Source organism: Flavobacterium sp. MMS24-S5, assembly GCF_050320125.1.
Classification (GTDB): Bacteria; Bacteroidota; Bacteroidia; order Flavobacteriales; family Flavobacteriaceae; genus Flavobacterium; species Flavobacterium tyrosinilyticum.
Genome location: NZ_CP190016.1, coordinates 403,700 through 519,042, shown reverse-complemented (window position 1 = coordinate 519,042; position 115,343 = coordinate 403,700). Strand labels below are relative to the sequence as shown.

Here is a 115,343-nt window from a genome sequence, read left to right as displayed (position 1 = left end):
AAAGCTATGAAATTACATTTTCATCTAAAAATAAAGAGTTGCTTCCAATAAAAGGGCTTCCAAAATGTGGGCAGAACTATCTTTTTGCTGGAGCTGTTCAATATCCAAACCTTCAAAAGGACATTTTAGAATATATTAACCTGGCTAAAAAAGAATACGAATGGTACAACAATCTTGAAGACGAGAATTGTGCAATGCCGTCGACTTTTGCTGTTTTTGCTTTAGGATTACAAGACGAAAAATATTTTGATACGCTAATTGAGTATTATAAAACAGTTGATGGCGAACATCAGTCTGTTCATGCCAAATTTACGCCTGTATTTTTGGAGAAATTCGGCATAACCGAAAAATCTATAAAAGTCTTTATCAATGCTGTTTTATCCATGCAGGAACATCTGCATAATAAGGCTTTCATTTCTTATTTTACAAATGAAAATAGCTTGAAATTATTGTTGAATAGCAAGGAGAATTTTATTTCGTATTATTTTACTAAAGAGGATTTAAAAGAATATTCAAAAAGTGGAGATAATCCTCAGGAAATGGCAGATTATTGTTGGGAAAGCATTATGTATACGATTTTTGGGCAAAGTAAAGATTTTGCTAAAATTGCCAGACAATTATCAGACGAAGAGAAAATACTATTTGAAAAGTTGTTCTAAATAATTTCAGTAGTTTATAACCTGAGATCAAACGAAAAAGTAGTTAGAAATATTTGCAGTATAGATATAATGCCCAAAAAAGGAAATAAGATTTAATATGAAAATGTACATTTTAGTAAAACAGGGCGTTCCAGACAAATTGGTTCCGGTAATAACTGCCCACGCATCTTTGGCCTGTTTTAGAAAATTTGAGCAAAACGAAAATATGCAGAAATGGGTAAACGGAATATTTAAAAAAGTGGTCTGCGTGGTTTCTGAAGCAGAATTTATAAATGCAGGAAAAGAACCGAACCATATTATTTTAACCGAGTCAGCACTAGATAACCGAGAAGTTTGTATGGCATTTGTACCCCGGGAAGAATACTCTAAAATGTTTAAATTTTTTAGAATGTGGACACCTCAAGATAATTTGTAATTATGAATGCAATAATACAAATTGAAGAACTCAGCCATAATACCTTTTTCTGGAAATATTATTTCTGCTGGTCAAGAGGTTTTGATGAGAGAGAAGAAATAAATATTGATGAAGCTCTAGAAGTTGTAGAAATTAATGAAACAGAAGCTTATGAATGGGAAAGGATATTTTTTAATTATGATGATATAGAAGAAAATCCAAGATATGTTGCAGGCAGAATAAATGATAATTTAAATTTTGCAGTTGAGTTTACCGAATATGAAATCAATTTTTTTCTGAATGATATTTACATAGGAAATTTAGGAGGACATTTTGAAGCTTGGTTTTTTACTTTGGATGAATTATTGTCTTTTGAAAAATATCCTAATATGTTTCTTCTTTTTCTACCCATGACTGGAATTTCTGAAGATCAAAAAGCAATTTTAAAACCCATTATTGTAAAGCATTTGAACACAATTCCGAAGTTTGAGGCACATTCCAATTATATTGCAGATTGCCTCTTAAACGGATTAATTATGCAATCTTCATTTGGAAAAATAAAAGGAATTGGTTTGGCAAATAATGAAAATCATAGCGTGAGGAATTTGACAACATACCCGCGTTATCAGGAAGATGTAATAGAACTGAACAAAATTCTAAAACAATACCTTTAAACTTAGCGCCTTAGTATCTCAGCATCTTAGTGTCTTAAAAAGTACATTAAATTTTCATTAACAAAATCTAATTAAGCATTAGTTTATATTTGTAAGAAACAAATTAACTTTAAGATCAAAAGGTCTATGAAAAATAAACTTTTAAAAATTTCTTTTCTTCTGTTTCTACTTTTTTCCATAAAAGGATACAATCAGAACGTAAAGCTTTTAAATATAAATCAGCTCAACGAAAGAATTAAAAACGGAAAAGACAGCACTTATGTAGTCAATTTTTGGGCAACTTGGTGCGCGCCATGTATAAAAGAATTGCCACATTTTGAGAAATTGGGAGCAGAGCATAAATCAGAGAAAGTAGCTGTTTTATTAGTAAGTTTAGATTTTAAATCCAAATTGCAATCGAATGTAATTCCGTTTGTGAAAAGGAAAAATTTAAAGAATGAAGTCTTTCTTTTAAACGAAAGTAATCCACAAGAATTTATTGATCGAATTGACCCAAGCTGGTCAGGAAGTATTCCGGCAACGCTTTTTATTAAAAATGATAAACGAAAATTTGTTGAAAGCGAATTTACCTACGAACAATTATTAACTGAATATAAAAAACTGTAAACCATTATGAAGAAAATAATCTTATTACTAGCATTAGCATTTTCTGCTTTTCTATCTCACGCACAAAATGCTGTAACACTTAAAGCGGGCGATGCAGCTCCAGATTTCAAACTAAAAAATGTTGATAACAAAGACGTTTCTTTTGGAACTTTTAAAGATGCAAAAGGATATATTGTTGTTTTTACCTGTAACACTTGTCCCTATGCAATTGGATACGAGCAGAGAATTATCGATTTGGATAAAAAATTCAAATCTCAAGGATATCCTGTAATTGCAATCAATCCAAATGATCCTGAGGCTTCTAATGCAGATACTTTTGCAAAAATGCAGGATTTGGCAAAAGAGAAAAAATACTCGTTCCCATATTTATTTGATCCAGGACAAAAAATCACGGATGAATATGGTGCAAAACGCACGCCTCACATCTTTATCGTTTCTAAAACTTCAAAAGGTAATGTAGTAGAATATGTGGGAGCAATCGACAATGATCCAGAAGGCAATAATCCGCAGAAAATAAAATATGCAGAAGATGTAATTGCATCACTTAAAAGCGGTCAAAAACCAGCAATTACACAAACTAAAGAAATTGGATGTACAGTAAAAAGAAAAGCGAAAGATTAATTTTTGTTTCAAGTTTTATTCCGTTGCGTTTAACCTGAAACTTGAAACCTGAAACAAAAAAAACATAAATAAAAACGCCCCATATTTGGGGCGTTTTTGGCATGTATGGTGAACAAGTTTACTTTCTATTTTTTATCAATTTTGTAAAGTCTTCCTTGATCGGTAACGGCGTATAATGCTTCATCTTTTCCTTGCGTAATATCTCTAAATCTTTGACCTTGTCCTGCTAATATTCTTTCTTCACCGGCTACTTTATTGTCTTTAAAAGCTAAACGTATAATGTGCATGCCGCTCAATGAGCCAATAAAAAGGTTATTTTGCCATTCTGGAATACGGTTTCCAGCGTAGAAAGTCATACCACTTGGTGACACTACAGGATCCCAATAATAGACTGGTTGCTCCATTCCAGTTTGCTGTGTAATACCTTCTCCAATTTTCGTACCACTATATTCGATTCCATAAGTAATTGTTGGCCAGCCGTAATTTGCTCCAGCTGTAATTCGGTTGATTTCATCACCACCTCTTGGGCCGTGCTCACTTTGCCATAAGTCACCCGTTGTTGGATGAACAGCCAAGCCTTGCGGATTTCGATGTCCAATAGTATAAAGTTCTGGCAAAGCCCCTGTTTGTGTAAAAGAGGGATTTCCTGGTGCTGCTTGACCGCTTGTTGTAATGCGTACAATTTTACCCAAACTGCTCGTTACAGCTTGCGCCAACGGACGAGTTTGTAAAACAGATCTTTCTCCAATACTTACAAATAAATTTCCAGTTTTGTCAAATACAATGCGGCTTCCGTAATGTAGCGTGCTTGCGTTTGGCGTATTCGAACGATAAATAACTGTTACGTTTTCAATTGAAGTTTCATTATCAGATATTCTTCCTTTCGCGACAGCGGTAATATTTCCCCCAGCAACAACTTCAGAAAAAGCCCAATAAATCATTCGGTTAGTGGCATATGCTGGATCTAGGCAAATACCTAATAATCCGCCTTGATCTGCAGGATTTACAGCAGGAACACCTGTTAATGCCTCACCAATAACTCCTGCTTGGGTTACAATTTTAATTTTTCCTGCTTTTTCAGTTATTAAAAGACGTCCGTCAGGAAGATACGCAACTCCCCAAGGAGCGCTTAAACCGCTGGTGATTATTTTAGTTTCATATTCTGTGGTAGTTTGAATACTTCCTGCTCGTGTTTGTCCAGAAAATGCGGGCTGATAAGTGGTGTTGGCTGTACCAGTTTCTACTGGTGGGCCAGTTGATCCTGGATTGCTGCCTGGATCAGTATTGTCATTATTCGAACAGCTGCCCAAAACAAGAATGGTGGCAAGAAGAAAAATACTTTTATGAATGATCATAATGCTTTCATTTTAATGGTTAAAAAATAATTTTTGCATTATCGAACATTTCGAAAGTGAAGATTATAAGTAGAGATTCAATAAAGTTGAAATGGTTAGTTTCAAATGAATGCTCTGTTTTTTCAATTAAGAATGCCTAAATGCTTATGCCATTTTGTATGAAGCAGAAGAATTTCAAAACAGAAATTAAACTTCTTTTGGAAAAAGCATTTAGTGGGACATGCCTAATTGGAACGGAAAATTGTGACAAAATATTGCCAGTAAGAATTGTATTGTTTTTTTCTTAGCAGAAATTTAACATTCAAAAATTTAGTAAAAACAGGGCTGAAGTCTTATTTTTAAAGAGAATTTTAAAGACTTTTTAATTTTTTCATGAAGACCGGAAAAACTTCATTTAATTCTTCAAAAAGAGGATTTTTGCGGTTTTTTAATTTGATTTCGCTAAATAATTTTAACCCTAAAGCAAATTGAACTGCTTCAGATTCGTTTGCGAAAATGTTCTTAGATTTTATTCTTTCAATAATTCCGAAGATTTCATCGTGATTATCAAATTCGATTCCCAGTTCTTTTGCTGGTTCGGTTTCACCATTTGAATATTCCTTAAGACTTAAAGTAAGATAATATTTGTTTGATCTTTTTTCCATGATTTTTGTAATTCTAATTTTATTTCAGCCATTTTTCGACCAATGTTTTAAAAGCTTCTTTATATTGTTCGCCGACTGTGATTTCTATTTTATCTATAAAAATGGAGTTTTTGCTAATAGCACTTATTTTATCAAGTGAAACAATAAACGAACGATGAACGCGCATAAATTTTGACGAAGGCAGTTTTTCTTCTAATGCTTTAAGCGAAATAAGAGACATTAACGCTTTTTGAGAATCTTCAAGATGTACTTTTACATAATCTTTTAAACTTTCGATATAAGTGATGTCTTTTAGAGAAATTCTAACCCATTGGTATTCTACTTTCAGAAAGATAAATTCGTCATCTGCAGCAATTGTGGTAAAGGTATTATTGGCTTCTTCGGTTAATTGCAAAACTTTGCTTGAAGCACGCAGAAATTCTTCGTAACTGAAAGGTTTTAAAAGGTAATCGACAGCGTTTACACGATAACCTTCAATTGCATAATGATTGTAAGCTGTTGTAAAAACGATTTTAGGCAGTGGTCCAGCTTGATCTTGAAGAAGTCTTGCCAATTCCATTCCAGTTAAATTAGGCATATTAATGTCTAAGAAAACCAAATCGGGCTTTGTTTCTCTAATGATGCCCATTGCGTCTACAGCATTATCGCAAGTTGTTATTAATTCTAAAAAAGGAGTCTGCTGTATAAACGTTTCTACCAGTTTTAAAGCCAATGGTTCATCATCTACTGCTATACATTTTAATACGGTCATTGCTCTAAAGTTATTTTGAGTTTAATGTTATATGTTCCATGATCGGTAACTCCAAAAGATATGTAATGCTGATTTGGATAAATCAATTGCAATCTGCGTTTGGTGTTGGTTAAACCAATTCCGCCTTCATCTGAAACCGATGTTTTTTCGAAAAAAGTATTTTCTACTTCAAATTCTAGATGTGTATTGTTTTGCGAAAGTTTAATGTGTATTTCACTTTTATCGGTCGCATGAACACCGTGTTTAAACGCATTTTCTACTAAAGGTAGTAATAACATCGGAACAATTGGATAATCGTGCAGTTTTTCGGGGATTTCTGTGATAATAGTCAATTTACTATTGGCACGAAGTTTCATCAATGCGATAAAATCTTTTAAGAATTCTACCTCTTTAAGTAATGTCGTTCGTTCGCCTTCTGTGCTGTAAAGCAAGTAACGCATCATTCGGCTTAAAGTGTGCAACGCATTTCTAGAATCTTCAATATCTGTATAAGTCAAAGAATAAATGCTATTCAAAGAATTAAAGAAAAAATGCGGATTAATTTGCGCTTTCAGCATGGCCAATTCTGCCATTGTTTTGTCTTGTTCCAGTTTCTGTTTATGTTGCGCCGCTTTTTGCCAATGCGTTAACATTGCCCAACTGGTGCTTATTCCTAAAACCAATAATGTCAAAGTAAATACGTAATTATCAAAATACGGATTTTTATATTTTTTAAAGCCAATAGCCTTGCTGATTTGAGTATGAAGATCGGTTTGTGAGGTATAAAAATAAGCGATTAATTGCATGGCAATAATTGCTGCAAATGCCCAAATTAAAAATGCCGAAGTATTGTCTTTAATGATGGTTTTTGGAACTATTTTTTTTGCCGTAGAATAAAAAAGAATCATTAATAAAAACAATATAATACTCTGCCAAAGCCAGAATGCTTGCGGAAGCACAACATTCCAAGTCAGCGGAATATAAAACAGGATAAGATACCCTAATAGCGACCAACCAAGAATGTGTAGTCCAGTAAATAAATAAGGTCTAAAAAAGTTCGGTGCCATTATAATTTGTGATTTTAAGGCAATATTACATTTTATTTGAATATGAAAATTAGGCAATCGCTAAACCTCGATTTAGAGTCTCTAAAAAGCATTTTAGAGCCGACGGGATAAAAATTAAACACTTGTTTAATTTTAAAAAAAAATCCATCGGTTGTCATCTTACCTTTATCGATTATATCGGGCTCTTCGTCTATTTGAAAATTTTTGCATGTTATATTTTAGTTCTTTTGTTGTCATATAATAGATAAATTACACATTTTTCAAGATGAATAAGCAATCATTTTTAAGCATTCTTGCAGCATCCCTTATTATCGCTTCTTGCGGTAAAAATGATAAATCGGCACAGGCCGGAGGAGCTCCGCAGATTAAAGAATATAAGACTGTTACATTACAGCCAGAATCAGCTACGTTAAACAGTGATTTTCCGGCTAGTATTCAAGGACAGCAAAATATAGAAATCCGCCCAAGAGTTGAAGGATATATCGATAAGATTTATGTTGATGAAGGAGCAGTGGTAAAAGCTGGCCAGCCATTGTTTAAAATCAGCGCTCCAGAATATGAGCAGCAAGTTCGTACTGCAACGGCAAGTATTAAAAGTGCTCAAGCAGAGGTAAGTTCAGCAAAATTGGCTGTGAATAAAGTAAAACCATTGGTTGAAAAAGGAATTATCAGCAAATACGATTTAGAATCGGCTCAATATACTTACGAGTCTGCTATGGCATCTTTAGCACAGGCAAATGCGGCTTTAGTAAATGCTAAAGTTAACCTAGGATATACTACAGTTACAAGTCCAGTAAATGGAGTAGTAGGTTCAATTCCTTTCCGTTTAGGAAGTTTGGTTAGTTCTAATACTACAGAACCTTTAACGACAGTTTCAAGTATTGGTAACGTGTACGCTTATTTTGCAATGAATGAAAAAGCACTGCTAAATTTTACTAAAGATGGAGGAGGTTCATTAAATCAAAAAATCAAAAGTATGCCAGCAGTTTCTTTATTGCTTTCGGATGGTTCGTTATACGATCAAAAAGGAAATATCGAAACGGTAAACGGATTAATCAATACCGAAACTGGTACGGTAAACGTTAGAGCACGTTTCGCAAATCCAAAAGGAATTATTAGAAGCGGAAGCAGTACAACAGTTCGTATTCCGACGGATGTAAAAGAAGCTTTGATTATTCCTCAAAGTGCCACTTTTGAACTACAAGATAAAATGTTTGCAGTAGTTGTAGGTAAAGACAAGAAAACAAGAAATGCAAATATCACAGTATTGGACAATTCAGCAGGTAATTATTATGTAGTTTCAAGCGGATTAAATCCTGGAGATGAAATTGTATTAGAAGGAGTAGCTTCATTGAAAGAAGGAACTGAAATTAAACCTAATAATCAAAGCCAAGAAGCAGTTTACGCCGATTTAAAATAAAAAAAATGTTTAAAAAATTTATACAAAGACCCGTACTCTCGACGGTAATATCTGTTATTATCGTCATCTTAGGTGTTTTAGGCCTAATTGAGTTACCGATATCGCAATATCCAGATATTGCGCCTCCAACCGTAAACGTTGCAGCTAGCTATACAGGAGCCAATGCAGATGTGGTACTGAAAAGTATCGTTATTCCGTTGGAAGAACAAATTAATGGTGTAGAAAACATGACTTACATGACTTCTACAGCAACCAATGATGGTAATGCTTCTATCAAAGTTTTCTTTAAAGTAGGTACCAATCCAGACTTAGCAGCGGTAAACGTTCAGAACAGGGTTTCTAGAGCAACAAGTTTGTTGCCAGTAGAGGTAACTCAGGCTGGGGTTACAGTAACCAAAAGTCAGAGTAGTAACTTGTTGATTTTCTCTTTATACAGTGATGATAAAGCTTACGATCAGACGTTTCTTCAAAACTATGCAAAGATTAACCTTGTACCGCAAATTCAGCGTGTTGTTGGGGTAGGAGATGTAACCGTTTTTGGTGCAAAAGATTACTCGATGAGAATCTGGCTGAAACCAGATGTAATGCAACAATATAAACTGATTCCAAGTGATATTTCGGCAGCTTTAGCCGAGCAAAATATCGAAGCGGCACCAGGTAAATTTGGTGAAAACGGAAATCAGGCATTTCAATATGTAATTAAATATAAAGGACGTCTAACAAGTGCTGAGGAATTTGGAGACATTGTTATAAAATCTGTTGGAAATGGACAGATGCTAAGACTTAAAGATGTGGCTAAAGTAGAATTAGGATCTTTAAGTTATTCGTCAACCATTAAAACAAACGGTGTAGAATCGGCTGCGATGGCAATTAGCCAGACGCCTGGATCTAATGCTCGTGATGTAATTATCAATTCTAAAAAATTGATTGAAGAAGCGGCAAAAAGTTTTCCAAAAGGAATGAAGTACACTATTATGGTGGACGTTAACGAAAACTTAGATGCTTCTATCGAAAAAGTAATTCATACTTTGGTGGAAGCCTTTATATTGGTTTTCATCGTGGTGTTTATTTTCCTTCAAGATTTTAGATCTACATTAATTCCAGCAATTGCAGTTCCGGTTGCGATTGTAGGAACATTTTTCTTCCTGAATTTATTCGGATTTACGATTAATTTATTGACGCTTTTTGCGATGGTTCTTGCCATTGGTATTGTGGTCGATGATGCGATTGTCGTCGTCGAGGCCGTTCACGCCAAACTCGATCACGGATATAAATCGGCTAAAAAAGCTACAATTCATGCGATGGACGAAATCTCCGGAGCAATTATTTCGATTACCTTGGTAATGGCCGCGGTATTTATTCCGGTAACTTTTATTGGAGGATCTACAGGAGTTTTCTACAAACAGTTTGGTATTACACTGGCTGTTGCGATTATTCTTTCGGCAGTAAATGCCTTGACTTTGAGTCCGGCTTTATGTGCGCTTTTATTGAAACCGCATGCTGACGATCATAAACATAAAAGCTATTTACAGCGTTTCTATACTTCATTTAACGTTGCGTTTGATAACGTTACCGCTAGATACAAACGTTCAGTAAGTTTCCTTTCTGTAAAAAAATGGATTGCATTAGCTTCAATTATAATTGCTGGTGTGGCATTAGTTTATATGATGAAAACTACGCCTTCAGCTTTCGTTCCTTCAGAGGATCAGGGAACTGTTTTTGCTAATATTAGTTTACCACCATCAGCTTCGATGGAACGTTCTGATATTATCGCAAAAAGAGTAGATAGTATTGCAAAGACAATTCCAGGCGTTAAAAATACACTTCGTATTGTGGGGCAGAACTTTACCGCTGGAGCTGGTAGTGCTTACAGTATGGTTATTGTAAAATTATATCCTTGGGATCAGCGTGATCTTAGCGTTGATGATGTAATCGGACAGCTTTTTGCTAAAACAAGCGGTATTCGTGAAGCAAGTATATTCTTTATTTCGCCTCCAACCATTCAAGGTTTTGGACAAAGTGGTGGATTCGAATTCCAATTGCAGGATAAAGGCGGACACACGACTTCTGAGTTCTATAAAGTGAATAATGAGTTCTTAGCAAAATTATCTGAGCGTCCTGAAATACAATATGCTACAACGCCATTTAACCCTGGTTTCCCTCAGTTTATGATGGATATTAATTTAGCGAAAGCGAAAGACGCAGGAGTTTCTGTAAATACGATTCTGTCAACCATGCAAGGTTATTATGGTGGATTGTACGCTTCGAATTTCAACAAATTCGGAAAACAATATCGTGTAATGGTTCAGGCAGCGCCAGAATTTAGAGCGAATACAGAAGGATTGAACAAGATATTCGTTCGTAATAGCGCAGGAAATATGGCACCAATTACCGAGTTTGTAAAAATGACGAGAGTTTTTGGACCAGAATCTATTTCGAGATTTAACTTATTTACGTCAATCTCGATTACAGGAGCGCCAAAACCAGGTTACAGTTCTGGAGATGCAATTAAAGCAATTCAGGAAGTAGCTGCAGAGAATCTTCCTGCAGGTTATGGTTATGAATTCTCAGGTTTAACGCGTGAGGAATTAGCATCAGGAAGTGAGACGATTTTCATCTTTATTTTATGTTTGGTTTTCGTTTATTTCTTGTTGAGTGCACAGTACGAAAGTTACATTCTGCCATTTGCCGTATTATTATCAATTCCGTTTGGACTGGCAGGAGCCTATTTGTTTTCGATTATTTTCAAATTGAATAGTAATATTTACCTGCAGATTTCCTTAATCATGCTTATCGGACTTCTGGCGAAAAATGGTATTTTGATTGTCGAATTTGCTTTGGACAGAAGACGTAAAGGATTGCCAGTTGTACAATCTGCAATTGAAGGAGCTGTAGCGCGTTTACGTCCAATTTTGATGACATCATTTGCCTTTATTTTAGGATTGGTTCCCTTAATGTTTGCTTCTGGAGCTGGAGCTGTTGGTAATAAATCGATTGGTACTGGAGCCGTTGGAGGTATGTTAATTGGAACTATTTTGGGAGTATTTGTTATTCCGGTTCTGTTTATCATCTTCCAAAACTTGCAAGAAAAAATAAGCGGTCCAGCTAAAGATGGTTATGATGATGAAGACGACGATGAAGACGAAATTCATTTAATAGAAGCTCACAAAGAGTAAAATTTAATTACAAGAAAAATGACGAATAGTTCAAATAAATATATTCTACTGGTAATAACAGCCGCACTGATTAGTGCGTGCTCTGTTACCAAGAAATACGAACGTCCCACTACTTTAAAAACAGATCAATTGTACCGTGATCAGTCTACAACCGATTCGACTACAATTGCAGACATGCCTTGGAATACCGTTTTTAAAGATGAAAAGTTAAACGCATTAATTCAAAAAGGTTTAGAGCAGAACCTAAATCTGAAAAATGCAATTGAGAATATTGTTCAGGCAAGAGCTTCTTTACGCCAGAGTAAATTGGCTTATTACCCATCATTGCAATTGGATGCCAATGTCACGCACAACAAGCAATCTCAGGCAGGATTAAACTTTCCAGCCGGAATCAATATTAATACCTTAACTACAACTTACAAATTAGGTGTTAGCAGTTCATGGGAAATTGATGTCTGGGGAAAATTAAGCAGTTCTAAAAGAGCCGCTTTGGCAACCTATTTAGCTTCCGATGCTGCAAAACAAGCCGTTCAAACGCAGTTGATTGCCGATATTGCCAATAATTACTTCTTGTTATTATCGTATGATGAATCGCTAAGAATTACGGAAGAAACTTTAAAAACTCGTATCGAAAACGTTGAAACGATTAAAGCTTTAAAAGAAGGAGCAATTGTTACAGGTGCAGCGGTTGTTCAGAGTGAAGCCAATCAGCACGCGGCCGAAGTTTTAATTCCAGATTTGAAACAAAGCATTCGTGAAACCGAAAACGCTTTAAATATTTTACTTGGACAAGGTGGGCAAATTGATAGAGGCGTTTTAGGAACACAGATTATTCCTGAAAAAATCGCAATCGGAATGCCTGCTCAGTTATTAAATAATCGTCCAGATGTCCGTCAAGCGGAATTTAATTTCAGAATTGCTTTTGAGTCGACTAATTTGGCTAAAACGTATTTTTATCCAAGTCTGACGCTTACAGCAAGCACAGGATTTTCAAATTTAGAATTGAATGATTTCTTCAGCCATTCTATTTTTTATTCGATTATTGGAGGATTAACACAGCCTTTATTCAATAATGGCTTAAATAAAATGAGATTGACTACGGCGCAGTCACAACAATTACAAGCATACAATAATTTCCAGCAAAGCCTTTTAGTAGCAGGTCAGGAAGTTTCAAATGCTTTGTATGCGTACCAAATGGCTGTTGAAAAAGAAGATTCTAGAGCTAAACAAATTGCAGCTTTAGAGAAAGCAGTAGACTTTACGCAAGAACTTTTAGAATACAGTTCGGCAACTAACTATACAGATGTATTAACATCACAGCAAAATCTTTTAGCAGCGCAATTAAGCGGAGTTAATGATAATCTTCAAAAATTGCAAGCTGTTATTAATTTGTACAGAGCGTTGGGTGGTGGTTGGAAATAATTGTTTATAATGATAAAAAACCGTCTCAAAATCTGAGACGGTTTTTTTTTTGAAAAGTATATCGTTTAAAAAGCACTCTTCGTCGATTAGTTTAGTAATTTTATATAATTAATGCTTAACAAGCAATTTTTTGGCATTACTTTCGATTATTATCTATTAAGATTAACATTTAAATTCTAAAGACATGAAAAAGTTAGTATTCGCCTCAATGCTTTTTATGAGTGCATTTTTTGCTCAAGCTCAGGTATCTGTAAATGTAAACATCGGAACACCGCCTAATTGGGGACCACAAGGTTATGACGATAGCAGGTATTATTACCTACCAGACATTGATGTATATTATGATGTAAATCAGAGCGTATTTATTTACGATAATGGCGGAAAATGGATGCGCGAAAAAAGACTTCCGTCAAGATATAGAAGTTATGATTTATATTCAGGCTATAAAGTAGTTTTGACCGATTATAGAGGAGATGCACCCTATTATTATCATACTAAACATATGAAAGAGTATCCAAAAGGTTACGTTGGAAAGCCTCAAAAAAACAGAGGTGAAAAACCGAAAGGCAACAACGGAAATCATTACGGAAATGATAAAGATAATAAAGGAAAAAACAAAGGAAATAAGTCAGACAAGAACCACGATCACGGTAATGGCAAAAACCATTAATAAACATGACTAAAAGAAAACGCCTCCAATTGGAGGCGTTTTTGATTTTATGTCATTGATGAAATTATATTATCCACGGAAAATATATATTGATTATATATTTCAAACATAGCCCGTGGTTTCAACCACGGGAAACGTATTGTGATGATATTATGTCGCTCCTCAGGTGCTATAAATATGTCGCTCCTCTGGAGCTTTTTTTCTTGCGCTGGGAATTTTTGCTATAAATATTTCGCTCCTCTGGAGCTTTTGTATTTTATTTGCTAATTCATGGCTAAAATGAATTGCCTCCAGCTTTAGCTGGAGGTTACTAGATTCTATATTTATTGGCTTTAGCCAAACTAAGCGCAAAAGTTTGGCTAAAGCCTTTTTATTTGCAATAAACAAAAAACCTCCAGCTAAAGCTGGAGGCAATTGACATTTAAATATTTAAAAGAATAAATTTGTGATAATTCGTCTAATTGGTGTTAAAAAAAATCCTTTTTAATCCCAATAATCTGTGGCTAAAAAACTATTCAGAAACAGCTTTTACTTTATGTCCAAAAGCTCCAAAAGAAAGAATAATCAAGAAACAAACTAACGGAATAATATATCCCGACTGAATATCATCATGATTCATATCGATTAAAGTTCCCATTCCGTACGGAATAATGGCACCTCCAACGATCGACATTACCAACCAAGAAGAACCCGTTTCTGTATTCGATTTTAAACCTTTAATTCCTAAAGAGAAAATCGTTGGAAACATAATTGACATAAAGAACCCAATTCCTCCAAGAGCGTAGATAACCACAATTCCAGAACCGTAAATAGCTACTAAACAAAGTAAAACACTCATGACGCAGTAGATTGACAATAAAACATAATCTTTTACAAAACGTAAAAAGAATGTTCCAATAAAACGTCCTGCCATAAAAAGGAAACCATAGATTCCTAAGTAATATCCAGCTGTTTTTTCGTCTAATCCAGCTCCTTGCTGTGCAATTCTGATAAAGAAACTTGTAATACAAACTTGAGCTCCAACATAGAAAAACTGAGCTACAACGCCCCAGCTTAAGTGTCTGAACTTTAAAACAGAGAAAAATCCAGGTTTTATTTCAGCCTCTGAATGAGTTGCTTTCATTGAAGGCAGTTGTACAAAGTAAAATATAATAGCAACCAAAACCAAAATGCTTCCCAAAACGATATAAGGCATTTTTACAGAAGCTGCTTCGCCTAATAAATAGGCTGCTTTTTCTGCTTCAGGCATTGCTGCCATTTGCTCTGGTGTATGATTGGTTCCCGAAAGAATGAATAAGGAACCTACAATTGGAGCAACCATTGCAGCTAATCCGTTGAAAGAAGCAGCTAAATTCAATCTTTTAGAAGAAGATTCAGCAGGCTGTAATATTGCTGCGTAAGGATTTGCGCTAGTTTCTAAAATGGTTAATCCGCATCCAATTACGAATAGAGCGAATAAAAATAATTCGTAAGTTCTGGTATTAGCGGCAGGAACAAATAAAAATGCTCCAACAGCAAAAACTAACAATCCTGTGATAATACTGTTTTTATAACCAAATCTTTTAATCAGCATTCCCGCTGGAATTGCCATAATAAAATAAGCAAAGAATACAGAAGTATCAATTAGAGTAGATTGACGATTGTTTAATTCGCACGCTTTCTTTAGGTGCGGAATCAAAACAGAATCTAAATTGTGGGCCATTCCCCAAAGAAAAAATAGGCATGTAACTAGAATAAAAGGCAAAAGATACTGATTTCCTTTTCCGCCTTCTGTCGGCACTTCGTGTTGATCGCCGGCTTGGTTTGTAATTTGCATTTAGATAGTTTTTTAGTTTATTTTTATATAGCTTCTAAGGTTCTGAGGTGCTGAGATTCTAAGTTTTTTTCTTTTGCTACAAAGACGCAAAGTCGCAAAGTTTTTAAAACCTTAGAATCTTAGCATCTTAGAGACTTTTCTTCACAAGCAATAGATGATCACATACCAAAACGACTTCACCGCGTTGATTAATGATTTTTACATGTTCGGTTACGGTTCCCATTTCTGGATTTTTGGCTTCTCCTTTTTCAGAAATAGTAATTTCAGAGTGAATAGTGTCGCCAATATGAACTGGTTTTACAAAACGCATTTTGTCGTAACCTCTAGAAAAAGCTTCTGGATTTATTTCCGAAGCGGTTAATCCAATTCCGATGGCAAACACCATGGTTCCGTGCGCAATTCTTTGTCCGAATGGCTGAGTTTTGCACCATTCTTCGTCCATGTGATGAGGGAAGAAATCTCCTGTGTGTCCGGCATGAACCACAAAATCGGTTTCTGTAATGGTTCTGCCTAAAGTTATTCGTTTATCGTCGATTTGATAATCTTCGAAAAAAGTCGATTTAAAATACATATTATAGATATTTTTTGTCGGCCTTACTTAAAAAATACGTTTGTTTTGAAGAAGGCTTAAATTTGTTTTTTTTGGTTTTGAAATATAGTGTTTTAATTACACTTCATCAAAAGAAATTCCGCCGTTTTTGTTACTTTCATAACAAGCTTCTACAACTTTCATTGTTCCTAAAACATCCTGAACGCTGGCAGATAAAACTGAGTCAGAACCCTCTTTGTAACGCATCAAATTAGACATTGCACCAATAAAAGCTTCTGGAAACCAAGAACCTTCCAGTTTCACTTCTGTCCATTCGTATTCCTTTTCATTATCTTTTTTTGGCAGAGCGTATTCAAAAACATCTGGTAAACCGTCAGGATAATTCATTAACAAGCCCATTTTTGCTTTAACAGCGCCCTTTGTTCCTTCCCATTTGATGTAGCTTTCCTCATGTTTTGGACCAAAATGATGATCGTGATTCGTATTGATGACAACATGTTTATCTTCGCCATAATCTAAAATAATAGTAGATCGGCTTGATGATAATTTTTTAAGCGGATGTTTAGCCGTTTTTGCCAATACACTTTTCGGATTTCCCAGAAAAGATCGAATACAGTCAATATAATGAACACTATGGAAAAGAATCTCCAATCTTGGATGTTCTTTTATTAAAGGGAATAATTCCCAAGGCGTATTTACGGTAACTTTAAATTCTAAATCGTATAATTCGCCGATAATTCCCTGATCGATTAAATATCTCGCTGCGCTTACAAAAGAGGCAAAACGCAATTGGAAGTTGATTGCAGCAACGAGATTCTTTCTTTCGCAAACTGCTACAATTTCGCGTGCCTGAGCCAAATCATTTCCCATCGGCTTCTGAATCAAAACCGCAGCGCCGTCTGGCAATTGTTCTAAGATTTCGATGTATTGATCTGGTAAAACGGTAATATCGTAAACAGCGTTTGATGGCGCATTTTTTACTGCATCGGCAACACTTTCAAAAACATGATCGATTTTGAATTGTTTCTGTAAATCGTACGCTTTTGAGATGGTTCTGTTGGTAATACCAAAAACTTTAAAACCAGCCATTTCGTAAGCAGGAAGATGGGCATCTTTTACAATACCGCTCGCTCCAATAATTACGATGGGCTGTTCTGTTTGGGGAAGTAAAGGTTTATAGGGAATATTCATTTGTTCTATATTTTGAAATTAAGCCTGCCAAGTTTAATTTTTGACAGAGCTGTGTAATGTTGTTCCTTGACTTAATTCTCTAATTTTTTTCTGAGTTTCTTCTAAAAGTATTGCCGATGAAATATCGGTTTCAATAGCTTTTAAAACTGTGCCATCAATCAGTTCGGCTACTTTTGGCCAGATTGGCGTTTGAGGCAATGTTAATGCATTTTCATGAAGCATTTCCAGTTTATGATAAAACGGAATTAAAGTATTGATTTCTGCGTCTTTCCAAGTCGATTTTCTGCATCCGATTCCGCCTTCTGTGGTCAATAATTTGTCACTTTCGGGTGTAGTGGCAAAACGTAAAAAATCGTAAGCCAGTTTTTTGTGTTTGCTTCCAGAACCAATGGTATACAACCAATATACATTCAAAGAAGCTGTTTTATGCCCAGGATCGGATGGAAGGGAAGTGATGTCGATTTTTCCTTTCACTTTTGATTCTTCAATTACTTCTGCCATAGAAGCAAATCCGAACCAGTTGATTGCCATTGCCGCTTGCCCTTCGGCGAAAGCCAAACCCGCTTCAACCGAACCAAATTCTCTCGAATTTGGGTGAACGGCATTTTTGTTATTGACCATTTTTCGATAAAAATCTAATGCTTTTATCGCGGCTTCGTTATGAATGTCAATCTGATTTTTTTTGTTTAATAAAGAACCGCCGCGTGTCCATAATTGCAGACAAAAGTCAAAAACCATATTATGTCCGTCTGGGTAATTGGCAAAAACAGCACCGTATAAATTTTGTTCGGGACGATTAAAAAATGTGGCAATTTCTGAAAATTCCTGCCACGTTTTAGGTGTAGCAAGTTCGTAACCAAACTGCTTTTGAAAATTCTCTTTTTCTGTTTCGTTTTCGAATAAATCTTTTCGGTAAATCAGACATTCTGGACCATCATGAAACGGAAGTCCGAAAATGCCGTTACTCAATTTTTGTAAATGCAACAGCGATTTATGCCATCCGAAAGGATAATTTTCTGGTGGATTTTCTCCAATTAATGAAAATAAATTAAGAACCGCATTTTCGTTTGCAGCATCAAAAATCCAATCGGTATTGATATGGGCAATATCCCATTTTCCTTCTTTTAAACCTTTATGTGAAATGGTGGTTTCATATAAATCATGAAGTTCCAATGCAACCATTTCAGCTTCAATTTGTATATTGTTTTGAATTGAAAATGCATCCCACAACTTTTGAAGTGTACTTTCGAACGGATTGAATTTTCGAACGGCGATTCTAATTTTTTCCATCAGCAGTCAATAAATTCTTTAATAATTTTCTCGTTGTCCTGACCTAGTTTCGGCGAACCTTTTCCTGAAGTCAGATATTCACCGTCAATTTTTATCGGACAGCGTGTTGTTTTATAATTATAGCCGTCAAGCATTTCGACTTGCTGAGTGAAATTCAAAACCTTAAATCCATCTTCAGCAAATAGCTGCTGATAGTTTAAAACTCCTGCACACCAAATGTCGGCTGGTTCTAAAATATCAAGCCAAGACTGTGTTTCCTGCGTTTGCAAATGATCGGCAAGAATATTTTTGATTTCGTCTCTAAGCGTAAATTTATTTTCAGGAAAAGCCAATAAAGCATCACATTGCAGCAAAGAAGCCAAAACAGGAATCGAACCCATTGCAAGTGCCAAATAACCGTTTTTGGTTTTGTAAATTCCGTATGGCGCGCCCAAATAAGCGTGTGCGTTATTGGTTTTGGTTCGAACTGGCAATTCTCCTCCATCATTAAAATAAGTCGTAATAGTTTCAAACTGAAAATCAAATGCCGATTCAAGCATACTGACTTGAACTTGCGCGCCAATATTATGAGTTGCTTTTCTATATAAAGCGGCCAAAATTCCTTGTGCCAAATGCGCTCCGGCAAGCATGTCAACAATTGATAATCCCATTGGAACTGGACCATCTTCCTGATTGCCGCTAAGCCAAGTTAGAGCAGTTAATGATTGTAAAAGCAGATCCTGACCTGGTAAATCTTTCAAATCTGGATGTTCTCCAAAACCCGAAATTGATCCGTAAATCACATTTGGATTAATGTTTTTTACGTCAACATAACTTAAACCAATGCGTTCCATAACTCCAGGTCTGAAATTATGCATCACAACATCAGCCTTGGCTAATAATTTTTTTAGTTTTTGAAGTTCCTCTGGCTGTTTAAAATCAATCGCAAAAGATTCTTTGTTTCTGTTGATAGTATGAAAAACAGACGATTCGCCATTCATAATCAAATCAGAAGTATATAAAGTACGGCAGATATCTCCCGTTCCCGGTTTTTCAATTTTTATCACGCGAGCACCCAAATCTGCCAGACGTAAACTCGCCGACGAACCTGAAAGAAACTGACTGAAATCTACAATTAAATAATCTTCTAATGGTTTCATTTTTTTTATGTTTAACCGTTTAATCGGTTATGTGTTTAATCGTTTTTATTCAACAATTAAAAATCTAATTTGATCTGCTAAAATCTGTGTAAATCTGCGTGAAATACTTTTAGCGCATAGATTTTTTCACGCAGATTTGTGCAGATTAAAGCAGATTTGCACAGATTTTAATTTAAGCTGTTGCGTATCATTTAACTTGAATAAACTCTTTGTGTATGCTTAAATTATCTTGTCCTACTTTTGGTGCTGCTTTTTCGCTTAACAGAATTTCTCCATCCAATTGTATTGGACTTCTGGTGGTTACCAAAGTTTCGCCGTCAGTATTTTTTACGGTTTGTTTCAGCTGTAATTCAGTTACAAAAGATTGACTATCTAATTCTTCGTAATTGAACACTTTACCGCACCAAATACCTTCTTTCTGTAAGATTTCAATCCAATAATCAGAAGTTTGAGTTTGAATTCTTTCACTCAAAATTGTTCTGATTTCGTCGCGTTTTTCAAACCAAAGATGTTTATCAGCGAAAGCGTTTAAATCTAATCCTAATGTTTTTCCAATAAAAAGTAAATCGCCCATAGCAAGAGACAAAAAGCCGTCTTGCGTTTGATAAACTCCATAAGGAGCACTCAGAAAAGCATGTGCACTTCCTTTAATATCGCCGCGTTCAGGCAATTGACCGCCATCATTTAAGAAAGAAGTAATAGCTTCAAATTGTACATCTAGTATAGATTCTAACAAACTAACTTCAACTAAAACGCCTTTTTTAGTTTTAGCTCTTTTTAAAAGCGCTGCCAAAATTCCTTGTACAAAATGATTTCCGCACATTAAATCGGCTACAGCCAAACCAAAAGGAACTGGCCCTTGACTTTTGCGTCCACTTAGCCAGCTTAAGCCAGAAAGCGATTGCAATAATAAATCTTGTCCCGGTTTTTTTGCCCACGGGCATTCATTTCCATAACCTGTAATAGTTCCGTAAATAATCTGCGGATTAATAGAAAGCGTATTTTCAAAATCTAAACCGATTTTTTCCATCACTCCAGGTCTGAAATTATGCGTCATAATATCCGCATTTTCGATTAGTTTTTTGATTAAACCTAAATCGTCAGGATTTTTTAAATCGGCTGCAAAAGATTCTTTATTTCGGTTTATGGTATGAAAAAGCAAACTGCTATCGTCTACAAATAAATCTTTGATGCTCAATTGTCTGCAAGCTTCCCCTTTTACAGGACGCTCAATTTTAATTACGCGTGCGCCCAAATCGGCCAGTTTTAAACCAGCTGAAGGTGCCTGCTAGAAACTGGCAGAATTCCAGAACAATTAATCCTTCTAGAGGTCTCATACGGTCTGGATTTTTAGAGATTCCGCGTAAAGCGAATTCATTTCTTCCAATACTTTTAATTCGTCTCCGCCATTCATCAAATAATTGCGAACGACATCTCCAGCATGATCTTGGAAATACATGTGACCATAATATCTCGGACGAAGAAAAGCGCGCTCTAAAGCAGGTAAAGTATTTTTGAAATAATCGTGTGTCACTCCATTAATTCTTTCGCTTTTCCAAGCTTGCAAATGTCCTGGCTGACCACCATTATCGGTATAAATATTCTGCTGAACCTGTGATGAACACGTAAATTCAGCGTATTTTATGGCTGTATCAATATGTTCGCTGAATGAAGAAACCGCTAATCCAGTTCCACCCAAAGAAGAAATCATCGGATTCTCATTCAGTTTTACTAAATCATAAAATTGTAAAAGGTTTTGGCAGTAGCCAATGCGAGAATAATTAGAATAACCGTAAGCAAAAGGGCAATACGCGATTTCGTCTGAATTGACCATTGCTTCGTAAACTTGAATTGGATTACGGTTAAAGTTAGCTGGATCAATCAACTGCGCCAGTTCTCTAAACATTTGAAGCGCTTTGATTCCTGTAGTTTCAGAAATCACTTTTTCTTCCGAAAGAAAAGGAGCTTCGCCTAAACTGCAGCAAAACATATAAAAACTCATTAAAACATCTACCGGAATTCCAGCAAAAGCGACTAAACCTTTTTTCGCTAAAGCCAATAAATCCTCGTAGGTTTTGGGAACTTCTAAATTATTTTTTTCTAAAATATCCAAGCGGGCAGAAGCAACCGGAGTTGCAGCATCGATAGGAAGAGCCCATAATTTGTCGTGAAAAACATAACTTCCGTACGATTTGCCAACCGTATTAATTTCTTGATCTTTAATATATTCGTTTGATAAATAATCAGATAACGGAAGAATCGCCTTGGTTTGAGCTCCAAAACCTGTCCAAGGATGATCGATTACCAATAAATCAAATCTTTTGGCTAGGTCTTCAATAGAAGCATCGGCAAATTCTTGTAAACTTCTCTTTTCCCAAGAAATTTCAACATCAGGATGTAGTTCAGTAAAACGCTGCGATGTAGCAACCATTGGAAGTAAACCTCTTGTATGATTCCAAGTTATGCCTTTTAATTTTATCATTTTTGTATAGGAATTTTTGAGTAGTGAAATCGTTTGAAATAATAAATGTAAAAAATACAATTACAAAAGTAGAAATAAGATTTAAATGAACAAGAAATCCTTTATTTATTAAAGAATCTTTTTTGCATAAAAGGATAATTAGTGATATAATTTTTACAAACCGTCTAAAAAATGTTATAAAAATTTAAAGTTTAGTCATTTTCATTAATGGAAAATAAAATATATCTCGGTTATTAATTTTTAAAAAGTATTTTTGTAATTGTATTTTTTACATTTATTAATTTTATTTTGTTCTTTTGAAGAATTTTTAATTTATAAATGAAGAATTACCATAAAATATAAACTAACAATTAAAAATATACGATTATGAAATTAATACGTTTTGGAGAAATCGGAAAAGAGAAACCTGGAGTTTTGATTGGAGAAAAGAGATATGATGTTTCTTCGATTGTAACCGATTTTAACGAAAGTTTCTTTGAAGAAAACGGATTAGAGAAATTACAAAAAGCATTAGAAAGCAATCCAACTTTACCAGAAGTAGATGCTTCAGTACGTTTGGGTTCGCCTGTTGCAAGACCTTCAAAAATTATCTGTATTGGATTGAATTATATTGATCACTGTAAAGAAACAAACGCTCCGATTCCGACAGAACCGATTATTTTTTTTAAATCAACAACTTCTTTGTGCGGTCCAGACGATGATTTGATTATTCCAAAGAATAGTGAAAAAACAGATTGGGAAGTAGAATTGGCTTTTGTCGTTGGTAAAAAAGCAAGTTATGTTGAAGAAGCAGAGGCTTTAGATTATGTTGCTGGTTATGCTTTATTAAACGATTATAGCGAAAGAGCTTTTCAGCTGGAGCGCGGCGGACAATGGGCAAAAGGAAAAGGAAGTGACACTTTTGCGCCTCTTGGACCATTTTTGGCTACAAAAGATGAGATCGCAGATGTAGACAATTTAAAGATGTGGCTAACGGTAAACGGTAAAAAATACCAAGACAGCAATACCTTAAATTTAGTTTTCAAAATTCCTTATTTGGTACATTATTTAAGTCAGTTTATGACTTTGCTTCCGGGTGATATTATCAGTACTGGAACGCCTCCAGGTGTTGGTTTAGGAATAAAACCAGATCCAATTTACATTAAAGCGGGCGATGTTGTTGAATTGGGAATTGAAGGTTTAGGAACGAGTAAACAAAAGGCTGTAGCTTATAAAAAGTAATATAACAATTTGTTATTGTACTAATGAATAGTGACACGGATAAAACGGATTTACTTCGTAAAAACGCGGATTAAACAGATTTTAAATTTAAAAAAAATTAATGAAAAACCCGTTTAATCCGCGTCTTCGCGGTAGCGAATCTGTATCATCCGCGTCTAATTACAAATTTAAACGAAACAAAAAATGAAATATATTGTTTGCGAAAAACCGCAGGAATTTCTACTAAAAGAAACCAGTATTCCAGAACCAAAAGAGGGGGAAGTTTTATTGAAAATCAAAAGAATCGGAATCTGCGGAACTGATATTCACGCTTTTGGGGGAACTCAGCCTTATTTTGAATATCCAAGAATTTTAGGTCACGAATTGGCTGCAGAATATGTAAAAGGAAATGCAGCAGGTTTTAAACCGGGAGATAAAGTGACTTTTATTCCGTATTTCAACTGCGGAAAATGTGTTGCGTGCCGAAACGGATTGACAAACTGCTGTGTAAATATCAAAGTTTTCGGGGTTCATATTGATGGCGGAATGGCTGAATATGTGTCGATTCCAGAACAATATTTATTACACGGTCAAGGTTTAGATTATGATGAATTGGCTTTGGTTGAACCATTAGCAATTGCAGCGCACGGAGTTAGAAGGGCAGCTGTAAAACCAACGGATACCGTTTTGGTAATGGGAGCAGTGACCAATTGGAATTGGTTTGATTCAGTTTGCTAAAATCGCTGGAGCCAAAGTAATTGTAATGGATATCAACGATTACAGATTAAATTTCTGTAAAACAGAACTAAATGCTGATGAAACGATTAATCCGTTGAACGATGATGTTGCTCAAAAATTAGCTGAATTAACAAATGGCGACATGGCAAACGTAGTTATTGATGCAACTGGAAATCAGAAAGTGATGAACAGCGCTTTCAATTATATTTCGCATGGCGGAAGATTTGTTTTGGTCGGACTTCAAAAAGGCGAATTAAGTTTTAGTCATCCCGATTTCCACAAAAGAGAATCAACTTTAATGAGCAGCCGAAATGCTACTATTGAAGATTTTGAATATGTAATGAAATGTTTGAAAGAAGGAAAAATCGATCCGAAGAAATATATCACGCACAGAACCAGTTTTTCTGAAATGATTACTGATTTTGGAAACCTGATTGATCCGAAGAATAATGTGATTAAGGCGTTAATTGAAATAGATTAGGAATTATAGTCAATCTTTTAACGTACAGTTTGACATCCTGACGAAGGAAGGATCTCCGCAAGAAACTCTACAAAGATTGACGATTTAGATTGTGGAGCAACTTGCGGAGATTCCTCGTTCCTCGGAATGACAAGACTGAGAGAAAAAATAAACACATAGAAACATAGATTTTTATTGTGTATAAAAGAGAATAAAAAAGAAACTAGTTTCTTAACACATAGCTATGTGTTTTAATGCAAGTGAAACACCTTTGAGCAGTTTTAAAAACTATGTTTCTATGTGTTTAAAATAAATTTTAATACCCATAAAAAATGGATTTAAACTTAAAAAATAAAATAGTTGTCGTTTCTGGTTCGGCTGGAAAAGAAGGCAGTATTGGAGAAACAATCGTAAATAGATTAGCTGATGAAGGAGCCATTCCAGTTTTAGTTGACAGAAACGCAAGAGGTTTCGAATACGTGGAAAGACTTCAAAAAAGAGGCGTTAATTCTTTATTTGTACAGACTGATGTAACTGATCCTGTTGCAATAGAAAACGCTGTAAAAGTAATTGGAGCTAAATATGGAAGGATTGATGCTATTATCAATAACGTTGGTGTTAATGACGGTGCTGGATTAGACGCTTCTTACGACGAATTTATGGATTCTTTAAAATTGAATGTGGTAAGTTATTTTCTTTTAGCTAAATATTCACTTCCATATTTAAAAGAATCTAAAGGAAATATTTTGAATATCGGTTCAAAAGTTGCCTTAACTGGACAAGGCGGAACTTCAGGTTACGCCGCTGCGAAAGGAGGAGTTTTAGGCTTAACAAGAGAATGGGCGGTAGATTTGATTCAGTACGGAATTCGTTCTAATGCGATTATTATTGCTGAAAGTTACACGCCTGCTTACGAAGATTGGATCAAAACATTGCCAGATGGCGAAACTGTTTTGAATAAAATCAATAAAAGTATTCCGTTAGAAAGTCGTATGACTAAAACAGAAGAAATTGCAGATACAGCACTTTTCGTCATTTCAGAAAAATCATCGCATACTACGGGACAATTTGTTTTTGTGGATGGAGGTTACGTACATTTAGACCGCGCTTTAATCAGCGATGTTAATTAAAAAGTTATGAGTAAAAGAATAGATTCCCATCAGCATTTTTGGGTGTTTGATCCTGTTCGAGACAGCTGGATCGACGAAACCATGCAGAATATCCAAAGAGATTTTCTTCCTGGAGATTTAGAACCTTTATTAAAAGAAAACCAGTTTGAAGGTTGTGTTGCTGTTCAAGCAAGCCAATCGGAAGAAGAAACTCATTTTTTATTGGATTTGGCTTCTAAAAATGATTTTATAAAAGGTGTTGTCGGCTGGATCGATTTGCGAAATGAAAACATTGAAGAACGTTTGCAATTTTTTTCAGATCAAAAAAAGCTGAAAGGTTTTAGACATGTTGTGCAAGGCGAAGCAGATGATTTTATGTATGGAACAGAATTCAGAAATGGAATTCAAGCTTTAAAGCCATTTAATTATACTTATGATATTCTGATTTTCGAACGTCAATTACCAGCAGCAATAAGTTTAGTAAAAGATTTTCCAAATCAAAAGTTTGTAATCGATCATATTGCCAAACCAGATATTAAATCAGAAACTATTTATACTTGGAAAAGTGGCATTGAAGAAATTGCAAAACATGATAATGTTTGGTGTAAAATCTCGGGAATGGTCACAGAAGCCGATTGGAAAAATTGGAAGCCAGAAGATTTAAAACCATATTTAGATGTAATTTTTGAAAACTTTTCAGTTGATAAATTAATGTACGGCTCAGACTGGCCAGTTCTTAATGTGGCTTCTGATTATTATGAAGTCGTAAAAACTTTAGAAGATTATATTTCGAAGTATTCTGTTGAAGATCAGAATAAGATTTGGTTTGAGAATGCGAATGAGTTTTATAAGTTATGAGTTATGAGTTATGAGTTGGTTGTAAGTTATGATTTATAGATTATGAGTTAGCTCGTAAAGTTAAAGAGCCTGAAAGGCTCCTATCATGAACACAGGGCAGCGCCCAGTGATAAAGAAGAAGGCGGCACATAATAAAGCCCTGAAAGGGCGTAAGCATTAATTATCACGTAGTTGCTTACGCCCTTTCAGGGCTTTATTGTGCTTGTCTATGAAAATCATAGAGCGTTGCTCTATGTTTGTGCTTTGAGGCCTTTGGCCTATTTTAATAAGGCTCGAAATATAGCCCGTGGTTTCAACCACTAGAATTCAATATTGTCACGTCTCTCTTTGCGTACCCGTGGTTGAAACTACGGACTATGTTGAAATTGATTCTTAAAATTTGACCGCTTTTTTAGGAACGTTTTTATCAATAGTAGTCGTCTTAGAAAAATTAGCTGAAGAACCACTTAAATCAATATTCTTACTCGCTTCACCATTAATCGTAATCGCGTTTGAAGAAGAAGGATTAAACTCGATATTTTTCAGCGAAAGGTTTTTAGTATTATAAATTTCGAAGGCATTTTTAGCTTCAATATCTAATTGAGCGTTGCTGATTTTAATTCTGTTAGCATCAATTATAGAAAATCCTTTTTGCGCTTTTGCAATTAAGTTTGTGATTTCAATATTCTCTAAATTCATTTCAGGAAGTCCTTGTAAAAATACCGCTTGCTGAGCGCCTTTGATTGTAATATTTTTGATTACGATATTTTTAAACTGAGGCGTTTCTTCGTTTATTGGAATTGCTTTTGTGCTTACTGTATTTCCGCCTTCAGCTAAAGTTTCAGCGATCGATTTTCCTCCGTAATACAAATCAAAAGAAATTGCCTGAGAAGGAATATCAGTCATAAAAACGTCTGAGATATAAATATTTTCTACAACACCGCCACGCCCGCGAGTACTTTTGAAACGAAGTCCAACATCAGTCCCCATAAAAGTGCAGTTAGAAACGTGCAGGTTTTTTACTCCTCCAGACATTTCACTTCCAACCGTAACACCGCCGTGTCCATGATATACGATATTATTTTTTACAATAATATTTTCGCAAGGAACACCTCTGTCACGTCCGTCCTTATCTTTTCCAGATTTGATACAGATGGCATCATCTCCCACATCAAAACTTGAATTTTCGATTACTACATTTTTACAAGATTCAACGTCAAGTCCGTCACCATTTTGAGAAAACCACGGATTGCGAACGGTAATATTTCGAACAATTAAATCTTCAATTAATAGCGGGTGAATATTCCACGCAGGAGAATTTTGGAAAACTGGTCCGTCAAACATTACTCTTTTACTATTTTGAATGCTGACCAAAACTGGACGAAGGAAATCATGAATGGCTTCAAAATCTTCTTTTGTTTTCAAATCTAGACGAATGTTCTGATCAGCACCTTTCGCACCTTTTAAATATTGTTCAGAAGGATACCAACTGTCTTTCTTTTCGTTTAAAACGCCACCAGAAGCTACAAATTTCTTCCATTGTTCGTCTGTTAATTTACTCTTTTTAACTTGTCTCCAAGCTTCACCAGAACCATCCCAAACACCATTTCCAGTAAATGCGATATTCTCTAAGTTTTTTCCATAAATAGGAGAAATACAACGCCAAGTATTTAAACCTTCAAAACTGGTTTCTATAATTGGATATAAAGTTTTGTCTGTAGAGAATTTAATTAAAGCGCCAGTTTGAGCGTGAAGTTCAATATTGCTTTTCAGAATGATAGGCCAGGTCAGCCAGATTCCAGGCGGAATAATTAATTTTCCACCGCCTTTTTTAGAAAGCGCATCAATAGCATCAGCAAAAGCTTTTGTATTTAAAACATAACCGCCATTTACTGCTCCAAAGTCTTTTAAATTTACACTGTAATTCGGAATTACAGGTTCTTGGACTTCAGCCATTTTAAACTCAATATTTTTATAAGTATCAGCAGATTTTTGTGCAGAAACTGTATTGAAACTCAAAGCAAAAGAGGTGAGAGCTACACATAAAAGGGTTTTTCGGTTAGTTTTCATTCGTATTGTATTATAGTTAAAAGTTTTTTTCGGGAAACCAATCCATTATCAAATCAATTTTTTACTCGTTGAATTATTATTCAATAAATAAAATTTTGCATTTTTAATTTGAAATATTTAATGTAATCGATTACACAAATCTATTAAAAAAATAATACGAAATGACAGTTTTATAGACTTTATCACAGATTTTTTGTGAATTTAACTTTTTTTGTTTGCTAAATCAGAAAATAACAGAAAGCCAATTTTTGAAGCATTCGGTCTTAAAGGCAATATTGCAGGAGGGTACAGGATACATGTAATTTTATATTCTTCTAAATTGTCCCTGTTATTTGGTAAAAGTGTTAAAAATACAATTATTTGTAAAAATTATAGCGCTTTAAATAAATGCCTCGTAATTTTAGCTTAAGAAAAAAATCAATACTATAAATAATGCGTTTAATTACTTTCAACAAATTACTAGTCGTTTTTTTGATGATATTCTCGCTTTCGGCAAGTGGAGCTGAAATCTGGGTTTCACCATCGGGAAAAGATTCGAACCTCGGAACAAAATCAAATCCGCTGGCAACGGTTCATATGGCAATACGAAAAGCCAGAGAACTTCGTCGTTTAAAAGATCCATCGATAAAAGACGGAATCCGAATCGTAGTAATGAATGGAACGTATTATTTAAACGAACCATTATTTGTAAGGCCTGAAGATTCTGGAACTGCAGAAAGTCCGACAACAATTGAAGCCGATGTAAATGCAAGACCCATTATAAGCGGTGGAATCGAAATTAAAAACTGGACAAAATCGACAACGGTTATCAACGGACTGAAAAAAGGTGCGGTTTGGGTGGCCGATGCTCCTAAAAAAGCAGGAAGTCTGATTGATTACAGGCAATTATGGGTAAATGGCAAAAAAGCCGTAAGAGCCAAAAATACTGCCGGAACTACAATGGAACGTATTTTATCTTGGAATCACGAAGAACAAACTTGTTGGATTCCGTTTAAAGATAAATCAGTGAAGTACGAACCAGGAATGGAAATGTTTATTGTACAATGGTGGTCAAACGCTAATCTCCGAATCAAAAATATCGAAGTTCAAAAAGACAGTGCCAAACTTTCGTTTGAAGAACCAGAAAGCCGTATTCAAAGCGAGCATCCGTGGCCTGCACCGTGGATTTCTAAAAACAATGGGAATTCAGCTTATTTCTTAAACAATGCTTTTTCGCTTTTAAACGAGCCTGGAGAATGGTATTTGGACAAGAAAAATGCTAAAATCTATTATATTCCGCGAGCTGGAGAAGAAATTAATTCGGCAATTGTAACTGCGCCTGTTTTAGAAAATCTAGTTGAAGTAAAAGGAACAATTGACTCTCCTGTAAGTCATTTTAGATTTAAAGGAATTTCGTTTCAGTATAGCAATTGGCTTCGTCCTTCACAGCAAGGTCATGTGCCGTTGCAGTCAGGTATGTATTTATTGGATGCTTATAAATTGAAACAGCCGGGAACGCCAAATCAGGCAAGTTTAGAAAATCAAGCTTGGGTGGGAAGACCTCGTGCAGCAGTTGAAGTAAATTATGCTAATAATATTCAGTTTGAATCGTGCCGTTTTGAGCATTTGTCTTCGACTGGTTTAGATTTAAATAAAGGAACAAATCACAATACTGTAAAAGGAAATTTATTTAAAGATATTGGCGGAAGTGCCATCAATGTTGGAGTTTTCTCCGAAGAAGCTTTTGAAGCACATTTGCCTTTAATCATAAAAGATGAAAGAGAAATGTGTTCGGATGAAGTGATTTCTGACAATTTAATCACCAACGTAACCAATGAAGATTGGGGAACTCTGGGAATCAGCGCAGGTTTTGTTCGAAATATTACCATTGAACATAACGAAATTTCAGATGTATCCTACTCTGGAATGGCAATGGGCTGGGGTTGGACGCACACGCCTAATGTGATGCAAAACAATAAAATTCTAGGAAATAAAATTCATCATTATGCGAAACATTTGCATGATGTAGCAGGAATTTACACGCTTTCGGCTCAGCCAGGAAGCCGAATCGAAGAAAATTATATTGATAAGGTTTATAACAGTCCGTATGCGCATGATCCGTTTTTATGGTTGTATTTGTATACAGATGAAGGAAGTGAAGGTTTTACAATTAAAAACAACTGGATTGCTGAAAAGAAAATCCTTAAAAATCATAACGGTTCAAAAAGGAAATATTTGGGAGCATAACGATCCGTATGTAAGCACTAAAATAAAAGATGCTGCGGGAATCAGAGCACCTTATAAAGATTTAGAAAAAGAAGTCGTAATCGATGAAAAATGGGGACTGCAGGAAATGCCAAAACCGTATGCGATTGAATTGATAGGTTCTGATTTTGATATAGAAAAAATCAAATCGACTTTGGTTGGTTTTAGAATTGTGGGTCAGGAATTGTACCAATGGAAAAATCATTTGGTGATTTACGGAAAAATGAATCAGCCAGAAAGAACGAAACGAAAACTGGCGGGTGCTTTTCCTTCTTTAGAAATTAAAATCTATGAAGATTTAGTTTACGATTTTCAAAATTTCGAAAGATGTAAAGACTCCAAACCAGCATCAGATTGGGAAAATATTGTTTTAACAGCAAATCTTTCTGCTGATGAAAAGTTGCAAAAAGAATATGTAGAGTATCATAAAACGCAATTCGAAAAATGGCCAGAAGTTGCCAGAGGTTTCTGTAATGCCGATTTTCAGCAATTGCAGGTTTTCAAAAAAGACAGACAATTAATTTTAGTAATCAGTATTCCGAAAGGAGAAAATCTGGATAAACTAAATCCCAAGACAACACAAAATAATCCTCGTGTAGACGAATGGAACGCCTTAATGAAAAAATACCAATCGGGAATTGAAGGCACAAAACCAGATGAAACCTGGATTTTCTTAAACAAAGTAGAAACTAAATAAAAAGAGATAGCCACGAATTCACGAATTATTTTTTTGAAAATCTTTGCGATTATTTTTTCGAATAATTCGAATCAATATTACATCCAGATTGTAAAAAAATAATTCGTGAATTCGTGGCTAAAAAAAAACTAATAATCTAAACTGACCACCAATGTTAAAAATAGCCATTCTAGGACTTGGAGAAGGACGAAGCACAATGTCGGCTGCTATAGAAAGTTCAAAACTAGAACTCGTTAAAATATGCGACCGAAACGAAGAATTGTGTAAACAGCGAGCAAAAGAATTCGATTTTCATTCGTACACAACTAATTACGACGATTTGTTGAATGATGCATCAATTGATATCATTGCGATTTATACGCCAGATCATTTGCACGCACAACATGTGAAACAAGCTTTATTAAGTGGAAAACATGTCGTTTGCACCAAACCGTTTATCGATGATCTTTCGGATGCAAAAGAATTGCTAGAATTAAGCAAATCAACTGGCAAGAAAGTTTTCATTGGGCAAAGCTCTCGTTTCTTCGAACCAGCCAAAAGACAAAGAGCCGATTATGAAGCAGGTTTAATTGGAGATTTAATTACAATTGAAGCCCAATATCACGCCGATCACAGATGGTTTTTAAAGAAAGAATGGTCGCTTTTGCAATCGTTTAAATGGCTGTATGGAGGTTTGAGTCATCCTGTAGATTTCATTAGATGGTATTTGCCGAATATTCAGGAAGTAATGGGCTACGGGATGATTAGCAGTAACGGACAAAATGCAGGATTGAAGAATGAAGATACGATGCATTTTATCTTTAAAGCAACTGATGGTAGAATTGCCCGTGTAAGCGGTGTTTATACTTCGCCGACTCAGCCTGCACAACGCGACAGCGGAATGAGTACAATTCTGCGTGCTACAGAAGGAGCAAGCCAAGCCGATTATCATGAATTGCGTTATGCCGTTACAGACAAAACTGGCGAAGAAAAAGTGATTACTTGGGGCGACAGCACGATAAAATATTATTTCCGTTTTGAAGGACAAAGTCATCACGGCGGAGAATATCAGAATTACTTAGAATATTTTGTAGACAGCATCGAGCAAGGTTTTGAGGCTTATCCAAACATGGAAGAAGGAATTGGAACAGTGGCTTTGTTACAAGCAATGGATAAATCTTTGCAAACTGGAATGCCGGTTAAAATTGCCGATATTCTTAACGAATACGGACTATGAACAGTATCTACGATAAATTAACCACGCTCGATTTTGTAATTGTTGCGGGTTATTTAGTGGCTTTATTAGTCATTGGGTATGTGGTAAGTATGAAACAAAGAAAGAAAAATGAAACGCTTTTTCTGGCAGGAAACTCCTTAAACTGGTACAGCATCGGGTTTAATATGTGGGGAACTAACGTCTGAACCTTCGTCATTACTGGCTTTTGCGAGTATTGGTTACGCTACGGGAATTGTAGCGGGAAATTTCGAATGGTACGCTTTTGTGTTTTTACTGCTTTTGGCAATGGTTTTTGCACCAAGATATATTGCGAGTAAAGTAAGCACTATGCCCGAATATATGGGAAAACGCTATGGCGACAGTACGCAGAATATTTTGGCTTGGTACGCTTTAGTAAAAATATTAGTAAGCTGGCTTTCTTTGGGATTATTCAGCGGAGGCGTTTTAGTGCGTCAGATTTTGGGAATTCCAATGTGGCAGAGTGTTACGGTTCTAGTGATTTTCTCTGGAATATTTACGTTTGCCGGAGGATTAAAAGCAATTGCAAAAGTGAATGTTTTTCAGATGATTCTGCTGATTGTAGTTTCATTGACTTTGTCTTATTTAGGTTTACAAAAACTAGGAGGAATCGATGTTTTAATTGCCAAAACACCTTCAAACTTCTGGAACTTAGTTCGCCCTTCAGATGATGCGCATTATCCGTGGCCTGCTATTTTGTTAGGATATCCTGTAGCAGCTGTTGCTTTTTTCTGTACTGATCAATCGATGGTTCAGAGTGTCTTAGGAGCGAAAAATCTGGAGCAAGGACAATTAGGAGTTAACTTTATTGGATGGCTAAAAGTAATGGCGTTGCCGCTGTTTATTCTTCCCGGAATTTTGTGTTATGCGTTATATCCAGAATTAGGAAGCAATTCTGATTTGGCTTATATGACAATGGTTACGAATCTTTTCCCAAGCGGAATGAACGGTTTGGTAATCTGCGTGATGATTGCAGTTTTGGTGGGAACAATTGGTTCTTCGCTAAATGCTTTAAGCACCGTTTTTACGAATGATATTTATGTAAAGAAAATTAACCCAACAGCGACGATTCAAGATCAAATTAAAATTGGCCGTTTAACAATTGCTGCCGGATGTGTTTTTGCGATTCTGATTGCCGTTGCAATTGATAATATCAAAGGACAGAATTTATTCAACATTTTTCAGGCCGTTTTAGGTTTCTTGGCGCCTCCGTTATCAGTTGTTTTCCTTTTGAGTGTTTTCTGGAAACGAACAACCAAAAAAGCTGTAAATGCAACACTTTCTTGGGGTTCTGCTTTTAGTTTGTTTGTTGGGGTTTTATATTTATGGATTTTCCCGGCTGATAAATATCAAGCCTGGCCTCACTTTTTATTGATTTCGTTTTACATTTTTGCGGTACTTTTAATTACAGCTGTTATTATTTCGTTGACCGATAAAAATCCTGAAGTGAATGTTTCAGATGAAACGGATATTCCTAAAACTAGTAAAAAGGTAAAGCTTTTATTTGGTTTGTTGGGATTGACGATTTTGGCTTTGTATTTGTTTTTTAATGGGAATTGATAAATTCAAAGAATTAAAAATAAATAGTAAAAAGATTACTTTAATTAAAATATTTTGTAGTTTTTGTATTACATTTGTATCGCTTTTTAAACAATGTTTAATGATAAAAATGTAATTATGTCAAAGAGTATAGTAGCGGTTTTAATTTTATCTCTTATTTCTATTCATAAAATTTCTTCACAGAATCAGAAGATTTTTATTACTAGTGTAAAAAAAGGAGACAATAGTGTAGAGTACAATTATACTAAATCAGTATTAGGAAATTATTTTGTAGAGTTTGATTTAGAAAGTGCTACAAATGTTCAAGATCTTTCTGCGTTTAGAAAAACTTACAATTTAAATTTAACGCAAGATTCGGGAACGCTTTTTAAATTAGATCCTATTGATAAAGAAAAACCAATCTATTGTTCCTATACATATAGTTATAAAAAAGGTTCTATAAATCCGCAATTAGATAATTCTATTGTGTACTTTCTTCCATTTAAAGAGAATAAAGTAGTAGCAATATATGAGTCTTTTAGGTTTAATGTAAAACCTGAAATGTGGAAGAACTATGCCGTATATTCTAAAACGAAAGATACTATATGTGCGATGAGAAAAGGTGTAGTAACCGAGATAAGAAAATTTTCAGTTGCAGATAAAGGAAATACCATCTTTAGAACAGAAATTATAGTAGACCATGCAGACGGTTCAAATGCATCTTATATTGGTGTTGATGAAAAATCACTTTCTGTAAAACTTAACGATCAAATCTACCCAGGTTCTGTACTTGGTGTAATGGATAATGTGGTTGATAATGATAACAATCATATTTTTAAATTCAACGTCTATTATTTCTCTGATGAAGAAGTAGAAGGAATAGATGGCAAAAAGGTTAAAATACTTGAAAGATCTGTGATGCCAGTTTTTTATACTGCAGAAGGATATCAAAATTTACGTAGCGATAAGAAGTATACTGTAAAATATAATGATGAAGTTTTTTCTAGAGAAATGACTTCTCAAGAAAAAGAAAAGTACAGTTCAAATAAGAAGTTATTGTAAAACAAAAAAAGCTCTAAAATATTTTAGAGCTTTTTTGTTTTAATATGTAAAATATTTTAGTTTTTAATTTTCTTCTCCAAATTAGGCAAGAACCCAGTAATAACTCCAATCAAAGGCAGAAACGCACAAATCTTAAAGACATATTCAATACTAGTAGCATCGGCAATTTTTCCTAGAATGGCAGAGCCTAAACCTCCCATTCCGAAAGCAAATCCGAAGAAAAGACCCGCTACAAGTCCAACTTTCCCAGGCAATAATTCAGTTGCATAAACTAGAATCGCAGAAAATGCAGAAGAAAGAATTAATCCGATGATTACAGATAAGGTTCCAACCCAGAATAAAGAAACGTAAGGTAACATCAAAGTAAACGGAGCAACACCTAAAATAGAAACCCAGATTACATATTTTCTTCCGTATCGATCTCCAATTGGCCCACCAATTAAGGTTCCTGCAGCAACAGCACCCGAGAACAAGAATAAATACACTTGTGACTGCTGAATCGTAATGTGGAATTTATCTATAAGGAAGAACGTATAATAACTTGTAATACTGCTCATATAGAAATACTTAGAGAAAATCAAAACCAATAAGATAATCAACGAAGCAATTACTCTGTTTTTAGACAAATGATGCGTTTCGATTTGATGAGAAGCTTTATTTGCATTTCTTTCAGATAAATGTGCTGTATACCAAATTGCAATTTTATACAAAGCAAAAACACCAACTAAAGCAATAATACAAAACCAAGCGATATAAGATTGTCCGTGTGGAATAACAATAAAAGCGGCTAATAAAGGTCCGATTGCACTTCCTGCATTTCCTCCTAATTGAAAAATAGACTGCGCCAAACCTCTTTTTCCGCCCGAAGCCAAGTGCGCCACACGTGAAGATTCAGGATGAAAAATCGAAGATCCAATTCCGATTAAACTTACTGATAATAGTAAGTTGACAAAACTCGAAGCGATAGAAACAAAGAAAAGTCCAATCATTGTGAAACACATTCCCACAATCAGTGAATATGGTTTTGAGTTTTTATCGGTATACATTCCCACAAACGGCTGTAAAATAGAGGCAACCATTTGGTACGTCAAAGTAATAATACCAATTTGAGTAAAACTTAAACTGAAATTTTCTTTTAAAAGCGGATAAATTGACGGTACAACAGCCTGTAAAAGATCATTAATTAAATGAGAAAAACTAATGATAAATAAGATCGAATAAGTGGTTTTTTTAACTATGTCAGGATTTGCTTTAATAGTGTCCATGAGATATTTTTTGATTTTTAAATTAGGTTCAAAAACAACAGCTGTATTATTTTTTGCAAAGATTAAAAGAATACTAATGTCAGAATTGCTATATTTGGACAATGAATAACCAGATTCGGACATATCGAATGGCGCAGGAACATGGATACAGACTTGATCCATCGATTCCTGTTATTGGTTATACCGAAATGGTAACCAACGAAATGTGTATTTCCCATTCACATCCAAGAGGTCAGTTGATTTATGCAACTCGTGGCGTGATGAACGTTGTAGTGGGCAATCATATTTGGGTTGTGAATCCGTTGCAGGGCTTGTGGCTTCCAGGCGGAGTAGAACATCAGGTTACTTTTCAGAAAGACGTGAATTACTACAGCGTTTTTATTGATCCGTCTGCAATGGAGGGATTGCCAACAAATAGTTTTTCGTTTGATATTCCGATGTTTTTAAAGCAGTTGGTTTTTAAAATCATTTCTTTTGGAATCGAAGGAAATTTGACTCCACCACAAAAAAGAATCATTGCTGTTTTCTTGGATGAATTGGCTTTAATTGAGCCAAGCGCTACTTTCCTGCCAACAACCAATCACGAAAGACTTCAAAAAGTGGTTGAGATTTTAATGGAAGATATTGCCAGCAAAAACACGATAGAATACTACGCCGAGATTTCTTTTATGAGCACTAGAACGTTATCTCGTTTATTTATTAAAGAATTGGGAATGAATTTCAGCGATTGGCGTACACGTTTAAAATTATTAGAAGCCATAAAGCGTTTGGGCGAAAAGCAATCCATCAAAGAAATAGCCTTCAATTTAGGTTATGAAACTACAAGTGCTTTTATTTATATGTTTAAGAAGCATTTGGGCAAAACGCCTTCTAATTATATTTTAGAAGAGGAAAATGAATCTGATAGAATGATTGCTTAGATTGTTAGACTAAATAAGAACGCGGATAAAACGGATTTACTTCGTAAAGACACGGATTTACACTGATTTTAATTATATCAACGCAACAAGCTTTGTCAAAGTTTAAAACTTTGACAAAGCTATTGAAGATTAGCAAAAGAAAAAATCCGCCTTAATCCGCGTCTTCGCGATAGCGAATCCGTCTCATCATCGTCCCATAAAATTGTAACATCATTTTTTTTAGTACTAAAAAAGTGATAAGCCATAATTTTTCCCTTAAAAAATTATCAAAAAGTAGTGTTTTTTATGAAATAGCAGGATAGTGCAGGTTGTGAAATGTAAAGATAACACTTATCTTTAGTCCCAAAATACACTAACTATGCTAAACCGCTTTTTTATTTTTAAGACTTTACTTCTTTTTGTTGCCCTTTTTTCGTGTTCGTTATCATTTGCCCAGGAAAAGCCAAAAGAAGCGACATGGATCTGGTATCCAGGAGATTTTGAAGTTTGGTTAAGCAATAAAATGCAGGTAAGACGTACAGAACGCGAAGCTGTGTTTCCTCCACTTTGGCAATATTATAGTCCTTATGCTTTGGTCACTTTTCAAACTGAAGTAGATATTCCAAAACCTGACGATGTAAAAATCTTCTCAGAAGTGACCTTTTCAATTACTATTAGATGGCGTTCAAATTTACGGACAGCCAAAATCAATTATAGTTCCTGCCGGAAAACACAAAATTTCTTTTAAAGTGTACAATCAGGAAGTATTGCCTGCTATTTATATTTCTGGTAATTATGTTAAATCTGATGCTTCATGGAAAGTAACCAACGAAGATAAACTTTGGATTGATGAAACTGGAAAAGCGCAGCAATCTGGTACGCCGTGGGTTCCTGTTGGTTCTTGGAATTTTAATTCGCCAGAAAATAAACCTTCTGAGTTTAAACTAACAACGAAACCTTTAAGCGCTAAAAAAACAGAAAAAATAGGATCTGGTCAATTAGTAGATTTTGGCAAAGAAACGTTTGGTTACATTAAAATTCACGGTTTAAAAGGAAAAGGCAAACTAGCATTGTATTATGGCGAATCTCGTGAAGAAGCGCTAGATTCTGCTAAATGCGAAACCTTAGATCATTTATCTTTTGATGGAAAACAGTTTGAAACTTATACACATGATGGCTCGAAAGCATTCCGTTATGTTCAGGTGCAAGCTGATGCAGGAGTAAAATACGATTCTATTTCGATGCTTTATGAATATTTGCCATTAGATTATCGTGGCGCATTCAAATCTTCGGATGAACAATTGAATAAAATTTGGGATGTCTCAGCTTACACGATGCATTTAACTTCTCGTGAGTTTTTTATAGACGGAATTAAACGTGACCGCTGGGTTTGGTCTGGAGACGCTTATCAAAGTTATTTAATGAATTATTATTTGTTCTTTGATTCGGCTTCGGTAGAACGAACGCTTTTAGCCCTTCGCGGAAAAGATCCTGTAACGGCTCACGTAAATATTATAATGGATTATTCGCTATATTGGTTTGTAGGTGTTTACGATTACTACTTACATACTGGTGACACGAAATTCATCAAGACTTTTTATCCAAGAATGAAATCGCTAATGGATTTCTGTTTAGAAAGAAGAAACAAAAACGGATTCCTTGAACCATTAGAAGGCGATTGGGTTTTTATTGACTGGGCAGATGGACTTCCAAAAACAGGAGAAGTTAGTTTTGAACAAATGCTTTTAGCCAGAAGTCTTGAAGCAATGGCCGTTAGTGCAGAAATTGCTGGTAAAACTGAAGATCAAAAACAATATCAAAAATTAGGGAATGATTTAAAAACAAAGCTATTTGATGTGTTTTGGGATAAAAAAGAAAACGTTATGAAACACCAGCGCATCGACGGTAAAATGCAAAATATTGTAACGAGATACGCTAATATGTTTGGTATTTTCTTTAATTATTTTAATGAAGAACAAAAACAAAGTGTAAAAAATAAGGTATTACTAAATAAAGAGGTACTTCAAATCACAACTCCATATATGCGTTTTTATGAATTGGAAGCGTTGTGCGCAATGGGCGAACAAGATTATGTTTTAAAAGAAATGAAGGACTATTGGGGAGGAATGCTAAATGAAGGCGCAACCTCTTTTTGGGAAGAATACAATCCGAACAAAAAGGGAACGGAACATTTAACAATGTACGGTCGTCCTTATGGAAAAAGCCTTTGCCACGCTTGGGGAGCAAGTCCGATTTACTTATTAGGAAAATATTATTTGGGTGTAAAACCAACCGCGCCGGGTTATTCCCAATATGAAATCAAACCAAATTTAGGCGGTTTAAAATGGATGGAAGGAAAAGTGCCAACACCAAACGGAGAAGTTGCGGTATATTGTAATACCAAAGAAATCAAAGTAAAAGCAGGCGAAGGTGAAGGAAAATTGATTTTTGAAAGTTCATCAAAGCCAAAAACAAATTCAGGGACAATTACAGAATTAGCAAAAAATAAATATCAGTTGATTGTAAAACCGAATGTGGAGTATAAAGTGAGTTATAAGGCTTTGTGAGTTATAAGTTATGAGTTATGAGTTATGAGTTATGAGTTATGAGTTATGAGTTATGAGTTATGAGTTATGAGTTATGAGTTATGAGTTATGAGTTATGAGTTATGAGTTATGAGTTATGAGTTATGAGTGATTAGCCGATAGTTTATAACGTTCAGTTTGTCATTCCGAGGAACGAGGAATCACACTCGTAACCACAAAGATTATCACGTCAGTTTTGTCATTTCGACGAAGGAGAAATCTCCACAAGTAGCTCCACACAGAATGTCGCCAATCTTTGTAGAGTTTCTCGCGAAGATTTCTCGTTCCTCGAAATGACAAGATTGAAGAAATTCAGAAGTCAATAAAAAAATAAAACCAATGTTTTCAAAAAATAAAAAATACAATTTTAAATTAAAAGCCATTTTCCTAATGCTGTTAACCGTTTGCATCCAAGCCACAGCACAAACCACCGCATGGAAGCCAGCCTCATTTGAAATTGTAAAATCCAATTACAAAACTTTCAAAACCACTCAATATGCTCATGTATTTTCAGGAAGCAAACACAATATCGTTCGTTTAGCTCCAGAATTGCAAGGATTGACAGGAATTGAACTCCCTTTAGATAAATATAAAAACGGAACTAATGCTCCTTTGCAGTTAAAGTTTAAAGAACAAGTTCAGGTTTTAATTGGAGTTTTTCAGGAAAAGAATGCTGAATATCTTCAAGCTGATAAACTTCAAAATGCCAAATTAATTTTAGAAAACGGAGCTACAATTACAGGTTTACCTCCTGTAAATGTTTATGTGATTTCATTTTCAAAAGGAACTCAAACATTAAATTTTGGAAAAGGATTATTTGCTGTTTTAGGAGTTGTAAAAGCCTCAGAAAAACTTGAACCAAGAAATGCCAATTTTCCGGACGGAAAACTTTGGAACCCAACTTTTATCGTTGAAGGATTTTCAGATGAAAAACCGCTTTTCGAAGTTATCGGCGGAGAAAGTAAACCTGTTATCGATGAAGGAATGTATGGAACAGAAGGTATTCAGGGAGGTTTTGAAGGCGGACGTGTGGTTAAAGTCGGCGATACGTATCATATGTTTCCAACTGAAAGAGCTGGAGAAAAAGGTGTTGATTACTATTATGATCGTGTAAAAACCAAAATAGGACATTGGACAAGTAAAGATGCAATCCATTGGAAAAGACAATCTACCATCTATCAAGCAAGCGGAACTTACGCCGTTACAGAAGATGATAATCCTATGAATGATCGTCGTGCTGCCATTTGGTCTTACATGCCGGTTTTCAATGAAAAAGCAAACAAATGGTACGGTTATTATTTGGCGTATACGGTTAGTAAAGAGATAGAGCCAAATCATTCATTCGGAAGAATTTGGCGTTGTGAATCGACAGTTGAAGGAATCAATGGAATTGGCGAACCGTATAAAGATATGGGAATCATTATGGAACCTGGATTGGATTCTCAGCCTTGGGAAGGACGTCAGGGTGTTGCGTCATTTTTTCCGTATCAAGTAGGCGATAAATACTTCGGATTTTACAGCGGTGCTTACCCGTTTAATTCTTGGGCAGATTATCCGAAGAAATCAGGAAAAGGCTGGTTTGTGGCTTTAGCCGAATCCAAAAGTTTAGAAGGTGCCTTGGTTAAGAATAAACAAAGGTCTGGAACCCATTAAAACCATGCATCCGTTATTCGTAGAAAATCCAATTGTAAGTCAATTACCAAACGGTCTGTACATTGCTATTTTTGACGGAGGTCCAGACGGTTGGGGGCATCATTTACCAAATATGATTGCGTATTCGTTATCAGCTGACGGAATTAATTGGGCAGAAGCGCATTATCTTCCAATAGAAACCAAAGTTGATAAATGGTGGGATATTATGAGAACGCCTTTGTGTTTAATCCCAGAAGGAAATGACGTTTACACAATAGTGTATAATGCAATCGATTTGAAAAGAAGATTTCATCCAACAGGAATGGTAAAAGTAAAACTGAACAAAGATGTGATGGATTCTAAATTAAAAGAGTTGAAGAAATAGAAGAGAGTGGGAAGAAGAAAGATGCAAGAAGCAAGATTTTAGAAAATAGAAAATAGAGTATAGAAAATAGAACTTTGCGACTCTGCGACTTTGCGAGATTAAATCTTTCGAAAACAAAAAAAAACTTAGAGCCTTAGCGCCTTAGTGGCAAAAAAAACATAAAAATGAAAATTAAATATCTAATCCTAACCATTTCAGCACTTGCCCTAACCAGCTGTGCAACTAAATACAAGAAAAGAGAAATTACAGACAGCGTAATGCAGGAGATTTACGAAGAAATCAAAACGCCTTATAAATACGGTTTGGTAATGGTTCCTACCGACAACTCATACAAAATGGATTGTCCGAGTGTATTTAGAAAAGACGGAAAATGGTACATGACGTATTTAATTTATGATGGAAGAGGTTACGAAACTTGGTTGGCAGAAAGCGACAATCTATTAGACTGGAAACATCTAGGAAAGGTAATGTCTTTTTCAGAAAACGAAAAACATTGGGACGTGAACCAAAAAGCAGGATATATTTCGCTGCAAGATCCAACTTGGGGCGGAAGTTACAAATGGGAGAAATACGATGACAAATACTGGATGAGTTATTTTGGCGGAGACAGTAAAGGTTATGAAGCAGGCGTTTTATCAATCGGAATGGCGTATACCAAAGAAGCGCCGACAAAACCGCATGAATTTCAAAGATTAGAAAATCCTGTTTTAACTCCAAAAGACAAAGACGCCAGATGGTGGGACAATAGTACGATGTACAAAAACAGTGTGATTCGTGATAAGGATAAATTGACAGGACATAATTTCATCATGTATTATAACGCCCGTGGCGATAGTATAAATCCGGCTAAAGGTGCAGAACGCATTGCGATGGCGGTTTCAAATGATATGAAAACATGGAAGCGTTATGGCGACAAACCTTTAGTCAATCATCATAAAGGAATCTCAGGAGATGCATATATTCAGCGTATAAACGATACTTGGGTGATGTTCTATTTCGGAGCTTTTTGGACAGGTTGGAATCAAGGCGCTTTTAATCGTTTTGCCGTTTCGAATGATTTAGTAAACTGGACGGACTGGAAAGGCGACGATTTAGTTAAATCTTCTGAACCTTACGATGATATGTTTGCGCATAAATCATTTGTTGTAAAACATAATGGAGTAGTCTATCACTTTTATTGTGCTGTAAATAAAGCAGAACAAAGAGGAATTGCAATTGCAACGTCTAAAGATTTAGGAAAAAGCAAATTGAATTTTGTGGCACCGCCGGAGAAAAAGGTAAAGAAGAATTAAGTATAGAGAATTAAGTATTAAGATTAAATTGTAAGTTTTGAAATTAAGTAAAAAAAATATAATCCATTTTGTTGAACGTTTTTTTAATGAAGGGTTTTTGAAACCATTTTTAAATTCAGATTGTCTGCGTACATCTGTCTTAATACTTAATACTTTTGTCTTAATACTTCCCGTTTTAGGGAATGCCCAATCCGTAACTGGAGAACCAGCGGGAATTCCAGAATTACATAAAAAATATCAGTTTGCACCGTGGGAAGATCCAACAATTACAAGCATCAACAGACAGCCATCGAGAGCGACTGCTTATTCATACGCAAGTGTTGAAGACGCTTTAAAAGGCGACAGAACCAAAAGTAGAATCCAAATGTTAAATGGCGATTGGGATTTTAAATATGCTGTAAATTTAAAAGAAGCTTCAAAAGATTTCTATAAAAATACCGTTTCAGGCTGGGATAAAATCGAAGTCCCTTCAAATTGGGAAATGAAAGGATACGATAATCCGATTTACAAAAGTGCGGTTTATCCTTTTAGACCCATAAATCCACCTTATATTCCTAAAGATTATAATGGAGTTGGTTCTTATCAACGCAGTTTTACTGTTCCTGAAAACTGGAAAGATATGACCGTGACTTTACATTTTGGAGCTGTAAGTTCAGGTTTTGAGGTTTGGCTAAACGGAGAATTTTTAGGCTACGGAGAAGATAGTTTTTTACCATCAGAATTTGATATTACACCTTATTTAAAAGCGGGAGAAAATGTAGTTTCTGTTCGTGTAATTCGTTGGACAGATGGTTCTTATTTAGAAGATCAGGATCACTGGCGTATGAGCGGCATCCAGCGTGAAGTTTTCATTATGGCGGAACCAAAACTGCGCATTCAGGATTTCTTTGTTCAAACCAAATTAGACAAACAATATACAGATGCTATTTTTAAACTGCGACCGAAAGTAGAGAATTTGACAGGAGAAAAAATCAAAGATTATACGATGAATGTTCAATTGTACGATGCCAACAATTCGGCAATGTTCAAAGAACCGCTTCAAAGACCTGTAATTGATTTAATTAACGAAAGTTATCCACGATTGGATAATGTTCGTTTTGGATTCTTCCAAGAAACCATTAAAAATCCAAAAAAATGGAGTTCAGAGGAGCCCAATTTATACACAATGGTCATTTCCATAAAAGATAAAAACGGCAATGTTACCGAAGCCAAAAGCTGTAAAGTTGGTTTCCGTTCAATTGAATTCTCCAAGGAGAACGGAAAAATGCTCATTAACGGAAAAGAAACTTACGTGTATGGCGTAAATCGTCACGATCATCATCCAACAAGAGGAAAAGCGGTTACGAGAGAAGATATCAAACAAGATATTACCACGATTAAAAAGTTCAATTTCAACTTTATACGTACAAGCCATTATCCAAACGATCCTTATTTCTACGAATTATGTGATCAATACGGAATCATGGTTATGGACGAAGCAAATCAGGAAACACACGGAATTGGAGGTAAATTAAGCAACGATCCACTTTGGACAAATGCTTATATGGAACGTATGATCAGAATGGTTGAAAGAGATAAAAACCATCCATCGGTTGTAATGTGGAGTTTGGGTAATGAAGGTGGAAAAGGACCAAATCATTCGGCAATGTCGGGCTGGGTTCACGATTTCGATATTACACGTCCCGTGCATTATGAACCAGCGCAGGGAAATGCCAAATTAGACGGATACATAGATCCGCTTGATCCGGGATACCCAAAAACAATCGATCACGCTTATCGATTCGAAAATCCGCAAGATGATTCGTATGTTGATATGGTCAGTCGTTTTTATCCGGGCGTTTTCACACCGAAATTTTTAGTCGATCAAAAGAAAGACACCAGACCAATTATTTTCGTTGAATATTCTCATGCGATGGGAAATTCAGTTGGAAATTTAAAAGAATTGTGGGATGAATTCCGTTCGCTTCCTAGAGTTATCGGAGGCTGTATTTGGGAATTTAAAGATCAGGGAATCGTAAAATTTGATTCAAGATCTGGTCAGAATTATTTTGCGCACGGAGGAGATTTTGGCGAAAAATACCATGATGGAAACTTCAATACCAAAGGAATTGTAGATTCTAACGGAAAACCAAAAGGTTCGATTTTTGAAAACAAATGGGTATATCAGCCAGCGATTTCGACTTTAAACGGAAGTCAATTAGAAATTAAAAATCGTCAGTCGGTTAAATCATTAGAAGGTTATATTCCGGTTTTAAAAGTGTTGGAAAACGGAAACGTAATCAAAACTCAGATTTTAAAACCATTAAAAGTAGAAGCAGGACAATCAACAACCTTAGATATCAGTTTTTATCTTCCAAAAATGAAAGCTGAAGCCGAATATATTTTAAATATAGAATTCCAGCTTTCGAAAGATGAATTGTGGGCTTCAAAAGGTTACGCTGTCGCGGAAGATCAATTCATATTGAAAAAGAAAGAAGCTGTTTCTCCAGAATCTAAAAAAGAAACACTGAACGTTTCTGAATCAGATTCAGATTTCAAAATCAAAGGAAAAACTTTTGATATTGCGATTGGAAAAGCAAACGGAGCTTTGAGTTCGTATATTTTTAATGGTGAAGAACAAGTTTTTGCACCGTTGCTTCCTAATTTCGTGAGACCATTGACAGACAATGATAAACGCGGATGGAAATCGCAAAAGTTGTTGAAACAATGGTATAAAGCAAAACCAAGATTGGTTAACATTTCAATTGATAAATCGGCTTCTGAAATCAAAATAACAAGCGATTATGAAGTTATAAAAGATAGTGCGAGCGTAAAAGTGGTCTATAATATTTTACCAAACGGATTAATAAAAGTAGATTACAGTTTAAAAGCATCAAATAAATTACCGAACATTCCAAAAATCGGAATGCAGATGGGTGTTCAAAGAAAATTCGACCAGATTTCATGGTATGGAAAAGGAGAGTTAGAAAATTACAGCGACAGAAGTTTTGGTTCGTTTGTTGGGAAATATTCACTTCCAATTAATGATTTTATCGAACATTATCCAAAACCACAAGAAAACGGAAACAGATGCGATGTAAGATGGATGGCATTAAGCACTCCGCAGAAAAACAACGGATTTTTAGTAGTAAACGATACCAAAGTTTTAAGTATGAGCGCATGGCCGTACACACAGGAAAACTTAAGTTCAGCAGGTCACACATACGATTTGAAAGATCCAGGATTTTTAACTGTAAATATTGATTTAATCCAAATGGGAGTAGGAGGAAATGATAGTTGGACGATTGTTGCACAGCCTTTAGAACAATATCAGATTAAATCTGGAAATTACGAGTATAGTTTTTATTTGACGCCTTTCAGCGGTTCAAAAAATCAATTGGAAAATAGTTTGAAGAAATTTAAATATTAGATTTTAAAAATTAACCATATAAGTGATATAAGATAATTCAAGTGTTAGCTTCAATATGAATTCGTATGTTTTATTTTAAAAAATAGTACATATAAGAATAACAAAACAAAAGCTATTTAAGCAAACTTAAATTATCTTATATCACTTATATGGTAAAAAAAATAATAATAATGTTTCAAAAAAAACACCTCTTTTTTATCCTTCTTTTGGCGAGTTTCGTCTCTGCGCAGGAAATCCATAAAAAAGAATCTTTTCAGCCAACATTAGAATCCTCAAGACCTTGGGTGTATTGGTATTGGATGAAATCGGCGTATTCTAAACCCGGAATTACAGCCGATTTAGAAGCTATGAAACAAGCCGGAATTGCAGGAGCTTATTTAATGACTATTAAAGGGCCAGCAAATCCACCATTAATAGATTCGCCAGTTTTACAGTTGACGCCTGAATTTTGGGATATGATTCATTGGGCATTCAAAGAGGCAGATCGTTTAGGGTTAAAACTAGCTTTCCACGGAGCTGACGGATTTGCCGTTGCAGGCGGGCCGTGGATTACACCAGAAATGTCTATGCAGAAAGTAGTCTGGTCAACGACTGAAATTTCAGGTGGAAAAAAAGTGGCACTGAAACTGCCAGTTCCAGAACATTACAAAGACTATTATAAAAACATTGCCACTTTTGCTATTCCAATTAAAGAATACGAAATCACTTCGCAGATGCAACTGCCAAAAGTAACCACATCAAACAATACTGACGCATCGTTTTTGGCTGATCCTAAAAAAGACGAAAACTTCAAGTTTGCCGATGCAGGATGGATTCAGTATGAATTTGCACAGCCTTTTACTTGCAAATCAATTGTAATTGAAACTAAAGGAAGAGATTTTCAGGCGCAACGTCTTATTGTAGAAGTGAGCGATGATGGAGTCAATTTTAGATTCCACGAAAGAATGATCGCACCGCGCCACGGCTGGCAGGATATGGATTTCCCGAATACTCATACGATTACACCAGTAACAGCAAAATATTTTCGATTTGTGTATGATCCAAAAGGAACAGAACCTGGAGCTGAAGATTTGGATTTTGCGAAATGGAAACAGAATCTGAAAGTGAGTAAAATTACACTTTCGAACCAATCAGTGATTAATAATTACGAAGGAAAATCAGGCGCAATTTGGCGTTTGACTCCGCAGACTACCGACAAAGAAATTCCAAACTCTGATACATTCAAAAAATCCGAAATTATCAATATCTCTAATTTTGTTGATGCCGATGGAAACTTAAAGTGGAAAGCGCCAAAAGGGAAATGGAAAATTATCCGAATGGGGCACACTTCTACAGGACATGAAAATGCAACAGGCGGAGCAGGAAAAGGACTGGAAGTAGACAAATTTAATCCAGAATTAATTCGTTTTCAGTTGGATCATTGGTTTGGAGAAGCTGTTCGTTCGGCTGGGCCAGAATTGGCTTCAAAAGTTCTGGAGATTCTTCATTTTGACAGCTGGGAATGTGGAAGCCAAAACTGGTCTTCGGTTTTTCAGGCTGAGTTTAAAAAGAGACGTGGTTATGATATTGTAGAATATCTGCCTGTAATGGCTGGAATTCCGATAGAAAATGCCGATTTTTCAGAGAAAGTTTTATACGATGTTCGAAAAACAATTGCTGATTTAGTAGCTGATAATTTCTACGGAACTGTCGCTCAAATTGCAAAAGAATATAACGTTAAGTTAAGTTCAGAAAACGTTGCGCCAACCATGATGAGTGATGCTTTGCTGCATTATAAATATGTGGATTATCCGGGTGGTGAATTTTGGCTGAAAAGCCCCACACACGACAAACCTTTTGATATGGTCGATGCCATTTCGGGCGGACATATTTACGGAAAAGATATTATTCAGGCTGAGTCTTTTACGGCTTTGCGAATGGATTGGGACGAACACCCAGGAAATTTAAAAACAACAGCAGACCGAAATTACGCTTTAGGAATCAACCGATTATTTTATCACGTTTTTGTGCATAACCCGTGGACGGACAGAAAACCGGGAATGACTTTAGACGATATTGGAACTTTTTTCCAAAGAGACCAAACGTGGTGGAAACCCGGAAAAGCGTGGTTTGATTATTGTCAAAGAGTACAGTTTCAGTTGCAAAAAGGAAAACCTGTAATTGATTTGGCGGTTTTTATTGGCGAAGATTTTCCTTCCCGTTCTTTTGTGCCGGATCGTTTGGTGCCTTTTATTCCGAATGTTTTCGGAAAAGAAAGATTGGAAAGCGAAAAAATCCGTTTAGAAAATGAAGGTCAGCCAACGGCTAAAATGCCAAAAGAAGTGACTTATTCTAAAAATATCACCGATTTATCACAGTGGATTAATCCGTTAAATGGTTATCAATATGATTCTTTCAATGCTGATGTTTTAATCAACAGAGCGAAAGTGGTAAATGGAAAAATTTCGTTTGATGGCGGAATTGAATACGGTGCTTTTTTCTTCCCGGGAAGTCACAAAATGGCACCGAATAAGATTTTATCTTTGGCTTCCGCCGAAAAAATATTGCAATTACTAAACGACGGCGCAACGATTTTTGTGGATGAAAAACCGAACCTTCAGCCAGGAATTAATTCAGAAGTAGATCAAAAGAAATGGCAGAATATAATTGATGAAATTTGGAATAACGCCAATTTATCAACATGGAAAATCGGAAAAGGAACGGTTGTTAAATTGCCTTATTTAGGAAATGATTTTGCTTCCATCGGAATTTCTCAAGATGTTTATTTTCCAAATTTAAACCGAGCTGATTCACAAACATTGGCTTGGACACATCGTAAATCAAAAAGTGAAGATTTATATTTCCTTTCGAATCAAAAGAATGAAAAAAGAGTATTTGATGCTTCTTTTAGAATAGCTGGGAAAGTTCCACAATGGTATAATCCTGTGACAGATCAAACTTCGACTGTAGCCAATTGGAAAATAGAAAACGGAAGAACAATTGTTTCGATAACTTTAGAGGCCAACGAATCTGGTTTTGTGATTTTTAAAGGAGAAACAAAAGAGATTTTGGCTCAAGGAAAATCTTCTGAATTTGAAAAAGTTCAGACTTTAGATGAAAACTGGGAATTACAATTTGATCCAGAATTTAAAGCTCCGAAAGAAGTGGTGAAAACTAACAAACTTTTTGATTGGAGCACTTCAGATAATGATCAGATTAAGTATTATTCAGGAACAGTAGTTTACAAAAAAGAGTTTATTTGGAAAGGAAAAGATACCAATAAAACTTGTTTGGATTTAGGTGAAATTGCAAATATCGCTGAAATCAAAATCAACGGAAAAGATTGTGGAACGCTTTGGACTTTCCCTTTTAAAACTGATATTTCAAAAGCTTTGCAAAAAGGAAAAAATTCAATAGAAATTAGAGTGACAAATACTTGGGCTAATAGACTAATTGGTGATCAAAAATTGCCAAAAGAAGAAAGATTAACTTGGACAACAGCGCCGTTTCGTTTAGAAGGAGAACCTTTGTTGAAAGCGGGATTGTTAGGGCAGGTAATTATTGTAAAAGAAAAATAAAAGTTAGCCACAGATTAAAAGGATTACAAGAATTTTTTTTGACAGAGAAATTATACAATTGTCTCTAGCTAAAGTTTGATCTAATTGAAAAAATATATCGCTCCGCAGGAGCTATTGTATATTGTTATTGTTTTTCTATAAATATTTCGTCCCTCCGGGACTTGCATAAAAGCTCTGGAAGAGCGAAATATTTATAGAAAAGAATGTCTAGAGATTATTTTAGCTCCAGAGGAGCGACATATCTTTAAAGAATAGAAAAAGCATATTAAAGTTCTAAACCAAAGATTAATAATCTAAATAATCCTTTAATCTGTGGCAGAAAAAAAATAAAAAAATGAAAAAATCAATTATTGCATTATTAACGATTTTAGCGAGTCTTCAAATCAATGGCAAAATTAAACTTCCGGCATTGTTTACAGATAATATGATGTTACAGCAAAAATCAAATGCACCCATTTGGGGCTGGGCAGAAAAGAACGCCAACATTGTAATCAAAACTTCTTGGGATTCTAAAACCTACAAGGTAAAAGCAGATGCTTCAGGTAAATGGAAAACAGAATTAAAAACGGTTTCATTTGGTGGCCCATACACAATTGAAGTTTCAGAAGGAAACGAAAAAGTAACTATCAAAAATGTCTTGTTGGGCGAAGTTTGGCTTTGTTCTGGTCAATCTAATATGGAAATGCCGTTGAAAGGATTCCAAGGTCAGCCTGTTAAAAACGGAAACGAAATCATCGTAAGATCAACTAATAAAAACATTCGATTAATCACCATTCCGCGTGCTACGGTTTTAGAACCTTTGCAGGATTTTGAAGGAAAATGGGAAGAAGCTTCTCCAAAATCGACATCCAATTTTAGTGCAACGGCTTGGTATTTTGGTTCGCTTTTGCAGGAAGTTTTAAATGTTCCTGTGGGATTAATTCATGTATCGTATGGAGGTTCAAGTATGGAAGCTTGGATGAATCAGGAAATGCTGAAAGATTTTGCAAGTGCTAAAATTCCGACCACGAAAGAAGAATTGGCAAAAGATCCTAATCGTGTGCCAACGACTTTATTTAACGGAATGCTTTCGCCTGTAATTGGTTACGGAATTAAAGGCTGTATTTGGTATCAGGGCGAATCGAATTACGAAAGAGCAAATGAATACACGGATTTGATGAAGAAAATGGTCAGCAGTTGGAGAACGTTGTGGAATCAGGGAGAATTCCCATTTTATTTTGCTCAGATCGCACCGTTTAATTATGCTTCATTTCATCCAAAAGATTATCAGGAAAAATACAATTCAGCTTATTTGAGAGAGGCACAGTTTAAGGCTTCAAAAGAAATTCCGAATTCAGCAATGGCCGTTTTAATGGACGTTGGAGAAGAAAATAATATTCATCCAATGGATAAAGAAAAAGGCGGAAACCGATTGGCTTTTCAAGCTTTGGCAAGAACGTACGGAATTGAAGGCTTCGAATTCGAAAGTCCGAAATACAAATCAATGGAAATAAAAGACGGTTCGGTTACGGTTTCTTTTGATGATGTTAATAACGGAATTACGTCTTATGATAAAGAAGTTTTAGGTTTTGAAATTGCAGGAGCAGACAAAGTTTTTTATCCGGCTAAAACTGTGGTAAGAAGAAAATCAGTAGTTCTGACTTCGGATAAAGTAAAAAATCCAGTTGCAGTTCGTTATTTATGGAAAGATTTCGCAAAAGCGGAATTGTTTAGTGCAGGAGGATTGCCGGTTTCTTCGTTTAGGACAGACGAATGGTAATTATGAGTTATGAGTTATGAGTTATGAGTTATGAGTTATGAGTTATGAGTTATGAGTTATGAGTTATGAGTTATGAGTTTGACGTCTAGTTTGTCATCCCGAGAGACGAGGGATCACACGCGTAAATCGACAAAGATTGAAGACATTCTGTGCGGAGTTTCTCGTGTGATTTCTCCTTTCAGTCGAAATGACAAAAAATGAGAATAAATCTGCTTAATCAGCTAAATCTGCGAGAGAAAATTAAAAAACAAATACCTACAAGGTTTTGTCCCGAAGCTTCGGGATTGCAGGAAAACGTAAAAATGAAAAATAATATACTATTACTACTTCTCTTCACCACGCTTTGCATCAAAGCGCAAATCCCTACGCTCGATAATTACAGTCAAATTTGGACAACGCAAAGCAACAATTCATCAGAATCTATGCCTTTAGGTGGTGGTGATATTGGTATGAATGTTTGGGTAGAGAAAGGTGATTTGTATTTTTATTTTTCACGAAGCGGAACTTTCGACGAACATAATACTTTATTGAAATTAGGTCGGGTAAAAGTGACTTTAACACCAAATCCGTTTGAAGGTACAGCGGGTTTTCGTCAGGAGCTAAAACTGAAAGACGGATATGTTTTAGTTGGCCAAAATGATACTAAGATTAAACTTTGGGTGGATGTTTTTAAACCGATTATTCATATTGATTTAGAAAGTAAAAATCCGTTGAAAATGACGGCTTCTTATGAAAGTTGGCGTTATCAAAACCGTTATCCAAAAGGAAAAGAAAACAACGCTAATTCTTATAAATGGGCGCCTCAGGGAGAACTTATTACCTATAAAGATTCTATTTCGTTTGAAAATAACGGAGTTAAATTCTATCATAGAAACAGAGAAAATACGGTTTTTGATGTAGCGGTTAAACAGCAGAAAATGGAATCGGTTAAAGCCCAAATGCTGAACCCGATTGCGAATCTGACTTTCGGCGGATTTATGAAAGGTGATAATTTAAAACCTGATGGAACATATTTAGGGAAATACCAGTCGACAGATTTTAAAGGTTTTAATTTAACTAGCATAAAACCATCCAAAAAGCATTCGTTAGAAATTTATTTAAACACCAACCAATCTGATTTGTCTATTTGGAATAATGAACTAAAAAGTCTGATTTCTGCAAACAAAAACACAGCGAAACAATCTGAAAAAAACACTCAAAAATGGTGGAATAATTTCTGGAACCGCAGTTTTATTTTTACACAAAAAAATCAATCGATTGAGAAAGATTCAGTGTATCAAATCGGACAGAATTATCAATTGTTTCGATATATGCTCGGATGCAATGCGTATGGAAAATATCCAACCAAATTCAACGGCGGACTTTTTACGGTTGATCCCGTTTACACGAATAAGGATTTAGATTTTACACCAGATTTCAGAAATTGGGGAGGAGGAACAATGACGGCTCAAAATCAGCGATTGGTTTATTTTCCGATGGTAAAAAGCGGTGATTTTGATATGATGAAATCGCAGTTGGATTATTATTTGAATCTTCAAAAAAATGCTGAATTGCGTAGTAAAGTCTATTGGAAACATAACGGTGCATCATTCACCGAACAATTAGAAAATTTCGGCTTGCCAAATCCAGCAGAATACGAGTGGAAACGTCCCGCAGATTACGATCCGGGAATGGAATACAATGCGTGGCTGGAATACGAATGGGATACCGTTTTGGAATTCTGTCAAATGATGTTGCAGCAGAAAGAATATGCTGGAGAAGACATTCAAAAATACAATCAATTTATTATAAGCTGTCTTCGTTTTTTCGATGAACATTATCAATACTTAGCAAAACAGCGAGGAAGAAAAGCTTTAGATGGAAACGGAAAATTAATTCTTTTTCCAGGTTCGGGAGCGGAAACTTATAAAATGGCAAATAATGCCAACAGTACAATTTCGGCTTTGCAAGTTATTACAGAAAACCTTTTAAACTTTTCAGGAAATCAGTTGTCAAAAGAAGACGTTGAATATTTAAAAGCATTTCAAACGAGAATTCCGCCTTTAAACTTTGGGCAGATTGAAAATCATAAAGTTTTGCTTCCTGCCAAAACATGGGAAAGAATTAATAATTCTGAAGTTCCGCAATTGTATCCCGTTTATCCGTGGGGAATTTACGGCGTTGGAAAACCGGATTTAGAGTCGGCTTTAAATACGTGGAAATACGATCCTGATGCTTTAAAATTTAGAAGTTATATTGGATGGAAACAGGATAATATTTTCTCTGCTCGTTTGGGCTTAACCGAAGAAGCAGCAAAATATAATACACTAAAAATGGCGAATTCAGAAAGACGTTTTCCAGCTTTTTGGGTCTGGGATTTGACTGGGTTCCAGATCATAATTGGGGCGGATCGGGAATGATTGGGATGCAGGAAATGCTTTTGCAGGAAGCAGACGGGAAGATTTACCTTTTTCCAGCTTGGCCAAAAGAATGGAACGTTTATTTTAAATTACATGCCAAACAAAATACTACAATTGAAGCCGAACTCATGAATGGAGAATTGAAGGTTTTAAAAGTAATTCCAGAAGAAAGAAAAAAAGACATTATAAATCTGTTAGGAAAATCTGAAGCAGAGAAAACGAAATTAAACTAACTATTGCCAACTATAATGATAAAGAAATTAATAAGTGCTGCGGTTTTGTCCATGCTTTTGACCACAAATGGACAAGCACAATCAGTTGCAAATACTGATAAACAAGTTGTAAAAGTGGACTTTGACTTTTTTCAAAGAAGACTAGAAGAAGTTCATGACCCAAGTTATGATTCGTGGGTAATTAATGAAGGAAAAGAAGCCGAAAAATCATTTAATAATGTATCATTTAAGTTAAAAGGAAACTTTACTTCAAAATGGTACAAAGTCGGAATGAGTGCTCCACATTACAATAGATTAGGAAGTGATGGATTGGTTACGGCTGAAAATTTAGAATTGAAAATCAGCGGATTGAAAGCTGGCAAACATACACTTTTGACTTTTCATAATGCTTTTGATGTGATTACAGGGAAAACTTTTTCTCCGATCAAAATCTATGTTAACGGAAAACTTCAGGAAACGGTAAATGCGAGTCAGAGAGCCAATGCTAAAATTGATGCTTCAATGGCGTATATTACTTTTAATGCTGAGAAAGGCAAGGATGTAGTTGTTCGTTTTGAAATTGATCCGACTTCTAATCCAGATGTTGTTAAGCAAATTGTGATTAATGGTTTCGAAATTGATACGCCAAACTTGATGAATCAGGCGCGTACTCCTGAACCAAAAAATAGGGACGAACATGTGGAAGTAACTAAAAATGTGATTTTGAAATGGGACGCTCCAAAAAGTGTTGTATCTCATAAGTTGTTTTTTGGTGAAGATAAAAATGCCGTAGAAAACGCAACCGAATCTTCAAAAGAATTTAAAGGAAAACTAACTGAGAAATCGTATTCAGTTTCTGATTTATATTCGGGAACAACGTATTACTGGAGAGTAGATGAAGTGGATAATAAGGGTGAAGTTACATTGGGAAATGTATGGTCGTTTAAACCTGCTCAATTGGCGTTTCCAGGTGCAGAAGGTTACGGACGTTACGCAGTTGGAGGTCGTGGCGGTAAAGTAATTGAAGTAACGAACTTAAATGACGACGGAACCGGGAAGTTTACGTGATGCCATCAATCAGGAAATTGGACCAAGAACGATTGTTTTTACTATTTCAGGAAATATAAAACTGGAATCTAGATTAGTGGCAAATCAGCCGTATATCACTATTGCGGGACAAACTGCTCCGGGTGAAGGAATTACCATTAGCAGAGCTCCAATAGGCTTGACTGGAAATGATGGTGTCATGAGATTTCTAAAAGTTCGAATTGGAGGCGGTAGAACGTTTGACGGAATGGGATTAACGGGTGCAGATTATAGTATTATCGATCACTGCTCTATAAGCTGGACAATTGATGAATCGTTTAGTTCACGAGGAGCGCATCACATTACATTACAGCGAACTTTAATTTCGGAAGCGTTAAATGTTGCGGGACATGGTAAATACGAAGCTGGAAAAATGCATGGCTATGCAGCGACAATTGGAGGTGATATCGGAAGTTTTCATCATAACTTATTGGCACATAATTACGGACGTAACTGGAGTATTGGCGGTGGTTTAAGCGGTGACGGATTCTACACTGGAAGATTGGATATTACAAATAATGTGGTGTACAATTGGGGGAAAAGAGCAACAGACGGCGGTGCAAACGAAGTGAATTTTGTAAATAATTACTATAAACCAGGAGCTTCAACAGCAATTTTTGTGGCGCTGAATGCACAGCATGAAGGCGTTGGAAAAGGTATGCAGCGTTATTATTTTGACGGAAATGTTATGCCTGGTTATTTTGATGAAAAATCTCAGGATAAAGGAAGAAAATTTACTACCACAAATAAAGAGAAAGTGGAGTATGAAACTTTTGTTGACAAACCATTTTTTCCTTCTTACGTAGAAACGCAATCAGCGAAAGCGGCTTATAAAAATGTGCTTTCTGATGTTGGAGCCAATCAGCCATTTTTTGACAAACACGATAATAGAATTATTGATGAAACTTTAAAAGGAACTTTCACCTACAAAGGCAGTAAAAGCGGTTTAGGCGGAATGATTGATAACGAACGAGATGCAGGTGGATGGCCAAACTTTGTATCAGAAACTCGTCCAGCAGACTGGGATACAGATCATGACGGTTTGCCAAACTGGTGGGAAAAAGCTTTTGGGTTAAACGAAAATTCACCAGCTGGAGATTTCTCAGATGCAAATCAAGATACTGATAAAGATGGATTTACACAGTTGGATAATTATTTAGACTGGTTGGCTCAGCCTCATTATTTTGTAAATTCTGGGGAGAAAAAGACTTTAAGTGCTGTAGATTATTTCAAAGGTTATGAAAAGAAACCAGTGTATACTTTCTCAGAGCTTAAAAATGGAAAAGTAGTTTTAAAAGGAAAAGAAATTCAGTTTACAACTGTTGAAAAAGGATTTGCTTCTTTCGTCCTAACCGTAAAAGATGCAGACGGAGATTCAATGAGTAGAACTATTAATTTCTTTGTTAGGTAAAAAGATTTCACGCAGATTCAGCTGATTTAGGCAAATCTGTGCAGATTTTAATTTTAAAGAATAGAAATCAATAAATATCTGCTAAAATCTGCAAGATCTGCGTGAAAAAAAACTCAGAAGAGGAAGATTATAATAGATAAAGAAAAAAAATAAATCAGCGCAATCTGCTAAATCTGCGTGAAAAATTAAGCTCTCGCAGATTTAGCAGATCGGGCAGATAAAATTAATGTCAAAATGAAAAAGAACATCATCATATCATCTTTATTTCTTTCAACCGTAATCTTTGCGCAGAACAAAGGTTTGGTTGCAAATTCAGAAAGTCCTTATTCTAAACTGCAAAGCGTAGGTTTGCAAGATGTAAAATGGACAAACGGTTTCTGGAAAGAACAATTTGATGTAGAAACCAAAAACACATTGCCTTATATGTGGGATTTGTATCATAACGATGAAGTTTCGCATGCTTATAAAAACTTCGAAATCGCAGCAGGTTTAAGCAAAGGAACTTTCAAAGCGACCTTCGTTTCATGATGGCGATTTCTACAAGATTTTTGAAGGAATGGCTGCGACTTATGCCGTAACAAAAGATAAAAAACTAGATGCAGAAATGGATAAAGCCATTGTGCTTTTCGCGAAAGTACAGCGCAAAGACGGTTATATCCATACACCCGTTTTAATCGACGAACGCTGGGGAACTTTAGGCCCAGAAGAAGTAAAAAAACAATTGGGTTTTGAGAAATACAATATGGGACATTTAATGACTGCAGCTTGCATACATTATCGTGCCACAGGAAAAACAAACTTCCTGAATATTGCAAAAGGTGTTGCCGATTTCTTATATGATTTCTACAAAAAAGCTTCACCAGAATTGGCTCGAAATGCCATTTGTCCTTCTCATTATATGGGAATTGTCGAAATGTACAGAACGACTAAAAATCCGAAATATCTGGAACTTGCCAATAATTTAATTGACATTAGAGGAACTACAAATGACGGAACCGATGACAATCAGGACAGAGTTCCGTTTAGACAACAGACAACTGCAATGGGGCACGCTGTAAGAGCCAATTACCTTTACGCTGGAGTTGCCGATTTGTATGCAGAAACAGGAGAAAAGAAATTATTGGATAATTTAGAATCAATTTGGGATGACGTGACGTATCGCAAAATGTACATTACTGGGGGTTGCGGGTCTTTATATGACGGTGTTTCGCCAGACGGAACTTCTTATGATCCAACTGTAGTGCAGAAAATCCATCAGGCTTACGGAAGACCTTTTCAATTGCCAAATGCAACGGCTCATACCGAAACCTGCGCTAATATTGGAAATGTTTTATGGAATTGGAGAATGCTTCAAATTACTGGAGATGCCAAATATGCTGATATTGTAGAATTGGCATTGTATAATAGTGTGCTTTCGGGAATGGATTTAGAAGGAGAAAAATTCCTGTATAATAATCCGCTGAATGTTTCTAATGATTTACCATTTCATCAGCGTTGGGGAAATGAACGCGAAGGTTATATTGCTTTATCTAACTGTTGCGCACCAAACGTAACGAGAACAATTGCTGAAGTTGGAAATTATGCGTACAATATTTCTAAAGAAGGTTTGTATGTAAATTTATACGGAAGTAATCAATTGAAAACAAAATCTTTAAATGGAGAAGAAATCGAAATCGAACAGCAAACCAATTATCCGTGGGACGGAAAAATAACGTTGAAAATTATAAAAGCTCCAAAAGATTTACAGACTTTATTTTTAAGAATTCCAGGTTGGAGTCAGAATGCGGAAGTTTCGGTAAATAATGCAAAGATTACTGATAAAATCGTTTCTGGAACTTATCTGAAATTAAACCAAAAATGGAAAAAAGGAGATGTAATTGAATTGAATCTCCCGATGCCAGTTGAATTAATGGAAGCTAATCCGTTGGTGGAAGAAGTTAAAAATCAGGTTGCTGTGAAAAGACGAACCTTTGGTGTATTGTTTAGAATCTGATCAGCTTCCTGCTAAAATTAGTGTAAATGATGTGGCTTTGAATTTGAAATCAAATTTTGCGACCAACAATTTTACATTGAATAATAGAAATTTAGTAAGCATTGATGCCGAAGCTGTTATAAATTCGAATAATTCTTGGAATAAAACGTTGTACAAACCGCTTTCTTCTAAAGATGCAACAGTAGTTCCAGTAAAATTAATTCCTTATTTTGCATGGGGAAATAAAGGAAAAGGGGAAATGACGGTTTGGATGTCGCATTAATTTTTGGACGCGGATGATACAGATTGCCCTTGGTAAAACGCGGATTTAAACGGATTTCTAATTTTATTGAAATACAATCATCTTTGTCAAAGTTCAAAACTTTGACAAAGATTTTTTGCAGTAACCATAAAGTTTGTCATTTCGACGAAGGAGAAATCTTCGCGAGAAGCTCGACAAAGATTGGTGATTCACTTTGCGGAGTTACTTGCGAAGATTTCTCCTTCGTCGAAATGACAAAAAGTCTCTAACCAAAATATAATAAAATAAAAATATGAAATACATTCTAGCCTTATTTTTAATAGCAACCCTTTCAATATCAGCCCAAACGCTCGATAATAAATTAGCATTAACCGTTGCACAAGATGGTTCTGGAGATTTTAAAACTATTCAAGAAGCGGTGAATAATGTAAAAGATAATTCGGAGAAACGTGTTGTAATTACTATAAAGCCAGGAAAGTATGTTGAGAAATTGGAAATTCCTGTTTCTAAAACGTTCATCACTTTAAAGGGGACGGATAGAAATAAGACGATTATTTCGTTTGATGATTATTCTGGGAAACCGCTTCGGGAACTAAATCCATCAGGTAAAAAAGAATTCGGAACAGGAACTTCGTATTCTTTCATGATCAAAGGAAATGATTGTACGCTTGAAAATCTAACTGTCGAAAATACGGCAGGAAGAGTAGGACAGGCGGTGGCGCTTCACATTAAAGGGGATAGAATTATTGTAAGGAATTGTAATCTTTTAGCCAATCAGGATACGCTTTATTTGTCGGAAGGAAACACTCGAACTTATTTTGAAAACTGTTTTATCAATGGTACAACCGATTTTATTTTCGGCGCTGCCACGGCTTATTTTTATAAATGTACGATTGAAAGTTTAGTCAATTCCTATATTACAGCGGCTTCAACTCCGCAGGGACAAGCCTATGGTTTTGTTTTTGTTGATTGTAAGCTTACCGCAAAAGACAAATCGGTAGATAAAGTATTTCTGGGAAGACCTTGGAGACCTTATGCCCAAACCGTTTTCATTAATACAGATTTAGGTTCGCACATTATTCCAGAAGGTTGGAATGCTTGGATTGATACTCGTTTTCCAGATAAAGATAAAACTGCTTATTATGCAGAATTTGGAAGTAAAGGTTCGAGTGCCAAAGAGTTGTCTCAACGTGTTTCTTGGTCGCATCAGTTAAAAAAAGAGGATGTACAGAAATATAATCTAAATCTAGTTTTTAACGGATGGAATCCAAAAAAATAAACTCATGAAGAAATTTAGATTTTTTACAATAACATTATGTTCAGTTTTGATACTGAGCGCTTTTAGTTTTAAGTCGAAGGTAACAACCATTTATTTAATTGGAGATTCTACCGTTGCCGATTATTCGTTAGAAGAAAATTATCAAACTAAAAAGTTTCCGCAGGTTGGTTGGGGACAGGTTTTTCAGCCTTTTTTTCAAAAAGACAGTTTAAAATTGGTTTCTAATGTTTTAGGCTCTGCCAAAGAAGTAAAAGTAGATGACCGTGCAAAAGGGGGTAGAAGCACGAGGACTTTTTTTCAGGAAGGGCGCTGGGCTTCGGTTTACCAATCACTTCAAAAAGGAGATGTTGTCATGATGCAGTTTGGTCATAATGATGCTTCTGTAGAGAAAACAGAACGTTATGTAAATATTGAAGGTTACAAAGAGTTTCTCCGACTTTTTATTAATCAGACCAAAGAAAAAGGTGCAACACCCATTGTGCTTACTCCAGTTGCTAGAAATTACCCTTGGAAAGATGGAAAACTTTCAAATGTTCATGGGGACTATCCGCAAGCGGCTATTGAGGTTGCAAAGGAATTGAAGGTGAAATATATTGATCTGAATGAACTTTCGATGAATTTCTTCTCTTCAAAAGGCCAAGAATATGTTACTACGAATTACTTTATGAATTTTGAAGCGGGTAAGTTTCCTGCTTTTCCAGATGGACAAAAAGACAATACACATTTTCAAACACAGGGCGGAATTGAAGTTGCCCGATTGGTTTTTAATGCAATGAAGAAATTATAAGTTTATAAAAATAAGGTAAGCCCGCTAATGATAGGATTTAGCGGGCTTTTTTTGCTTTCCATTCATCACAAAAATCAAAAAAAAAAGCTATTTGCAATTTGTTGGTCAGAATTTACGTTTAAAAATATTTTTTTTTAGTAAAAAAATTAAGGATTTTTTTTGAGTACCCTGTATCTATCCTGTATTTGTTTTTGTAAGCTTTTTAATCTAAAAAAAATATACTTATAGTATTTATCTCTATCGTTTTCGTAAAAATTAGTATTTTCTAAGCTATTATCTATCAGCAGTGATAGTAATTAGTTTTGCAGAATATATACTATATGTTTATTTTTGATAACAATCTTATTGTTTTTTAGTCAAAATGAGTTTTTAAATTTTGTTATAAGCAAATATTTGTCTTAAATATTTGGGTTCGTCTATTTTTTCCATTCGTTTTTTATTAATATTGTTTTTTTTGAGTGTTTTTTTTTGAAATAACATGATTAAAACAGGATAGAGCAGGACGGTTCTAATGTGTCATCGTCATATTTTTGGAATATTAAAATAAATGTGTTTTAAACATTTAATAAAATTAATTTAATATCCCATTAAGAAAATTTTGTTAATAGAAGAGGCGCATTAAACATGACTAACTAACAATTAATAACCTAACCAAAAAAAACATTTATGAAACAAGCACTTATAAAAAGATGTAGTTTTCTTTTGTTTGCACTGATGAGTGTATTGAGTTATGCTCAAAATCAAGTTACAGTAACGGGAACCGTTACAGACAATTTAGGTGGACTATTACCTGGAGTTAACGTAACTGAAAAATCTACCAAAAATTCAGTGACAACAGATTACAATGGAAAGTATCAAATTAAAGTTAAAAGCGGAGGGACATTAGTATTTTCTTTCATCGGAATGAAGAAAATAGAAATTCCTCTTAATAATCGTTCTATTGTTAATGCAAAAATGGAAGACGATTTTAATCAATTAGAAAATATTGTTGTAGTTGGTTACGGTAGTCAGAAGAAAAAAGAACTTACGGGAGCGATTGCTACTATTAAGGCAGATGACTTAATGGATTTACCTGTAACCAATTTATCTGATGCATTAAAAGGATTAGTTCCTGGTGTTACTGTTACTAGTGGTACTGGTCGTCCTGGGGATGCAGGATCTGTTCAAATCCGTCAAACTTTTAGTTTATCTAAAGATGGAGGTTTTAGTACACCTTTAATCATCATTGATGATATGATTCAGGTTGATCCAAGTAATGGTAAGCCTACATTGGAGCAATTCAATAGATTAGATCCTTCTGAGATTGAAAGTATTACGGTATTAAAAGATGGTTCTGCTGCAATTTACGGTTCGCGTGCTTCACAAGGAGCAATTGTTGTAAAAACAAAACGTGGTAAAGCTGGTAAAGCAAAGTTTTCATACAATAGTCAATTTGCAATAAATGATGCAGTGAGCCACAGTAAAGTATTGGATGCTTACGAATTTGGAGTTTTTAGCAACAGATTTTTTAAATCTAGAGTAGCTGCACCGGCTGTTATTGATCCGGCTACTATATATTCGGATGCAGAATTGGAGCAAATGAAAGGTTTAAATTATAACTGGTTAAAAGAAGCTTGGAAACCAGCTATTCAGCAAAAACACTCTTTTAATGTGAGTGGAGGTACTGAAGATATTACCTATTTTGCAGGTGCAACTTATTTGACACAAGATGCAAACTTAGGAAATCAAAAATATGATAAATGGAACTTCCGTACAGGTATTAATGCGAAAATTGCTAAGAATTTAGATTTTTCTGCTTCTGTTTCTGGAAACGTTGGAACAGTTGATAAATCATTCACTAAAGCATCATCAAATATTAGTGATGGTAGTTATGCCTCTGCTGCTGGTGGAGAACAGGCAGATTACGGATTCTTGTTACACATGCCACAACACGTGCCTTGGGAAACAAATGTAGATGGTAAAAATTATTATGTTTCTCCATTTCCAAATTCAAACAAAAACTTCGGAAGCGCAAATGCAAACAATAATATTGCAGGATGGAACTATTTTGCCAATTTAAATAATGGTTCACATCAAGTTACAGATGATAATACATTCAATGTAAATGCTTCCTTAAACTATAAATTGGCTGCAGTTAAAGGATTATCTTTCAAAGTTACGTATTCAAGAAATCAAAGTTCAGCTTACACAGAGCAAATTCAATTGCCTTATGATTTAGTTAGAATTAGAGATTATCAACTTCAAGACAAACACTTAGCAAGTGCTGCTAATCCTAGTTTTTATAATGCAACAACAAATCCAACAGGTAGTTATATTTTAGAGACGAATGTAAGAAACTCGAGAGTGTATTATAACAATACAGACGGTAAAAGTACTCAAGGAGATTTCATGATCAACTATGACAGAACTTTTGGAGATCATCAAATTGGAGCCATGGTAGGGGGTGAAGCTTCTGAAGTATACAATACATTTACACGTTTGGCTTATGAGCAAACAGGTAAAGATTATTTAGGAGATTATCGTACAGCTGGTACATTAAGCCTTTCTAATAGCCAGGCTACAAAAGTTGAAGGAGGAACATTGTCTTATTTTGGACGTTTAAATTATAGCTTTAAACAAAAATATTTATTCCAGTTTATTTTACGTAGTGATGCTTCGACAAAATTTGCACCAGAGAATTATTGGGGAACTTTCCCATCTGTTCAAGTGGGTTGGGTAATGTCTAAAGAAAATTGGTTTGAAAAAGGATTGCCTTGGGTAGACTTCTTTAAAATTCGTTACTCTATTGGTAAAACAGGAAAAGATAATATTCAGCCTTGGAGATGGGAGCAATATTATGATCTTATCGTAGACAAAGGTTTTCAGTTTGGAACCTGGTACAGCAACGAGCGGTGGTGGATTTAATGGAAATGGTTTGACTCCTAGAGTAAATCCAAATAGAAATGTAACATGGGACACTACTATAAAAAACAACGTTGGAGTTGATATTAATTTGTTGAAAAACAGATTAAACTTTACTTATGATTTTTATTACGATAAAAATACAGATATGTTAACAGATATGAGCAGTGCTGTAGGTGTGCCAATTTCTGTAGGAGGAGCTTATGCTGAACAAAACTATGGTCAAATTGACGCATGGGGACATGAATTTTCTATTAACTGGAGTGATAAGATAAAAAGTAACATGAGTTACAATATTGGAATCAACTTTAGCTACAATAATAATGAAATCAAAAAATATCCAGATCAAGGAAATCTTGTTCCGTCAAGTAATACGACACGTGTAGGATATTCATCATTTAATCCAGTATGGGGATTTGCAGTTTGGAAAGGAACTTCAACAGGAGATGGTATTTTACGTACAGATGAAGATATTGCAAATTACTGGGCTTATTTAACAGAACGTGCTACAGCAGTTGGAGGAGTGCCAAGATATTTTGATATCAACTCTGTTTCTGGAATGAGAAAAGGATCTTTAGCTTATCAAGATGTTGCTGGACAACTTAATCCAGATGGAACATTAGCACCAGCAGACGGACAAATCATGAAAGAGAATGATTATGTGAAATTGGCCAATAGCAGTAGAACTTACGGTTTTACAACCAATTTAGGTTTTAAATATGAAGGATTCTCTTTGAGAACTCAAATCGCAACTTCTTGGGGAGGAGCTAATTTTGTAGACTTAGTAAATCAAGGTACATCATCTGCAAACAATATGTGGTCTCGTGAAAGTTTCTGGAGAGATATGTATGATGCTGAGGATAATCCAAATGGTAAATATCCAAACGTAGCACAATGGACCTATATGTCTAGCCCATCAGATTTCTGGCAGTTAAACACTTTCCGTTGTTTTGTTAGAAACTTAAGTCTTAACTATGACATCCCTAAGAAAGTTTTTGCAGATACAAAAATTGCTGCTATAACGCTGGGAGTAACAGGTAATAATCTTTGGGATTTATACAATCCTTATCCAGATCATTATAGAAATATGTATGATAATTCTTCTGTAAATTATCCTACACTTAGAACTTGGTCGCTTAATTTTAACGTATCATTCTAATCAAAATTAAAAGAAACTATGAAAACACCATTTAAATATATAACACTATCACTATTGCTTGCTGTAGGTGCTGCTTCTTGTAGTGATGATTTTCTAAAGGATAAGAAAGGTTATGGCTTTTACGATGATACATTCTACCAAACCCAAGAACGTGCACAAGCCTATGTAGACAATCAATATTATGATTTTTATAATGCTTATAAGTCGCCAACTGCTACAATTATTGGTTCTTATACAGATGCAAATTCAAGATTAACAGAAGAGTTAGGTGGAACACAAGATTTTATCAATCCGAACAAAACACTTATAAACTCAGCTGATGCAAGTGGTTATTATGGAGCTAAATTGGCAACTAGTATCAATAACCATCCATACAACAGAATTAGAGAGTGTAATGCCTTTTTAGAAGACATTGATGTAAAAGGTTCTAATTTGGATAAAACATTCCGTGACCAAGCAAAAGGACAGATGTATTACATGCGCGCTATGCAGTACTTTGATCTAATGCGTGTTTATGGAGGAGTTCCTATTGTAACAACTGTTCAAGATGCATCGGCTACTGATGCTTCAATTCAGTTGCCTAGAGCAAAAGTTTCTGAGGTTGTGGCACAAATCGTTAGCGATTTAGATATGGCCGCAAGTTTATTACCTAGTAACTGGGGCGCTGCAGCTTACGGACGTTTTACTAAAGGAGCTGCGATGGCTCAGAAATCTAGAGTACTTTTAACATTTGCAAGCCCTTTATTTAATAAAAATTGGGACGGTTCAAACGAACGTTGGGAAGCGGCTTTGAAAGCAGGATTGGAAGCAGAAGCTCAATTGACTGCTGACGGTTATGGATTATATGGAAGCACTGCAAAACAATGGGAACAAATGTTCTTGATTGATAACGCTTTCTGTTCAGAAGCAATCACAGTACAACTTTGCGGATTTGGTGTTACTTCTCAAGCAATTAATAACTCTTGGGAAAAAGGAATCCGTTTATTGAGTTTAGGTGGAACAGGTGGAGGAGTTGCTGCTCCAAAAGAAATGATTGATTTATTCCCGATGGCAAACGGCAGTAGACCAACTGCTGCAAACGGTTACAATGATTTTACTTTCTTCGTGAATAGAGATCCTAGATTTTACAGAACTTTTGCCTTCTCTGGTTCTAAATGGGGAAGCAAAGAAACTCCAAATAGTGTTCTTTGGGCTTACCGCTGGTTAGATGGTTCAAATAAAGCAGGGTTTTCAGATGGGAATACTGCAATATCAAGTCCAGCATTCGTAAGAAAAATGACGAATACTGCGGCTAGTAAAGAAACAAACTTCCAGTATTCTGGTACAGATATTTTTGAATACCGTTATGCTGAATTATTATTAAACATTGCAGAATGTTATGCTGCTTTAGGTCAAACTAGTAACACTATAGCTTATTTAGGAAGAATTAGAAATCGTGTTGGTATTCCTTCAGCAAACAATTACGGAATTGGAACCCTTTCTGATAAGTATCAAGCAATTGAAGCAGTTTTATATGAGCGTAGAGTAGAGTTGGCTTACGAAGGAAAACGTTTTTGGGATGTTCAAAGATGGATGTTATATGATAACGAAGTATTGCCTGGAGTTACAGGAGGTACTGTAAGTAAATTAGGTTTAACACCAATTAACGGAACAAAACGTACTGGTAACTTTTTACAATATAGAGTTTCAACATCTTCAGCAACTACAGATCCTTTGGCTAGTGCTCGTGCAAATGTAGTAGCAGATCCAGATGCGGCAAATTTCCAAGCTCAATTAGCAACATTGGCAACATTTTATAATACAAACTTTATCCGTACAGCATTAGTTACGCCTATGGATAACTTTAATGGAGCGCCGGTTAATATCAAATTCAATCCTAACTATTATATTAATGGTTTAAATACAACGGCTTTAACTGCAAATCCGTGGCTATTACAAACCATTGGTTGGAATGATAACTTTGGTGGACTAGGCACTTTCAATTATCAAGAATAGATTTTTATTAAAAAACAGAAATATTACAAAGCTTTTCACCTGTATTCGTCAAAAGATACAGGTGATTTGTTTAAAAAGAATTACCACAACTACAAATTAACATGAAAAATTCCGCATTATTTATCGCATCATCTCTGCTTTTTTTAGGAAGTGCAAAATGTTTTGCACAATATCCGAAGATAAGTCCAGAAGTTCAGGCTCAAGAAAAAGCAATTAAAGAAGAAGCTCAAAGACTTTCTGATGAAGCTTGGACAAAAGCTTTAGTTGTTATTGAAGAAGAAGCAAAACAAGGAAAACCATATATTCCGTGGGCAGCAAGACCAACCGATTTACCTCAGGCAGAAATTCCTGCTTTTCCAGGTGCTGAAGGTGGCGGAATGTACACATTTGGAGGACGTGGCGGAAAAGTGTATACGGTAACAAGTCTTGAAGACCGCGAGCCAGGAACTTTACGTGAAGCTTGTGAACAAGGAGGAGCGAGAATAGTGGTATTTAACGTTGCTGGAATTATCAGATTAAAAAGTCCGTTGATTATTCGTGCACCTTACATTACAATTGCGGGACAAACAGCTCCTGGCGATGGTGTTTGTATTGCTGGAGAATCAACTTGGATTGATACGCATGATGTAATTATCAGACACGTACGTTTCCGTCGTGGAGAAACTTTTGTAGGCCGTCGTGATGATGCAATCGGAGGAAATCCTGTTGGAAACATCATGATCGATCACGTTTCTGCAACTTGGGGATTAGACGAAAATATGTCAATCTACAGACATATGTACAATCCAGGGCCAGGTTACCCAGACATTAAAGTGGGAACTGTAAATATTACCATCCAAAACAGTTTATTCGGAGAAGCTCTTGATACTTACAATCACGCTTTCGGAAGTACTTTAGGTGGAGAAAACTGTTCTTTCATGAGAAATATGTGGGCTAATAATGCAGGAAGAAATCCTTCTATTGGTTGGAACGGAATTTTCAATTTTGTAAATAACGTAGTTTTCAACTGGTACAACAGATCTACAGATGGAGGCGATTATACTGCTAATTACAACATCATCAACAACTTCTACAAACCAGGACCAGTTACCGATTTGACACAGCCAATCAGCTATAGAATTTTAAAACCAGAATCTGGAAGAAGTAAATTGCCTTATGTGGTTTTCGGAAGAGCTTACGTAAACGGAAATATTATTGACGGAAACGAAAAAGTGACTAAAGACAACTGGGATGGAGGTATTCAGCTAGAGAATAAAAAAGGAGAATTAATGACTTACGATGAAGCAAAAGAATACTTTGCTAAAATGAAAGCAGCTAAACCTTTTCCAATGCCATGGTTCCGTCCATTCATGAAAGCAGACGAAGCATACGAATTTGTTCTTAAAAATGTTGGAGCAACGCTGCCAATTAGAGATAAAGTAGACGAAAGAATCGTAAGAACTGTAAAAACTGGAGTTCCAGAATATGCAAAAGGACTAGAGAAAAAGACTTTCTACCAATTCGAACACAGACGTTTACCGATGGATTCGTATAAAAAAGGCATTATCACTGATATTTCTCAAGTTGGAGGATATCCAGAATACAAAGGAAAACCTTATGTAGACACTGACAAAGACGGAATTCCAGATGCATGGGAGAAAAAATACGGTTTAAATCCGAACGATCCATCTGATGCGCAAGGAGACTTAAATGGAGATGGATATACCAATATCGAAGATTACATCAACGGTGTAAATCCTGCGATAAAAGTAGACTGGAAAGATTTGGCTAATAATAAAGAAACATTAGTTAGACCTTTATTAGATTTAAAATAGGAACAATTTTTGAAAACATTCCTGTTTTTAAAAAGCAGGAATGTTTTTAAAAAAGAGCCTGAAAGGCTCAAAGCACTAAAATAGGACAACGTCCTATGTATAGAATAATGAAAGAAAAAAGCCCTGAAAGGGCGAAAGCAATTAATTAAATATAGACAAAGGCTTGCGCCCTTTCAGGGCTCTGTCTACATGATTTGTGAGTCATAGGATTTTATCCTATGGTGTTGCTTAAAGGCCGTTGGCCTTATGATTGAGTTAAAAAAAATAACTAAAAAAAGAAAGACAATGGCACTAAATAGAATAAATGCTGGTTTATTATCGTTGGTTTTTGCATTTTCAAGTTTAAATGCACAACAGCATTTAGATCCTGAATATGTAAAGGTTACCAATGAAAGAGCGGCAAAAATCGTTACCAAATTAGATTTGAAAAACGAAGCAAAAGAGAAAGCAGTTTCAAATATTATCGCACAGCAATTCAGAGATTTGACTGAAATTCAGGATGGAAGAGATGCTGAAATCAAAAAAGTAAAGGAAGATACTTCTTTAGCAAAAGAAAAGCAAAACGAGAAAATTGATAAACTGAAAGCAAAAGCTGACGAATCAATTGCAAAACTGCATAAATCTTACATCAAAAAATTAAGTAAAGAATTATCGGAAGATAAAATCACTGAAGTAAAAGACGGAATGACTTATGGCGTGCTTCCTATCACAGTTGCAGGTTACAATGATATGCTTCCAAATTTAACAGCAGAACAAAAAGACTACATCTACAAAGCTTTAGTTGAAGCTAGAGAACATGCAATGGATGCCGGTTCATCTAAAGAAAAACACGGCTGGTTTGGTAAATACAAAGGAAGAATTAACAACTATTTATCAAAACAAGGTTATGATTTAAACAAAGAAAGTGCCGACTGGCATAAGCGTATAGAAGAAAGAGAGAAGAGTAAAACAAAAGATTCTACTGCAAAAGAATAATCTCTTAAAAACTAACTACTATTAACTACACCACAGAATTCAATGCAAAATATTTTTCCCAACCATACTTTAAAGAGAACATTTATGGCGTTGTCATTTTGTTCTCTTGTATCATCGGCATATGCGCAATATCCTGTAATTCCAAAACCTGTTCAAGAAAAAGCAGATGCTATTTTAGCTGACGAAGAAAAAAGACTGAGCGAAATTTGGAATGCTAATCTTCACATCATCAAAGAAGAGGCAAAACAAGGAAAACCGTATTTGCCTTGGGCATCTTATCCAAAAGATTTTGTTTTGGCAGATATTCCTGCTTTTCCAGGTGCTGAAGGCGGTGGCGCATATACACAAGGAGGTCGTGGCGGAAAAATATTTGTAGTTACGAGTTTAGAAGATAGCGGAAAAGGAACTTTCCGTGAAGCTTGCGAAGCAGTTGGGGCGAGAACAATAGTTTTCAACGTTTCCGGAATTATTCAATTGAAAAAAAGAATCAGCATGCGTGCGCCTTACGTGACCATTGCTGGGCAAACAGCTCCAGGTGACGGAATTTGCATTGCTGGAGAAACTTTAGAAATTGATACTCATGACGTTATTATTCGTCATATGCGTTTTAGACGTGGTGCAACTGAGGTAACAAGAAGAGATGACGCTTTGGGTGGAAATCCAATGGGAAATATTATTGTAGATCACTGTTCGGTAAGCTGGGGATTAGACGAAAATATTTCTTTATACAGACATCAATTTGCAGCTAATGCAAAATCAAAACTGGAAAAATTACCAGCTTGTAATATCACGATTCAAAACACTATTTCATCAGAAGGTTTGGATACTTATAATCATGCTTTCGGAAGTACAATTGGCGGATTAAATAGTACTTTTATGCGCAATTTATGGGCTGACAACATTTCTAGAAATGCTTCTATCGGAATGTATGGCGACTTTAATTTTGTGAATAACGTAGTATTCAATTGGTGGAATCGTACGTTGGACGGCGGTGATTATCGTTCGATGTTAAACATCATCAACAACTATTTCAAACCTGGTCCGAATAACGCCACAAAACGAACCTATTTCGCATAGAATTGTGAAACCGGAATCAGGTTATATTGAACCAAAACAATACGGAAGAGCTTATGTTTCAGGAAACTTTATTGTTGGTTCTCCTGAAGTTACAGCTGATAACTGGAATGGCGGAGTACAATTAGAAAACCTTCCAGAAGCAGAAACAAAAGAATTTTTAGCAGCTATCAAACAGCCAAAACCTTTCTCGATGCCAAAATTCAATATCATGTCGGCAGAAGAAGCTTATGATTTTGTTTTAACGAATGTTGGAGCTACAATTCCGAAAAGAGATGCTGTTGACGAAAGAATTATCAAGCAGGTTAAAACTGGAAAAATCGAAGTTAAAGATGGTTTAGAAAATTCAATTGGAAAAGAATATATCAAAAGAAGATTACCTGCAGACTCTTATAAAAAAGGAATTATAACACATCCTGACCAAGTTGGCGGATATCCGACTTACAAAGGAAAAGCCTATAAAGATTCTGATAATGACGGAATTCCAGATGCTTGGGAGAAGAAATTTGGTTTAAATCCAAATGATGCTTCAGACGCTAATAAAGACTCAAACGGAGACGGATATACGAACATCGAAAAATATTTTAACGGAATCGATCCAAAGGGCAAAACAGATTGGACCAAAATCGAAAATAATACGGATACTTTGGCGAAGCTGAAATCATTATTACAATAGTTAAGTATTCTCAACGCAAACCTGACAGGTTTTTAAAACCTGTCAGGTTTAATAACACAAAGAATATCCATCTAGTTTGTCATTTCGACGAAGGAGACCCGAGCGATAGCGAATAGGCGAAGCAAATCTCCACAAGAAACTCCGTAAAGTATATCAATCTTTGTCGATTTAGCAACGAAGATTTCTCCTTCGTCGAAATGACAAGATTGTGGAAATTTAAAATATAAAGACAAACCTAAAAATTATATGAGCATATATTACTCATATGGTTTAATTTTAAAGTCTAAAAAAATAATAAGGTGAATTTTATCCATTTAAAAAATACAATCTCCCTTCAAAAAGATAAAATAGTTTTGTCTGGTTTGGCGATGCTTTTCAGTATAAACATCACAGCCCAAAACAATTTCCCAGATATCATCAAAACCAAAGAAGGAAAACTTTCTTTTACAGCAGATAATCAAGGAAATCAAATCCCTGATTTTTCTTTTGCAGGATACAGAAACTCAGAAGTTGCCATTCCGAATCTAGACAACAAAATTTTTGTTTCTATACAAGATGAAGATGCAACGCAGAAAATCCAAAACGCAATTGATTATGTCAGTGCATTAAAACCTGACAAATCAGGATTTCGTGGAGCAGTTTTGTTAGACAAAGGAATTTTCAAAATCAGCGGAACTTTATACATTAGAAAATCAGGAGTAGTTTTAAGAGGAAGCGGAAATTCCGAAAACGGAACCGTACTTTTAGGAACAGGTTTAGAAAGAGAAGCTTTAATTAGAATTTTAGGTGTAAATGATAAAGTGTATAAAGATTCATTTGAATTCGCTAACGCATACACACCACTTGGAACTCAGAAAATCCAATTAAAAAATACTTCAAAATTAAAGGTTGGAGACGAAATTGAAATCAGCAAACCTTTAACGGATAATTTCATTAAAGAAGTAAACATGCAGGATTTCGGTGGAGAAACTTCATGGATTGGCTGGAAAAAAGGAGACTGGATTACCACTTGGAATCGTGTCGTTACCAAAATTAACGGAAACGAAGTAACTGTAAATGCTCCAATCACAATGTCTTTGGATGATGTTTTCGGAACTTCAAAATTAACCGTTTATTCATGGCAAGGAAGAACTGAAAATAACGGAATTGAAAATATCTTAATAAAATCAACCTACAATCCTTCAAATTTAAAAGACGAAGAACATAGATGGCAGGGAATAAGCATTGAAAACACTAGAAATGCTTGGGTAAAACAAGTGAATTTCAAACATTTTGCAGGTGGAGCCGTTACTGTTTTAAAAACAAGTCAGCAAATTACGGTTGAAGATTGTATCGCTACAGAACCAATTTCAGAAATCGCTTCATTCAGAAGACATACGTTTTATACCGAAGGTCAGCAGACTTTGTTCCAACGTTGTTATTCAGAATTTGGATATCATGATTTCGCTGTAGGCGGATTCGGAACAACTGGTCCAAATGCGTTTGTTCAGTGCGAATCACATTTACCATTCGAAAACAGCGGTGCAATCGGAAGCTGGGCAACAGGAGTTTTATTTGACATTGCCAATATCGACGGAAAAGCACTAAGTTATAATAACAGAGAACAAGGCGGAAGAGGAGCAGGATGGACAGCTGCGAATTCTGTAATCTGGGAATCATCGGCATCAAAAGTAGAATGTTATAGTCCGCCAACAGCACAAAACTGGGCTTTTGGAGTTTGGGGACAATTTGGAGGAAACGGACATTGGAAAAACGTAAATGAACATATCAGTCCAAGAAGTTTATTCTACACACAACTTGAAGCCAGATTAGGAAAACTTCCAATTCAGCCTTTTATCTATGATTTAGGTTCAGAAGCTTCTTCAAGTCCAAGTATCGAAGTCGCTGCAGAACTGACTAAAAACGCTGCTACAACGGCAAAAAGTTTACAAGAATTGATTGCAGAAGCTTCAAAAGCAAATCCGATTAATACAGATAGTAAAGGTTTAAAAAATGCAAACGATTTAAAAGTTGCTTCAAATAAAACAGAAAAATCAGATTCAAAAGTAACAACTCAAAATGGCTGGTTAACTTTTGAAGGAAAAGTAATTGCCGGAAAACAAACCAATGTCGCATGGTGGAGAGGCGATTTAACCGATGATTTCGTAAACAAATCAACACCACACATTACTCGTTTTGTACCTGGAAGAACTGGAAACGGATTGACCGATAAAGTACAGGAAACAGTAGATTATTTAACTAAAAACAATATCGTTGCTTTAGAACACAATTATGGTTTGTGGTATGACAGAAGAATGGACGATCACGAACGTGTTCGCCGAATCGACGCTGATGTATGGCCACCATTTTACGAACAGCCTTTTGCCAGAAGCGGACAAGATCTAGCTTGGGATCATTTGAGTAAATACGATTTAACAAAATTCAACGATTGGTATTGGAGCCGTTTAGCGCAGTTTGCAACGCTGGCAGAACCAAACGGACAATTGTTAATCAATCAGCAATATTTTCAGCATAATATTTTAGAAGCCGGAGCGCATTGGGCAAGTTCACCTTGGCGTTCAGCAAATAATATCAACAGTACAGGATTTCCTGAGCCACCGCCTTACGCAGGAGACAAACGTATTTTTATGGCAGAGCAGTTTTATGATATTACGAATGCTCAAAGAAGAAAATTACACGAAGGTTTCATCAGAAAATCATTTGAAAACTTTCAAGAAAACAGCAACGTAATTCAGTTAACAAGCGCCGAATATACAGGTCCGCTTCATTTTATGGAATTCTGGCTAGACCAAGCCCAAAAGTGGAAAGACGAAACACGCAAAAAAGGTTTAGTTGGTTTAAGCGCCACAAAAGACGTTCAGGATGCTATTTTAAATGATACTAAAAGAAATAAAACCGTTGATGTAATCGACATTCGTTATTGGTATTACAAAGAAGATGGTTCGGCTTATGCTCCACAAGGAGGCGTAAATTTAGCGCCAAGACAACACGCCAGAAAACTAAAAACTGGAAAAGAAACCGACAATCAAGTTTATCGCGCCGTTCGTGAATACAGAGAAAAATATCCGGATAAAGTCGTTTTATATTCAACAGATGGTTCGTCAAGATTTGGATGGCCAGCTTTAATGGCGGGAGCTTCCTTGCCAAACATTCCAAAAATCGAATTATCACAGTTTTATGCCGCTTTAAGCGAAATGAAATTAGTTGACGGAAATACGTTTTCAGACAATTTTTGGAAGTTAGAAAACAAAGGAAAAAGCTATCTTTTTTACTTGAAAAACGACCAAGATATCACAATCGATTTAGCAAACGAAAAAGGAACATTTGAAGTATTTGCAATCAACGCAACAACAGGAAATATAACGAAAAAAGCCAACATCAGCGGAGGAAAACAAGTGACAATTCCACAAGTTGAAATAAAAGAAAAAGTGCTTTTTATAGTGAAAAAATAAAAGTTTAATAGCCACGAATTCACGAATTAATTTTGAGAAGAATTAATCTGATTAATTACCCAAATCTGCAAGAGAAAAATTTCACGCAGATTTTAAAAAGATTTAAGCAGATTCAGCAGATTTTTTAAAATTCTGATCTGCGCAAATCAGCTAAAATCAGCAAAATCTGCGTGAAATAAAACATAAAGATTATAAAAAGAATAATTCGTGAATTCGTGGCAAACAAACCTAAAAAACATAAATTCAAAAACAAACCAAAATGAATCTGAAAATTAAATCTTTATACGCTCTTTGTATAAGCTTTATGTTTACAGCACAAAGCGGATTTTCGCAATCTGCCAAAACAAAAGCATCTCTGCCTCAAATCAAAGTATCTAAAAATCAGCATTATTTTGTTACCGAAAACGAAAAACCATTTTTCTGGTTGGGCGACACAGGCTGGCTGGCATTCGGGAAACTAGACAGAGCAGGAGTAGAGAAATATTTCAAAGACAGAAAAGACAAAGGATTTAATGTCGTTCAGGTAATGGTTTTGCACAACATCAATGCCGTTAACGTGTATGGTGATACCGCTTTAATTAACGAAGACGTTTCAAAACCTTTGCTTACAGCGGGAAATGATTTCAAAGATGCAAAGCAATACGATTACTGGGATCATGTAGATTACACTTTAGACGTGGCTCAGAAAAATGGAATTTATTTAGCCATGGTTCCAGTTTGGGGAACCAACGTTTCAAAAGGAAATAAAGTAAGCAAAGAACAGGCAATTGAATATGCCCAGTTCTTAGCTAACCGATATAAAAACAGAACCAACGTAATTTGGTTAAACGGAGGAGATACTCACGGGAACGAATTTCAGGACATCTGGAATGCTATCGGAAACACTTTAAAAACAAATAATCCAAATCAGTTAGTGACTTTCCACCCGTTTGGAAGAACCGATTCTTCAGAGAATTTCCACAACGAAAAATGGCTGGATTTCAATATGTTCCAGTCCGGACACAGAAGATACGATCAGGATTCATCAAAAACGAATTTCAAAGAAGACAATTACAAATTCGTTCTAAGAGATTTCGAATTAAAACCAACAAAACCAGCACTTGACGGAGAACCATCTTATGAAGGAATTCCACATGGTTTACACGATACTCTACAGCCAAAATGGACAGCAAGCGATGTTCGCCGTTACGGATATTGGTCGGTTTTATCAGGTGGTGCAGGTTATACGTACGGACACAACGCTGTAATGCAGATGTTCAGAAAAGGCGACAAACCAGCTTACGGAAACAAAGAATTATGGACATCGGCCATCAATGCACCTGGAGCAAAACAAATGGTTTATATTAAGAAATTAATGGAAGAATTACCATTTTTAGAAGGAACTCCAGATGTTTCTTTAGTGGTGAATCAAGGTGAGAAATACGATTATATTCCAGCGATAAGAGGCGAAAAATACGCTTTATTATACACTTACAATGGAAGAATAATAGAAGTAAAACTAGGAAAAATTTCAGGAGATAAATTCGAAGCAACTTGGTACAATCCAAGAAATGGAAAGAAAACTAAAATCGGAACATTTGATAATAAAGGAACTCAAAACTTTCAACCAGAAGGTAAAAGAGAAGATGGCAATGATTGGATTTTGATTTTGAGATCGAAATAAGAATAGTCTAGAATTGTCTTCCTGAGCGAAGTCGAAGGAACGCAACGATTGAACATATTATTTGATATTGCATGCGTCCTTCGACTTCGCTTAGGGTGACAAAAATGAGAATAAAATATTTCACGCAGATTTAAAATGATTTAAGCAGATTCTGCAGATATTTTAAAATATAAATCTGCGTTGATCTGCCATCCCGATAGCTATCGGGAGCGTGAAACCAAAAACACAACTATGAAAAATATACTAATAACACTCTGCTTCATTCTCGGATTAAACACCACTTTCGCAAACGACGGCTGGTTGAATATCTTAAAAGAAGGCGGAAACAACAAAGGAATAAAATGTACTCAAGCCATTCAAAATGCCATTGAAAAAGCATCTAAAAACGGCGGAGGAACGATCTTTTTTCCTGCTGGAGAATATTTAACAGGAGCTCTTACATTAAGAAGCAATATCACGATTCATCTAGATTCAGGAGCGCTTTTGAAATTTTCAGAAAATTTTGATGATTTTCTGCCATACGTGGAAATGCGTTACGAAGGAATTGTAATGAAGAGTTTCCAACCTTTATTTTATGCAAAAGACGTTGAAAATATTACCATAACAGGAAGAGGCATAATAGACGGACAAGGAAAAGCGTGGTGGAATGAAGTATACCGAATTGAAACTGCAAAAGAGCCTTTGCCACCAACAAAATACCAAACCATGTGGGAAGAGCAAAATAAAGGCCTTTACACAGAACCCTATTACAAAAGAACGGTTGACAAGAAATTCTTCAGACCTTCTTTCTTTCAGGCTTACAACTGCAAAAATATTTTAATCGAAGGTGTTACCTTTCAAAATTCACCTTTCTGGACAATTAACCCAGAATTCTGTGATAATGTAACCGTAACTGGAATTTCGATTTTTAATCCACATTCGCCAAATACAGATGGGATTAATCCTTCTTCGTGTACCAATGTACATATTTCAAACTGCCATATCAGCGTTGGAGACGATTGTATTACCATCAAATCAGGAAGAGACGGCGACGGACGTAAATACGGAAAAGCAACAGAAAACGTAACCATTACAAACTGTACAATGCTTAGCGGTCACGGTGGAGTGGTTATTGGTAGCGAAATGTCGGGTGGAATCAAAAAAATCACAATATCCAACTGTGTTTTTGACGGAACAGATCGCGGAATCCGTATCAAGTCAGCTCGCGGAAGAGGCGGAGTTGTAGAAGATATTCGCGTCGATAATATCGTCATGAAAAATATCAAAGAAGAAGCTATCGTTTTGAGTCTTTTCTACGATAAAGGAACTCAGGTTGAACCTGTAACCGAAAAAACGCCAATTTTCAGGAACATCCACATGAGCAATATTACGGCTTCAAACGTAAACAAAGCTGGACAGATTCTGGGAATTACCGAAATGCCAATTCAAAACATCACTTTCTCAAACATCAATATGGACGGAAAAGAAGGTTTTACAGTAAGTACGGCCACAGATCTAGAATTTCATGATGTAAAAGTAAATTCAACCGTTGGTTCTTCTTTCAAAATTTCCGATTCAAAAAATATCATTTTAGATAATGTTGGATCTTCAACAGCTATAAAAGGAGTTCCGGTTATTAAATTAGATAATGTTTCGAATGCGTTAATCAACAATAATTTTCCATTCAACCCAACCGATATTTTTATTGAAGCCGATGGAAAAGACACTAAAAATATTTTCCTGAAAAATAATGTTTTAAACAACGTTACAACGAAAATCAAAAAAGGCGCTTCTTTAGATAAAAAAGCAATTACAGAATAAAAATCGGTGAGCCCACTTTGTCAAAGTTTCAAACTTTAACAAAGTTTAAACGGAACATAACATGAAAAAAATATTCATCATAGTAATCCTTTCACTTTTTGCCATAACTTATGGACAGAAAAAGAAAGATTTATATCTTTTTACGTCGTTTAGAGAGCCTGCAACTGAAGGTCTATATTTGGCGTACAGCGAAGACGGTTATAACTGGAAAGGATTAGAAGGATCGTTTTTAAAACCCGAAATCGGAGCCAGCAAAATCATGCGTGATCCGTCCATCACAAAAGGTGCAGACGGAACCTATCACATGGTTTGGACAACGGATTGGAAAGGTGGAAATGGTTTTGGTTACGCAAGTTCAAAAGACTTAATTCATTGGTCAGAACAACAATATATTCCAGTCATGAAGAACGAACCAGAAGTTGTAAATGTTTGGGCACCGGAAATTTTTTATGATGATGTCAAAAAAGAATACATTATTATCTGGGCATCTACAATTCCGTTTAGATATTCAAAAGGAGTGGAAGAAGAGAAAAACAACCACAGAATGTATTATGTAACGACAAAAGATTTCAAAACTTTTTCGGATACAAAATTATATTACGATCCAGGTTTCAGCGTAATTGACTGTGTGATTGTCAAAAAAGGAAAGAAAGATTATGTTTTGGTTTTGAAAGACAACACAAGACCCATGCGAAACATAAAAGTAGCCTTCGGAAAATCGCCTTTAGGTTCCGTTCAATAAAAGTTCTGAGCCTTTAACCGAATATTTATCAGAAGGTCCAGACGGTAGTGAAAGTCAGTAAAAATTGGCTTTTGTATTATGACAATTATGGTTCAAAAAATTATAAAGCATTAAGTACAACAGATTTTGTTCATTTTGAAGATGTATCATCCAAAATAAGCCTTCCAGAAGGACACAAACACGGAACGATAACAACAATCTCTGCGGACGTTTTAAAGGGATTAATTGAAAAGAAATAGATAGAAAAATTTCACGCAGATTTAAAATGATTAAAGCAGATGAGGCAGATTTTATTTTAATCAAAAGCAGATCAAAAAATCTGCTTACATCAGCTAAAATCTGCTAAATCTGCGTGAAACAAAAAAATATAAAATGATTACTTTCCAAAAAATAAAAACCAACATCATAACCACAGCCACAATCGTATTGGCTTGCACGGCTGTAAATGCACAAAACGACACTGTGCGTTATGTTGGCAAAACACTTTCAAACATCGATTACCATCACGGACAGTTGAGTCCAGCAGTTGGAGTCCACGCTACGCAAATCATGCGTGCCAGCCGTGAACATCCTGAAAAAGCGGATGGTTTTGGATGGACGTACAACCATCAGCCGATGATGGCGTATTGGAATAATACTTTTTATCTGCATTATTTAAGTGATCCATCAGGCGAACATATTCCGCCGAGTCAGACTTTATTAATGACTTCAAAAGATGGCGTAATGTGGACAAAACCAGAAGTAATTTTTCCAATCTATAGAATTCCTGACGGATGGAAAAAAGAAGGCGTTGAAGGCGTTGCCAAAAATCTGGATGCGATTATGCACCAGAGAATGGGCTTTTATACATCAAAAGACAACCGACTTTTTGCTTTAGCGTATTACGGAATCGCAATGGATGAAAAGGACGATCCAAACGACGGAAAAGGAATTGGACGCGTAATCCGTGAAATCAAGAAAGACGGAAGTTTTGGCGAAATTTATTTCATTAGATACAATAAAACTTGGGACAAATCGAAATCAAAATTCCCATTTTATACCACATCAAAAGACAAAGGTTTGAAAAAAGCCTGCGAAGAAATTTTATCAGAACCATTGGTTTTACAGCAATGGGTTGAAGAAGCCGATCGTGACGATGAATTGATTCCGTTACAGAAACCGTACAAAGCCTTTAGTTATTACCATTTACCAAACGGAAATGTAGTAGGTTTATGGAAACACGCTTTAACTTCGATCAGTAGAGACGGCGGAAAATCTTGGGATTATATGCCATTACGTGCGCCAGGATTTGTAAACAGCAATGCTAAAATCTGGGGACAAAAAACATCAGACAATCGTTATGCGACGCTTTATAATCCGTCAGAATATCGCTGGCCTTTGGCAATTTCAACAAGCGATGATGGACTGAATTATAAAGATTTATTATTGGTTCACGGAGAAGTAAGTCCGATGCGTTATGGCGGAAATTACAAATCGGCAGGTCCGCAATACGTTCGTGGAATCACAGAAAAGAATGGAACTCCGCCAGACGGAAAAATTTGGGTTGGTTATAGTGTAAATAAAGAGGATATTTGGGTGGCATCTATTCCTGTTCCTGTAACTTCAGAGGTTAAAGAACAAGCAAATGATGTATTCAATGCACTTCCAGATGGAGAAGAATTGAAATTATGGAATACGTACGATCTTTCGTGGGCATCAACAAAAATTGAAAAGAAAGCTGATGGTAAAAAATGGCTGACGTTAAGAGATCAGGATTATTTTGATTATTCACGTGCCGAAAGAGTAATACCATTTACAGCAAAATTGGAAGCCGTTTTCACCGTAAAACCAGAACAAAACAATCATGGTTTATTGCAGGTCGAGTTCCAAAATAAACAAGGTTTGCCATCGGTAAGATTGATTTTTGATTCGGATGGAGAATTAAAGGTAAAAAATGGTGCGCGTTTGAGTTCGGTTACAAAATACGAAGCAAACAAAGCGTATACAATCACAGTTAAATTAGATGCTAAAAACCGTCAGTACACTATAAAAGTAAACGATGGAAAAGAATCAACGAAGATATTTTATGCGCCAACAGACGGTTTCGAGCGAATTATGTTTCGTACAGGAGAACAGAGACATTCGCCAAATCCAGACACAGCGCCAGACACAGACGATTACGACGATCTGCCTCAAACCGGAAAATTAATCCCAGAAGCAGTATTCAATATCGAGTCATTGATAACTAAAAAGTTGTAAAAAGTTGAAATAGCCACGAATTCACGAATTATTTTTATAATCAATTACGTAGTTTTTGTGATAAATTAATCGAATTAAACTTTCGGTAAAAATTAGAGAAATAAAACGCAAAGAATAATTAGAGAAAATTCGTGAATTCGTGGCGAAAAAAAAGTATAAAAGTGAAGTTTTTTAAAAGCATATTATTAGCCGTTTGTCTTCTAGTAACTGTAGTTTCTAAAGGACAAATTTTACCTGTACGTTTAACAACAGAAATGGCTGAAAACCCATTAGCAGTTGTGGAGAATCAGCCCAAATTAAGTTGGCAATTAGTTTCAAAAGAATCTGATGCGTCACAAGTCGCTTATTTAATTTTAGTAGCTTCCTCCGAAGAAAAACTAAATAATGATGATGGAGATATTTGGAATACGGGAAGAGTTAATACCGACAAAAACCTGCATATTGTTTATAATGGAAAACCATTAAAAAGCGAAAACAAATATTTCTGGAAAGTGAAAGTTTGGAATCAGTCAGGGAAAGTTTCAAAATGGAGCAAAACAGCTTCGTTCAGAACTGCTCCATTAGAATCAGATTTAAATCCGACTTGGATTGGTGCTATTACCAAAGCCGACAGCCATTTGCCAGAAGGAAGAAATTATCACACAGCCACTTTCAATAGAGAAAAAAAGAACTCGTTTATCAACGCTTCCGATTCCTTGGCACGAAGAAGTGTAATGTTGCGTAAACCTTTCGAAGTTGAAAAAGCAGTCAAAGAAGCTGTCGTTTATATTTCAGGTTTAGGACATTATGAATTGACTATCAACGGAAAAAAAGTGGGTAACAGCCAGTTTGCACCTCTGTGGACAGATTATGATAAAACGGTTAATTATAATGTTTACGAGTTAAGCGCAAAAGAATTTCAAAAAGGCGATAACGTAATTGGTGTTTTGTTAGGAAACGGAATGTATAATACTTTGGCCGAACGATATACTAAATTCTTCGTGAGTTTTGGTTCACCGACTTTATTCTTCAAAATGAAAATTAAGTATAATGATGGTTCAGAAGAAATTATAAAATCAGATAGAACTTGGAAATACAGCAAAAGTCCTATTACCTATAACAGCATTTTTGGAGGAGAAGATTACAATGCCAATCTAGAACAAAAAGGTTGGAACAGAAAAGGTTTCAAAGATAGAGATTGGAAAAAAGTGATCATTCAGGAAGCGCCAAAAGGAATTTTGAGACCGCAGACCGCACCTCCAGTTACGATTCAGAAACAATACGAAGTTAAAACCGTAAAAGAGCTGAAACCAAATTTCTATGTTTTTGATATGGGACAGAATCTTTCAGGATTTCCAACGATCAAAGTAAAAGGAAAAAGAGGACAAACGATTCGTGTTTGGGTTGCTGAAGGTTTAAATGAAGAAGGCACAATTGCTCAGGGAAGATCAGGAAAACCATACTATTACGATTATACTTTAAAAGGAGATGGAGTTGAAGAATGGACGCCAAAATTCAGTTTCTACGGTTATCAATATGTTCAAATTGAAAACATCAATTATAAAGAAGCTAAAAACAAAGAGCTTCCAACTTTAGTTGATTTAAAATCGAATTTCATTTACAATTCGGCGGGAGAAGCGGGAAGTTTCGCTTGTTCGAATGAGATTTTTAATAAAACGCACGAGCTGATAAGCAATTCAATCAAAAGTAATTTCCAAAGTGTTTTTACCGATTGCCCGCAACGTGAAAAGTTAGGCTGGCTGGAAGAAATTCAGTTGAATGGTCCGGGTTTAATGTTCAATTATAACTTACAGACTTTCCTTCCTGCAACCATGCAGAATATTTCTGATTCCCAAAGAGAAAATGGTTTAATTCCGACAATTGTTCCTGAATATGTCATTTTTGGAGGTGATTTTACCGATTCTCCAGAATGGGGAGTCACAGGTGTAATTCTGCCTTGGATGTATTATGAATATTACGGAGATGCTTCATTATTAGAGAAATATTTTCCTGTAATGAAGAATTATGTAGATTATTTAGGAACGAAAGCGACAAACCATATTGTTTCGCACGGATTAGGCGATTGGTACGATTACGGAACGCATCCGGCAGGATATTCTAAAAATAGTCCGATTGCGCTTTCTGCGACTTCGCACTATTATTACGGAGCTTATTTAGTGGCAAAAGCATCAAAATTATTGGGTAAAACGGAAGATTTTGAAAAATACAATGTATTGGCTTCAGAGATTAAGACCGCTTTCAACAAGGAATTTTTCAACGAAGAAACCAAACAGTACGGAACAAGTAGTCAGTTTAGCAATGCCGTTCCTATATTTATGGATATCGTAGAACCACAGTATAAAGAGGCAGTAATGCAGAATTTATTAGCCGATATCAAAGAAAAAGGAGATCGTTTAACAACGGGAGATGTCGGAAATCGTTACTTATTCCAGACTTTGGCAAGAAATGGCGAAAACGAAACGATGTACAGAATGCACAATCATTACGATGCTCCGGGTTATGGTTTTCAGATTAAATTTGGCTTGACGACTTTAACGGAGCAATGGGATCCGACAAAAGGAAATTCTTGGAATCACTTTATGTTAGGTCAGATTGAGGAATGGTTTTACCAAAGTTTAGGTGGAATTATGTCTGATCCTGAAAAACCGGGTTTCAAACATTTTTTTATTCAGCCAGAAGTAGTTGGCGATATGACTTTCGCAAAAGCGGATTATCAATCGGTTTACGGAAAAATTGCTTCTTCTTGGGAAAAGAAAGATGGCAAATTTATTTTGACGGTTCAAATTCCGGTGAATACAACAGGGACAGTAAAATTGCCAGTTGCTAAAAAATCAGAAATAAAAATTGATAATAAAAAAGTTAGAGCAGGTTATAACGAAAAAGATAAGAAACCGATGTTAGAACTTGGTTCAGGAATTTATACAATCGAATGCCAATTGTAGTTATGAGTTATGAGTTATGAGTTATGAGTTATGAGTTATGAGTTATGAATTGTAATTAAACTCGAAAAAAAACAGAAAAAATTAATTGCCTCCTGCTTTAGCTGGAGGTTCAAAATAATACAAGTCACAGGGCTTTAGCCAAATAACTAAGTTCGGCTAAAGCCAATTTTAGAAATCAATTTGTTTTCCTCCAGCTAAAGCAGGAGGCAAATCAAAAAAATGTAATAATGAAAAAAATAAAATACATATTCTTAGTTTCCATTTTTGCTTTGACATTTGCCAATGCGCAAAGCACTTCTGATACTAATTTTAGAAAACCAGTGTCAGAGACTTTAAAGAAAATAGAGACTCTTTTTAATGTCACAATCAACGATGATAGAGGTTTATTAAAAGGAAAAGAACTGGATTATGCCGACTGGAGAATTGAACCTGGAAATCTGCCACTTTCGCTGACTAATATTCTAGCGCCGTTTGAATTGATGTATTTCAAACAACCCGATGGAACCTACATCATACGCAAGTATGAAAACCATAAAGTTTCGGTAGATAAAGGAAAAGAACGTTTGTTCTATTTAGAAAGCCTTTATTCGACTAAAGAAGAATGGGAAAAACGTAAAACGGAGTTAAAAGCTTGTATGATTGAATCATTTGGATTAGAAAAGGCGCCCCCAACACCAAAATCTAAACCACTTTTAACTCCAAAAAGAATTTACAAAGATTATAGTGTCGAAAATATTGCATTGGAAATTCTGCCAGGCGTTTATGCAACTGGTTCGATTTACAAACCGTATCCGTTTAATAAAAAGGTAGCTGTAATTATTACTCCTGACGGACATTTCGGAGATGGAAGATATAGAAAAGACGAGCAGTACCGTTGTGCAATGATGGCTAAAATGGGCGCAATTGTTGTAGGCTATGATTTATTTGCTTGGGGGGAATCATTATTGCAATTTCCTGAAGAAACGCATAGAAATAGTATTGCATCGACAGTTCAATTGCTTACAGGAATTCGTTTATTAGACTATTTAGCAACGGTAAAGAATGCTGATATGTCGAGAGTTGGTGTTACAGGTGGTTCTGGCGGTGGTTCGCATACCATGTTTTTAGCAGCAATTGATGACAGAGTGAAAGTTTCAGCACCAGTTGTAATGGTTTCTTCTCACTTTTCAGGCGGTTGTCCATGCGAAAGCGGTCGTGGCATTCACTTATGCGGAAACGGAACAAACAATGCCGAAATCTCAGCAATGATGGCTCCAAAGCCACAACTAATTGTTTCTGATGGAAAAGACTGGACATTAGCAGTTCCGGAATTGGAATTTCCTTTTATCCAAAGAACCTATGAATTATATGGAAAGAAAGATTTAGTCGAAAATGCTCATTTTGCAAAAGAAGGACATGATTTCGGAATCTCGAAACGTATGGCGTTGTATCCGTTTATGGCAAAATATTTAAATCTTGATTTGAATAAAGTAAAGAACGAAAAGGGCGAAATCGACGAATCGAGTTGTGTAATTGAATCTTATGACAAATTATATGTTTTTGGAAACAAAGCTGAAAATCTGCCAAAAAACGCACTGAAAGACATTAACAAATTATATGAAATGTTCGGAGAAAAAAATCTGAAAGTTTACGAAGTTAAAAAGTGATAGCCACGAATTCACGAATTTATTTTTTATAAACGATACGCAATTTTTACTTTGAAAATTAATCGGATTAACTTTTTCGATAAAATTAGAGAAATAAAGCGCAAAGAATAGTTAGAGTAAATTCGTGAATTCGTGGCTGAAAAAAATATATACTATGAAGTTAAAAATTAAAATAACGGCAATCTGTTTTGGAATTTTTTCCTTTACAACAACAGCTCAAAGTGACCTAAAATTATGGTACGACAAACCAGCTGCAATCTGGAACGAAGCTTTGCCATTAGGTAACGGACGTTTGGGTGCCATGGTTTTTGGCGATCCAGCTGTAGAACGTTTACAATTGAACGAAGAAACCATCTGGGCAGGCTCTCCAAACAGCAATGCGCATAATAAATCAATTAAAGCACTTCCAATTGTTCGTCAGTTAATTTTTGACGGAAAATTTGATGAAGCGCAGGATTTGGCTACGCAGGATATTATGTCGCAAACCAATGACGGAATGCCGTATCAGACTTTCGGAAGCGTCTATATTTCATTCGCAGGACATCAAAAATATACGGATTATTATCGTGATTTAGACATCAGCAATGCTACGGCAAAAGTAAAATACAAAGTAAATGGCGTTGAATTTACTAGAGAAATTTTAACCGCATTTTCAGATCAGGTTATTGTGGTGAAACTTTCTGCAAGTCAGCCCGGACAGATTACGTGTAACGTTTTCATGAACAGTCCGATTGATAAAACCGTCGCTTCGACAGAAGGAAACCAGATTATACTTTCGGGAGTTGGAACTAACTTTGAAGGGGTAAAAGGAAAAGTAAAATTTCAGGGAAGACTAACTGCTAAAAATAAAGGCGGAGAAATCGATGCCAGCAACGGGGTTTTAAGCATCAACAAAGCCGATGAAGTGACTTTGTATATTTCGATTGCAACGAACTTCAAAAACTATCAAGATATTTCAGGAGATGAAATAGCAAAAAGCAAAGATTATTTAGCGAAAGCAGAAACAAAAGATTTTGAAACGATAAAGAAAGCGCATGTTGATTATTACCAAAAATTCTTCAACAGAGTTGCTTTAGATCTAGGTTCGAATGATTTGGTGAAGAAACCAACAAACGAACGAATTCGAGATTTTTCGAAACAATTTGATCCGCAATTGGCTTCGTTGTATTTCCAATTCGGGCGTTATCTTTTAATTTCAAGTTCACAGCCAGGAGGACAGCCAGCCAATTTACAAGGAATTTGGAACGATATGGTCACTCCGCCTTGGGATAGTAAATACACGACCAACATCAATGCCGAAATGAATTATTGGCCGGCACAAGTAACTAACTTGCAAGAGATGCACGAACCTTTTGTACAGATGGCAAAAGAGTTAGCGGTAACGGGTGCTGAAACAGCTAAAACTATGTACAATGCAAATGGCTGGGTTTTACACCACAATACTGATATCTGGCGTGTAACCGCTCCGGTAGATTCAGCAGCTTCGGGAATGTGGCCAACTGGTGGTGCTTGGGTTTGTCAGGATTTATGGGAAAGATATTTATATACGGGAGATAAAAAGTATTTGGCAGAAATTTATCCTATCATGAAAGGTGCGGCTGATTTCTTTTTGGATTTTATGGTGGTAGATCCAAACACAAAATATTTAGTGGTTGTTCCGTCAAGTTCTCCCGAAAACACACACGCAGGCGGAACAGGGAAAGCAACAATTGCATCAGGAACAACAATGGACAATCAATTGGTTTTTGATTTGTTTACACATGTCATCGAAGCTTCGGCATTGGTTTCGCCAGATGCAGCTTATGCCAAAAAAGTGAGCGATGCTTTAGCTAAAATGCCACCAATGAAAGTCGGAAAACACAATCAGTTGCAGGAATGGCAGGACGATTGGGATAACCCGAAAGACAATCACAGACACGTTTCACATTTGTACGGATTGTATCCGAGTAATCAGATCTCGGCAATTAAAACGCCTGAATTATTTGAAGCGGCTAAACAATCGCTGATTTACAGAACTGACGAATCAACAGGCTGGTCAATGGGTTGGAAAGTGAATTTATGGGCAAGATTGTTAGACGGAAATCATGCTTATAAATTGATTCAGGATCAATTGCATTTGGTGACAGCAGACCAAAGAAAAGGTGGTGGAACGTATCCGAATATGTTAGATGCGCATCAGCCGTTTCAAATTGATGGTAACTTTGGATGCACAGCTGGTTTTGCCGAAATGCTGATGCAGAGTCAGGAAGATGCGATTCAGTTATTGCCTGCTTTACCAACGGTTTGGAAAGATGGAAGTATAAAAGGTTTGGTTGCCAGAGGCGGATTTGTAATCGATATGACATGGAAAAATAACAAAGTTTCGGAGCTGAAAATCTACTCAAAAATAGGAGGAAACTGTAGATTGAAAGTTGAAAATACGTTAAAAGGTTCTTCGCTTAAAAAAGCAAAAGGAAAAAACTCAAATGCTTTGTTTTATGATGTGGAAGTAAAGAAACCGATTATTTCTAATGAAGCAAAATTGCCTAAAGTACAATTGCCAAATTATAATATTTATGATGTAAATATGAAAGCGGGGCAGACGTATACTTTTACTGGAAATTAAAAATATTTTAAAACCATATAAGTAATATAAGAAAATATAAAGTAAAGCTTAATTGAACTTATATTACTTATATGGTTTAACTTTAAAAAGATTGAATTTTAAATGTTGACAAATTTCAAACATAAAATAATAACACTTTCAATTGTAATCGCTTGTATAAACAGCGGTTGTAAATCTGGTGCAGTAGAATCCCAAAAAGGAAAATCGTTTATTTTAAAAGAAAAGAACTTCAAACATTATGTGGATTATTTCAACACGATGGAAGATGAAAACTTGAAGTTTGCGATTCCGAATGATAGTGCTTGGGCTTGGATGGAAAAGAATATTCCGTTGTTCGAATGTCCGCAGCAAAATTTTGAGGAAATCTATTATTTCCGTTGGTGGAGCGTTCGTAAACATATCAAAAATACACCACAAGGATTTGCAATTACAGAGTTTTTGGTAGATCGTTCGTATGCTGATAAATACAATATGATCAGTTGTGCTTTGGGGCATCATATCAACGAATTTAGATGGGTTCATGATCCGAAATATATTGAGCAGGATGTGAAACTTTGGTATCGAGGAAATGATGGAAAACCGATGAACAAATTGTATAAATTTAGCAGTTGGACAGCCGATGCTTTATACAATCGTTACTTGGTGAATAAAGATGAAAAATTCTTATTGGATTTGTACCCAGATATGGTTACCGATTATGCCGTTTGGGAAAAAGATCGCCAACGCAAAGATGGTTTGTTCTGGCAGCATGATGTGAAAGATGGAATGGAAGAATCTTTAAGCGGAGGAAGAAAAGTGCAAAATGCGAGACCAACGATAAACAGTTATATGTACGGGAATGCTGTAGCGATTTCTAAAATGGCTGAATTGAAAGGCGATAAAGATGTTGAAGCAAAATTCAAAGCTAAAGCTGATGTTTTACAGCAATTAGTAGAAACGAAGTTGTGGAATAAGAAAAGTGAGTTCTTTGAAACTTTCACAGAAAAAGATACATTAGCACAAGTTAGAGAAGCGATTGGATTTATTCCGTGGTATTTTAATCTTCCTGAAAAAGGAAAAGGGTTTGAAAAGGCTTGGGAACAGATTAAGGATGAAAAAGGATTTTCGGCTCCGTTTGGTTTAACAACGGCGGAAAGAAGAAGTCCAAGATTTAGAACACACGGAACAGGAACCTGCGAATGGGACGGGGCGATTTGGCCATTTGCAAGTTCGCAGACGTTAACCGCTTTGGCGAATGTTTTGAATAATTACAATCAGAATTTTGTAGCCAAACCCGATTATTTCAAACAAATGGAATTGTATGTGCAATCGCAATATTACAGAGGGAAACCTTATCTTGGCGAATATTTGGACGAAACAACGGGGTATTGGTTAATGGGCGACAGAGAAAGAAGCCGTTATTACAATCATTCGACTTTCAACGATTTAGTGATTACAGGTTTGGTTGGTTTACGTCCGAGAGCTGATGAAAAGATTGAAGTAAATCCGTTGATTCCACAAGAGAAATGGGATTGGTTTTGTTTGGATAATGTTTTATATCACGGCAATATTATTACCATTCTTTGGGATAAAACAGGAGAAAAATATAAAAAAGGAAAAGGTTTTAGAATCTTTAAAAATGGGAAAGAAATTGCGGTTTCTGATAAATTGGAGAAATTAGTTTCTGAATAATTTTAAACCCAACAGCAAAATATACACCCAAACGATAAAAAGCTCCAGCGGAGCGATACCTATAGAAATTATGTCGCCCCGCTGGGGCTTTTGAACTAACTATTATATAATCTATAAATATATCGTCCCTCTGGGACTTTACATTGATTCAAATAACATCATGAAAAAGTTTTTTTTACATCTTACCTTAATCATTTCACTTTTCACAATTTCGGCGAAAGCCCAAACCAAAATTATTGTGAGCGATTTAAAATGCGAAATGCTCACCAATCCGGAAGGAATCGATGTTTTACAGCCTAGATTGAGCTGGAAAATAAAAGCAGATGTAAACGATGTAAAACAAACTCATTATCAAATTTTAGCTTCTTCATCTTTAGATAAACTAAATGCTGGAAACGGAGATTTATGGGACAGCGGAAAAGTAACAAGCGATGAATCTGTTAATATAATTTATAACGGAAAAAAGTTAAAAGACCGACAAGACGTTTATTGGAAAGTAACGGTTTTTACAAATAAAGGCGAAGTTCAATCAAAAGAGGCAGCACATTTCAGCATTGGAATTTTGACTTATGCAGACTGGAAATCAACTCGCTGGATTGGATATGAAAAAACGTCTCCAGGAGATAGTATTTCGCAGTATTCAAGATTATCGGCAAGATATTTAAGAAAAGAAATCGACTTGAAAAAGAAAGTCAAAAGTGCCAAGGTTTATATCATGGGAATGGGCTTGTACGAGCTATACATTAACGGAAATAAAATTGGAGATCAGGTTTTAGCACCAGTTCCTACGGATTATACGAAGAATGTAAAATACAATGTTTTTGATGTGACTTTGCAATTGAAAGAAGGAAAAAATGCATTGGGAACGATTTTAGGAAACGGACGTTTTTTTACCATGCGTCAGGATTATAAACCTTATAAAATTAAAACTTTTGGTTATCCTAAAATGGCTTTGCAGTTGTTTGTAGAATATACAGATGGGAGTAAAGACGTAATCAGAACCGATGATACTTGGAAAATCACAACTGACGGACCGATTTTATCGAATAACGAATATGACGGTGAAGAATACGATGCACGTAAAGAAATGAAAGGCTGGAATACCATTAATTTTAATGATAAAAAATGGCTTTCGGCAGAATATGTGCAGGAACCGGGCGGATTCTATGAAGGACAGATGTCGGCGAATATGAAGGTTAAGCGCGAAGTAAAGCCAATTTCAATCAAACAGACACCCAAAGGAACTTATATCTTAGATATGGGGCAAAATATGGTGGGCTGGTTGCAATTGAAAGTAAAAGGAAATTCGGGCGATAAAATAACCATGAAGTTTGCTGAATCACTTCAGCCAGATGGCTCATTATACATTGCCAATCTACGTGATGCAAAAACTACAGATATTTATACTTTAAAAGGTGAAGGCGAAGAAGTTTGGGAACCTCGTTTTATTTTTCACGGATTTAGATTTGTAGAAATTTCAGGTTTCAAAACCAAAGCGACTTTAGAAAATTTCGTCGGAAAAGTCGTTTACGATGATATTGCGACAACGGGAACTTTTGATTCTTCTAACCCAATAATGAATCAGATTTTTAAAAATGCGTGGTGGGGAATCAGCGGGAATTATAAAGGAATGCCAATTGATTGTCCACAGAGGAATGAGCGTCAGCCTTGGTTGGGAGACAGAACAACAGGAGCTTACGGCGAAAGTTTCTTATTCGATAATCAGACTTTGTATGCAAAATGGTTAGATGATATTAAAAATGCTCAAACTATTGATGGCGGAATTCCAGATGTGGCACCTGCTTTCTGGCGTTATTATGGCGATAACGTAACTTGGCCAGGAACATATATTACAGTTGCAGATATGTTGTATCAACAGTTTGGAGATAAAAAAGTAGTAGAAAAACAATATCCGTCGATGAAAAAATGGATGGATTATATGGAAGAAAACTATCTGGTTGATGATATCATGACCAAAGATAAATACGGCGACTGGTGTGTTCCGCCAGAATCGTTAGAGTTAATTCGTTCGAAAGATCCTTCTCGATTAACTGATGGTGAATTGATTTCGAGTGCGTTTTATTATCAGCTTTTAAATATCATGAAGAAATTTGCTGTAATCGCCAATGCTCAAAATGATATTAAACATTATGATGAATTGGCTTTGCGAATCAAAAAAGCATTCAATGCCAAATATTTTAATGCATCAAAAAACAATTACGCCAATAATACCGTAACAGCCAATTTACTGCCATTAACTTTCGGAATGGTTCCAGAAGAATTGCAACAAAAAGTTTTTGAAAACTTAGTGCATGAAGTAGAAGTGACTAAAAATGGTCATGTAAGTACAGGTGTAATTGGAACCCAGTTTTTAATGCGAACATTAACCAATTTTGGACGTGGCGATTTGGCTTTCAAATTGGCTTCAAATAAAACGTATCCAAGCTGGGGGTATATGGTAGAAAACGGTGCCACAACCATTTGGGAATTATGGAACGGAAACACTGCCGATCCCGCAATGAATTCGCAAAATCATGTAATGCTTTTAGGCGATTTATTGATTTGGTATTACGAAAATATGGCAGGAATCAAAAGTAATCCTGAAACTCCAGGCTTCAAACAAATTATCATGAAACCAGATTTCAACGCCGGATTAACTTATGTAAACGCTTCATACGAATCCATTTACGGGACAATTAAAAGTGATTGGAAAAAAGATAAAAAGGCTTTGGTTTGGAATATTACTGTTCCAGCAAATACTTCTGCAATTGTGTATCTTCCTGCAAGCGATATTGCAGCTGTTTCAATCAATAAACAGAAGCTGGATAAGACTTCTTACGCTTATTCTGTAGAAAAAAATCAAATAATTGTCACACTTTCGTCAGGAAATTTTGCGATAAACGTTAAATAATCTGCATTTTTAATAATTCGGGACAGTACAGGATACATTGTTAATTTTTTGGTGTTATTTTTACACTTATTAAATATTTTTACCTAAAAAAATGTTAGGTATGTATTTAAAGTCAAAAAAAATAATTCATAATTTAATTAATAATGAAGATAACAAAATTAGCATTTGTCTTGTTTGGACTTTTCCTTTTAGGAAGTTGTAAATCGGCTTTAGAGAAAAAGACTTGGAAAGAAGGAATTTTAGTAGATCAATTTGTTTACGATAAAGCGCCTTATCCGTCTTGCCATGCGATTACAATCGTCGAAGCTACAAATGGTGATTTAGTGGCCTCATGGTTTGGAGGAACTCACGAAAGAAATCCTGATGTTTGTATTTACGTTGCGATTAAACCAAAAGGAAGCGATACTTGGAATGAAGGCGTAAAAGTAGCTGATGGTGTAATGAAAGAAGGACCGAGATTACCAACTTGGAATCCGGTTTTATATCAAATTCCAGGTGGAGATTTAATGTTATTTTACAAAATCGGACCAAAACCATCTGAATGGTGGGGTGTAATCAGAACTTCATCTGATGGCGGAAAAACATGGTCTGAAGCGCAAAAAATGCCAGACGGTTTCTTACTGACCAATCAAAAACAAACCAGTTTTATTAAGCAACGGAACTTTATTATGTCCGTCAAGTATAGAAGGCGACGGATGGAGACTTCGTATGGAATCTACTCCAGATTTCGGGAAAACTTGGGTAATGGGCGATACGCTTCCAAGAGGAAAACAAAAAATTAATGCGATTCAGCCAAGTATTTTATTTCATAAAGACGGAAGTATTCAAGCTATTGGAAGAACTAGAAACAGAGCTATTTTCAGCACATTCTCAAAAGATAACGGAAAAACGTGGTCGGATGTAGAGTTAATCGGACTTCCAAATAACAACTCAGGAACCGATGCTGTAACTTTAAAAGATGGAAGACATTTGTTAGTTTACAATCACGTTCTTCCTCCAGGAAAAGAAGCAAAAGGGCCAAGAACGCCTTTGAACGTTTCGGTTTCTAAAGACGGAATTCACTGGAACGCTGCTTTGGTTTTAGAAGATTCAAAAATCAGCCAATATTCTTATCCTTCGATGATTCAAGGTTCAGACGGAATGGTTCATATTGTGTATACTTGGAGAAGAGAAAAACTGAAATATGTAAAAGTTGATCCAAGTAAATTGGTTGCACTCCCAATCAAAAACGGAATCTGGCCAGGCGAAGAAGGAAAAGTCGTTACAGCGGTAAAAGCTGAAGAAGAGTAAAATTAATTGAACCATTAAGAGATTAAGAAAGTTAAGTTGCTGTGCTTAATTTATGCTTTTAAAAAGAGAATTAAGCTTAATTTTCTTCATCTTCTAATGATAATAATATAAAGTAGTGAAGCTTAATTTACTTAATACCTTAATGGTAAAAACAATTAACATGAAGCTAAATAAAAATTTAATTATTGCAATGCTTGTTGTTCTATCGGCAACATTCAACAGTTGTGCAACGGCTCAGTCTTCCAAAAAGCAAAAATACAAAGTGGCAGTTTGCGACTGGATGATTTTAAAAAGACAAAAATTAGGCGCTTTTGGTTTGGCTTCTGAAATAAAAGCAGACGGAATCGAACTGGATATGGGAGGTTTAGGAAACCGACCAACTTTTGACAGCAAATTGGGCGACCCAGTCGAAAGACAAAAATTCTTAGATAAATCGAAAGAAACTGGCGTTGGAATCAGCTCGATTGCGATGTCGGGTTTTTACGCGCAGTCTTTTGCCACAAGAGAAATCACACCAATGATTACGGATTGTGTTCAGGCTATGAAAGATATGAAAGTAAAAGTGACTTATCTTCCGTTAGGAACGCAGACCGATTTAGTTAAAAATCCGGAATTACGTCCAGAAGTGATTAAAAGACTGCAATGGGCAGGAAAAGAAGTAGGGAAGATTGGTGGCGTTATTGCAATTGAAACTTCTTTGAGTGCTACAGAAGAGAAAAAGCTTTTAGAAGAAGTGGATTCAAAATACATTAAAAGCTCTTTCAATTTTGCGAATGCGGTAGATAATGGCAGAGATATTTCATCAGAATTAAAAATCTTAGGCAAGAAATATGTAGCACAAATTCACGCTTCCAACACCGATCAGTTTTGGTTAGAAAATGACAAAGCGATTGACATGCCAAAAATCAAACAAACTTTGGATGAAATGAAATGGAGCGGATGGCTAATTGTAGAGCGTTCTCGTGACGTAACGCAAGTGCATAATGTAAAAGCCAATTACGGCGCAAACGTGGCTTATTTAAAACGAATTTTCCAGAATTAATTTATAGCCACAGATTAAAAGGATTAAAATGATTTTTTTTAATCTGTGAAAATCTTTTAATCTGTGGCAAAAGAATCAAAATGAAATCTGCTTAAATCTGCCTAATCTGCGTGAAATTTTTTGCACGCAGATTTATATAGATAAAAGCAGATTAATTTTAAAATAGAATACCCAAAAACAGCATACTATGAAATATTTACAATTACTTTTTTTATGTCTTTACGTCTCTTTCGCGACAGCTCAGAACATCAATGTTGTGAGTGATCCGAGTTCGCCGAGAGCAAAGTTTGGAGCAGAGAAATTATCTGAAACACTTTCAGCGAAAGGGTTCAGTGTAACTTCTTCTGATAAATTCAAAAAATCAAAAGATAAAATAATTGTAATTGGAGAAAAAGGAACCGATTTCTGGAAGAAAAATGCTAAAAGCGCTAAAATCGATGACAGCAAATTAACCAAGAAAGAAGGCTTCCAGATTCTTACTCAAAATAATGTAATTTATATTGAAGGAACAGATGCTTCTGGTACTTTATACGGAGCTTTAGAATTAACAGATAAAATTAAAGCTTCAGGAAAACTTCCTTCAGATTTGAATATTGAAGATAGTCCAGAAATGGTTTTGAGAGGCGCTTGTATCGGAATGCAGAAACCAGTTTATCTTCCGGGTCGTGACGTTTACGAATATCCGTATACGCCAGAAACTTTTCCTTGGTTTTATGATAAAGCACTTTGGATTAAATATTTAGATATGCTGGTAGAAAACCGCATGAACTCGTTGTATTTATGGAACGGACATCCGTTTGCTTCTTTGGTGAAATTGAAAGAATATCCGTTTGCGGTTGAAGTCAGTGACGAAGATTTCAAAAAGAACGAAGAAATCTATAAATTCTTAACGGTCGAAGCGAACAAAAGAGGAATCTGGGTCATTCAGATGTTTTACAATATTATTGTTTCTAAGCCTTTTGCAGAGCATTACAACATTAAAACGCAGGATCGTTCAAGACCAATTACGCCTTTGTTATCAGATTATACGAGAAAATCTATTGCCGCTTTTATCGAAAAATATCCTAACGTTGGATTAATGGTTTGTTTGGGAGAAGCCATTAATACTGTTGATGATGATGTAGAATGGTTTACCAAAACGATTATTCCGGGTGTTCGCGATGGTTTGCAAGCATTAGGAAAAACAGAAGAACCGCCAATTATTTTACGATCTCATGATACAGACGGGCAGCTTTGGTAATGGAAAAATCGCTTCCGTTATATAAAAACCTCTATACAGAAAGTAAATACACAGGAGAATCTTTAACAACTTATACGCCAGGTGAACCTTGGGGAGAAACGCACAAGCAGTTGAGCGCTTTAAAATCAATTCATATTGAGAATGTTCACATTTTGGCCAATTTAGAACCTTTTAGATACGGTTCACCAGATTTTATTCAGAAAACGGTAAAAGCGATGCACAGCGTTCACGGAGCAAATGCATTACACCTATACCCGCAGGCTTCGTATTGGGATTGGCCGTATTCAGCAGATAAAACCAAAACAGGTGAACGTTTATTAGAAATGGATCGCGACTGGATTTGGTACAAAGCTTGGGCAAGATATGCTTGGGACAGTAAAAGAGATCGTAACGAAGAAGTTAAATTCTGGGATAATGATTTAGCTGCGAAATTCGGAACGACTCAAGAAGCCGCAAATAACATCCAAAAAGCATACGATGAAACAGGAGAAATAGCTCCAAAAACATTAAGACGTTTCGGAATCACAGAAGGAAACCGCCAAACTTTATTGTTAGGAATGTTCGAAAGTCAGTTGGTTAATCCGTCAAAATGGAGAGTGTATCCAGGATTCCATGAATCTTGCGAGCCTCCGGGAGAATTGCTTTTAGAATATGCTAAAAAAGAATGGAATAAAGAACCACATTCTGGCGAGCTTCCAACTCAGATTATTGCCGAAATTACCGAACACGGAAGATTGGCTGTTGAAGCAATCGACAAAGCTGAAGCGAGTGTAACCAAAGACAAAGAAGAATTTGCGCGTCTTAAAAATGATATGCATGCGTATAAGGCTTTCGCCGATTTCTTCTCAGAAAAAGTAAAAGCTGCTCTATTGGTTTTAAGATACAGTTATTCAAACGATATTGCCGATTTAGACAAAGCAATGCCTCATTTAGAAAAAAGCATTGAGCATTATGAATTATTGGTAAAACTGACAAAAGATACCTACTACTACGCTAACAGTATGCAGACGGCTCAGCGTAGAATTCCAATTGGAGGAGACGACGGAAACAATAAAACTTGGGCTGAATTATTGCCACATTACGAACGTGAATTGGCTAATTTTAAAAGAAATTTAGAGAAGCTAAAAGCATCAAAAGATGGTAAAATTGAAACCAAAGAAGGAAAACCTTGGAAACCAGCTGAAGTAACTTTCATCGACGAAAAACCGGGAACTTATTTAGTTAAAAAAGGGACAAAAGTCTACGGAACAGATATTTCTGAGTTAACTAAAATTGCTCTTGAACTTCAAAACTTAAAAGGTTTTACTTTCGTAGAAAACGATCAAAATGAAAAAGGAACACATTTGAAGTTTAGAAATACAAAAGCAGTTAAATTAGTGGTTGGTTATTTCAATTCAGATCAAAAGAGATTTTTATTGCCGCCAAGTTTAGAGACAGATGCTGCAGGAAATGCGCACGGTCAAGCCGAAGTGATTCTAGCAAGCGCGATAAATTTGAAAGATTTGCCACGTGTAAACATTCATACCTATACTTTTCAGCCAGGAGAGAATAAATTAGATTTAGGAAAAGGAAAAGTATTGATTTTAGGTTTCATCGACGCAGATCAAACGATAACGCCACGTGATGTTGGATATATTGATGCAGGAGAAAAAGCAGCTGTTGATTGGTTGTTTTATTAAAATATAGAAAGTGTTAAACCTGACGGGTTTTAAAAACCCGTCAGGTTTGCTCGCAAAGTATAAACACAATCTTGTCATCCCGAGGAACGAGGGATCTCCGCAAGAAACTCTACATAGTTTGTCATTTCGACCGAAGGGAGAAATCACACAAGAATTTCCGTCCAGAAATTTGCCAATCTTTGTAGAGTTCCGTGTGTGATTTCTCCTTACGTCGAAATGACAAAAAGGAGTAAAATAAAAACTTAAACAACCTTATAATCACTTATATGGTTTTAAAAATATGAATAGAATAGTTTTTTTTATTTTTTGTTTTTTCTCAAGCTTTTGCTCTGTTTGGAGTCAGAGCAAAGATTCAGGGAAGTTTCGTAAAGAAATTTCACTGAATTCGTCTTGGGAAACCGTAATACTGGATAATCTTCCGCTGAAAGAGGAAGATTTTGTAGAAAATCCAAAAACTGATTCCAATTGGCAAAAGGTTAGTGTGCCTCACAATTGGGATCAGTATTATGGTTTCAGAAGAACAAAACATGGAAATTTACATGGTACTGCATGGTACAAAAAAACGCTAAAACTTGATAAAAAAGAGAGTTCAAAGCAATATTTTCTCTATTTTGAAGGTGTAAGTTCTTATGCCACAGTTTGGGTAAACGGTAAAAAAGTGGGCGAACACAAAGGCGGAAGAACTACTTTCACCTTAGATATTACAAAATCGGTTTCTTTCGATAAAGAAAATATCATTTTAGTTAAAGCTTCACATCCATCTTTTATTGCCGATTTACCTTGGGTTTGCGGTGGATGTTCGGGAGAATGGGGGTTTTCAGAAGGTTCGCAGCCAATGGGGATTTTCAGACCAGTTTCTTTGGTTATTACAAATGATGTGAGAATTCAGCCTTTCGGTGTTCATATCTGGAATGATAAATCGGTTTCCAAACAAAAAGCGATTCTTCAGACTACTACAGAAATCAAGAATTACGGTACTTCACAACGAAATTTGACTATCGAAAATATCCTTCTGGATGCTTCAGGAAAGAAAGTTGTCATTACAAAAAGCGACAACAAAATCAATTCGGGAGAAACAAAAGAAATAGCACAGACACTTCCTGAGATTCAGAATCCGAAATTATGGTCGCCATCGAATCCGTATTTGTATAAATTGGTGACTTCAGTTTACGAAAACGGAAAAATAATCGATCAGTTAATAACACCTTACGGAATCCGTTGGGTAAGCTGGCCTGTTAGCCGTGACGGAAAAGACAATCGTTTTTTCATTAATGACGAACCTGTTTTTATAAATGGCGTCTGCGAATACGAACACTTAATTGGAAAAAGCCATTCGTTTTCAGACGAAATGATTCATTCCCGAATAGAACAAATCAAAGCAGGCGGATTTAATGCTTTTAGAGAAGCGCATCAGCCTCATAATTTATTATATCAAAAAGAATTAGACGAAAACGGAATCCTATTTTGGAGTCAGTTTTCAGCACATATTTGGTACGATACGCCAGAATTTAAAGAAAACTTCAAAACTCTTTTACGAGAATGGATAAAGGAACGAAGAAACAGTCCGTCTGTCGTAATGTGGGGATTGCAGAATGAAAGCACGATTCCGAAGGAATTTGCCGAAGAATGCACGCAGATTATCCGCGAAATGGATCCGTTATCAGCTTCTCAAAGAATCGTAACAACTTGTAACGGTGGAGAAGGAACAGATTGGAATGTCGTTCAAAACTGGTCAGGAACTTATGGTGGAGATCCATTAAAATACCATTTGGAAATGACGACTCAGTTATTAAATGGAGAATATGGCGCATGGCGTTCAGCCGATTTACATACGGAAGGTGAGTTTGACCAAAAGGGAACTTTGAGCGAAAACCGTTTTTCTCAATTAATGGAAATTAAAGTTAGAGAAGCGGAATCGATAAAAGATAAAATTGCTGGACAGTTTAACTGGCTTTTTGCTTCGCATGAAAATCCGGGACGAGTGCAAAACGGAGAAGGTTTCAGAGACATTGACAAAGTCGGCCCAGTAAATTACAAAGGACTTTTTACCATTTGGAGCGAACCTCTAGATGCTTTTTATATGTATCGCGCGAATTATGTTTCGAACAAAACCAATCCGATGGTTTATATCGTTTCGCATACTTGGCCAAGTCGTTGGGAAAAACCAGGAATCAAAAACGGAATCGATATTTATTCGAATTGTGACGAAGTAGAATTGTTTAATGATGTCAATAAAGTTTCACTAGGAAAACTAAAAAATCCAGGAATCGGACAGCATTTTCAGTTTAATAATGTCAATATTCAATACAATGTTTTATATGCCGTTGGTTATGTAAATGGGAAAGTGGTTGCTAAAGATTATATCGTTTTAAATAACTTCCCCAAAGCACCAAGTTTTGATGCTTTAATGTCTGAGAAAACAGATATAACAAAAGCCCAAAAAAGTTATAATTACATTTATAGAGTAAATTGCGGAGGTTCTGAATTAACAGATTCTGCTGGAAATACTTGGTTAACGGATACTCATAAGAACGGACAAAATACTTGGGGTTCTTTATCTTGGACAGATAATTTTGAAAAACTTCCTGACTTTTTTGCCAGTCAAAGAACAACTTTCGACCCAATAAACGGAACAAAGAATCCTGAGTTATTTCAAAGTTTTAGATACGGAGTTGATAAACTGCGTTACGAATTTCCAGCATCTGACGGAGAATATTTAGTTGAATTATATTTCACAGAACCTTGGTATGGAACTGGTGGTGGAATGGATTGCAAAGGCTGGCGATTGTTTGACGTTGCCATAAATGAAAATGTAGTTTTAAAAGACTTTGATATTTGGGCAGAAGCTGGACATGATAACGCTTTGAAGAAAACATTCAAAGTAAAAAGTGCAAACGGAAAAATTGTGATTTCATTTCCAAATGTAAAAGCTTCACAAGCGATTATTTCTGCAATTGCAATTGCAACAAAAGATATTCATGCAAGACCAGCAGAGGAATCTTTAAAAAATATTCAGAATTTGGTTTTTGATTCTTATGATAAAAACAACAGAATAGCTTCATGGCTGGATATTAATTCAAAACAATATTCAGATTCTGATGTTGTTTTTAACGAATTGCCTTCGGAAGTTTTTGGAGCGGATTATTTGCAGTTTTCATCTCATTCTAAAAATAAAGGTTCGTTTACAGCTAAAGAAGAATCGACTGTTTATATTTTAGTTGATGCTAAAATAAAGACTTTAAAAGGACTTTCAGATTATAAAAAAATAGAAGAAAAAGCGAAAAACAGCAACGGAATTTCATTTGATGTTTTCACTAAAAAAGTAAAGAAAGACGAGAAAGTTATTTTTGATAATTCTGAAATAATATCTTCGATTGCAGTTGTTCCAACGTATGATATGGGCGAAAAAGATGATTCTAGACCAGTTGTAATCATAGAAGCAGAAAAAACGAAAACAACAGGAACTGGAATAGAAAAAGGAAATTTCAAAAAAGCGGATTATATTGAATTCACTAAAAAGACCAATAACAGCATCGAGTTTGAAGTAAAACCTGGAGTTGCAGGAATTTATTTAATGCGTTTCCGTTTTATGAATCGAAATGAAATGCCGTTAAAAGTTAAATTCAAAATGGAAGATGCGTACGGAATTTTAATGCGAAATGATACAATTGAATTTTTCCCTTCGCCTGAAAAATGGAAGATTTTGAATACAACTTCTGGTGGTTATATTAATGCTGGAACGTATAAAATAACATTGGAAGGAGATGATTTGAAGGGATTGATGTTGGATAATTTTGAATTTCAGTAAATGGTGGTTTGCCACGAAGGCGCAAAGACGCCAAGGTTTTATTGTAGAGACGCACCGCAGTGCGTCTAACACACAGTATGGACAATTGGAACGTAGACGCACTGCGGTGCGTCTCTACAAATACCTTGCAAATATTTTTGCATAAATACGATTAGAATAAAAAACCTATTTATGATAAAACATAAAAACATATTTCAAAAAATTACAATTGCCTTATTGTTTTCAGTATCCATTTTTGCGCAAAAACAAGCCAGAATTGTCGAAGATTTTAATAAAAACTGGAACTTTAAATTAGGAGATTATCCAGAAGCAATAAATACCAATTTTAATGCTTCTGATTGGAGAACACTTCAATTGCCACACGATTGGAGTATTGAAGGTGCTTTTGACAAAGACAGTAAAACCAAACAAGCACAAGGATTTTTACCTGCAGGAAAAGGCTGGTATCGTAAAGTTTTTACAGTTCCAGCGAACTGGAAAAACAAAACCGTTTCAATTGAATTTGATGGTGTTTTTAAGAACAGTGAAGTTTTTATAAATGGAAAATCATTAGGAATTCGTCCGAATGGTTATATTTCTTTTGGTTATGATTTAACGCAGTATTTAAACTTCGGAAAAGAGAATTTGATTGCCGTAAAAGTTGATAATGATTCTCAGCCCAATTCGAGATGGTACACAGGTTCTGGAATTTATCGAAATGTACGTTTGGTTGCAAGCGAAAAACTGCATGTAGGAAAGTGGGGAACCTTTGTAACGACTCCAGAAGTTTCCGCAGAAAAATCAAAAATACATTTAGAAGTTACCATTGATAATGATAATGCTGCTGCTAAAGAATTTAAACTGGTTACTTCGATTGTAAATGCAGAAAATAAAGAAGTTGCCAATTATACTTCAAAAGAAAAAATCGGTGCTAAAACATCAGAAAAAAAGGTTCATGATTTGGTTTTAAATCAACCGAAATTGTGGAGTACAGAGAATCCGTATTTGTATAAAGTGATTACAAAAGTGTACGAGAAATCGAAATTGGTTGATAATTACGAAACGCCTCTTGGATTTAGATATTTTAATTTTGATTCAGAGAAAGGATTTTCATTAAATGGCGTTCCAACAAAAATTTACGGCGTTTGTCTGCATCACGATAATGGTGCTTTGGGTGCGGTAGAAAATATTCATGCTGTTAGAAGAAAGTTGGCTTTAATGAAAGAAATGGGAGCAAACGCGATCAGAATGTCACACAACCCGCATTCGTTGGAAATGATGCAATTGTGCGACGAAATGGGATTTATTGTTCAGGATGAAGCTTTTGACGTTTGGAAAAAGAAAAAAGTAACCAACGATTACCACAAAGATTGGGATGCTTGGCACAAACAAGATTTAGAAGATTTTATCAAAAGAGACCGTAATAATCCATCGGTAATAATGTGGAGTATTGGTAACGAAATAAGAGAACAATTTGATTCGACTGGAATTGCGATTACCAGAGAATTAGCTAAAATCGTAAAAGCATTAGACACAACTCGCCCTGTAACTTCGGCTTTGACCGAAAATGTAATTGAGAAAAATTTCATTTACCAATCGGGAGCTTTAGATCTTTTAGGATTCAATTACAAACATGAAGATTATAAAGATTTTCCAACTAAATTTAAAGGACAAAAGATATTAGCTTCAGAAAGTGTTTCGGCTTTAGAAACACGCGGTCATTATGATTTTCCTGACGGAATTAAAGCATGGCCAACCAAACATGGCACTCCATTTGACGGAAATGCCGATTGGACGGTTTCGGCTTACGATCAGGTAAAATCATATTGGGGAGCAACGCACGAAGAGAACTGGAAAACAATTAAAAAACAGGATTTCATGGCGGGAACTTTTATCTGGACAGGTTTTGATTATATCGGTGAACCTGATCCGTATCCTTTTCCTGCAAGAAGCTCGTATTTCGGAATCGTTGATTTAGCCGGACTTCCAAAAGATGTGTATTATATGTACCAAAGTGAATGGTCGAACAAAACGGTCATGCATATTTTACCGCATTGGAACTGGAAAAAAGATCAAGAAGTAGAAGTTTGGGCGTATTACAATAATGCCGATGAAGTAGAATTATTCTTAAACGGAAAATCTCTAGGGAAAAAAGCAAAACAAAATGATGATTTGCATATTTCATGGCGTGTAAAATTTGAACCAGGAACATTAAAAGCGGTTTCAAGAAAGAACGGAAAAGTAGTTTTAGAAAAGGAAATCCATACAGCAGGAGAAGCTTCTAAATTAGATTTGCAAGCTGATAAAACCTCAATCAAAAATGATACTTACGATTTGGTTTACGTAACAGTTTCTATGACTGATAAAGATGGGAATTTAGTCCCAAACGCCATGGATTTGATCAACTTTGAAGTTTCTGGCGGAGGAAAATTAGTTGGTGTTGATAATGGCTATCAAGCCAATTTGGATTCTTTTAAAGCGAATTCTTGTAAATTGTTTAATGGGAAATGTATTGCGATTATTCAGTCTAATGGGAAGAAAGAAAATATTCAGTTGAAAGCGACGACTGGAAATGGAATTCCAGTTTCAGCGATTCAGATAACTGTTAATTAATTTTATATGTCGCTCCGCTGGAGCTTTTATTCTCTAATCGTTGATTATTTCTATAAATATTAAGCTTCTCCGAAGCTTTGTTTTAGATAATTATTCAATTTCAAAATTAGCTCTGGAAGAGCGAAATATTTATAGAAAAATGATTCTCACATAAGAGTAAAGCTCCAGAGGAGCGAAATAATAAACAATCAAAATCCGCTTCAATTTGGAAGCGGATTTTTTGTTTCTAGCTCATTCATAATATTTATTTTTTTGTAGAATTAAACTTATATTTGCCTCAATAATATAAAAGCCGAAAAATGATTTGTACAATTTATTCGCATCATTTAGGACTGGAAAAAATCAAACAAATATTTCTTTCTCATGTTCCTAATGGCGTTTTTTCTAGTAATGGTGAAAACCTCGAATTTGAAGTGAAAGGTGGAATCTTAAGTCCATCAAAAAAAGTAACTCTCTTTTACCGCGAAAGAGCTATTCCTTCTTATCAAATTCCGCAAATAGATGATTCTGAATTAACTGCCAATTTGAAAGGTTTATATGGTTTTGTAGATTCGTTACCAACTGAAAATGAAAAGGTAAAAGGGTTATTTCTGCATAAAATTCAAACACTAAATTCTGAATTTTCGATTCGTGAAGACAAGGGGGAATTAAAAGAATTAGATATCATTATAGCCGATCTTGCAAAGGAATTTGAAGCTGTTTTATTTGTTCAACCCAAAACTATTATCAGTAAATCTGAAACGCAGCATTTTTTAGATAAAGATTTAAATCTAATTATTGATACAGAAGGAAGATGTGAAATTGAAGAATTAAAAGTTAATATCAATTCAGAGTATTTTGACAATGATCAGACAGAATTAGACGAAGATCAAATAGAAAGAAAAGCCAAAAACGAAGAAATTCTTGAAAGGGAAAATATAAAAATCAATAAACATTTGCCTTGTGTTGAATCGGAAAGAGAAACTACAATCCGATCAGCAAAGGAAATAGCTGAAAGAGCAAGTATTTTAGCTGTAACAAATTTAGTAGCCTTTAACAACATTTCATCTGAAGAAGCTGTTGATTATTTACAGAATTATAAACTTTGGGAATCTGTTACAGAAGGGGAAAAAGAGTTTCTTGCTAATCCAACAGATGATAGAAAAATGTATGAAACTTGGAAATGTGAAGGGATTTGGACTTTAATGTGGGCTTTGAAAAAAGTCGATACACTTGATTTTCCAAATGAATTTTGTGATCTCGGAAATATCAGCGCAGAAAATTATCCTGTTGCAAATGACAAAGACCCTTTTGAATTTATAAATGCAGTTCATGAGGTTCGTTCTAAAAAAGAAATTTTAGATGCTGCAGATTTGTATTACAGATACAATTGGGCTTGTGTAGATGAAAGGATTAATGGAAGACAAATAGAAAATATTAATCCAGGAATTGTGTATGAAAGACAATATGCGCTCAATTGGCTAATTCATTATATGGATCAAGATTGGGATAATGTAACTTGTGATACTTAATATATAAATGCAAAAGTAAATAGACTTATTGATTGTAAAGTCGCCAAGTCGCAAAGTTTTTTGAACCATATAAGTTATGTAAGTAATTTTAAGTTTTTAGCTTAATTCAACTTGTATAACTTATATGGTTTAGTTTTTTTAATAAACTTTGCGACTTAGCGCCTTTGCGAGATTCTTTATACATTTATAAAAAAAAACAAAAATGGAACCAACATTCTTCGGAGATCAATTAGACTTTAGAAAATGGCTCGAGAAAAACCACCAAAAAGGAAAAGAACTTTTGGTTGGTTTTTATAAAGTTGCGAGTAAAAAGCCTTCTATGAGCTGGCCAGAATCGGTTGATCAGGCGCTTTGTTTTGGTTGGATTGATGGTGTACGAAAATCTATTGATGCGGAAAGTTATACGATACGTTTTACGCCGAGAAAACCCTCTAGCATTTGGAGCGCTATTAATATTCAGAAGATGGAAGATTTGACTAAAGCGGGCTTAATGACAGATGCAGGTTTGAAAGCATTTAGTTTTAGAACCGAAAATAAGTCTAAAATTTATTCGCATGAGAAAGAACCAGTTCCGCTGTTAGAAGTTTACGAAAAACAGTTTAAAAGCAATAAAACCGCTTGGGAATATTTTGAGAAGCAAGCGTCTTCGTATAAAAAAGTAATGATTCATTGGATTATGAGTGCCAAGCAGGAAAAAACACAACTGTCAAGGCTTGAAAAAACGATTGCTGAGAGTGAGAAACAGAAAAGAGTGCTGTAAATATTTCGAATAAAATCCTTATTTTAGTAATCTGACTTTTAGCGAAATATGGAAAGAGAAAATACCACAAAAATAAAAGGGGAGATTTTGCTGGGTATTATTTTTGCCTTAGAATTATACGCCTTGCCTGTACAGTTTTATTTGCTGTTAAAAAATCCTGAATTTACTTTTTTCAGCGCAGCAGTCCGCTTTTTTAGTTTCTTTACTATTACAACAAATACAATCGTTTTTCTTTGCAGTGCTTTGTTATTATTTGGCGGAAGAACTGCAGCAAATGCTTTCTTTAGAAAGTGCACTACTATTACGGCAATTACAGTTTATATATTGATTGTCGGAATTGTTTTTAATTTGCTCCTTCGCTCAACTCTTCATTTAGAAGGTCATCATCTTATTGTAAGCGAAATTTTTCATACAGTCGTTCCTATTTTATTTTTCGTTTTCTGGCTGTTTTTTGTAAGTCCAGAAAAGATCTCTTTTAAAGTTATTTCGTCTTGGCTGATTTATCCAATTATCTATATCATTTACACTTTGTTTCACGGACTTGCAACCGAATTTTATCCGTACCCTTTTATAGATGCAACCCAATTAGGTTTTCAAACGGCAATTATAAACGGATTTTTTGTTTTATTGTCCTTTGTAATTTTATCTATTATTCTAATTTCTATTTCGAAATTGAGAATCAAATCCTTATAGGAAGAAAAATGTTTTAATTCTCATTCACGAAAAGATCCAGTAATTTTTCGGGAAGTTTAATAGTAATCTCATCTGAATTTTCTTTGGCTTTTTCAGTTGGAAAAATATCAAATTCATTGTTATACAACCAGTAATAATTTAGTGTTATGTTTCCTGGATCTTTATGATAAAATTTTTCATTATTAGGATTTATAATTTCAATTAATTCAAGAATATTCTCATTTTCAATTGGACAAGCTAGAGCTGTTCCTTTTGTTGGAATTGAAATTAGTGTTCCAAATTTTCCTTTAATGTAATTAGGATCTTTTTTAAAGTTTAAAATGTATGATGCACTAAAATCACCGCTAAAAAAAGTATAAATTTTGAACTTTGAATGTAAATCATAAATTTTTGTTTCAATTTCATTTGTCGGAATATTACTTATAGCGATTTCAAAAAGCTCTTCTTCGGTTTGATGCCATTCTAAAGATTCTTCTTTTCTTATATAATGAAATTTACCTTCAAATTCTAAAATTAAAAACGTGTTAGTTTTTGGGAAATCAATTCTTGAAATATAATTATCAATTTTATCTGGAAAAATGAAGTTCTCTCCTTTAATTAATACTCTTAAAAATTGTGAGGCATAACTAAAATCTTTGTATAAATAGTCAAGAGCAGAAGAATTGTATTTTAATTTATTAAAATGCTCATAAATTATATTTCTCCAATTTCCATCTTTATTTCCTGATAATGTACGAACTAGATTATCTAAATAGCGATGTTCAATTTCTCCATTAATTTCTGTAACAATTTCTCCTTCGTCAATTTTAGTGATTATAATACCATTTTCTTCATGATATTGTATAGCTGTATTCATAACAAAGTTATATTCATCTCTTGTTACAATTCCTTTATACATTTCAGGTAAATTATATCCTGTTTTCTTTTTAAAAATATCAAAAAAGCCCATTTCTATTTATTATGATTAATTGCAAATATAATTTTATTGTAAATAAATTCCTGTTTTATTGAATAATAAATTAAAATAGAAAAACATTTCATACCAAAACGCTTAAAAAAATGTTGTTGGTCGAAATTCTATTCTAGAGATTTCAAATTATACTACATTTATGCTTTATAGACCATTTTAAAGCAGATTAGCAATGAAAAAAATATTCCTTTCCTTATGTCTTTTGGGTGTAATTTCTAATGCTTCAAGTCAGGAATTCGCTAATGCACCAAAGCCTTTTGGACCAGTTCCAACGCAAAAACAAATCGATTGGCAGGAGATGGAATTCTATGCTTTTGTGCATTTTTCATTAAACACTTTTACCAATAAAGAATGGGGTTACGGAGACGAGTCGCCAGAACTTTTTAATCCGTCACAATTAGATGTTCGCCAATGGGCGCGCGTGGTAAAAGAAGCTGGAATGAAAGGAATTATTCTAGTTGCTAAACATCACGATGGGTTTTGTCTTTGGCCTTCAGCTTACACAGAACGTTCAGTTAAGAATTCGCCTTGGGAAAACGGAAAAGGAGATTTGGTAAAAGAATTGGCAGAAGCCTGTAAAGAATACGATTTAAAGTTGGGATTATACCTTTCGCCTTGGGATAGAAATCATCCGCAATATGGCAAACCTGAATACATCACGTATTTCAGAAATCAGTTAAAAGAATTATTGACGAATTACGGAGACGTTTTCGAAATGTGGTTTGACGGTGCAAACGGTGGAGACGGCTATTATGGTGGTGCAAACGAAACCAGAAAAATCAATTCGTTGACTTATTATAATTGGGATGAAACCTATAAATTAATTTACGATATCGCGCCAAAAACATTGGTTTGGGGAGTCTGGCTCATCTGAAGCAAGATGGATTGGAAACGAAGAAGGTCGCGCAGGAAAAACCAATTGGTCGTTATTACGCCAAAAAGATGAGTTGGCTGGAAAAGTACATTACAGCGAATTTATGTCTGGACATGAAGACGGAGAAAAATGGGTTCCTGGCGAAGCCGATGTTTCGATCAGACCGGGATGGTTTTATCATTCGGTTGAAGACGATAAGGTTCGTTCGCTTGACGAAATGGTCGATATTTATTATGAATCGATTGGACGTAATGCTACTTTATTATTAAATCTTCCAGTTGACAGACGCGGTTTGGTTCATGAAAATGACGAAGCGAGATTAAAAGAATTGGTTGCTACAATTAAAGCCGATTTCAAAACAGAATTATTGGCTGGAGCAAAAGTTCAAGCTTCAAACACAAGAGCAGTCGATTCTAATTTTCGGACCTGAAAAGGTGATTGATGGAAATAAAAATACGTATTGGGCAACCGACGATAAAGTAAAACAAGCTACAATTGAATTTACATTTAAAAAGCCAACTGCAATTAATAGAATTTTACTTCAAGAATATATTAAGCTGGGGCAACGTGTAAAAGAATTTTCTGTTGAAGCAAAAGTGGACGGACAATGGAAAACGATTGCCAACGAAACTACAATTGGCTACAAAAGAATTCTTCGTTTAGAACGTGTAACAGCTTCTGCAATTAGAGTTAATATTTTGGATGCAAAAGCAGGATTTGTAATCAGTACAATTGAAGCTTATAATGCTCCGACTTTTGTAAAAGAGCCGCAAATTCTTCGTGATAAAAATGGTTTGGTTACGATTAAATCGGAAAGTGGCAATGCAGTTTATTATTCGCTTGACGGAAAAAATCCTTCAGAAAAAAGTACTTTATACAAAGCGCCATTCATATACAATAAAGCAGTAGAAATTAAGGCCATTTCGAGAAATACAAAAGAGAAAATCAATAGTGCAGTTAGAACAGCCAAATATGGTGTTTCTAAAGAAAAATGGAGCGTGATTTCTATTTCAAGTGGAGATGATAAATCGGTTGAGAGAATTATTGACGGAGATGCCAATACTGATTGGGGATTTGGAAATGATCAAAACAAACTGCCTCAAGCAATCATTATCGATATGGGCGAAGCAAGAGAAATAAAAGGCTTTACATACACGCCACAGCAAGTTGGAAATAATTTGAATTTGATTTCGAATTACGAATTCTATACCAGCGAAGATAATATTACTTGGACAAAGCAATCAGAAGGAGAATTCTCTAACATCAAACATAATCCAATTGAGCAGCTTAAGAGTTTTACTGCGGTAAAAGCAAGATTTTTACGATTTGTTGCTACAGCTGCTGTAGGAAAAGGGCAGACAGTTTCAATTGCTGAAATTGGGGTAATTGAATAAATGCTTCTTTGCGAAGTATTAAAATAACTTAGCACATCTTATTTTGTCTTTTGCCGAAGCGCAGTCGTTATTAGTCGAATTTTTGAGGGGAACGGATAATTTAATTCTACTTTTATTTTAGAAATTAAATGACAAGGCAAATGATTAAAGAAGATATAGGTTTTAGAGAAGCAGGGAAATTTGAAGAAACTCGTTTTGAGAAAATTCACAATGTTATTTTCGAATCGTCGCAAGAAGCTTCTTTACTTGTCGCGCAAGAAATTGCCAATTTAATTCAGAGAAAAAACGAGCTAAACGAACCTTGTGTTTTAGGTTTGGCTACAGGTTCTTCGCCAATTAAGGTATATGAAGAATTGGTTAGAATGCACAAAGAGGAAGGTTTAAGTTTTGAAAATGTTGTGACTTTTAACTTAGATGAATATTATCCGATGGATAAGAATGATATTCAGAGTTATTATCATTTTATGCACGAACATTTATTTCATCATGTAAATATTCTTCCTAAAAATATAAATATTCCAGACGGGCAGGTGAGTGCCGAGGAATTACAGCAATATTGCATCGATTATGAGATGAAAATTAAATCGTACGGCGGATTAGATTTTCAGCTTTTAGGAATCGGTAGAACGGGACACATTGGATTTAATGAACCAGGTTCTCATGTGAATTCGGGAACTAGAAGTATTACTTTGGATCATATCACGAGAGTCGATGCGGCTTCTTCTTTTTTAGGAATTGATAATGTTCCGAGAAAAGCCATAACAATGGGAATTGGAACCGTTAGAAATGCAAAAAGAATTGTTTTGCTTGGCTGGGGAATCAGTAAAGCAGGAATTATAGAAAAAACAATCGAGGGAGAGGTTTCTTCGCAAGTTCCAGCTACGTATTTGCAAGAGCATAACAACACAACATTTGTTCTAGATACAGAAGCTTCGTCTGAACTAACAAGAGTTAAAACGCCTTGGCTGGTTAAGTCTTGTGTTTGGACAGATGAATTAAAATTAAAAGCGGTGGCTTGGTTAAGTGAGTTGACGAAGAAACCTTTCCTAAAACTGACGGATAAAGATTATAACGACAACGGAATGTCGAGTCTTTTGACGGAAGAAGGAACTGCATACGATTTGAATATTAAAATGTTCAATAAAATGCAGCAAACCATCACGGGATGGCCGGGCGGAAAACCCAATGCTGATGATACGTACAGACCGGAGCGTTCCACGCCGGAAAAGAAAAGAATTATCATTTTCAGCCCGCATCCAGATGATGATGTGATTTCAATGGGAGGAACATTTGACCGTTTGGTAGAGCAGGGGCACGAGGTTCATGTAGCCTATCAGACTTCTGGAAATATTGCGGTTTCAGATGTTGAAGCTTTAAAGTTTGCAGAAATTTCGAAAGCATTACATCCAGATTCTAGAATGTCTGATAAAATAATCGATTTTCTTCAGACCAGAACTGGAAACGAGATTGATTCATTAGAAGTTAGAAAATTAAAAGGATTAATTAGAAGAAGCGAATCTTTTGGAGCAACTCGTTACATTGGTTTGCCAGATTCTAACGTACACTTTTTAGATCTTCCGTTTTACGAAACAGGAACGGTTAAAAAGAATAATCTTTCAGATGCAGATGTTGACATTATGTGTGACATTATTGAAAGAATAAAACCGCATCAAATTTATGCCGCTGGAGATTTAGCAGATCCGCATGGAACTCATAAAGTATGTTTAGACAGTTTGTTTGAAGCTTTAAAAAGACTAAAAAACAAAAGCTTTATGGATGATTGCTGGGTTTGGTTGTACCGAGGCGCATGGCATGAATGGGAATCGTACCAAATTGACATGGCAGTACCAATGAGTCCTGACCAGGTTTTAAAGAAACGACATGCTATTTTTTATCACCAGTCTCAAAAAGACGGCGTTATGTTTCAAGGTGATGATAGCAGGGAGTTTTGGGTTCGAGTTGAAGACAGAAATAGATTGACTGCAGAAAAATATCACAGCTTAGGTTTAGCAGATTATTCGGCTATTGAAGCGTTTAAAAGATATCACTTTTAGTTTTTTGCAGCATAAAGATAATAGACTATTTCATGGTTTATTTTGGTTAGTTACCTATAATTGAGAGAAAATGCGGTCGTGGTTGGCCGCATTTTCGTTTTCTATGCGTTTTGTGTGTTTTACCGCAAAGATTTTTTTTAACCGTAAAGTTTTTTTAACCGCAAAGCACGCTAAGGTTTACGCAAAGTTCGCTAAGATTTTTTATTTTTAAGTCTTGATGAAAACGCAAAGCTATGTGCTTAAAAATATAGCCACAGATTATGCGGATTAACACAGATTTAAAAAATCCTTTTAATCCTAATAATCTGTGGCTAAAAAAACTTTGCGAACTTTGCGTAAACCTTAGCGCTCTTTGCGGTTAAACCTTTATATAGATGAATTAAGGATTTTCTGTTTTACTTCATCAATATAAGATCTTCCTATAACGTATCGAAGTCCTTCAATTTCAATGCTGTTTCCTTCAACGGCGTCAATTTTGTCAATTGCAATCGTATAAGATCGGTGGATTCTGATAAAATCTCTTTCGGGCAATAAACTTGTAAAATCAGATAAAGTGCTGTGAATGATGAACTTTCCAGAAGTTGTACTAATTTTCAAGTAGTCCTTTAAGCTTTCGATAACCAGAATTTCGTTCAAGAAAATCTTCTTCATTTTTTTCTTGTCGATTTTCACGAAGATGAAAGGATTCTCTTTGCTATTTTCCTGCGGAAGTTTGGTTGCATTATTAAGACGTTTGTTGATTTTGTTTACCGCTTTCATTAATCTCGGAAACTCAATTGGTTTTACCAGATAATCTAACACATCAAGCTCGTAAGTTTCAATCGCAAACTGATCGTAAGCACTTGTAATAATAAGTAAAGGAGGATTTTCTAAACTTTTAATGAAATTAATACCGTCCAAAACAGGCATGTTAATGTCTAAAAAAATTACATCTATAGTATTGTTTTTCAAGAAATTTAATCCTTCGATAGAATTGCTAAAAGTATTTATCAATTCTAAATCTTCAATCTGTTCAATATAATTTTTAATAACGTTTATTGCCAATGGCTCATCATCGATAATTAAACACTTTATTTTCATTTGTACTGTTATTTTTGGCCGATATGTGGTTTTTTGTAGGTATAGTTTTCTAAACTTATAAAAGTTGGGGTTATGTGACTTTTATAACTAGTTTAACGACAAAAATATTCTTTTTATTTTTAAATGAAAGCTTATAGTCACTTTTATTATATCCTAATTCGAGTCTTTTTTTTACGTTTTCAATACCTATACCACTTGACTTGTTAAAATTATCTTTATGTACGGTAAATTCGGGCATTGGGTTTGAAATGGTGAAATATAAAAAATCTCCTTTTACTTTAAATCTAATGTCAATTAAAACATTTCCAGTGTTTTTGTTCACGCCGTGCTTAAAAGCATTTTCGACGAAAGTCAACAGAAGAACTGGAGAAATTTCTTTATCGTGAATATCTCCAGAAATAGACATATCTACTTCTAGACGCTCTCCGTTTCTAATTCTTTCCAGATCCAAATAATTCTGAATGCACATAATCTCATTTTCTAAAGTCTGCTTTTTGCCTTTTGTTTCATAAAGCATGTAGCGCATCAATTCAGAAAGCTTTAAAACGATTTTTGGCGTTTTGTTCGATTTTTCTACAGAAAGGGAATAAATGTTATTTAAGGTATTAAAGAAAAAATGTGGAGAAATCTGTGACTTCAAAAACAACAATTCGGTTTCTAGCTGAGATTTTTCTAAATCTGTCACACGTCTTTGTTCTTTTAAGAAATCTAAAGTGATTTTAATTGCGGTAACGAAAGTCATCACATACAATTCACCCATCATCATATCTATCGTATAGTTGAGTGTAAGTGTACTGATGGTCTG

At 35.4% G+C, this 115,343-nt stretch carries 82 protein-coding genes and 3 pseudogenes (2 of these 85 running past the window's edge); 68 read left to right on the top strand and 17 right to left on the bottom strand.

The annotated features are described in order from the left end of the window. The 5 genes from ACPWTF_RS02245 to ACPWTF_RS02225 all read left to right on the top strand — a co-directional run. A protein-coding gene (locus ACPWTF_RS02245) for a DUF6138 family protein (RefSeq protein ID WP_427874220.1) crosses the window boundary here: on the top strand, window positions 1–659 show its final stretch. It extends 691 nt beyond the left edge of the window; the window shows 659 of its 1,350 coding nt (coding positions 692–1,350); the start codon falls outside the window, past its left edge; it ends in the stop codon at window positions 657–659. A 97-nt stretch (window positions 660–756) separates the two neighbouring features. Then, window positions 757–1,074 (top strand): hypothetical protein, encoded by a 318-nt coding sequence (locus tag ACPWTF_RS02240; RefSeq protein ID WP_427874219.1) that lies wholly within the window; start codon window positions 757–759, stop codon window positions 1,072–1,074. 2 nt (window positions 1,075–1,076) lie between these two features. Beyond that, window positions 1,077–1,727: an Imm19 family immunity protein gene (locus ACPWTF_RS02235; protein WP_427874218.1), complete on the top strand. Its 651-nt coding sequence runs from the start codon at window positions 1,077–1,079 to the stop codon at window positions 1,725–1,727. A gap of 126 nt (window positions 1,728–1,853) precedes the next feature. Further along, window positions 1,854–2,333 carry a TlpA disulfide reductase family protein gene (locus ACPWTF_RS02230; protein ID WP_111289665.1) on the top strand — a complete coding sequence of 160 codons (480 nt, stop codon included), beginning with the start codon at window positions 1,854–1,856 and terminating at the stop codon, window positions 2,331–2,333. A 6-nt stretch (window positions 2,334–2,339) separates the two neighbouring features. Next, window positions 2,340–2,954 (top strand): thioredoxin family protein, encoded by a 615-nt coding sequence (locus ACPWTF_RS02225; RefSeq protein ID WP_427874217.1) that lies wholly within the window; start codon window positions 2,340–2,342, stop codon window positions 2,952–2,954. Window positions 2,955–3,079: 125 nt separating this feature from the next. Here the strand turns inward: ACPWTF_RS02225 and ACPWTF_RS02220 are convergent, their stop codons facing one another. From ACPWTF_RS02220 to ACPWTF_RS02205, 4 genes are all read right to left on the bottom strand, one after another. Beyond that, the gene (locus ACPWTF_RS02220) at window positions 3,080–4,309 is read right to left on the bottom strand and encodes a PQQ-dependent sugar dehydrogenase (RefSeq protein WP_427874216.1); all 1,230 of its coding nucleotides are present in this window, start codon (window positions 4,307–4,309) and stop codon (window positions 3,080–3,082) included. Window positions 4,310–4,659: 350 nt separating this feature from the next. Beyond that, on the bottom strand, window positions 4,660–4,953 hold the full coding sequence (locus ACPWTF_RS02215) for a DUF3861 domain-containing protein (RefSeq protein ID WP_095930719.1): 294 nt from the start codon (window positions 4,951–4,953) through the stop codon (window positions 4,660–4,662). A gap of 19 nt (window positions 4,954–4,972) precedes the next feature. Then, window positions 4,973–5,704 (bottom strand): LytR/AlgR family response regulator transcription factor, encoded by a 732-nt coding sequence (locus ACPWTF_RS02210; protein WP_095930718.1) that lies wholly within the window; start codon window positions 5,702–5,704, stop codon window positions 4,973–4,975. Further along, window positions 5,701–6,750, bottom strand: a complete 1,050-nt coding sequence (locus tag ACPWTF_RS02205; RefSeq protein ID WP_427874215.1) for a sensor histidine kinase — start codon at window positions 6,748–6,750, stop codon at window positions 5,701–5,703. Before ACPWTF_RS02205 ends, ACPWTF_RS02210 begins: the two co-directional genes overlap by 4 nt. Before the next feature lie 265 nt (window positions 6,751–7,015). On the opposite strand from ACPWTF_RS02205, the gene ACPWTF_RS02200 reads away from it, so the two are divergent. The 4 genes from ACPWTF_RS02200 (at window position 7,016) to ACPWTF_RS02185 (ending at window position 13,438) form a co-directional block, all read left to right on the top strand. Continuing rightward, window positions 7,016–8,170: an efflux RND transporter periplasmic adaptor subunit gene (locus ACPWTF_RS02200; RefSeq protein WP_427874214.1), complete on the top strand. Its 1,155-nt coding sequence runs from the start codon at window positions 7,016–7,018 to the stop codon at window positions 8,168–8,170. 5 nt (window positions 8,171–8,175) lie between these two features. Then, the gene (locus ACPWTF_RS02195) at window positions 8,176–11,346 is read left to right on the top strand and encodes an efflux RND transporter permease subunit (RefSeq protein ID WP_427874213.1); all 3,171 of its coding nucleotides are present in this window, start codon (window positions 8,176–8,178) and stop codon (window positions 11,344–11,346) included. Window positions 11,347–11,364: 18 nt separating this feature from the next. Continuing rightward, window positions 11,365–12,768 (top strand): efflux transporter outer membrane subunit, encoded by a 1,404-nt coding sequence (locus tag ACPWTF_RS02190; protein ID WP_427874212.1) that lies wholly within the window; start codon window positions 11,365–11,367, stop codon window positions 12,766–12,768. 184 nt (window positions 12,769–12,952) lie between these two features. Next, complete coding sequence (locus ACPWTF_RS02185) at window positions 12,953–13,438, top strand: hypothetical protein (protein ID WP_427874211.1); 486 nt, start codon at window positions 12,953–12,955, stop codon at window positions 13,436–13,438. A gap of 162 nt (window positions 13,439–13,600) precedes the next feature. Here ACPWTF_RS02185 and ACPWTF_RS02180 read toward each other — a convergent pair whose 3' ends face one another. The 8 genes from ACPWTF_RS02180 to ACPWTF_RS02145 form a co-directional block, all read right to left on the bottom strand. Further along, a complete protein-coding gene (locus tag ACPWTF_RS02180; protein WP_427874210.1) occupies window positions 13,601–13,852 on the bottom strand; it encodes a hypothetical protein in 252 nt (83 codons plus the stop codon). 97 nt (window positions 13,853–13,949) lie between these two features. Further along, the gene (gene fucP, locus ACPWTF_RS02175; protein ID WP_427874209.1) at window positions 13,950–15,254 is read right to left on the bottom strand and encodes an L-fucose:H+ symporter permease; all 1,305 of its coding nucleotides are present in this window, start codon (window positions 15,252–15,254) and stop codon (window positions 13,950–13,952) included. Between the two features lie 127 nt (window positions 15,255–15,381). Further along, entirely contained in the window at window positions 15,382–15,825 is a 444-nt protein-coding gene (locus ACPWTF_RS02170; protein WP_427874208.1) for a MaoC/PaaZ C-terminal domain-containing protein, read from the bottom strand. A 96-nt stretch (window positions 15,826–15,921) separates the two neighbouring features. Continuing rightward, the gene (locus ACPWTF_RS02165) at window positions 15,922–16,995 is read right to left on the bottom strand and encodes a Gfo/Idh/MocA family protein (protein ID WP_202004808.1); all 1,074 of its coding nucleotides are present in this window, start codon (window positions 16,993–16,995) and stop codon (window positions 15,922–15,924) included. 33 nt (window positions 16,996–17,028) lie between these two features. Next, window positions 17,029–18,285 carry an extracellular solute-binding protein gene (locus ACPWTF_RS02160; protein ID WP_427874207.1) on the bottom strand — a complete coding sequence of 419 codons (1,257 nt, stop codon included), beginning with the start codon at window positions 18,283–18,285 and terminating at the stop codon, window positions 17,029–17,031. Then, entirely contained in the window at window positions 18,285–19,424 is a 1,140-nt protein-coding gene (locus ACPWTF_RS02155; RefSeq protein ID WP_427874206.1) for a CaiB/BaiF CoA transferase family protein, read from the bottom strand. Before ACPWTF_RS02155 ends, ACPWTF_RS02160 begins: the two co-directional genes overlap by 1 nt. 187 nt (window positions 19,425–19,611) lie before the next feature. After that, a complete protein-coding gene (locus ACPWTF_RS02150; RefSeq protein WP_427874205.1) occupies window positions 19,612–20,679 on the bottom strand; it encodes a CaiB/BaiF CoA transferase family protein in 1,068 nt (355 codons plus the stop codon). A gap of 78 nt (window positions 20,680–20,757) precedes the next feature. After that, window positions 20,758–21,906 (bottom strand): ABC transporter substrate-binding protein, encoded by a 1,149-nt coding sequence (locus ACPWTF_RS02145; protein ID WP_427874204.1) that lies wholly within the window; start codon window positions 21,904–21,906, stop codon window positions 20,758–20,760. Between the two features lie 366 nt (window positions 21,907–22,272). Between ACPWTF_RS02145 and ACPWTF_RS02140 the strand changes: the two genes are divergently transcribed. From ACPWTF_RS02140 to ACPWTF_RS02125, 4 genes and pseudogenes are all read left to right on the top strand, one after another. Beyond that, entirely contained in the window at window positions 22,273–23,127 is an 855-nt protein-coding gene (locus tag ACPWTF_RS02140; protein ID WP_427874203.1) for a fumarylacetoacetate hydrolase family protein, read from the top strand. 183 nt (window positions 23,128–23,310) lie between these two features. Beyond that, window positions 23,311–24,325, top strand: a pseudogene (locus ACPWTF_RS02135) (zinc-binding alcohol dehydrogenase family protein). A 311-nt stretch (window positions 24,326–24,636) separates the two neighbouring features. Next, window positions 24,637–25,434 carry an SDR family oxidoreductase gene (locus ACPWTF_RS02130; RefSeq protein WP_427874202.1) on the top strand — a complete coding sequence of 266 codons (798 nt, stop codon included), beginning with the start codon at window positions 24,637–24,639 and terminating at the stop codon, window positions 25,432–25,434. Between the two features lie 6 nt (window positions 25,435–25,440). Continuing rightward, complete coding sequence (locus ACPWTF_RS02125; protein WP_427874201.1) at window positions 25,441–26,271, top strand: amidohydrolase family protein; 831 nt, start codon at window positions 25,441–25,443, stop codon at window positions 26,269–26,271. 372 nt (window positions 26,272–26,643) lie between these two features. Here ACPWTF_RS02125 and ACPWTF_RS02120 read toward each other — a convergent pair whose 3' ends face one another. After that, a complete protein-coding gene (locus tag ACPWTF_RS02120; protein ID WP_427874200.1) occupies window positions 26,644–28,320 on the bottom strand; it encodes a glycoside hydrolase family 28 protein in 1,677 nt (558 codons plus the stop codon). Window positions 28,321–28,752: 432 nt separating this feature from the next. On the opposite strand from ACPWTF_RS02120, the gene ACPWTF_RS02115 reads away from it, so the two are divergent. The 6 genes from ACPWTF_RS02115 to ACPWTF_RS02090 all read left to right on the top strand — a co-directional run bounded on the left by ACPWTF_RS02115 (window position 28,753) and on the right by ACPWTF_RS02090 (window position 35,096). After that, the gene (locus ACPWTF_RS02115; RefSeq protein WP_427874199.1) at window positions 28,753–30,546 is read left to right on the top strand and encodes a right-handed parallel beta-helix repeat-containing protein; all 1,794 of its coding nucleotides are present in this window, start codon (window positions 28,753–28,755) and stop codon (window positions 30,544–30,546) included. Then, on the top strand, window positions 30,485–31,261 hold the full coding sequence (locus tag ACPWTF_RS02110) for an L-rhamnose mutarotase (protein ID WP_427874198.1): 777 nt from the start codon (window positions 30,485–30,487) through the stop codon (window positions 31,259–31,261). The genes ACPWTF_RS02115 and ACPWTF_RS02110 overlap by 62 nt, the downstream gene beginning before the upstream one ends. A gap of 151 nt (window positions 31,262–31,412) precedes the next feature. Next, on the top strand, window positions 31,413–32,477 hold the full coding sequence (locus ACPWTF_RS02105; RefSeq protein ID WP_427874197.1) for a Gfo/Idh/MocA family protein: 1,065 nt from the start codon (window positions 31,413–31,415) through the stop codon (window positions 32,475–32,477). Next, window positions 32,474–32,662 carry a hypothetical protein gene (locus ACPWTF_RS02100; protein WP_427874196.1) on the top strand — a complete coding sequence of 63 codons (189 nt, stop codon included), beginning with the start codon at window positions 32,474–32,476 and terminating at the stop codon, window positions 32,660–32,662. The genes ACPWTF_RS02105 and ACPWTF_RS02100 overlap by 4 nt, the downstream gene beginning before the upstream one ends. After that, the gene (locus ACPWTF_RS02095) at window positions 32,640–34,055 is read left to right on the top strand and encodes a sodium:solute symporter family transporter (RefSeq protein ID WP_427875725.1); all 1,416 of its coding nucleotides are present in this window, start codon (window positions 32,640–32,642) and stop codon (window positions 34,053–34,055) included. Before ACPWTF_RS02100 ends, ACPWTF_RS02095 begins: the two co-directional genes overlap by 23 nt. A gap of 117 nt (window positions 34,056–34,172) precedes the next feature. Continuing rightward, the gene (locus ACPWTF_RS02090; protein WP_427874195.1) at window positions 34,173–35,096 is read left to right on the top strand and encodes a hypothetical protein; all 924 of its coding nucleotides are present in this window, start codon (window positions 34,173–34,175) and stop codon (window positions 35,094–35,096) included. Window positions 35,097–35,152: 56 nt separating this feature from the next. Here the strand turns inward: ACPWTF_RS02090 and ACPWTF_RS02085 are convergent, their stop codons facing one another. Continuing rightward, window positions 35,153–36,361 carry an MFS transporter gene (locus ACPWTF_RS02085; RefSeq protein ID WP_427874194.1) on the bottom strand — a complete coding sequence of 403 codons (1,209 nt, stop codon included), beginning with the start codon at window positions 36,359–36,361 and terminating at the stop codon, window positions 35,153–35,155. Between the two features lie 101 nt (window positions 36,362–36,462). Here ACPWTF_RS02085 and ACPWTF_RS02080 point away from each other — a divergent pair, with 101 nt between their 5' ends. The 45 genes and pseudogenes from ACPWTF_RS02080 to ACPWTF_RS01860 all read left to right on the top strand — a co-directional run bounded on the left by ACPWTF_RS02080 (window position 36,463) and on the right by ACPWTF_RS01860 (window position 108,166). Then, the gene (locus tag ACPWTF_RS02080; protein ID WP_427874193.1) at window positions 36,463–37,281 is read left to right on the top strand and encodes an AraC family transcriptional regulator; all 819 of its coding nucleotides are present in this window, start codon (window positions 36,463–36,465) and stop codon (window positions 37,279–37,281) included. A 358-nt stretch (window positions 37,282–37,639) separates the two neighbouring features. Continuing rightward, entirely contained in the window at window positions 37,640–38,008 is a 369-nt protein-coding gene (locus ACPWTF_RS02075; protein ID WP_427874192.1) for a hypothetical protein, read from the top strand. Beyond that, window positions 37,950–39,827 (top strand): alpha-L-rhamnosidase C-terminal domain-containing protein, encoded by a 1,878-nt coding sequence (locus ACPWTF_RS02070; RefSeq protein ID WP_427875724.1) that lies wholly within the window; start codon window positions 37,950–37,952, stop codon window positions 39,825–39,827. The genes ACPWTF_RS02075 and ACPWTF_RS02070 overlap by 59 nt, the downstream gene beginning before the upstream one ends. A 357-nt stretch (window positions 39,828–40,184) precedes the next feature. After that, window positions 40,185–41,498: a hypothetical protein gene (locus tag ACPWTF_RS02065; protein ID WP_427874191.1), complete on the top strand. Its 1,314-nt coding sequence runs from the start codon at window positions 40,185–40,187 to the stop codon at window positions 41,496–41,498. Next, the gene (locus ACPWTF_RS02060; RefSeq protein ID WP_427874190.1) at window positions 41,458–41,862 is read left to right on the top strand and encodes a hypothetical protein; all 405 of its coding nucleotides are present in this window, start codon (window positions 41,458–41,460) and stop codon (window positions 41,860–41,862) included. Before ACPWTF_RS02065 ends, ACPWTF_RS02060 begins: the two co-directional genes overlap by 41 nt. Before the next feature lie 164 nt (window positions 41,863–42,026). Next, window positions 42,027–43,154 (top strand): glycosylase, encoded by a 1,128-nt coding sequence (locus tag ACPWTF_RS02055; protein ID WP_427874189.1) that lies wholly within the window; start codon window positions 42,027–42,029, stop codon window positions 43,152–43,154. A 97-nt stretch (window positions 43,155–43,251) separates the two neighbouring features. Further along, a complete protein-coding gene (locus ACPWTF_RS02050; protein ID WP_427874188.1) occupies window positions 43,252–46,563 on the top strand; it encodes a glycoside hydrolase family 2 TIM barrel-domain containing protein in 3,312 nt (1,103 codons plus the stop codon). Between the two features lie 170 nt (window positions 46,564–46,733). Then, complete coding sequence (locus ACPWTF_RS02045) at window positions 46,734–50,120, top strand: glycosyl hydrolase (protein WP_427874187.1); 3,387 nt, start codon at window positions 46,734–46,736, stop codon at window positions 50,118–50,120. A 334-nt stretch (window positions 50,121–50,454) separates the two neighbouring features. Then, window positions 50,455–51,879: a sialate O-acetylesterase gene (locus ACPWTF_RS02040; RefSeq protein ID WP_427874186.1), complete on the top strand. Its 1,425-nt coding sequence runs from the start codon at window positions 50,455–50,457 to the stop codon at window positions 51,877–51,879. Window positions 51,880–52,076: 197 nt separating this feature from the next. Next, window positions 52,077–54,278 carry a DUF5703 domain-containing protein gene (locus ACPWTF_RS02035; protein ID WP_427874185.1) on the top strand — a complete coding sequence of 734 codons (2,202 nt, stop codon included), beginning with the start codon at window positions 52,077–52,079 and terminating at the stop codon, window positions 54,276–54,278. After that, a complete protein-coding gene (locus ACPWTF_RS02030; protein WP_427874184.1) occupies window positions 54,275–54,511 on the top strand; it encodes a hypothetical protein in 237 nt (78 codons plus the stop codon). The genes ACPWTF_RS02035 and ACPWTF_RS02030 overlap by 4 nt, the downstream gene beginning before the upstream one ends. 15 nt (window positions 54,512–54,526) lie before the next feature. Beyond that, the gene (locus ACPWTF_RS02025; protein ID WP_427874183.1) at window positions 54,527–55,558 is read left to right on the top strand and encodes a hypothetical protein; all 1,032 of its coding nucleotides are present in this window, start codon (window positions 54,527–54,529) and stop codon (window positions 55,556–55,558) included. Further along, window positions 55,530–56,987, top strand: a complete 1,458-nt coding sequence (locus ACPWTF_RS02020; protein WP_427874182.1) for a hypothetical protein — start codon at window positions 55,530–55,532, stop codon at window positions 56,985–56,987. Before ACPWTF_RS02025 ends, ACPWTF_RS02020 begins: the two co-directional genes overlap by 29 nt. Before the next feature lie 234 nt (window positions 56,988–57,221). Beyond that, the gene (locus ACPWTF_RS02015; protein WP_427874181.1) at window positions 57,222–57,515 is read left to right on the top strand and encodes a hypothetical protein; all 294 of its coding nucleotides are present in this window, start codon (window positions 57,222–57,224) and stop codon (window positions 57,513–57,515) included. 28 nt (window positions 57,516–57,543) lie between these two features. Then, entirely contained in the window at window positions 57,544–58,980 is a 1,437-nt protein-coding gene (locus ACPWTF_RS02010; protein ID WP_427874180.1) for a glycoside hydrolase family 127 protein, read from the top strand. Further along, window positions 58,961–59,242 carry a hypothetical protein gene (locus ACPWTF_RS02005; protein WP_427875723.1) on the top strand — a complete coding sequence of 94 codons (282 nt, stop codon included), beginning with the start codon at window positions 58,961–58,963 and terminating at the stop codon, window positions 59,240–59,242. Before ACPWTF_RS02010 ends, ACPWTF_RS02005 begins: the two co-directional genes overlap by 20 nt. Window positions 59,243–59,513: 271 nt before the next feature. Next, the gene (locus tag ACPWTF_RS02000; RefSeq protein WP_427874179.1) at window positions 59,514–60,500 is read left to right on the top strand and encodes a pectinesterase family protein; all 987 of its coding nucleotides are present in this window, start codon (window positions 59,514–59,516) and stop codon (window positions 60,498–60,500) included. Window positions 60,501–60,504: 4 nt separating this feature from the next. Then, on the top strand, window positions 60,505–61,287 hold the full coding sequence (locus ACPWTF_RS01995; RefSeq protein ID WP_427874178.1) for a rhamnogalacturonan acetylesterase: 783 nt from the start codon (window positions 60,505–60,507) through the stop codon (window positions 61,285–61,287). A gap of 666 nt (window positions 61,288–61,953) precedes the next feature. Continuing rightward, window positions 61,954–64,191, top strand: a complete 2,238-nt coding sequence (locus ACPWTF_RS01990) for a SusC/RagA family TonB-linked outer membrane protein (RefSeq protein ID WP_427874177.1) — start codon at window positions 61,954–61,956, stop codon at window positions 64,189–64,191. Beyond that, window positions 64,154–65,347 (top strand): hypothetical protein, encoded by a 1,194-nt coding sequence (locus ACPWTF_RS01985; protein ID WP_427874176.1) that lies wholly within the window; start codon window positions 64,154–64,156, stop codon window positions 65,345–65,347. Before ACPWTF_RS01990 ends, ACPWTF_RS01985 begins: the two co-directional genes overlap by 38 nt. Before the next feature lie 18 nt (window positions 65,348–65,365). After that, window positions 65,366–67,342: a RagB/SusD family nutrient uptake outer membrane protein gene (locus ACPWTF_RS01980; RefSeq protein WP_379799338.1), complete on the top strand. Its 1,977-nt coding sequence runs from the start codon at window positions 65,366–65,368 to the stop codon at window positions 67,340–67,342. A 101-nt stretch (window positions 67,343–67,443) separates the two neighbouring features. After that, entirely contained in the window at window positions 67,444–69,156 is a 1,713-nt protein-coding gene (locus ACPWTF_RS01975; protein WP_427874175.1) for a polysaccharide lyase, read from the top strand. Between the two features lie 285 nt (window positions 69,157–69,441). Beyond that, window positions 69,442–70,131: a DUF3826 domain-containing protein gene (locus tag ACPWTF_RS01970; protein ID WP_427874174.1), complete on the top strand. Its 690-nt coding sequence runs from the start codon at window positions 69,442–69,444 to the stop codon at window positions 70,129–70,131. 84 nt (window positions 70,132–70,215) lie between these two features. Beyond that, window positions 70,216–71,208, top strand: coding sequence for a pectate lyase family protein (locus ACPWTF_RS01965; RefSeq protein WP_427874173.1), 993 nt, complete (start codon window positions 70,216–70,218; stop codon window positions 71,206–71,208). 4 nt (window positions 71,209–71,212) lie between these two features. Then, window positions 71,213–71,881 (top strand): thrombospondin type 3 repeat-containing protein, encoded by a 669-nt coding sequence (locus ACPWTF_RS01960; RefSeq protein WP_427874172.1) that lies wholly within the window; start codon window positions 71,213–71,215, stop codon window positions 71,879–71,881. Window positions 71,882–72,180: 299 nt separating this feature from the next. After that, window positions 72,181–75,333, top strand: coding sequence for a DUF6298 domain-containing protein (locus ACPWTF_RS01955; protein WP_427874171.1), 3,153 nt, complete (start codon window positions 72,181–72,183; stop codon window positions 75,331–75,333). Between the two features lie 259 nt (window positions 75,334–75,592). Continuing rightward, a complete protein-coding gene (locus ACPWTF_RS01950; protein ID WP_427874170.1) occupies window positions 75,593–76,996 on the top strand; it encodes a glycoside hydrolase family 140 protein in 1,404 nt (467 codons plus the stop codon). 231 nt (window positions 76,997–77,227) lie between these two features. Continuing rightward, window positions 77,228–78,796 (top strand): glycoside hydrolase family 28 protein, encoded by a 1,569-nt coding sequence (locus tag ACPWTF_RS01945; protein WP_427874169.1) that lies wholly within the window; start codon window positions 77,228–77,230, stop codon window positions 78,794–78,796. A gap of 61 nt (window positions 78,797–78,857) precedes the next feature. Then, the gene (locus ACPWTF_RS01940) at window positions 78,858–79,538 is read left to right on the top strand and encodes a glycoside hydrolase family 43 protein (RefSeq protein ID WP_427874168.1); all 681 of its coding nucleotides are present in this window, start codon (window positions 78,858–78,860) and stop codon (window positions 79,536–79,538) included. Window positions 79,539–79,585: 47 nt separating this feature from the next. Next, window positions 79,586–79,777: a hypothetical protein gene (locus ACPWTF_RS01935; RefSeq protein WP_427874167.1), complete on the top strand. Its 192-nt coding sequence runs from the start codon at window positions 79,586–79,588 to the stop codon at window positions 79,775–79,777. Between the two features lie 133 nt (window positions 79,778–79,910). After that, entirely contained in the window at window positions 79,911–81,776 is a 1,866-nt protein-coding gene (locus ACPWTF_RS01930; RefSeq protein WP_427874166.1) for a six-hairpin glycosidase, read from the top strand. 161 nt (window positions 81,777–81,937) lie between these two features. Continuing rightward, entirely contained in the window at window positions 81,938–84,718 is a 2,781-nt protein-coding gene (locus ACPWTF_RS01925; RefSeq protein WP_427874165.1) for a glycoside hydrolase family 78 protein, read from the top strand. Window positions 84,719–84,945: 227 nt separating this feature from the next. Then, window positions 84,946–86,364 (top strand): acetylxylan esterase, encoded by a 1,419-nt coding sequence (locus tag ACPWTF_RS01920; RefSeq protein ID WP_427874164.1) that lies wholly within the window; start codon window positions 84,946–84,948, stop codon window positions 86,362–86,364. Between the two features lie 154 nt (window positions 86,365–86,518). Continuing rightward, a complete protein-coding gene (locus ACPWTF_RS01915) occupies window positions 86,519–88,969 on the top strand; it encodes a glycoside hydrolase family 95 protein (RefSeq protein ID WP_427874163.1) in 2,451 nt (816 codons plus the stop codon). 102 nt (window positions 88,970–89,071) lie between these two features. After that, window positions 89,072–90,640 carry an MGH1-like glycoside hydrolase domain-containing protein gene (locus tag ACPWTF_RS01910; RefSeq protein ID WP_427874162.1) on the top strand — a complete coding sequence of 523 codons (1,569 nt, stop codon included), beginning with the start codon at window positions 89,072–89,074 and terminating at the stop codon, window positions 90,638–90,640. Window positions 90,641–90,800: 160 nt separating this feature from the next. After that, window positions 90,801–93,551: a glycoside hydrolase family 78 protein gene (locus ACPWTF_RS01905; protein WP_427874161.1), complete on the top strand. Its 2,751-nt coding sequence runs from the start codon at window positions 90,801–90,803 to the stop codon at window positions 93,549–93,551. A 143-nt stretch (window positions 93,552–93,694) separates the two neighbouring features. Then, window positions 93,695–94,841: pseudogene (locus ACPWTF_RS01900) on the top strand (sialidase family protein). Window positions 94,842–95,001: 160 nt separating this feature from the next. After that, window positions 95,002–95,883, top strand: a complete 882-nt coding sequence (locus tag ACPWTF_RS01895; RefSeq protein ID WP_427874160.1) for a sugar phosphate isomerase/epimerase family protein — start codon at window positions 95,002–95,004, stop codon at window positions 95,881–95,883. Window positions 95,884–96,070: 187 nt separating this feature from the next. Then, window positions 96,071–97,123, top strand: a complete 1,053-nt coding sequence (locus tag ACPWTF_RS01890) for a glycoside hydrolase family 20 zincin-like fold domain-containing protein (protein ID WP_427874159.1) — start codon at window positions 96,071–96,073, stop codon at window positions 97,121–97,123. After that, the gene (locus ACPWTF_RS01885; RefSeq protein ID WP_427874158.1) at window positions 97,123–98,802 is read left to right on the top strand and encodes a hypothetical protein; all 1,680 of its coding nucleotides are present in this window, start codon (window positions 97,123–97,125) and stop codon (window positions 98,800–98,802) included. The genes ACPWTF_RS01890 and ACPWTF_RS01885 overlap by 1 nt, the downstream gene beginning before the upstream one ends. Before the next feature lie 280 nt (window positions 98,803–99,082). Continuing rightward, window positions 99,083–102,610, top strand: a complete 3,528-nt coding sequence (locus tag ACPWTF_RS01880) for a malectin domain-containing carbohydrate-binding protein (protein WP_427874157.1) — start codon at window positions 99,083–99,085, stop codon at window positions 102,608–102,610. 171 nt (window positions 102,611–102,781) lie between these two features. Beyond that, window positions 102,782–105,202: a sugar-binding domain-containing protein gene (locus ACPWTF_RS01875; protein ID WP_427874156.1), complete on the top strand. Its 2,421-nt coding sequence runs from the start codon at window positions 102,782–102,784 to the stop codon at window positions 105,200–105,202. Between the two features lie 299 nt (window positions 105,203–105,501). Then, the gene (locus tag ACPWTF_RS01870; protein ID WP_427874155.1) at window positions 105,502–106,713 is read left to right on the top strand and encodes a DUF4272 domain-containing protein; all 1,212 of its coding nucleotides are present in this window, start codon (window positions 105,502–105,504) and stop codon (window positions 106,711–106,713) included. Window positions 106,714–106,915: 202 nt separating this feature from the next. Continuing rightward, window positions 106,916–107,473 (top strand): YdeI/OmpD-associated family protein, encoded by a 558-nt coding sequence (locus ACPWTF_RS01865; RefSeq protein ID WP_427874154.1) that lies wholly within the window; start codon window positions 106,916–106,918, stop codon window positions 107,471–107,473. Between the two features lie 48 nt (window positions 107,474–107,521). Next, window positions 107,522–108,166 (top strand): Pr6Pr family membrane protein, encoded by a 645-nt coding sequence (locus ACPWTF_RS01860; RefSeq protein ID WP_427874153.1) that lies wholly within the window; start codon window positions 107,522–107,524, stop codon window positions 108,164–108,166. Between the two features lie 13 nt (window positions 108,167–108,179). On the opposite strand, the gene ACPWTF_RS01855 is transcribed toward ACPWTF_RS01860, so the two are convergent. Beyond that, on the bottom strand, window positions 108,180–109,115 hold the full coding sequence (locus ACPWTF_RS01855; protein ID WP_427874152.1) for a hypothetical protein: 936 nt from the start codon (window positions 109,113–109,115) through the stop codon (window positions 108,180–108,182). A 193-nt stretch (window positions 109,116–109,308) separates the two neighbouring features. Between ACPWTF_RS01855 and ACPWTF_RS01850 the strand changes: the two genes are divergently transcribed. From ACPWTF_RS01850 to nagB, 4 genes are all read left to right on the top strand, one after another. Continuing rightward, window positions 109,309–110,010, top strand: coding sequence for an alpha-L-fucosidase (locus tag ACPWTF_RS01850; RefSeq protein WP_427874151.1), 702 nt, complete (start codon window positions 109,309–109,311; stop codon window positions 110,008–110,010). Between the two features lie 73 nt (window positions 110,011–110,083). Then, window positions 110,084–110,440: an alpha-L-fucosidase gene (locus tag ACPWTF_RS01845; RefSeq protein ID WP_427874150.1), complete on the top strand. Its 357-nt coding sequence runs from the start codon at window positions 110,084–110,086 to the stop codon at window positions 110,438–110,440. A 4-nt stretch (window positions 110,441–110,444) separates the two neighbouring features. After that, entirely contained in the window at window positions 110,445–111,404 is a 960-nt protein-coding gene (locus ACPWTF_RS01840) for a discoidin domain-containing protein (protein WP_427874149.1), read from the top strand. Window positions 111,405–111,544: 140 nt separating this feature from the next. Then, window positions 111,545–113,458 carry a glucosamine-6-phosphate deaminase gene (gene nagB, locus ACPWTF_RS01835; protein WP_427874148.1) on the top strand — a complete coding sequence of 638 codons (1,914 nt, stop codon included), beginning with the start codon at window positions 111,545–111,547 and terminating at the stop codon, window positions 113,456–113,458. Between the two features lie 366 nt (window positions 113,459–113,824). Here the strand turns inward: nagB and ACPWTF_RS01830 are convergent, their stop codons facing one another. Then, a complete protein-coding gene (locus ACPWTF_RS01830; RefSeq protein WP_427874147.1) occupies window positions 113,825–114,538 on the bottom strand; it encodes a LytR/AlgR family response regulator transcription factor in 714 nt (237 codons plus the stop codon). Window positions 114,539–114,608: 70 nt separating this feature from the next. Then, a pseudogene (locus tag ACPWTF_RS01825) lies at window positions 114,609–115,343 on the bottom strand (sensor histidine kinase) (it continues 323 nt past the right edge of the window).

Excerpts from the sequence above, each read along its gene's own strand:
- ACPWTF_RS02240 (WP_427874219.1), top strand. The coding sequence starts at position 757 with ATGAAAATGTACATTTTAGTAAAACAGGGCGTTCCAGACAAATTGGTT.
- ACPWTF_RS02235 (WP_427874218.1), top strand. The coding sequence starts at position 1,077 with ATGAATGCAATAATACAAATTGAAGAACTCAGCCATAATACCTTTTTC.
- ACPWTF_RS02230 (WP_111289665.1), top strand. The coding sequence starts at position 1,854 with ATGAAAAATAAACTTTTAAAAATTTCTTTTCTTCTGTTTCTACTTTTT.
- ACPWTF_RS02225 (WP_427874217.1), top strand. The coding sequence starts at position 2,340 with ATGAAGAAAATAATCTTATTACTAGCATTAGCATTTTCTGCTTTTCTA.
- ACPWTF_RS02220 (WP_427874216.1), bottom strand. The coding sequence starts at position 4,309 with ATGATCATTCATAAAAGTATTTTTCTTCTTGCCACCATTCTTGTTTTG.
- ACPWTF_RS02215 (WP_095930719.1), bottom strand. The coding sequence starts at position 4,953 with ATGGAAAAAAGATCAAACAAATATTATCTTACTTTAAGTCTTAAGGAA.
- ACPWTF_RS02210 (WP_095930718.1), bottom strand. The coding sequence starts at position 5,704 with ATGACCGTATTAAAATGTATAGCAGTAGATGATGAACCATTGGCTTTA.
- ACPWTF_RS02205 (WP_427874215.1), bottom strand. The coding sequence starts at position 6,750 with ATGGCACCGAACTTTTTTAGACCTTATTTATTTACTGGACTACACATT.
- ACPWTF_RS02200 (WP_427874214.1), top strand. The coding sequence starts at position 7,016 with ATGAATAAGCAATCATTTTTAAGCATTCTTGCAGCATCCCTTATTATC.
- ACPWTF_RS02195 (WP_427874213.1), top strand. The coding sequence starts at position 8,176 with ATGTTTAAAAAATTTATACAAAGACCCGTACTCTCGACGGTAATATCT.
- ACPWTF_RS02190 (WP_427874212.1), top strand. The coding sequence starts at position 11,365 with ATGACGAATAGTTCAAATAAATATATTCTACTGGTAATAACAGCCGCA.
- ACPWTF_RS02185 (WP_427874211.1), top strand. The coding sequence starts at position 12,953 with ATGAAAAAGTTAGTATTCGCCTCAATGCTTTTTATGAGTGCATTTTTT.
- fucP (WP_427874209.1), bottom strand. The coding sequence starts at position 15,254 with ATGCAAATTACAAACCAAGCCGGCGATCAACACGAAGTGCCGACAGAA.
- ACPWTF_RS02170 (WP_427874208.1), bottom strand. The coding sequence starts at position 15,825 with ATGTATTTTAAATCGACTTTTTTCGAAGATTATCAAATCGACGATAAA.
- ACPWTF_RS02165 (WP_202004808.1), bottom strand. The coding sequence starts at position 16,995 with ATGAATATTCCCTATAAACCTTTACTTCCCCAAACAGAACAGCCCATC.
- ACPWTF_RS02160 (WP_427874207.1), bottom strand. The coding sequence starts at position 18,285 with ATGGAAAAAATTAGAATCGCCGTTCGAAAATTCAATCCGTTCGAAAGT.
- ACPWTF_RS02155 (WP_427874206.1), bottom strand. The coding sequence starts at position 19,424 with ATGAAACCATTAGAAGATTATTTAATTGTAGATTTCAGTCAGTTTCTT.
- ACPWTF_RS02145 (WP_427874204.1), bottom strand. The coding sequence starts at position 21,906 with ATGATAAAATTAAAAGGCATAACTTGGAATCATACAAGAGGTTTACTT.
- ACPWTF_RS02140 (WP_427874203.1), top strand. The coding sequence starts at position 22,273 with ATGAAATTAATACGTTTTGGAGAAATCGGAAAAGAGAAACCTGGAGTT.
- ACPWTF_RS02130 (WP_427874202.1), top strand. The coding sequence starts at position 24,637 with ATGGATTTAAACTTAAAAAATAAAATAGTTGTCGTTTCTGGTTCGGCT.
- ACPWTF_RS02125 (WP_427874201.1), top strand. The coding sequence starts at position 25,441 with ATGAGTAAAAGAATAGATTCCCATCAGCATTTTTGGGTGTTTGATCCT.
- ACPWTF_RS02120 (WP_427874200.1), bottom strand. The coding sequence starts at position 28,320 with ATGAAAACTAACCGAAAAACCCTTTTATGTGTAGCTCTCACCTCTTTT.
- ACPWTF_RS02115 (WP_427874199.1), top strand. The coding sequence starts at position 28,753 with ATGCGTTTAATTACTTTCAACAAATTACTAGTCGTTTTTTTGATGATA.
- ACPWTF_RS02105 (WP_427874197.1), top strand. The coding sequence starts at position 31,413 with ATGTTAAAAATAGCCATTCTAGGACTTGGAGAAGGACGAAGCACAATG.
- ACPWTF_RS02100 (WP_427874196.1), top strand. The coding sequence starts at position 32,474 with ATGAACAGTATCTACGATAAATTAACCACGCTCGATTTTGTAATTGTT.
- ACPWTF_RS02090 (WP_427874195.1), top strand. The coding sequence starts at position 34,173 with ATGTCAAAGAGTATAGTAGCGGTTTTAATTTTATCTCTTATTTCTATT.
- ACPWTF_RS02085 (WP_427874194.1), bottom strand. The coding sequence starts at position 36,361 with ATGGACACTATTAAAGCAAATCCTGACATAGTTAAAAAAACCACTTAT.
- ACPWTF_RS02080 (WP_427874193.1), top strand. The coding sequence starts at position 36,463 with ATGAATAACCAGATTCGGACATATCGAATGGCGCAGGAACATGGATAC.
- ACPWTF_RS02075 (WP_427874192.1), top strand. The coding sequence starts at position 37,640 with ATGCTAAACCGCTTTTTTATTTTTAAGACTTTACTTCTTTTTGTTGCC.
- ACPWTF_RS02065 (WP_427874191.1), top strand. The coding sequence starts at position 40,185 with ATGTTTTCAAAAAATAAAAAATACAATTTTAAATTAAAAGCCATTTTC.
- ACPWTF_RS02055 (WP_427874189.1), top strand. The coding sequence starts at position 42,027 with ATGAAAATTAAATATCTAATCCTAACCATTTCAGCACTTGCCCTAACC.
- ACPWTF_RS02045 (WP_427874187.1), top strand. The coding sequence starts at position 46,734 with ATGTTTCAAAAAAAACACCTCTTTTTTATCCTTCTTTTGGCGAGTTTC.
- ACPWTF_RS02040 (WP_427874186.1), top strand. The coding sequence starts at position 50,455 with ATGAAAAAATCAATTATTGCATTATTAACGATTTTAGCGAGTCTTCAA.
- ACPWTF_RS02035 (WP_427874185.1), top strand. The coding sequence starts at position 52,077 with ATGAGAATAAATCTGCTTAATCAGCTAAATCTGCGAGAGAAAATTAAA.
- ACPWTF_RS02030 (WP_427874184.1), top strand. The coding sequence starts at position 54,275 with ATGATTGGGATGCAGGAAATGCTTTTGCAGGAAGCAGACGGGAAGATT.
- ACPWTF_RS02025 (WP_427874183.1), top strand. The coding sequence starts at position 54,527 with ATGATAAAGAAATTAATAAGTGCTGCGGTTTTGTCCATGCTTTTGACC.
- ACPWTF_RS02020 (WP_427874182.1), top strand. The coding sequence starts at position 55,530 with ATGACGACGGAACCGGGAAGTTTACGTGATGCCATCAATCAGGAAATT.
- ACPWTF_RS02015 (WP_427874181.1), top strand. The coding sequence starts at position 57,222 with ATGAAAAAGAACATCATCATATCATCTTTATTTCTTTCAACCGTAATC.
- ACPWTF_RS02010 (WP_427874180.1), top strand. The coding sequence starts at position 57,544 with ATGGCTGCGACTTATGCCGTAACAAAAGATAAAAAACTAGATGCAGAA.
- ACPWTF_RS02000 (WP_427874179.1), top strand. The coding sequence starts at position 59,514 with ATGAAATACATTCTAGCCTTATTTTTAATAGCAACCCTTTCAATATCA.
- ACPWTF_RS01995 (WP_427874178.1), top strand. The coding sequence starts at position 60,505 with ATGAAGAAATTTAGATTTTTTACAATAACATTATGTTCAGTTTTGATA.
- ACPWTF_RS01990 (WP_427874177.1), top strand. The coding sequence starts at position 61,954 with ATGAAACAAGCACTTATAAAAAGATGTAGTTTTCTTTTGTTTGCACTG.
- ACPWTF_RS01980 (WP_379799338.1), top strand. The coding sequence starts at position 65,366 with ATGAAAACACCATTTAAATATATAACACTATCACTATTGCTTGCTGTA.
- ACPWTF_RS01975 (WP_427874175.1), top strand. The coding sequence starts at position 67,444 with ATGAAAAATTCCGCATTATTTATCGCATCATCTCTGCTTTTTTTAGGA.
- ACPWTF_RS01970 (WP_427874174.1), top strand. The coding sequence starts at position 69,442 with ATGGCACTAAATAGAATAAATGCTGGTTTATTATCGTTGGTTTTTGCA.
- ACPWTF_RS01965 (WP_427874173.1), top strand. The coding sequence starts at position 70,216 with ATGGCGTTGTCATTTTGTTCTCTTGTATCATCGGCATATGCGCAATAT.
- ACPWTF_RS01950 (WP_427874170.1), top strand. The coding sequence starts at position 75,593 with ATGAATCTGAAAATTAAATCTTTATACGCTCTTTGTATAAGCTTTATG.
- ACPWTF_RS01945 (WP_427874169.1), top strand. The coding sequence starts at position 77,228 with ATGAAAAATATACTAATAACACTCTGCTTCATTCTCGGATTAAACACC.
- ACPWTF_RS01940 (WP_427874168.1), top strand. The coding sequence starts at position 78,858 with ATGAAAAAAATATTCATCATAGTAATCCTTTCACTTTTTGCCATAACT.
- ACPWTF_RS01930 (WP_427874166.1), top strand. The coding sequence starts at position 79,911 with ATGATTACTTTCCAAAAAATAAAAACCAACATCATAACCACAGCCACA.
- ACPWTF_RS01920 (WP_427874164.1), top strand. The coding sequence starts at position 84,946 with ATGAAAAAAATAAAATACATATTCTTAGTTTCCATTTTTGCTTTGACA.
- ACPWTF_RS01915 (WP_427874163.1), top strand. The coding sequence starts at position 86,519 with ATGAAGTTAAAAATTAAAATAACGGCAATCTGTTTTGGAATTTTTTCC.
- ACPWTF_RS01910 (WP_427874162.1), top strand. The coding sequence starts at position 89,072 with ATGTTGACAAATTTCAAACATAAAATAATAACACTTTCAATTGTAATC.
- ACPWTF_RS01905 (WP_427874161.1), top strand. The coding sequence starts at position 90,801 with ATGAAAAAGTTTTTTTTACATCTTACCTTAATCATTTCACTTTTCACA.
- ACPWTF_RS01895 (WP_427874160.1), top strand. The coding sequence starts at position 95,002 with ATGAAGCTAAATAAAAATTTAATTATTGCAATGCTTGTTGTTCTATCG.
- ACPWTF_RS01890 (WP_427874159.1), top strand. The coding sequence starts at position 96,071 with ATGAAATATTTACAATTACTTTTTTTATGTCTTTACGTCTCTTTCGCG.
- ACPWTF_RS01885 (WP_427874158.1), top strand. The coding sequence starts at position 97,123 with ATGGAAAAATCGCTTCCGTTATATAAAAACCTCTATACAGAAAGTAAA.
- ACPWTF_RS01880 (WP_427874157.1), top strand. The coding sequence starts at position 99,083 with ATGAATAGAATAGTTTTTTTTATTTTTTGTTTTTTCTCAAGCTTTTGC.
- ACPWTF_RS01875 (WP_427874156.1), top strand. The coding sequence starts at position 102,782 with ATGATAAAACATAAAAACATATTTCAAAAAATTACAATTGCCTTATTG.
- ACPWTF_RS01870 (WP_427874155.1), top strand. The coding sequence starts at position 105,502 with ATGATTTGTACAATTTATTCGCATCATTTAGGACTGGAAAAAATCAAA.
- ACPWTF_RS01865 (WP_427874154.1), top strand. The coding sequence starts at position 106,916 with ATGGAACCAACATTCTTCGGAGATCAATTAGACTTTAGAAAATGGCTC.
- ACPWTF_RS01860 (WP_427874153.1), top strand. The coding sequence starts at position 107,522 with ATGGAAAGAGAAAATACCACAAAAATAAAAGGGGAGATTTTGCTGGGT.
- ACPWTF_RS01855 (WP_427874152.1), bottom strand. The coding sequence starts at position 109,115 with ATGGGCTTTTTTGATATTTTTAAAAAGAAAACAGGATATAATTTACCT.
- ACPWTF_RS01850 (WP_427874151.1), top strand. The coding sequence starts at position 109,309 with ATGAAAAAAATATTCCTTTCCTTATGTCTTTTGGGTGTAATTTCTAAT.
- nagB (WP_427874148.1), top strand. The coding sequence starts at position 111,545 with ATGATTAAAGAAGATATAGGTTTTAGAGAAGCAGGGAAATTTGAAGAA.
- ACPWTF_RS01830 (WP_427874147.1), bottom strand. The coding sequence starts at position 114,538 with ATGAAAATAAAGTGTTTAATTATCGATGATGAGCCATTGGCAATAAAC.